89 protein-coding genes, 5 tRNA genes, 3 rRNA genes and 1 pseudogene (2 of these 98 running past the window's edge) are annotated in these 115343 nt (G+C 62.8%); 43 read left to right on the plus strand and 55 right to left on the minus strand.

The genetic code is table 11. The features are described 5' to 3' along the window. The 10 genes from tuf to BTO02_RS19280 all read right to left on the minus strand — a co-directional run. A protein-coding gene (gene tuf, locus BTO02_RS19235; protein WP_075158352.1) for an elongation factor Tu crosses the window boundary here: on the minus strand, positions 1-200 show its beginning. It extends 991 nt beyond the left edge of the window; 200 of the gene's 1191 nt are visible here — the first part of the coding sequence; the start codon lies at positions 198-200; the stop codon falls past the left edge of the window. A gap of 64 nt (positions 201-264) precedes the next feature. Beyond that, a tRNA-Thr gene (locus BTO02_RS19240) sits at positions 265-339 on the minus strand. 13 nt (positions 340-352) lie between these two features. Beyond that, positions 353-426: transfer RNA gene (locus BTO02_RS19245), tRNA-Gly, on the minus strand. A gap of 40 nt (positions 427-466) precedes the next feature. Continuing rightward, positions 467-552: transfer RNA gene (locus BTO02_RS19250), tRNA-Tyr, on the minus strand. Between the two features lie 152 nt (positions 553-704). Next, a 5S ribosomal RNA gene (gene rrf / locus BTO02_RS19255) occupies positions 705-818 on the minus strand. A 192-nt stretch (positions 819-1010) separates the two neighbouring features. Beyond that, positions 1011-3894: ribosomal RNA gene (locus BTO02_RS19260) — 23S ribosomal RNA — on the minus strand. 366 nt (positions 3895-4260) lie between these two features. Continuing rightward, positions 4261-4336 (minus strand) — tRNA-Ala (locus tag BTO02_RS19265). 92 nt (positions 4337-4428) lie between these two features. Next, a tRNA-Ile gene (locus tag BTO02_RS19270) sits at positions 4429-4505 on the minus strand. A gap of 67 nt (positions 4506-4572) precedes the next feature. Next, a 16S ribosomal RNA gene (locus BTO02_RS19275) occupies positions 4573-6103 on the minus strand. The 16S, 23S and 5S rRNA genes sit together here with 5 tRNA genes alongside, the layout of an rRNA operon. A gap of 527 nt (positions 6104-6630) precedes the next feature. Beyond that, positions 6631-7896 (minus strand): SGNH/GDSL hydrolase family protein, encoded by a 1266-nt coding sequence (locus tag BTO02_RS19280; RefSeq protein ID WP_075158364.1) that lies wholly within the window; start codon positions 7894-7896, stop codon positions 6631-6633. A gap of 252 nt (positions 7897-8148) precedes the next feature. On the opposite strand from BTO02_RS19280, the gene paaA reads away from it, so the two are divergent. From paaA to BTO02_RS19315, 7 genes are all read left to right on the plus strand, one after another. After that, the gene (gene paaA, locus BTO02_RS19285) at positions 8149-9159 is read left to right on the plus strand and encodes a 1,2-phenylacetyl-CoA epoxidase subunit PaaA (RefSeq protein ID WP_075158365.1); all 1011 of its coding nucleotides are present in this window, start codon (positions 8149-8151) and stop codon (positions 9157-9159) included. Positions 9160-9222: 63 nt separating this feature from the next. Further along, positions 9223-9507 (plus strand): 1,2-phenylacetyl-CoA epoxidase subunit PaaB, encoded by a 285-nt coding sequence (paaB, locus tag BTO02_RS19290; protein WP_075158366.1) that lies wholly within the window; start codon positions 9223-9225, stop codon positions 9505-9507. A 21-nt stretch (positions 9508-9528) separates the two neighbouring features. Next, positions 9529-10332, plus strand: coding sequence for a 1,2-phenylacetyl-CoA epoxidase subunit PaaC (gene paaC / locus BTO02_RS19295; RefSeq protein ID WP_075158367.1), 804 nt, complete (start codon positions 9529-9531; stop codon positions 10330-10332). A gap of 29 nt (positions 10333-10361) precedes the next feature. Further along, positions 10362-11012, plus strand: a complete 651-nt coding sequence (paaD, locus tag BTO02_RS19300; RefSeq protein WP_075158368.1) for a 1,2-phenylacetyl-CoA epoxidase subunit PaaD — start codon at positions 10362-10364, stop codon at positions 11010-11012. Positions 11013-11039: 27 nt separating this feature from the next. Next, on the plus strand, positions 11040-12134 hold the full coding sequence (gene paaE, locus BTO02_RS19305; protein ID WP_075158369.1) for a 1,2-phenylacetyl-CoA epoxidase subunit PaaE: 1095 nt from the start codon (positions 11040-11042) through the stop codon (positions 12132-12134). Positions 12135-12245: 111 nt separating this feature from the next. After that, on the plus strand, positions 12246-12851 hold the full coding sequence (locus tag BTO02_RS19310; RefSeq protein WP_075158370.1) for a TetR/AcrR family transcriptional regulator: 606 nt from the start codon (positions 12246-12248) through the stop codon (positions 12849-12851). A gap of 228 nt (positions 12852-13079) precedes the next feature. Further along, complete coding sequence (locus BTO02_RS19315; protein ID WP_075158371.1) at positions 13080-13748, plus strand: GNAT family N-acetyltransferase; 669 nt, start codon at positions 13080-13082, stop codon at positions 13746-13748. 82 nt (positions 13749-13830) lie between these two features. On the opposite strand, the gene BTO02_RS19320 is transcribed toward BTO02_RS19315, so the two are convergent. Further along, the gene (locus BTO02_RS19320; protein WP_075158372.1) at positions 13831-14352 is read right to left on the minus strand and encodes an Lrp/AsnC family transcriptional regulator; all 522 of its coding nucleotides are present in this window, start codon (positions 14350-14352) and stop codon (positions 13831-13833) included. Positions 14353-14511: 159 nt separating this feature from the next. On the opposite strand from BTO02_RS19320, the gene hppD reads away from it, so the two are divergent. From hppD to BTO02_RS19340, 3 genes are all read left to right on the plus strand, one after another. After that, entirely contained in the window at positions 14512-15621 is a 1110-nt protein-coding gene (gene hppD, locus BTO02_RS19325; protein ID WP_075158373.1) for a 4-hydroxyphenylpyruvate dioxygenase, read from the plus strand. Between the two features lie 671 nt (positions 15622-16292). Further along, positions 16293-19931: an indolepyruvate ferredoxin oxidoreductase family protein gene (locus BTO02_RS19335; protein ID WP_075158375.1), complete on the plus strand. Its 3639-nt coding sequence runs from the start codon at positions 16293-16295 to the stop codon at positions 19929-19931. A 165-nt stretch (positions 19932-20096) separates the two neighbouring features. Then, positions 20097-20597: a DUF4188 domain-containing protein gene (locus tag BTO02_RS19340; protein ID WP_075158376.1), complete on the plus strand. Its 501-nt coding sequence runs from the start codon at positions 20097-20099 to the stop codon at positions 20595-20597. Positions 20598-20744: 147 nt separating this feature from the next. Here BTO02_RS19340 and BTO02_RS19345 read toward each other — a convergent pair whose 3' ends face one another. Then, on the minus strand, positions 20745-23045 hold the full coding sequence (locus BTO02_RS19345) for an NADP-dependent malic enzyme (RefSeq protein ID WP_075158377.1): 2301 nt from the start codon (positions 23043-23045) through the stop codon (positions 20745-20747). A 251-nt stretch (positions 23046-23296) separates the two neighbouring features. Next, the gene (locus BTO02_RS19350) at positions 23297-24532 is read right to left on the minus strand and encodes an MFS transporter (RefSeq protein ID WP_075158378.1); all 1236 of its coding nucleotides are present in this window, start codon (positions 24530-24532) and stop codon (positions 23297-23299) included. Between the two features lie 361 nt (positions 24533-24893). Between BTO02_RS19350 and BTO02_RS19355 the strand changes: the two genes are divergently transcribed. Continuing rightward, the gene (locus BTO02_RS19355; RefSeq protein ID WP_075158379.1) at positions 24894-25580 is read left to right on the plus strand and encodes an orotate phosphoribosyltransferase; all 687 of its coding nucleotides are present in this window, start codon (positions 24894-24896) and stop codon (positions 25578-25580) included. Between the two features lie 138 nt (positions 25581-25718). Here the strand turns inward: BTO02_RS19355 and BTO02_RS19360 are convergent, their stop codons facing one another. Further along, complete coding sequence (locus BTO02_RS19360) at positions 25719-26450, minus strand: response regulator (protein WP_075158380.1); 732 nt, start codon at positions 26448-26450, stop codon at positions 25719-25721. A 306-nt stretch (positions 26451-26756) separates the two neighbouring features. On the opposite strand from BTO02_RS19360, the gene BTO02_RS19365 reads away from it, so the two are divergent. Together BTO02_RS19365 and argC are read left to right on the plus strand one after the other, a co-directional pair. Next, positions 26757-27404: a YbhB/YbcL family Raf kinase inhibitor-like protein gene (locus BTO02_RS19365; protein WP_075158381.1), complete on the plus strand. Its 648-nt coding sequence runs from the start codon at positions 26757-26759 to the stop codon at positions 27402-27404. A 158-nt stretch (positions 27405-27562) separates the two neighbouring features. After that, a complete protein-coding gene (gene argC / locus BTO02_RS19370) occupies positions 27563-28510 on the plus strand; it encodes an N-acetyl-gamma-glutamyl-phosphate reductase (RefSeq protein WP_075158382.1) in 948 nt (315 codons plus the stop codon). A gap of 469 nt (positions 28511-28979) precedes the next feature. Here argC and BTO02_RS19375 read toward each other — a convergent pair whose 3' ends face one another. Beyond that, positions 28980-29849, minus strand: a complete 870-nt coding sequence (locus BTO02_RS19375) for an NAD(P)-dependent oxidoreductase (RefSeq protein ID WP_075158383.1) — start codon at positions 29847-29849, stop codon at positions 28980-28982. 117 nt (positions 29850-29966) lie between these two features. Here BTO02_RS19375 and BTO02_RS19380 point away from each other — a divergent pair, with 117 nt between their 5' ends. Continuing rightward, positions 29967-30716: a Mut7-C RNAse domain-containing protein gene (locus BTO02_RS19380; RefSeq protein WP_075159017.1), complete on the plus strand. Its 750-nt coding sequence runs from the start codon at positions 29967-29969 to the stop codon at positions 30714-30716. Between the two features lie 67 nt (positions 30717-30783). Next, positions 30784-31761, plus strand: a complete 978-nt coding sequence (locus BTO02_RS19385) for a DMT family transporter (RefSeq protein WP_075158384.1) — start codon at positions 30784-30786, stop codon at positions 31759-31761. Positions 31762-31827: 66 nt separating this feature from the next. Here BTO02_RS19385 and BTO02_RS19390 read toward each other — a convergent pair. From BTO02_RS19390 to BTO02_RS19430, 10 genes and pseudogenes are all read right to left on the minus strand, one after another. Continuing rightward, positions 31828-32089, minus strand: a pseudogene (locus BTO02_RS19390) (hypothetical protein). After that, complete coding sequence (locus BTO02_RS34380) at positions 32086-32283, minus strand: hypothetical protein (RefSeq protein WP_156883857.1); 198 nt, start codon at positions 32281-32283, stop codon at positions 32086-32088. The pseudogene BTO02_RS19390 and the gene BTO02_RS34380 overlap by 4 nt, the downstream one beginning before the upstream one ends. Before the next feature lie 402 nt (positions 32284-32685). Then, positions 32686-33879, minus strand: coding sequence for a zinc metallochaperone GTPase ZigA (zigA, locus tag BTO02_RS19395; RefSeq protein WP_075158385.1), 1194 nt, complete (start codon positions 33877-33879; stop codon positions 32686-32688). A 321-nt stretch (positions 33880-34200) separates the two neighbouring features. Further along, a complete protein-coding gene (locus BTO02_RS19400; RefSeq protein WP_075158386.1) occupies positions 34201-35103 on the minus strand; it encodes an aspartyl/asparaginyl beta-hydroxylase domain-containing protein in 903 nt (300 codons plus the stop codon). A gap of 354 nt (positions 35104-35457) precedes the next feature. Further along, positions 35458-37095, minus strand: coding sequence for a gamma-glutamyltransferase family protein (locus tag BTO02_RS19405; RefSeq protein WP_075158387.1), 1638 nt, complete (start codon positions 37093-37095; stop codon positions 35458-35460). Positions 37096-37166: 71 nt separating this feature from the next. After that, complete coding sequence (locus tag BTO02_RS19410; protein WP_083615180.1) at positions 37167-38084, minus strand: ABC transporter permease; 918 nt, start codon at positions 38082-38084, stop codon at positions 37167-37169. After that, on the minus strand, positions 38084-39028 hold the full coding sequence (locus BTO02_RS19415; protein WP_075158388.1) for an ABC transporter permease: 945 nt from the start codon (positions 39026-39028) through the stop codon (positions 38084-38086). The genes BTO02_RS19410 and BTO02_RS19415 overlap by 1 nt, the downstream gene beginning before the upstream one ends. A gap of 5 nt (positions 39029-39033) precedes the next feature. Next, on the minus strand, positions 39034-40533 hold the full coding sequence (locus tag BTO02_RS19420; protein ID WP_075158389.1) for an ABC transporter substrate-binding protein: 1500 nt from the start codon (positions 40531-40533) through the stop codon (positions 39034-39036). A gap of 52 nt (positions 40534-40585) precedes the next feature. Then, positions 40586-41728, minus strand: coding sequence for an ABC transporter ATP-binding protein (locus BTO02_RS19425; protein ID WP_075158390.1), 1143 nt, complete (start codon positions 41726-41728; stop codon positions 40586-40588). Further along, positions 41725-42771, minus strand: coding sequence for an ABC transporter ATP-binding protein (locus BTO02_RS19430; RefSeq protein ID WP_075158391.1), 1047 nt, complete (start codon positions 42769-42771; stop codon positions 41725-41727). The genes BTO02_RS19425 and BTO02_RS19430 overlap by 4 nt, the downstream gene beginning before the upstream one ends. Before the next feature lie 137 nt (positions 42772-42908). On the opposite strand from BTO02_RS19430, the gene BTO02_RS19435 reads away from it, so the two are divergent. Then, entirely contained in the window at positions 42909-43772 is an 864-nt protein-coding gene (locus BTO02_RS19435) for a LysR substrate-binding domain-containing protein (protein ID WP_075158392.1), read from the plus strand. A gap of 23 nt (positions 43773-43795) precedes the next feature. Here BTO02_RS19435 and BTO02_RS19440 read toward each other — a convergent pair whose 3' ends face one another. Continuing rightward, positions 43796-45283, minus strand: coding sequence for an MDR family MFS transporter (locus BTO02_RS19440; protein ID WP_075158393.1), 1488 nt, complete (start codon positions 45281-45283; stop codon positions 43796-43798). 248 nt (positions 45284-45531) lie between these two features. Here BTO02_RS19440 and BTO02_RS19445 point away from each other — a divergent pair, with 248 nt between their 5' ends. Next, positions 45532-45864: a hypothetical protein gene (locus BTO02_RS19445; RefSeq protein ID WP_075158394.1), complete on the plus strand. Its 333-nt coding sequence runs from the start codon at positions 45532-45534 to the stop codon at positions 45862-45864. 49 nt (positions 45865-45913) lie between these two features. Here the strand turns inward: BTO02_RS19445 and BTO02_RS19450 are convergent, their stop codons facing one another. The 3 genes from BTO02_RS19450 to BTO02_RS19465 form a co-directional block, all read right to left on the minus strand. Next, positions 45914-46462 (minus strand): GAF domain-containing protein, encoded by a 549-nt coding sequence (locus BTO02_RS19450; RefSeq protein WP_075158395.1) that lies wholly within the window; start codon positions 46460-46462, stop codon positions 45914-45916. Positions 46463-46528: 66 nt separating this feature from the next. Further along, positions 46529-47950, minus strand: coding sequence for an MFS transporter (locus BTO02_RS19455; RefSeq protein ID WP_075158396.1), 1422 nt, complete (start codon positions 47948-47950; stop codon positions 46529-46531). Between the two features lie 212 nt (positions 47951-48162). After that, positions 48163-49968, minus strand: a complete 1806-nt coding sequence (locus BTO02_RS19465) for a gamma-glutamyltransferase family protein (RefSeq protein WP_075158398.1) — start codon at positions 49966-49968, stop codon at positions 48163-48165. A gap of 208 nt (positions 49969-50176) precedes the next feature. Between BTO02_RS19465 and BTO02_RS19470 the strand changes: the two genes are divergently transcribed. Then, the gene (locus BTO02_RS19470; protein WP_075158399.1) at positions 50177-50947 is read left to right on the plus strand and encodes a FadR/GntR family transcriptional regulator; all 771 of its coding nucleotides are present in this window, start codon (positions 50177-50179) and stop codon (positions 50945-50947) included. A 36-nt stretch (positions 50948-50983) separates the two neighbouring features. Here BTO02_RS19470 and BTO02_RS19475 read toward each other — a convergent pair whose 3' ends face one another. The 4 genes from BTO02_RS19475 to BTO02_RS19490 all read right to left on the minus strand — a co-directional run bounded on the left by BTO02_RS19475 (position 50984) and on the right by BTO02_RS19490 (position 55459). Next, the gene (locus tag BTO02_RS19475) at positions 50984-51271 is read right to left on the minus strand and encodes a hypothetical protein (protein WP_075158400.1); all 288 of its coding nucleotides are present in this window, start codon (positions 51269-51271) and stop codon (positions 50984-50986) included. 140 nt (positions 51272-51411) lie between these two features. Beyond that, positions 51412-52770, minus strand: a complete 1359-nt coding sequence (locus BTO02_RS19480; protein ID WP_075158401.1) for a class-II fumarase/aspartase family protein — start codon at positions 52768-52770, stop codon at positions 51412-51414. A 139-nt stretch (positions 52771-52909) separates the two neighbouring features. After that, positions 52910-54076, minus strand: coding sequence for an enolase C-terminal domain-like protein (locus BTO02_RS19485; protein ID WP_075158402.1), 1167 nt, complete (start codon positions 54074-54076; stop codon positions 52910-52912). A gap of 36 nt (positions 54077-54112) precedes the next feature. Then, a complete protein-coding gene (locus BTO02_RS19490) occupies positions 54113-55459 on the minus strand; it encodes a cation:dicarboxylate symporter family transporter (RefSeq protein ID WP_075159019.1) in 1347 nt (448 codons plus the stop codon). Positions 55460-55745: 286 nt separating this feature from the next. Between BTO02_RS19490 and BTO02_RS19495 the strand changes: the two genes are divergently transcribed. After that, entirely contained in the window at positions 55746-56471 is a 726-nt protein-coding gene (locus BTO02_RS19495) for a GntR family transcriptional regulator (protein ID WP_075158403.1), read from the plus strand. Between the two features lie 60 nt (positions 56472-56531). On the opposite strand, the gene BTO02_RS19500 is transcribed toward BTO02_RS19495, so the two are convergent. Continuing rightward, positions 56532-57251: a FadR/GntR family transcriptional regulator gene (locus BTO02_RS19500; RefSeq protein ID WP_075158404.1), complete on the minus strand. Its 720-nt coding sequence runs from the start codon at positions 57249-57251 to the stop codon at positions 56532-56534. A 133-nt stretch (positions 57252-57384) separates the two neighbouring features. Here BTO02_RS19500 and BTO02_RS19505 point away from each other — a divergent pair, with 133 nt between their 5' ends. Next, positions 57385-58920, plus strand: a complete 1536-nt coding sequence (locus BTO02_RS19505) for a UxaA family hydrolase (RefSeq protein ID WP_075159020.1) — start codon at positions 57385-57387, stop codon at positions 58918-58920. A 123-nt stretch (positions 58921-59043) separates the two neighbouring features. Here the strand turns inward: BTO02_RS19505 and BTO02_RS19510 are convergent, their stop codons facing one another. Beyond that, complete coding sequence (locus tag BTO02_RS19510) at positions 59044-60612, minus strand: sensor domain-containing diguanylate cyclase (protein ID WP_198039162.1); 1569 nt, start codon at positions 60610-60612, stop codon at positions 59044-59046. Positions 60613-61068: 456 nt separating this feature from the next. On the opposite strand from BTO02_RS19510, the gene BTO02_RS19520 reads away from it, so the two are divergent. Continuing rightward, a complete protein-coding gene (locus tag BTO02_RS19520) occupies positions 61069-61305 on the plus strand; it encodes a DUF2442 domain-containing protein (RefSeq protein WP_075158407.1) in 237 nt (78 codons plus the stop codon). An 80-nt stretch (positions 61306-61385) separates the two neighbouring features. On the opposite strand, the gene BTO02_RS19525 is transcribed toward BTO02_RS19520, so the two are convergent. Then, positions 61386-61814 (minus strand): response regulator, encoded by a 429-nt coding sequence (locus BTO02_RS19525; RefSeq protein ID WP_075158408.1) that lies wholly within the window; start codon positions 61812-61814, stop codon positions 61386-61388. Between the two features lie 222 nt (positions 61815-62036). On the opposite strand from BTO02_RS19525, the gene BTO02_RS19530 reads away from it, so the two are divergent. The 4 genes from BTO02_RS19530 (at position 62037) to BTO02_RS19550 (ending at position 66235) form a co-directional block, all read left to right on the plus strand. Continuing rightward, complete coding sequence (locus BTO02_RS19530; RefSeq protein WP_075158409.1) at positions 62037-62225, plus strand: CsbD family protein; 189 nt, start codon at positions 62037-62039, stop codon at positions 62223-62225. 635 nt (positions 62226-62860) lie between these two features. Then, positions 62861-63535: a heavy metal response regulator transcription factor gene (locus BTO02_RS19540; protein WP_075158410.1), complete on the plus strand. Its 675-nt coding sequence runs from the start codon at positions 62861-62863 to the stop codon at positions 63533-63535. Then, on the plus strand, positions 63532-65025 hold the full coding sequence (locus BTO02_RS19545) for a heavy metal sensor histidine kinase (RefSeq protein ID WP_232243398.1): 1494 nt from the start codon (positions 63532-63534) through the stop codon (positions 65023-65025). Before BTO02_RS19540 ends, BTO02_RS19545 begins: the two co-directional genes overlap by 4 nt. Before the next feature lie 82 nt (positions 65026-65107). Continuing rightward, a complete protein-coding gene (locus tag BTO02_RS19550) occupies positions 65108-66235 on the plus strand; it encodes a helix-turn-helix domain-containing protein (RefSeq protein ID WP_083615181.1) in 1128 nt (375 codons plus the stop codon). A gap of 73 nt (positions 66236-66308) precedes the next feature. On the opposite strand, the gene BTO02_RS19555 is transcribed toward BTO02_RS19550, so the two are convergent. Beyond that, positions 66309-67724 carry an amidase gene (locus BTO02_RS19555; RefSeq protein WP_075158412.1) on the minus strand — a complete coding sequence of 472 codons (1416 nt, stop codon included), beginning with the start codon at positions 67722-67724 and terminating at the stop codon, positions 66309-66311. After that, positions 67714-67938 carry a hypothetical protein gene (locus BTO02_RS19560; RefSeq protein ID WP_156883858.1) on the minus strand — a complete coding sequence of 75 codons (225 nt, stop codon included), beginning with the start codon at positions 67936-67938 and terminating at the stop codon, positions 67714-67716. Before BTO02_RS19560 ends, BTO02_RS19555 begins: the two co-directional genes overlap by 11 nt. Positions 67939-68240: 302 nt before the next feature. Between BTO02_RS19560 and BTO02_RS19565 the strand changes: the two genes are divergently transcribed. The 5 genes from BTO02_RS19565 to BTO02_RS19585 all read left to right on the plus strand — a co-directional run bounded on the left by BTO02_RS19565 (position 68241) and on the right by BTO02_RS19585 (position 74529). Further along, positions 68241-69470 (plus strand): urea ABC transporter substrate-binding protein, encoded by a 1230-nt coding sequence (locus tag BTO02_RS19565; protein WP_075158414.1) that lies wholly within the window; start codon positions 68241-68243, stop codon positions 69468-69470. A gap of 62 nt (positions 69471-69532) precedes the next feature. Continuing rightward, positions 69533-70375, plus strand: a complete 843-nt coding sequence (locus BTO02_RS19570) for an ABC transporter permease subunit (protein WP_198039163.1) — start codon at positions 69533-69535, stop codon at positions 70373-70375. Positions 70376-70389: 14 nt separating this feature from the next. Further along, positions 70390-72207, plus strand: coding sequence for an ABC transporter permease subunit (locus BTO02_RS19575; RefSeq protein ID WP_075158416.1), 1818 nt, complete (start codon positions 70390-70392; stop codon positions 72205-72207). Continuing rightward, complete coding sequence (locus BTO02_RS19580) at positions 72197-72904, plus strand: ABC transporter ATP-binding protein (RefSeq protein ID WP_083615269.1); 708 nt, start codon at positions 72197-72199, stop codon at positions 72902-72904. Before BTO02_RS19575 ends, BTO02_RS19580 begins: the two co-directional genes overlap by 11 nt. A 2-nt stretch (positions 72905-72906) precedes the next feature. Further along, the gene (locus tag BTO02_RS19585) at positions 72907-74529 is read left to right on the plus strand and encodes an acyl-CoA synthetase (RefSeq protein ID WP_075158417.1); all 1623 of its coding nucleotides are present in this window, start codon (positions 72907-72909) and stop codon (positions 74527-74529) included. A 357-nt stretch (positions 74530-74886) separates the two neighbouring features. Here BTO02_RS19585 and BTO02_RS19590 read toward each other — a convergent pair whose 3' ends face one another. Beyond that, a complete protein-coding gene (locus tag BTO02_RS19590; protein ID WP_075158418.1) occupies positions 74887-75444 on the minus strand; it encodes a hypothetical protein in 558 nt (185 codons plus the stop codon). An 828-nt stretch (positions 75445-76272) separates the two neighbouring features. Here BTO02_RS19590 and BTO02_RS19595 point away from each other — a divergent pair. The 3 genes from BTO02_RS19595 to rmuC all read left to right on the plus strand — a co-directional run bounded on the left by BTO02_RS19595 (position 76273) and on the right by rmuC (position 86984). Further along, positions 76273-82881 (plus strand): DUF3320 domain-containing protein, encoded by a 6609-nt coding sequence (locus tag BTO02_RS19595; RefSeq protein ID WP_075158419.1) that lies wholly within the window; start codon positions 76273-76275, stop codon positions 82879-82881. A gap of 79 nt (positions 82882-82960) precedes the next feature. Continuing rightward, complete coding sequence (locus BTO02_RS19600) at positions 82961-84679, plus strand: DUF4236 domain-containing protein (RefSeq protein WP_075158420.1); 1719 nt, start codon at positions 82961-82963, stop codon at positions 84677-84679. Between the two features lie 376 nt (positions 84680-85055). Further along, on the plus strand, positions 85056-86984 hold the full coding sequence (gene rmuC, locus BTO02_RS19605) for a DNA recombination protein RmuC (protein WP_075159022.1): 1929 nt from the start codon (positions 85056-85058) through the stop codon (positions 86982-86984). 575 nt (positions 86985-87559) lie between these two features. Here rmuC and glmS read toward each other — a convergent pair. The 3 genes from glmS to BTO02_RS19625 form a co-directional block, all read right to left on the minus strand. Next, complete coding sequence (gene glmS / locus BTO02_RS19615) at positions 87560-89377, minus strand: glutamine--fructose-6-phosphate transaminase (isomerizing) (protein WP_075158422.1); 1818 nt, start codon at positions 89375-89377, stop codon at positions 87560-87562. A 130-nt stretch (positions 89378-89507) separates the two neighbouring features. After that, complete coding sequence (gene glmU / locus BTO02_RS19620) at positions 89508-90869, minus strand: bifunctional UDP-N-acetylglucosamine diphosphorylase/glucosamine-1-phosphate N-acetyltransferase GlmU (RefSeq protein ID WP_075158423.1); 1362 nt, start codon at positions 90867-90869, stop codon at positions 89508-89510. 88 nt (positions 90870-90957) lie between these two features. After that, positions 90958-91317: a hypothetical protein gene (locus BTO02_RS19625; RefSeq protein ID WP_156883859.1), complete on the minus strand. Its 360-nt coding sequence runs from the start codon at positions 91315-91317 to the stop codon at positions 90958-90960. Positions 91318-91382: 65 nt separating this feature from the next. On the opposite strand from BTO02_RS19625, the gene BTO02_RS19630 reads away from it, so the two are divergent. The 3 genes from BTO02_RS19630 (at position 91383) to BTO02_RS19640 (ending at position 94927) form a co-directional block, all read left to right on the plus strand. Further along, complete coding sequence (locus BTO02_RS19630) at positions 91383-92723, plus strand: cytochrome P450 (protein WP_083615182.1); 1341 nt, start codon at positions 91383-91385, stop codon at positions 92721-92723. Positions 92724-92965: 242 nt separating this feature from the next. Next, a complete protein-coding gene (gene ttcA / locus BTO02_RS19635; RefSeq protein ID WP_075159023.1) occupies positions 92966-93874 on the plus strand; it encodes a tRNA 2-thiocytidine(32) synthetase TtcA in 909 nt (302 codons plus the stop codon). A 513-nt stretch (positions 93875-94387) separates the two neighbouring features. Then, entirely contained in the window at positions 94388-94927 is a 540-nt protein-coding gene (locus BTO02_RS19640; protein WP_156883860.1) for an RNA polymerase sigma factor, read from the plus strand. Here BTO02_RS19640 and BTO02_RS19645 read toward each other — a convergent pair. Both BTO02_RS19645 and BTO02_RS19650 read right to left on the minus strand, forming a co-directional pair. After that, positions 94914-95306, minus strand: coding sequence for a dihydroneopterin aldolase (locus tag BTO02_RS19645; protein ID WP_075158427.1), 393 nt, complete (start codon positions 95304-95306; stop codon positions 94914-94916). The two genes, BTO02_RS19640 and BTO02_RS19645, sit on opposite strands and share 14 nt — an antisense overlap. A 72-nt stretch (positions 95307-95378) precedes the next feature. Next, positions 95379-96230 carry an SDR family oxidoreductase gene (locus BTO02_RS19650; protein WP_083615183.1) on the minus strand — a complete coding sequence of 284 codons (852 nt, stop codon included), beginning with the start codon at positions 96228-96230 and terminating at the stop codon, positions 95379-95381. 13 nt (positions 96231-96243) lie between these two features. Here BTO02_RS19650 and BTO02_RS19655 point away from each other — a divergent pair, with 13 nt between their 5' ends. Beyond that, positions 96244-97431 (plus strand): class I SAM-dependent methyltransferase, encoded by a 1188-nt coding sequence (locus BTO02_RS19655; RefSeq protein ID WP_075158428.1) that lies wholly within the window; start codon positions 96244-96246, stop codon positions 97429-97431. Between the two features lie 36 nt (positions 97432-97467). Further along, complete coding sequence (locus BTO02_RS19660) at positions 97468-97662, plus strand: DUF2905 domain-containing protein (RefSeq protein ID WP_075158429.1); 195 nt, start codon at positions 97468-97470, stop codon at positions 97660-97662. A 27-nt stretch (positions 97663-97689) separates the two neighbouring features. Here the strand turns inward: BTO02_RS19660 and BTO02_RS19665 are convergent, their stop codons facing one another. The 4 genes from BTO02_RS19665 to BTO02_RS19680 all read right to left on the minus strand — a co-directional run bounded on the left by BTO02_RS19665 (position 97690) and on the right by BTO02_RS19680 (position 102735). After that, the gene (locus BTO02_RS19665) at positions 97690-98973 is read right to left on the minus strand and encodes a multifunctional CCA addition/repair protein (RefSeq protein WP_075158430.1); all 1284 of its coding nucleotides are present in this window, start codon (positions 98971-98973) and stop codon (positions 97690-97692) included. Continuing rightward, positions 98970-99617 (minus strand): glutathione S-transferase family protein, encoded by a 648-nt coding sequence (locus BTO02_RS19670; protein ID WP_075158431.1) that lies wholly within the window; start codon positions 99615-99617, stop codon positions 98970-98972. The genes BTO02_RS19665 and BTO02_RS19670 overlap by 4 nt, the downstream gene beginning before the upstream one ends. A gap of 71 nt (positions 99618-99688) precedes the next feature. Continuing rightward, positions 99689-100645, minus strand: coding sequence for a complex I NDUFA9 subunit family protein (locus tag BTO02_RS19675; protein ID WP_075158432.1), 957 nt, complete (start codon positions 100643-100645; stop codon positions 99689-99691). Between the two features lie 122 nt (positions 100646-100767). Then, positions 100768-102735 carry a lytic transglycosylase domain-containing protein gene (locus tag BTO02_RS19680; protein ID WP_075158433.1) on the minus strand — a complete coding sequence of 656 codons (1968 nt, stop codon included), beginning with the start codon at positions 102733-102735 and terminating at the stop codon, positions 100768-100770. Positions 102736-102815: 80 nt separating this feature from the next. Here BTO02_RS19680 and BTO02_RS19685 point away from each other — a divergent pair, with 80 nt between their 5' ends. Beyond that, complete coding sequence (locus tag BTO02_RS19685; protein ID WP_232243399.1) at positions 102816-103367, plus strand: 5-formyltetrahydrofolate cyclo-ligase; 552 nt, start codon at positions 102816-102818, stop codon at positions 103365-103367. An 81-nt stretch (positions 103368-103448) separates the two neighbouring features. On the opposite strand, the gene BTO02_RS19690 is transcribed toward BTO02_RS19685, so the two are convergent. Next, positions 103449-103961, minus strand: coding sequence for a winged helix DNA-binding protein (locus tag BTO02_RS19690; RefSeq protein WP_075158434.1), 513 nt, complete (start codon positions 103959-103961; stop codon positions 103449-103451). A 188-nt stretch (positions 103962-104149) separates the two neighbouring features. Here BTO02_RS19690 and pxpB point away from each other — a divergent pair, with 188 nt between their 5' ends. From pxpB to BTO02_RS19710, 4 genes are all read left to right on the plus strand, one after another. After that, positions 104150-104827, plus strand: a complete 678-nt coding sequence (pxpB, locus tag BTO02_RS19695; protein WP_075158435.1) for a 5-oxoprolinase subunit PxpB — start codon at positions 104150-104152, stop codon at positions 104825-104827. Positions 104828-104841: 14 nt separating this feature from the next. Further along, positions 104842-105963, plus strand: coding sequence for a biotin-dependent carboxyltransferase family protein (locus BTO02_RS19700; RefSeq protein WP_075159026.1), 1122 nt, complete (start codon positions 104842-104844; stop codon positions 105961-105963). A gap of 90 nt (positions 105964-106053) precedes the next feature. Further along, on the plus strand, positions 106054-106806 hold the full coding sequence (gene pxpA, locus BTO02_RS19705) for a 5-oxoprolinase subunit PxpA (RefSeq protein WP_075158436.1): 753 nt from the start codon (positions 106054-106056) through the stop codon (positions 106804-106806). A 244-nt stretch (positions 106807-107050) separates the two neighbouring features. Further along, positions 107051-108910: a tetratricopeptide repeat protein gene (locus BTO02_RS19710; RefSeq protein ID WP_083615184.1), complete on the plus strand. Its 1860-nt coding sequence runs from the start codon at positions 107051-107053 to the stop codon at positions 108908-108910. On the opposite strand, the gene BTO02_RS19715 is transcribed toward BTO02_RS19710, so the two are convergent. From BTO02_RS19715 to BTO02_RS19740, 6 genes are all read right to left on the minus strand, one after another. Then, the gene (locus BTO02_RS19715) at positions 108911-110149 is read right to left on the minus strand and encodes a TraB/GumN family protein (protein WP_075158437.1); all 1239 of its coding nucleotides are present in this window, start codon (positions 110147-110149) and stop codon (positions 108911-108913) included. After that, positions 110142-111164, minus strand: a complete 1023-nt coding sequence (locus tag BTO02_RS19720; protein WP_075158438.1) for a peptide ABC transporter ATP-binding protein — start codon at positions 111162-111164, stop codon at positions 110142-110144. Before BTO02_RS19720 ends, BTO02_RS19715 begins: the two co-directional genes overlap by 8 nt. Continuing rightward, positions 111161-112159: an ABC transporter ATP-binding protein gene (locus tag BTO02_RS19725; RefSeq protein WP_075158439.1), complete on the minus strand. Its 999-nt coding sequence runs from the start codon at positions 112157-112159 to the stop codon at positions 111161-111163. Before BTO02_RS19725 ends, BTO02_RS19720 begins: the two co-directional genes overlap by 4 nt. 1 nt (position 112160) lies before the next feature. After that, entirely contained in the window at positions 112161-113078 is a 918-nt protein-coding gene (locus BTO02_RS19730; protein WP_075158440.1) for an ABC transporter permease subunit, read from the minus strand. 7 nt (positions 113079-113085) lie between these two features. Further along, a complete protein-coding gene (locus tag BTO02_RS19735) occupies positions 113086-114099 on the minus strand; it encodes an ABC transporter permease subunit (protein WP_075158441.1) in 1014 nt (337 codons plus the stop codon). A 158-nt stretch (positions 114100-114257) separates the two neighbouring features. Next, positions 114258-115343 carry the 3' portion of an ABC transporter substrate-binding protein gene (locus tag BTO02_RS19740; protein WP_075158442.1) on the minus strand. Its footprint extends 546 nt past the window's final position, so the window shows 1086 of its 1632 coding nt (coding positions 547-1632); the start codon falls outside the window, past its right edge — the gene reads right to left on this strand; it ends in the stop codon at positions 114258-114260.

The raw sequence follows: 115343 nt of genomic DNA on the forward strand, positions 1-115343 counted from the left end.
TGCGCCGTGTTGATCGTGATGCCGCGCGCCTTTTCTTCCGGCGCTGCGTCGATCTGGTCGTACGCCTTCGCTTCTCCGCCGAACTTCGCGGTCAGCACCGTCGTGATCGCCGCCGTCAGCGTGGTCTTGCCGTGGTCAACGTGACCGATCGTGCCCACGTTCACGTGCGGCTTGGTCCGCTCAAACTTACCTTTGGCCATTTTCGACTCCTAAGAGGGTTTTTTCCGTACGTTGCGCGGGGCGCAAACAATCACTGACACCTGCTGGTGCCCATGGGCAGGATCGAACTGCCGACCTCTCCCTTACCAAGGGAGTGCTCTACCACTGAGCCACATGGGCGCTACTTCTTTGCTGGAGCGGGTGAAGGGAATCGAACCCTCGTCGTAAGCTTGGAAGGCTTCTGCTCTACCATTGAGCTACACCCGCAAGGATCCATCGATTCCCAACAACTGCTTAAGCCGTATTCTGGTGGAGGAGGTTGGATTCGAACCAACGTAGGCGTAAGCCAACAGATTTACAGTCTGCCCCCTTTAGCCACTCGGGCACCCCTCCGCAGAGAACTGATGATTATGGGGGAGCAACATCGCAATGTCAAGACTAAGCTTAACCATTGTCACCCCAAGACAGATCCACTTATAAGTGTTTGCTGTAAACGCACGAACCCCGCTTTTGAGGGCGGGGTTGGTGTTTTCAACTGAGGGGGAGCCTGACGATTACCTACTTTCACACGGGCAATCCGCACTATCATCGGCGTGGAGTCGTTTCACGGTCCTGTTCGGGATGGGAAGGGGTGGGACCGACTCGCTATGGTCATCAGGCATGACGGGTTGTCCTGCTGCGCGCGGGCAGCCGGACCAATCGGGAAGAAGCGTGGTGTAGCAGGGGGTGGGTTGTGTTGTCTGGCACAACGCGGCTCACTCGACCGTGTGTCTGCGCTGCCCCCCCCTGACGGGGGTGGGGTCCTGGTAGATGCTGGAGCATTAACCATGACCGCAAAACACACCGGTTATAGGATCAAGCCTTACGGGCAATTAGTATCAGTTAGCTTAACGCATTACTGCGCTTCCACACCTGACCTATCAACGTCCTGGTCTTGAACGACCCTTCAAGGGGCTCGAAGCCCCGGGGATATCTCATCTCAAGGCGAGTTTCCCGCTTAGATGCTTTCAGCGGTTATCTCTTCCGAACATAGCTACCCGGCGATGCGACTGGCGTCACAACCGGTACACCAGAGGTTCGTCCACTCCGGTCCTCTCGTACTAGGAGCAGGTCCCTTCAAATATCCAGCGCCCACGGCAGATAGGGACCAAACTGTCTCACGACGTTTTAAACCCAGCTCACGTACCTCTTTAAATGGCGAACAGCCATACCCTTGGGACCGGCTACAGCCCCAGGATGAGATGAGCCGACATCGAGGTGCCAAACACCGCCGTCGATATGAACTCTTGGGCGGTATCAGCCTGTTATCCCCAGAGTACCTTTTATCCGTTGAGCGATGGCCCTTCCATACAGAACCACCGGATCACTATGACCTGCTTTCGCACCTGTTCGACTTGTCAGTCTCACAGTCAAGCACGCTTATGCCATTGCACTATCAGCACGATTTCCGACCGTACCTAGCGTACCTTCGTACTCCTCCGTTACACTTTGGGAGGAGACCGCCCCAGTCAAACTGCCTGCCATGCACTGTCCCCGAACCCGCTTCAGGGTCCAAGGTTAGAACCTCAAACAGATCAGGGTGGTATTTCAAGGACGGCTCCACTGAAACTGGCGTTCCAGCTTCGTAGCCTCCCACCTATCCTACACAGACCGGTTCAAAGTCCAATGCAAAGCTGCAGTAAAGGTTCATGGGGTCTTTCCGTCTAGCCGCGGGGAGATTGCATCATCACAAACACTTCAACTTCGCTGAGTCCCGGGAGGAGACAGTGTGGCCATCGTTACGCCATTCGTGCAGGTCGGAACTTACCCGACAAGGAATTTCGCTACCTTAGGACCGTTATAGTTACGGCCGCCGTTTACCGGGACTTCAATCAGGAGCTTGCACCCCATCATTTAATCTTCCGGCACCGGGCAGGCGTCACACCCTATACGTCCACTTTCGTGTTTGCAGAGTGCTGTGTTTTTATTAAACAGTCGCAGCCACCAGTTTATTGCAACCCCTTCACCCTCTGCGCGCAGGCGCATCAAGCTACAAGGGCGTACCTTATCCCGAAGTTACGGTACCAGTTTGCCGAGTTCCTTCTCCCGGGTTCTCTCAAGCGCCTTAGAATACTCATCTCGCCCACCTGTGTCGGTTTGCGGTACGGTCAATGTGAAACTGAAGCTTAGAGGCTTTTCCTGGAACCCCTTCCAGTTGCTTCGCTCCCGAAGGAGCTCGCGCCACGCCCTTGAATTACGTGCCCGGATTTGCCAGAGCACCTTCTCCAACGCAGCGACCGGGACTTCCAACACCCGGACAACCTTCCGCGATCCGTCCCCCCATCGCATTTCACACTGGTGCAGGAATATTGACCTGCTTCCCATCAGCTACGCATTTCTGCCTCGCCTTAGGGGCCGACTCACCCTACGCCGATGAACGTTGCGTAGGAAACCTTGGGCTTACGGCGAGGGGGCCTTTCACCCCCTTTATCGCTACTCATGTCAGCATTCGCACTTCCGATACCTCCAGCACACTTTCCAGTGCACCTTCGCAGGCTTACGGAACGCTCTCCTACCATGCGCGCTTGCGCGCGCATCCGCAGCTTCGGTATATGGCTTAGCCCCGTTACATCTTCCGCGCAGGACGACTCGATCAGTGAGCTATTACGCTTTCTTTAAAGGGTGGCTGCTTCTAAGCCAACCTCCTGACTGTTTTAGCCTTCCCACTTCGTTTCCCACTTAGCCATATTTGGGGACCTTAGCTGGCGGTCTGGGTTGTTTCCCTCTTGACACCGGACGTTAGCACCCGATGTCTGTCTCCCGTGATTGCACTCTTCGGTATTCGGAGTTTGCTATGGCGAAGTAATCCGCAATGGACCCTTCAACCATGACAGTGCTCTACCCCCGAAGGTGAGACACGAGGCACTACCTAAATAGTTTTCGGAGAGAACCAGCTATTTCCAGATTTGTTTAGCCTTTCACCCCTATCCACAGCTCATCCCCTAGTTTTTCAACACTAGTGGGTTCGGACCTCCAGCACGTGTTACCGTGCCTTCATCCTGGCCATGGATAGATCATCTGGTTTCGGGTCTACACCCAGCGACTGATTCGCCCTGTTCGGACTCGCTTTCGCTACGCCTGCCCTAATCGGTTAAGCTCGCCACTGAATGTAAGTCGCTGACCCATTATACAAAAGGTACGCCGTCACCCGTTTCCAGGCTCCGACTGTTTGTATGCATGCGGTTTCAGGATCTGTTTCACTCCCCTCCCGGGGTTCTTTTCGCCTTTCCCTCACGGTACTGGTTCACTATCGGTCGATCACGAGTATTTAGCCTTGGAGGATGGTCCCCCCATCTTCAGACAGGATTTCACGTGTCCCGCCCTACTTGTCGTACACCTAGTTCTTCCACACTGCTTTCGCCTACGGGGCTATCACCCGCTATGGCCGCACTTTCCAGAGCGTTCGGCTAACAGTACAGATAAAGAGTACAGGCTGCTCCCATTTCGCTCGCCACTACTCTGGGAATCTCGGTTGATTTCTGTTCCTGCGGCTACTTAGATGTTTCAGTTCGCCGCGTTCGCTTCACATGGCCTATGTATTCAGCCACGGATACTCCATTCGGAGTGGGTTTCCCCATTCGGACATCTTCGGATCAATGCTCGTTTGCCAGCTCCCCGAAGCTTTTCGCAGGCTACCGCGTCCTTCATCGCCTGTGATCGCCAAGGCATCCACCACATGCACTTGTTCGCTTGACCCTATAACGGGTGTGTCTCCACGGACTTGCGTCCCTTCGACCACACGCACTACAGGCTGAGTTTTAGCGTGTCGCTGCCCGTTAGTGCTTTAGCACTTACAGGCAGCCCACACACTTGCGTGTTGTGCCGTATTCCAAGCGCCCTCTCATCGAGGACCCTAAAAAATACTTCGATACAATCACAACCCTGACCAATCTACTCACGCCCATCTCACAGACGCTTTCATTGATCTCTACTACTGCTTCTTCCTGATTGTTAAAGAACGACAGCCGATATGCCTTACCGCTTCATACCAGAGCTGACTGGCGCAATTGCCAATGCGTAATACCCGGCTCACCTGCTGACCGGACACTAGGCACTGGTAATTGGTGGAGGATGACGGGATCGAACCGACGACCCCCTGCTTGCAAAGCAGGTGCTCTCCCAGCTGAGCTAATCCCCCGCACGACAACTTTCAAGGGATCTGCTCTCCACCTTCCGCCCCCTTCGGGGGTGGGGCTTCCGTAAGCGCCAAAGCGCCAACGGCAGCCGACATGGTGGGTCTGGCTGGATTCGAACCAGCGACCCCCGCCTTATCAAGACGGTGCTCTAACCGACTGAGCTACAGACCCCTTCAGCCTGTCCTTCAATGCACAGCCGACAAGTGTGAGTGCTCAACTTTGAGCGCTTAAGCTCTGGAAAGGAGGTGATCCAGCCGCACCTTCCGATACGGCTACCTTGTTACGACTTCACCCCAGTCATGAATCCTACCGTGGTGACCGTCCTCCTTGCGGTTAGACTAGCCACTTCTGGTAAAACCCACTCCCATGGTGTGACGGGCGGTGTGTACAAGACCCGGGAACGTATTCACCGCGGCATGCTGATCCGCGATTACTAGCGATTCCAGCTTCACGCAGTCGAGTTGCAGACTGCGATCCGGACTACGATCGGTTTTCTGGGATTGGCTCCACCTCGCGGCTTGGCAACCCTCTGTTCCGACCATTGTATGACGTGTGAAGCCCTACCCATAAGGGCCATGAGGACTTGACGTCATCCCCACCTTCCTCCGGTTTGTCACCGGCAGTCTCCCTGGAGTGCTCTTGCGTAGCAACCAGGGACAAGGGTTGCGCTCGTTGCGGGACTTAACCCAACATCTCACGACACGAGCTGACGACAGCCATGCAGCACCTGTGTGACGGCTCCCTTTCGGGCACCCTCAACTCTCATCGAGGTTCCGTCCATGTCAAGGGTAGGTAAGGTTTTTCGCGTTGCATCGAATTAATCCACATCATCCACCGCTTGTGCGGGTCCCCGTCAATTCCTTTGAGTTTTAATCTTGCGACCGTACTCCCCAGGCGGTCAACTTCACGCGTTAGCTACGTTACCAAGCCAATGAAGGCCCGACAACCAGTTGACATCGTTTAGGGCGTGGACTACCAGGGTATCTAATCCTGTTTGCTCCCCACGCTTTCGTGCATGAGCGTCAGTATTGGCCCAGGGGGCTGCCTTCGCCATCGGTGTTCCTCCACATCTCTACGCATTTCACTGCTACACGTGGAATTCCACCCCCCTCTGCCATACTCCAGCAATGCAGTCACCAATGCAGTTCCCAGGTTAAGCCCGGGGATTTCACATCGGTCTTACATCACCGCCTGCGCACGCTTTACGCCCAGTAATTCCGATTAACGCTCGCACCCTACGTATTACCGCGGCTGCTGGCACGTAGTTAGCCGGTGCTTATTCTTCCGGTACCGTCATCCTCCATCCATATTAGGGACGAAGTTTTCTTTCCGGACAAAAGTGCTTTACAACCCGAAGGCCTTCTTCACACACGCGGCATTGCTGGATCAGGGTTGCCCCCATTGTCCAAAATTCCCCACTGCTGCCTCCCGTAGGAGTCTGGGCCGTGTCTCAGTCCCAGTGTGGCTGGTCGTCCTCTCAGACCAGCTACGGATCGTCGCCTTGGTGGGCCTTTACCCCACCAACTAGCTAATCCGCCATCGGCCGCTCCTTGAGCGCGAGGCCTTGCGGTCCCCCGCTTTCATCCTCAGATCGTATGCGGTATTAATCCGGCTTTCGCCGGGCTATCCCCCACTCCAGGACACGTTCCGATGTATTACTCACCCGTTCGCCACTCGCCGCCAGGGTTGCCCCCGCGCTGCCGTCCGACTTGCATGTGTAAGGCATGCCGCCAGCGTTCAATCTGAGCCAGGATCAAACTCTTCAGTTCAATGCCTGTTACTGTTTTCGGTTCATGTTTTTCGCAGTTTCCTGCGATGAACCGGTCGCTCACTCAACGTACTGACAGTTGGATCTCCATCTCTGAAGACCCTTCAATACTGTGTGAGACACTTGATACTTTCGCTATCCGATAACCCCGAGAGGTCATCGTGCGCCGCCATCAAGCACCCACACTTATCGGCTGTGAATTGTTAAAGATCGATTCACGAATCGGGCTTCCCTTCCGGCGCATTCCACTGAACCCGCCACCGCCTTCTTCGTGTCTGCCACTCGCTGCAGCAGAGAAGCGGGATTATGCAACCTATCTCCCGCTTCGTCAACATCTATTTCGCTCAAGCTTAAAACTGCCTGGAACTTCCGGTATCGCCGACTACCGCCGCAGACTTCCGCAACAGCACCGACAACACGCTCGCCCGTGAACGAAGACGCGAATATTAGGCGACCCAACGTCATATGACAAGTGAATGACGCAGAATATTTCTCGCGTCATCCCTGGCGCCATCGGACGCCTCGAAATTACCGCGTGGCGTCCGTCAGCAACTGCAGCGGGATAGCATCCGCCATCGCTGCATAACCCGCGTCGTTCGGATGGATGTGATCGCCGCTATCGTACGCGCGCCGCAACTGCGACGGATGCGCGGGGTCGCGCAGCGCCGCGTCGAAATCGACGACGCCGTCATACGCGCGGCCGGTTCTGATCCATTGGTTGACCGCAAGCCGCGTGCTCTCCCGCTGTGACGGCAGCGACGCCGGAGTCAGCGTCGCCCCGATCACGCGAACACCGCGCGCGTGCGCGGCGGCAATCACCCGCCGATATCCTTCGATCAGGCTTCCAGCCGTCACCTGGGTGTGCGGCGTATCGCAGTCGAGCCCCGCGTGCGGCGGCATTGACGCAAAGTTGATGTCGTTGATGCCGATCAGCAGAATCGCCGTCCGCACGCCGGATTGCTCGAGCACATCGCGGTGAAAGCGCGACTGCAACGCATCGCCATAGCAAGGCGAATCGCTTAGCAGCCTGTTACCGCTGATTCCGAGGTTGAGCACCGCGATCGACCGGTCGCCGGCTTGCGACAGTCTGCGGGCAAGCGCATCCGGCCAGCGACGATTCGCATTGAGACTCGAGCGCATCCCATCGGTGATCGAATCGCCGACCGCCGCGACCGCAACCGCCGCCGGCGCAGACGTTTCAACCATCAAACCGGTTATCCACGCGTACTGCGTAAAGCGCTGCCGGTAGGCCTGCGCAGACGCCTCCTGCACGTGATTGCCCGGCAACGATACATAGTTCACCTGGCTCGAAAGCCGGTGCCACGCGGTCATCGACTGCCCGGGTCCCATATAGGTGCTGACGGCATACGCGGCACCCGCCACCACCTCGGCGTGCACCGCGTCGCTGTCCAGCGCGCCGCCGGGCGGTACGCTCACCGCGCGCTTGCCGCCAAACGTCACACGAACCGCATCGCCTTGCGTTCTTGCTCCCGCCCCCGCCCGCGCAACGCTCATCTCCTCGATCACGAGCGGCGCTTTTCCGTACGCGTTATCGACACGGACGCGCACCGCGCTGCCCGACAGCGTGGGATAAATGATCTGGCGCACGGTGCGGCCCGCCACGTCCGGCGCGCGATAGAGGGCCGGCAAGTCCGCGCCTTGCGGAATGGACTGGGGCGCCGTAGCCCATGCGGTAGTCCACTGACCAGATGTTTCAACTGCAAAGGCGGCGGCGGGCGCCGCGAACAGAAATGCCGCGCTGCAAACGGCGGCGGCTAGCGAGCGAACGAGCATCGTGATGAGATCGGCGGAAAAATGAAGCGCACATTGTGCACGATCGATGGACTCATGCTCAGCGGTTTCGCATCTGCGCCTGGCGCCGCACGCACATAGCCGCCGAGACAGTCACCACCCGATCAAACGCGCTCCAAAACATCTATTAACCGACCGGTCGGTTGGTTTATACTACGCGACGACGCAACAGGTCGCAGACCTCACCCGAACGCGTCGAAGAAAACCGCCCCACGCATTCAGCGAGCGCCAGCCATGTACACGCAATCTCTCGACATCCAGAGCCACGCGTCACCGCCAGATTCTCCGCAGAACGCCGGCGCAATGTCGCCGGAATGGCAACGCTTCGACGCCGTGATCGCCGCCGACGGAAAAATCGAGCCGCAGGACTGGATGCCCGACGCGTACCGCAAGACGCTCGTGCGCCAGATTTCGCAGCACGCGCATTCGGAGATTGTCGGCATGCTGCCCGAAGGCAACTGGATCTCGCGCGCGCCGAGCCTGAAGCGCAAGGCGATCCTGCTCGCGAAGGTGCAGGACGAAGCCGGTCACGGGCTCTATCTCTACAGTGCGTGCGAAACGCTCGGCGTCTCGCGCGATCAGCTGATCGCGGCGCTGCACGCCGGCAAGGCCAGGTACTCGAGCATTTTCAACTACCCGACGCCCGATTGGGCGGACGTCGGCGTGATCGGCTGGCTCGTCGACGGCGCCGCGATCATGAACCAGATTCCGCTGTGCCGCTGCACATACGGCCCCTATGCGCGCGCGATGATCCGCATCTGCAAGGAAGAGTCGTTCCATCAGCGACAGGGTTTCGATGCGCTACTCACGATGATGAAGGGCACCGACGCGCAGCGCCGTCTCGTGCAGCAGGCGGTCGACCGCTGGTGGTGGCCGGTGCTGATGATGTTCGGCCCGAGCGACAAGGACTCGGTACACAGCAACCAGTCCGCGCAATGGGGCATCAAGCGGATCACGAACGACGACCTGCGGCAGAAATTCGTCGATGCGACCGTCGAGCAGGCAAAGGTACTCGGCGTCACGTTGCCGGACGACCGGCTGAAGTGGAACGAAGCGCGCGGCCATTACGACTTTGGTGCGATCGACTGGGACGAATTCTGGCGCGTCGTCAATGGCGACGGCCCGTGCAATCGCGAGCGCCTCGCGACACGCGCAAAGGCGCACGACGACGGCGCATGGGTACGCGAAGCCGCGCTCGCGCATGCGGAAAAGCAGCGCCGCCGCGCGCAGCAGGAGGCCGCGTGAGCCGCCGCGGTCAGACCGACCGCGCCTCATAGCCGGCAGCCCGACCAAACAAGGAGATCGACCGTGAACAAGGAATGGCCAATCTGGGAAGTCTTCGTGCGCAGCAAGCAGGGGCTCGACCACAAGCATTGCGGCAGTCTGCACGCAGCGGACGCGTCGATGGCGCTGCGCATGGCGCGCGACGTCTACACGAGACGCCAGGAAGGCGTGAGCATCTGGGTCGTGCCGTCGTCGGCGATCACGGCTTCGGCGCCGGAAGAAAAGGGCGAGCTGTTCGAGCCGGCGGCCGACAAGATCTATCGCCACCCGACGTTCTTCACGTTGCCCGACGAAGTCAACCACATGTAAGCGCAAAGCCGGACCGACGATATGACCGCCACGCCCCATCACCTTGCCTACGTGCTGCGCCTTGCCGACACCGCGTTGATTCTCGGCCAACGCAATGCCGAGTGGTGCGGGCACGGTCCCGTGCTCGAAGAAGACATCGCGCTGGCGAACATGAGCCTCGATCTGATCGGTCAGGCGCGCCTGCTCTACACGCACGCGGCAACGCTCGATGCGATGCTCACCGGCCAACGCCGTACCGAAGACGATTACGCGTACTTCCGCGGCGAACACGAATTCGCGAACTACACGCTCGCCGAACTGCCGCACTACGGGCCGCTCGCCGGCAGCGCACGCGCGGACAGGGACTACGCCGTAACGATCGTGCGCAACTTTCTCCATTCGACATTGATGGCGCACCTGTGGAGCGCGCTGACGCGCTCGTGCGACGAGCAACTGGCGGCAATCGCCGCGAAGTCGGTCAAGGAAGCGCGTTACCACATGCACCACGCGCGCGAGTGGCTGATCCGTTTCGGCGACGGGACCGACGAATCGCATCGCCGCGCGCAAGCGGCACTCGACTACCTGATGCCGTACACGCGCGAATTTTTCAGCACCGATGCGATCGAGCAATCGATCGCGGCCGCCGGCATCGGACCGAAGACGGCCGATCTCGAAGCCGCCTGGTTCGACGACGTACGCGCCGCGCTCGACGAAGCGACGCTCGCGCTACCCGAGCCCGTCAAGCACGTGAGCGCAGGCAAGCATGGCGAGCACTCGGAACACATGGGCTATCTGCTCGCGGAAATGCAGAGCGTCGCGCGGCAGCATCCAGGCGCGACCTGGTAATCGCCGATCGCGCCAAACGGAGCACCTCGATGACGACGACACCCGCCCTGCGCCACCACGCCAACAAAGACGATGACGAAGGCGTCGCCCGCGCATGGACAGCACTCGAGGCAGTACCGGATCCCGAGATCCCGGTCGTCTCGATCCGGGAACTGGGGATCCTGCGTGACGTGCGCCGCGCGTGCGACGGCGCGCTCGAAGTTATCGTCACGCCGACCTATTCGGGCTGCCCGGCGATGTGGCAGATCGCCGAAGACATTGGCCATGCGCTCGATGCTGCGGGCCTCACGCCGTATCGAATCGAGACCGTGCTCGCGCCTGCCTGGACCACCGACTGGATCGACGCCGACGCGCGAGAAAAACTGCGTGCCTACGGCATTGCGCCGCCGATCGGCCAAAGCGCTGCTGTGGGCGACCACAAGGCCACCGCGCACGCGCGTGCAGACGAAAAGGTCATCCGCTTCGCGCCGCACAAGCCCGCGGCATCGACCGCACCAACCGCACGAACCGCACCAACCGCACCAACCGCACCAACCGCACGAACGGCACCCGCCCCGCCCTGTCCCCACTGCGGGTCCCCACACACCGAACGCCTCGCGCAATTCGGCTCGACTGCATGCAAGGCGCTGTACCGCTGCGTCGACTGCCGCGAACCGTTCGACTACTTCAAACCCTACTAACCCCGTCAAAGGTATTAACCGACCGATATGGCGAGCCCCACTCCGCAATTCCACGCGCTGCGCATTCGCGAAGTCCGTCAAGAAACGGCCGACGCTGTCTCGGTCGCGTTCGAGGTGCCGCCGGAGCTGCGCGATCAATACCGCTTCACGCAGGGCCAGTTCGTCACGCTGAAGGCCCATATCGACGGCGAGGAAACGCGCCGCTCGTATTCGATCTGCGTCGGCGTCACCGACTACGATCGGCACGGCGAACTGCGTATCGGCATCAAGCGCGTGCGCGGCGGCCGCTTCTCGACCTTCGCGTTCGACACGCTGAAGGCCGGCCACACAGTCGACGTGATGACGCCCGACGGCCGCTTCTTCACCCATCTGAACGCGGCACAAGGCCAGCAATATGTCGCGTTCGCCGGCGGCTCCGGTATCACGCCGGTCCTCGCGATCATCAAGACGACGCTCGAGATCGAGCCGCGCAGCACGTTCACGCTGATCTACGGCAACCGCAGCGTCGACTCGATCATGTTCGCCGAAGCGCTCGAGGACCTGAAGAACCGCTTCATGAACCGCTTCGCGCTGTACCACGTGCTGTCGGACGATCTGCAGGACGTCGAGCTGTTCAACGGCGTGCTCGACGAGCGCAAATGCGCGGCGTTTCTCGAGACGCTCGTGCCCGCCGCCGCCATCGACGAGGCATTCATTTGCGGCCCGGCGCCGATGATGGACGCCGCCGAAGCGGCGTTAAAAGCGGCCGGAGTCGCGTCGCAGAAAGTCCACGTCGAACGCTTCGGTTCGCCGCTGCCTCAAGCAGGCGTGCCGCCCGCCGGGATCACCGACGACACGCCGGCTGCCGATCTCGAGATCGTGCTCGACGGCAAACGCCGCAAGCTGCGCCTGCCGTATGACGGCTTGAGCCTGCTCGACGTCGGCTTGCGCGCCGGACTCGCGCTGCCCTATGCGTGCAAGGGCGGCGTCTGCTGCACATGCCGCGCGAAGGTGCTCGAGGGCGAAGTGAAAATGGACCGGAACTACACGCTCGAAGCGCATGAGATTCGCGACGGCTTCGTGCTGACCTGCCAGTGCCATCCGGTGACGGATCAAGTGGTCGTCAGTTACGACGAACGATAAGCGGAAAACCGCTCCGCGCTGTCGCGATCCGCTTACACTAGGGCCGCCCGCGCGCGGCCGCCCGATTGCCGCGCACGGACGGCCCTTTCAGCTTTCGAGAAAACAAGAACCATGGCCCGCACCCGAGCCCCCGACCACGAAACGCAACGCGACCAGATTCTCGAACTTGCCGCGGAAAAGTTCGCGCAGACCAGTTACCCGAGCACGTCGATGTCCGATCTCGCCGCCGCGAGCGGCACCTCGAAAGCGCGCCTTTACCATTACTACGAGAGCAAGGAAGCGATCCTGTTCGACCTGCTCGATCGCTACACGAAGCGGCTGATGCTGATCATCGCCGAGGTGGAAGGCTCGAGCCAGCGGCGCGCGCTCACCGAACGCGAAACGTTCGCGGAGCTGATCCGCGCGTTCCTCGCCGAATACGAGACCTCGCATAGCCGGCACGTCGCGCTGCTCAACGACGTGAAATACCTCGACGAAGCGCAGCGCGACGTGATCCTGAACCGCCAGCGCGATGTCGTTGCCGCGTTCGCGCGCCAGCTTGCGCGCGCCTACCCCGAGCGCGTCGCGCGCGAGAACCAGACTGCCCTGACGATGATGGTGTTCGGCATGATCAACTGGACCTTCACGTGGCTGAAGCCGGGCGGCCGGATGGGCTACCGCGAGTTTGCACAGCAGGTTGTCGACATGGTCGATCACGGGCTTTCCACAGTGAAATAATTTTGCAGAGCAGCATGCTGCGTGGCTAATTTGCGACGCAAAGCAGATTGCAATGCGAGCCCTCACTCACTCTCAATACCCAGAAAATCAAGGATTTACACGAACAGGCGAGCCCTCGAACGGCTCAGATATGTCTGAAATACGGGTTTTCCCTAGTGATGAATGTAGCTTTCAGTTAAAATCACTGCTGCGGCGCATCATGCCGTCAGATGAATAGGAGAACCCGCCATGAGCAAGACGACTGCCCAAGCAAAAGAGCCGATCGCGCTGCCCGATCGCGTGTTGAGCGCGGCCGGCCTTGCGCCAGTGCTGGTTCGGGAACTGAGTTCGAAAGACCGCGAACGCCTGCTCGCCCACTTCCTGAGCCTCGACGAAGACGACCGCCTGCTGCGCTTCGGCCAGTTCGTGCCCGATCACGTCGTCGAGAACTACGTTCGCACGCTCGACTTCGAGCGCGACAGGGTATTCGGCGTGTTTAACCGCGAACTCGCGCTCGTCGGCGTCGCGCACCTCGCGTATCTGCCGTCGGAAGCGGGCGAACGCACGGCCGAACTTGGCGTATCGGTACTCGAGAGCGCGCGCGGCCAGGGTATCGGCACGAAGCTTTTCGAACGCGCGGCGACCCGCAGCCGCAACACGCACGTCACCACGCTCTATATGCACTGCCTGTCGCGCAACAGGACCATGATGCATATCGCCAGGAAGGCCGGCATGCGGATCGAGCGCGCATACGGCGAAGCCGACGCGTATCTGACGCTCGCACCGGCCGATCAGTCCAGCATTCTGAAAGAAATGCTCGAAGAGCAGGCGGCCGCGTTCGACTACGCGCTCAAGCGCCAGGCCCAGCAAACGTCAACCCTGCTCGAATCGCTGTTGCCGGCGGAACTCGCGGCCTGATTTTCCGCTTGAACCCGGCTTGAACCCGGCTTGAATCCGGCTTGAATCCGGCTTGAACCACGCTTGAACCCGGCTCCCGGCTTCATCTGATCGGCAAGGCCGTCGTTTCCTTGAACGTCTCGAGCGAAAAGCTCGACTTCACATCGACGACGGACGGATGATGCAGCAGCACGTCCTGCACGAAGTGCGAGAAATGCGCCATATCCGCAACCTGCACGCGCAGCAGGTAGTCCATCTCACCGGTCATCGCATGGCACGCCACCACCTCGGGCCACGTCTGCACAGCCGCGCGAAACAGCTCCGCATGCGTGCTGCCGGCGTGTGCGTGCGCGGCGTCGCCACGCGCGCCGCCGCCCGTCGGCGTCCCGCGCTTTTCAAGCCGCACGTTGACGAACGCGAGCAGATGAAGCCCCAACTGCTGCGCATCGAGCAGCGCGACATAGCCGCGAATGACGCCGCTTTCCTCTAGCCGGCGAATGCGCCGCAAACACGGGCTCGGCGAAAGATTGACCCGTTCCGCGATTTCCTGATTCGACAGCCTCCCGTCCTCCTGGAGAATCGCGAGAATACGCCGGTCGATCGCATCGAGTTCTGTTGCAGCCATTTTCTGCCGTCCTGACGCGCACACGCGCCATTAAATAGCCAAAATGTAGCCAGCCACGATTAACTTCGCAAGCTTTCACCCGCGCGACGCCGATAGACTCGCTTCATGGCGTCCGCGTGCCGGACGGCCGGACGCATCGCATTCCGGATGGAGACTTGCATGAAACTGAAAACGTGGGACAACCCCGTCGGCACCGACGGTTTCGAGTTCATCGAATACGCGGCCCCCGACCCGAAGGCGCTCGGCAGAGTATTCGAGCAGATGGGATTTGCGGCGATCGCGCGCCACCGGCACAAAAACGTGACGCTGTACCGGCAGGGCGATATCAACTTCATCATCAACGCGGAGCCCGATTCGTTCGCGCAACGCTTCGCGCGGCTGCACGGTCCGTCGATCTGCGCGATCGCGTTTCGCGTACAGGACGCGGCGCATGCCTATCGCCGCGCGCTCGAACTCGGCGCATGGGGTTTCGACAACAAGACCGGCCCGATGGAGCTGAACATTCCGGCCATCAAAGGCGTCGGCGATTCGCTCATCTACTTCGTCGACCGCTGGCGCGGCAAGAACGGCGCGAAGCCGGGCAGCATCGGCGATATCGGCATCTACGATGTCGACTTCGAGCCGATCCCGGGCGCGGACCCGAGCATAGCCGACCGGCCTGCCGGCCACGGCCTCACCTATATCGATCACCTGACCCACAACGTGCACCGCGGCCGCATGCGCGAATGGGCCGAGTTCTACGAGCGCCTCTTCAACTTCCGCGAAATCCGCTACTTCGATATCGAAGGCAAGGTCACCGGCGTGAAGTCGAAAGCGATGACATCGCCGTGCGGCAAGATCCGCATTCCGATCAACGAGGAGGGCTCGGAAAACGCCGGCCAGATCCAGGAGTATCTCGACGCGTATCACGGCGAAGGCATTCAGCACATCGCGCTCGGCACCAACGACATCTATCGCACTGTCGACGGTATGCGCGCGTCGAACATTGCGCTGCTCGACACGGTCGATACCTACTACGAACTGGTCGAGCGACGCATACCGAACCACGTCGAACCGCTCGATGAACTACGCAAACGGAAGATCCTGATCGACGGCGCGCATGACGACCTGCTGCTGCAAATCTTCACGGAAAACCAGATCGGGCCGATCTTCTTCGAGATCATCCAACGCAAGGGAAACCAGGGTTTTGGCGAGGGCAACTTCAAGGCGCTGTTCGAATCGATCGAACTCGATCAGATCCGTCGCGGCGTGGTGAAAGACAACGCCTGAATCGGAGGGCGGGGCGAAGTGCGGGACAAACCGGCGAATCAACGAGGCATGACGTAAAGCTGAACGAGCAGGCGAATGACGAAACGAACGGCGTCATTCGCCTGATGGTGCGCGCAGTGAAATACTGGTCGAAGTGCCGTCGCGATATGCGTCCGCCGATGTGCGCGTTAAGGTTTGCGCCGCTCGAACGATGCCGTTCGAGCCCGTGTTGGACGCGGATTGCGCGCTATTCGCGCGTACCGGTGCGTTGATTGCGAAAAATGCTGCCGAGACCATCAGGAAGGTCTGAACGTGCTTGCTGTTCATGCTTGCTCCTGTTCCGATTGCCTGCGCTGCGAAGCTCCACCCCATGTGGAACGTTGCCGGAAAGCGCAGGTGGGGTGTTAGACAAGCGTTCGACAGCCGGTTCCTGCCGCCGGAGGCTTTTACAGCTTGTTACACCGGCGTGCGGCGCGTCATACCGGAGGCCGTACGTGCGTCGTCGAAGGTGGGGTCCGAAGTCCGCGCAACAGCGGCCGTGTTGCGATGCGGCGGGTTTTTCCGGGTGCTACCATCGGTCAAAACCCGTCATGATGGCGGCCAGGCCATGACGGCCGCGCCAACGCATTCACGAGATGCCGAGGCGCCATGCAGTTTTTGGTGATCCCAAAGTCGCTGGAGGAGTGCACACAATGAATGCCCCACTGGACGCAGGTCAGCGAGCCTCGCTCGAAGCCGCGTTAACGTCGGTCACGCTCGACGACAAATACACACTCGAACGCGGTCGCGCGTATATGAGCGGCATCCAGGCGCTCGTGCGGCTGCCGATGCTGCAGCAGGAGCGCGACAAGGCTGCCGGGCTCGACACGGCCGGCTTTATCTCCGGCTATCGCGGCTCGCCGCTCGGCGGCCTCGACCTCTCGCTGTGGAAGGCGAAAAAGCACCTCGCGGCGCATCAGATCGTATTTCAACCGGGCGTCAACGAAGACCTCGCCGCCACGGCGGTCTGGGGCTCGCAACAGGTCAACCTGTACCCGAGCGCGAAACACGACGGCGTGTTTTCGATGTGGTACGGCAAAGGTCCCGGCGTCGACCGTTCGGCCGACGTCTTCAAGCACGGCAACTCGGCCGGCTCGTCGCGCCATGGCGGCGTGCTGGTGCTGGCGGGCGACGACCACGCGGCCAAATCGTCGACGCTCGCGCATCAGTCCGAGCACATCTTCAAGGCTTGCGGGCTGCCCGTGCTGTTCCCGTCGAACGTGCAGGAATATCTCGACTTCGGCCTGCACGGCTGGGCGATGAGCCGCTATTCGGGTCTCTGGGTCGCGATGAAGTGCGTGACCGACGTCGTCGAATCGTCGGCCTCGGTCGACATCGATCCGCACCGCACGCAGATCATTCTGCCGACCGACTTCGCGATGCCCGAAGGCGGACTCAATATCCGCTGGCCCGATCCGCCGCTCGTGCAGGAAGCGCGGCTGCTCGACTACAAGTGGTACGCCGGTCTTGCCTACGTACGCGCGAACAGACTCGATCGCATCGAGATCGACTCGCCGCATGCACGCTTCGGCATTATCACCGGCGGCAAGGCGTATCTCGACGTGCGCCAGGCGCTGTGCGATCTGGGTCTCGACGATGAAACCTGCGCACGCATCGGCATCCGGCTCTATAAGGTCGGCTGCGTCTGGCCGCTCGAAGCGCAAGGCGCACATGCGTTCGCGCGCGGCCTCGAAGAGATTCTCGTCGTCGAGGAGAAGCGCCAGATTCTCGAATACGCGATCAAGGAAGAGCTGTACAACTGGCCCGATGCGCAGCGTCCGCGCGTGTTCGGCAAATTCGACGAGAAGGACGGCGCCGGCGGCGAATGGTCGGTGCCGATGGGCAACTGGCTGCTGCCCGCGCATTACGAGTTATCGCCGGCAATCATCGCGAAGGCAATTTCCACGCGACTCGACAAGTTCGATCTGCCGTCCGATGTACGCGCGCGCATTGCGGCCCGCATCGCCGTGATCGACGCGAAGGAAAAAGCGCTCGCGCGGCCGCGCGTCGAAGTCGAGCGCAAGCCGTGGTTCTGCTCGGGCTGCCCGCACAACACGTCGACGAATGTGCCCGAGGGTTCGCGCGCAATGGCCGGCATCGGCTGTCACTACATGACCGTGTGGATGGACCGCAGCACCAGCACGTTCAGCCAGATGGGCGGCGAAGGCGTCGCGTGGATCGGCCAGGCGCCGTTCACGAACGACAAGCACGTGTTCGCGAATCTCGGCGACGGCACCTACTTCCACTCGGGGCTGATCGCGATTCGCGCGGCGATCGCGTCGAAGGCGAACATCACGTACAAGATTCTGTACAACGATGCGGTGGCGATGACGGGCGGCCAGCCTGTCGACGGCACGCTGACGGTGCCGCAAATCACGCATCAGCTCGCCGCCGAAGGCGCGAAGCGCATCGTGATCGTTACCGACGAGCCCGACAAGTACACGCCGAACGTCGGCCTCGCGCCCGGCATCGCCGTGCATCATCGCGATCAGCTCGACGACGTGCAGCGCGAGCTGCGCGAGATCGAAGGCACGACGATCCTGATCTACGACCAGACCTGCGCGACCGAGAAGCGCCGCCGCCGCAAACGCGGCGCGTATCCGGACCCGGCGAAGCGCGTCGTGATCAACGAAGCCGTGTGCGAGGGCTGCGGCGACTGCTCGGTGCAGTCGAACTGTCTATCGGTCGAGCCGCTCGAGACCGAATACGGCACGAAGCGGCAGATCAACCAGTCGACCTGCAACAAGGACTATTCCTGCCTGAAGGGCTTTTGCCCGAGCTTCGTCACCGTCGAAGGCGGTCAATTGCGCAAGCCTGCCGCAACCGGCGTCGCAGCCGATACGATGCCGCCGGTTCCGGAGCCTGACGTGCCCGCCATCGCCCAGCCGTACGGCGTGCTCATCACGGGTGTCGGCGGTACCGGCGTCGTCACGATCGGCGCCTTGCTCGGCATGGCTGCGCACCTCGAAAGCAAGGGCGTAACGGTGCTCGATGTGACGGGCCTCGCGCAAAAAGGCGGCGCGGTGATGAGCCACGTGCAGATCGCGAACCGGCCCGACGATATCCACGCGACGCGTATCGCAATGGGCGAAGCAGACCTCGTGATCGGCTGCGACGCGATCGTGACCGCCAGCGACGAGTGCGTATCGCGCATGCAAAACGGCCGCACGCATGTCGTCCTCAATAGCGCACCGACGCCGACCGCCGCATTCATCAAGAACCCGAACTGGAGCTTCCCCGGTGCCAGCACCGACGCCGATGTGCGCGCGGCGGCCGGCAGCGACAACGTGTCGGCCGTCGACGCGAACCGTTTCGCAGTGTCGCTGCTCGGCGATGCGATCTATACGAACCCGTTCGTGCTCGGTTACGCGTGGCAGCGCGGCTGGGTGCCGCTGACGCACGAGTCGCTGCGCCGTGCGATCGAGCTGAACGCGGTGCAGGTCGAAAAGAATCTCGCCGCGTTCGAATGGGGCCGGCGCGCCGCGCACGATCTCGCCGCGGTGCGCGCGCTGGCGGGATTGCAGGGCCGCGCGCCCGACACCGATACGGCCGGCAGCAAGATCGTGTCGCTGCATACGCCGAAGGCGCTCGACACGTTGATCGACAAGCGCGTCAAGTATCTGGCCGCGTATCAGAACGACGCTTATGCGGCGCGCTACAAGAAGCTTGTCGACGCAGTGCGCGCGGTCGAGACGGCGCTCGATGCGTCGCATATGTCGCATACGTCAGATACGCAGCTTGCGCTGACCGAGGCCGTCGCGAAGAATCTGCACAAGCTGATGGCATACAAAGACGAGTACGAGGTCGCACGCCTCTATACAGACCCGGTGTTTATCGAGAAGCTGAAGGCGAACTTCGAAGGCGACTGGAAGCTCAAATTTCATCTCGCGCCGCCCGCGCTTTCGAAGAAGGACGCGCACGGTCATCTCGTGAAAAAGCAGTTCGGTCCGTGGATGCTCGGCGCGATGCGCGTGCTCGCGAACATGCGCTTCCTGCGCGGCACGGCGTTCGATCTATTCGGCAAAACGGAAGAGCGCCGCACCGAACGCGCGTTGATCGTCGAGTACGAGGCGCTCGTGCGCGAACTGATCGCCGGTCTCAATCAGAGCGCGTCGGCTCCCATCCCGGCAGAACGGCGTGCGCTCGCGATCGAACTCGCCAACCTGCCCGATGGCATCCGCGGCTATGGGCACGTAAAGGAAAACAACCTCAAAGGCGTGCGGTCCAAATGGTCGCAGTTGCTCGCGAAATGGCGTGCCCCCGCGGGAGGCTGGACCCGGCACGTGGCCTGACCGATGCATCGCCGCCGTGCGTGTTGCGACGGCGGCGAACATCACATGCCTCGCGCGCGGACCGGAGCCCGGTTCGTTCAGTTTGTGCTTTTTGCGCCATTCCGCCTGGTCGCATCGCGAACACCGGTAACGTCGGTTTATCGCAAAGCCCACGGAGCGACAAACATGAACGACACGCTGCGTCAACCGACGCTCCATCAGCAACGAATGTCCGCAGAAATGCCGGACAGCTTCGTCGTCTTTCTGATCGGCCTGCGCTTCAAGCGGCTTTGGAAAGTGCATAAATGGCTGCCGCCGGTCCTCGCGATGAACCGCATGCTGAAGGAACTGAGCGAGAAGCCTGAACTGGGTCTACTGTCGTTCGAAAGCTTTTACGGCCGTACGACGCTGCTGCTCCAATACTGGGAGTCAAAGGAAAAACTGCTCGACTACGCGATCAATGCATTCGCGGAACACATCCCGGCGTGGAAAGCGTTCAATCGCGCCGGCGACACAAGCAGTGAATTCGGCATATGGCATGAGACGTATCTGGTCACGCCCGGTCACTACGAAGCGATCTACGTCAACATGCCGCCGTTCGGTTTGGGCAAGGCGGGGAAACTACATCCTGCGCACGGCAAGCGCGCCACCGCGAAAGACAGGTTCGACATCGGTCACGGTGTCTGAGTCGACTCGAGCGACGGCCTGACCGCAAGCCGGCCGCTCGACACAAAAAAGGGCGCCTCGATCCGTTCGAGACGCCCTTTTCGATTTGCGAGGCACACGTCGGCGGCCTATACCGCAGAGTGCCGACGCAGCCCCCGCGCGCGCCGCCTACTTCGCGGCCGCAGCGGCCGCCACCTGCCGCACCGCGACGTTCGCCGAGGCCACCGCCGTCATGTTGATAATGCGCCGCACCGTGGCAGCCGGCGTCAGGATATGGACCTGCTTCTCGGCGCCAAGCAGGAACGGCCCGACCGTCACGCCATCGCCGCCGATCATCTTCAGCAGGTTATACGTGATGTTCGCCGCTTCGACGTTCGGCATGATCAGCAGGTTCGCTTCGCCCGCGAGCGTCGTGCCGGGGAATGCCGCCTTGCGCACCGCCTCGGAGAGCGCCGCGTCGCCGTGCATTTCGCCGTCGATTTCGAGGTTCGGCGCACGCGCCGATATCAGCTTGCGCGCCGCCGCCATGCGCTGCGACGACGACGAAGGCGAACTGCCGAAGTTCGAGCTCGACAGCAGCGCCACCTTCGGCGCGATGCCGAACTTCTCGATCTCGCTTGCCGCCAGCAGCGTCATGTCGGCGAGCTCTTCCGCGCTCGGGCATTCATTGACATACGTGTCGCAGATAAACAGATTGCGGCCCGGCAGCATCAGCAGGTTCATTGCCGCGAAGTTGCGCACGTTCTCGGCCTTGCCGAGCACCTGGTCGATAAACTTCAGATGCGTGTGGTACTGGTCGATCATCCCGCAGATCATCCCGTCCGCATCGCCGAGGCGCACGAGAATCGCACCGATCAGCGTATTGAACTTGCGCATCGCGGCCTTCGCGACTTCGGGCGTCACCCCCTCGCGCGCGCCGATCTCGTGATATTCCTGCCAGCACTTCTGGTAGCGCGGGTCGTCTTCCGGATTGACGATTTCGAAGTCTTCGCCGCACTTCAGCTTCGAGCCCATCTTCTTGAGCCGCATTTCGACGACCGCCGGACGCCCGATGATGATCGGCCGCGCGATCTTCTCGAGCAGCACGAACTGCGCGGCGCGCAGCACACGCTCGTCCTCGCCTTCCGCGAACACGATACGCGCCGCCGCCTGCGACTTCGCGGCGGCAAACACCGGTCGCATCACGAGGCCCGTGCGATAGACGGTCGCGCCGAGTTCTTCGCGATACGCGTCCATATCCTTGATCGGACGCGTGGCGACGCCCGACTCCATCGCAGCCTGCGCGACGGCCGGCGCGATCTTGATGATGAGACGCGGATCGAACGGCTTAGGAATCAGATAGTCGGGACCGAACTCGAGCGAGTGCCCCTCGTACGCCTTCGCGACTTCGTCGCCCTGGTCCGTTTCTTCGGCCAGTTCGGCGATCGCGCGCACGCATGCGAGCTTCATTTCCTCGGTGATCGTCGTCGCGCCGACGTCGAGCGCGCCGCGGAAGATGAACGGGAAGCACAGCACATTGTTCACCTGATTCGGATAGTCCGAGCGCCCCGTCGCGACGATGCAGTCGGGCCGCACCTTCTTCGCTTCTTCCGGGCGGATCTCGGGCTCCGGGTTCGCGAGTGCGAGAATCAGCGGCTGCGTGCCCATGTCCTTCACCATTTCCGGCTTCAGCACGCCGGCGCTCGAGCAGCCGAGGAACACGTCCGCGCCCTTGATCGCATCGGCGAGCGTGCGCGCATCGGTATGCGCGGCATAGCGCGCCTTCGACGGATCGAGATTGTCACGGCCTTCGTAGATCACGCCCTTCGAGTCGGTGACGAGAATGTTCTGTTTCGCGAGCCCGAGGTTCACGAGCAGATCGAGACACGCGATCGCCGCGGCGCCCGCGCCCGAGCACACGAGCTTCACGCTCGCGAGATCCTTGCCGACCACCTTCAGACCATTGAGGATCGCCGCCGACGCAATGATCGCCGTGCCGTGCTGATCGTCGTGGAAAACCGGAATCTTCATGCGCTCGCGCAGCTTCTTCTCGATGTAGAAGCATTCGGGCGCCTTGATGTCTTCGAGGTTGATGCCGCCCAAGGTCGGCTCGAGCATCGCGATCGCCTCGACGAGCTTGTCGGGATCGGATTCGTCGAGCTCGATATCGAACACGTCGATGCCGGCGAATTTCTTGAACAGACACCCCTTGCCTTCCATCACCGGCTTGGCGGCGAGCGGCCCGATATTGCCGAGACCGAGCACCGCGGTGCCGTTCGTGACGACGCCGACCAGATTGCCGCGCGACGTGTACTTCTGCGCATCGAGCGGCTCGCCGTGAATGGCCATGCACGCGGCCGCGACACCGGGCGAATACGCGAGCGACAGATCGAGCTGGTTCGACAGCGGCTTGGTCGGCGTAACCGAAATCTTGCCTGGGCGGGGATTCTGGTGATATGCGAGAGCGCTTTGCTTCAGTTGTTCGTCCATGTTTTGACCTGCGAGACGTTAGGAATTCGAACCCGTTCGCTCAGATTCAGGCAACCGGCAGCGGGCGTGAAGAGAGGGGCGGTGCGAGCGTGATCCGGCCAGTCGCGAGCGATTCAGGGTCGGCTAGTGTACCGCTTACGAATGAAGACCCGGCACGAACCGGTGGGCCAACAGCAGATAGGATCGCGAAAGACCGTGCCGCTTGTCACGCTGCAATGCGATACGGACGCAGCCGATCGCGTCCGGCACTGTCATTCAAGCGCGGCGCCGCGGCGCTCGGGGATCAGCAGCAAGGTCGCGACGATGTCGAGCAGATAGATCGACGCCAGCAGTGCAAGCGCCGCGCCGAACGAGTAACGCGCCGCGAGCGAGCCGACGGCGACCGGCCCGAATCCGCCGACCGCGCGGCCGAAATTGAAGAGCACGTTTTGTGCGGTCGCGCGCGCGTCGGTCGGATAGAGCTCCGAAATCAGTGCGCCATAGCCGCCGATCATGCCGTTGACGAACAGGCCCATCACCGCGCCGCCGACGAGCAGCGCTAACGGCGTGCCGAGGTGCGCGTAGACGAACACCATCAGCACCGCGCCCGCCTGATAGAACAGAAACGCCGGCCTGCGCCCGAAGCGGTCCGCGGCGACGCCGAACAGCCAGATGCCGGCGGCCATGCCGAGCACCGTCACCGCGGTCCACAAACCTGAGCGCGTCAGCGAATAGCCGAACGTTTTCGTCAGATAGGTGGGCAGCCAGATCATGAGGCCGTAATAACCGAAGTTCTGCACCGAACAGAGAATCGCGACACCGATGCTCGTGCGTATTGCATGAGCGTCGGCGACGAGCAGCTTGAGCGGCGGCTTGCGCATGCCGCGCGCGGCACGTTCGCTGAAAAGCGCCGGTTCTTCGACACGCCGCCGCACGAAAAACGACAGGACCGCCGGCAGCAGCCCAATGGCGAACATGCCGCGCCAGCCGACGAGAGGCAACAGAAGCGGCGTGAGCAACGCAGCCGCGAGCACGCCGGTTTGCCAGCCAAGCCCGACATACGACGACACGCGCGCACGCTGCGCGGCGGGCCACGCTTCGGCGACCAGTGTCATGCCGATGCCGAATTCGCCGCCGAGTCCGATGCCGGCAATCGTCCGGTACACGAGCAGGTCCGCATAACCCTGCGCGAGCGCGCACAGGCCGGTGAATACGGCGAACAGCAGGATCGTCCACGTGAGCATCCGCACGCGGCCGAAGTAGTCGCTCAACACGCCGAAGATCAAACCGCCCGCGACCGCGCCGATCAGCGTCCACGTGACGAGCGCGCCCGCCTGCGCCGACGACAGATGCAACTCCGCCGCAATGGCCGGCAACATGAAACCGAGGATCAGCAGGTCGAAGCCGTCCATCGCGTAGCCGAGCGCGGACGCGATCAGCGCTCGCGCGGGGTAGCCGGGGCGGGCGCCGGAACCGGAGCCGGCAGTGTCGGAAGGGGCAAGATTCATTGGGGCGTGGGTAAGACGTGTTGGTGCGCCGTTCGCGAAAGCCGCGTGAGTGTAATAGCCATGCGGGCACGCCACAAGCGTGGACAAAAACGTCTGCACTGGCCGCCTCGACAGGGCCACGGGCGCCCGCAGGTCTCGTCGACCGGGTCCGAATCGGGTAAAATCGCGGGCTACGCGCATCAGCCCGGACCGCTGCAGTTTCGCCGCAGTTTCGCCGCAGTTTCGCCGCAGTTTCGCTGCAGTTCGGCCCGCAGAGGCTTCGCAGTCATCGCGACGCGTGTAAGCACCACGCCGTCCCTCCCGCTTGGTTACGTCACAATTTACGTGCGCGCGTAGCGTGCACCACACCGAAGGACCGCCCATGACAGGCTTCGATCGCCAGACGATCTCCGACACGACCGCCCGAATGCTGCTCGAAGTTCAGGCCGTGCATTTCAACGCCGAGAAACCCTATATCTTCACGTCCGGCTGGGCGAGCCCGGTGTACATCGACTGCCGCAAGCTGATTTCGTATCCGCGCCTGCGCCGCGGCCTGATGGAAATGGCTGAATCGACCATTTTGCGCGACGTCGGCTACGAGCAGATCGATGCGGTGGCGGGCGGCGAAACCGCCGGTATTCCGTTCGCCGCGTGGATCGCGGATCGCCTGATGGTGCCGATGCAATACGTGCGCAAAAAGCCGAAAGGCTTTGGCCGCAACGCGCAGATCGAAGGCTTGCTCACCGAAGGCCAACGTGTCCTGCTCGTCGAAGACCTGACCACGGACAGCCGCAGCAAGCTCAACTTCATCAATGCGCTGCGCACCGCGGGCGCGACGGTGAACCACTGCTTCGTCGTGTTCCACTACAACATCTTCAAGGAAAGCGTGTCGGTGCTCAAAGACATCGACGTCGATCTGCACGCGCTCGCAACGTGGTGGGATGTGCTGCGCGTCGCGAAAAACGCCGGCTACTTCGAATCGAAGACGCTCGACGAAGTCGAAAAGTTCTTGCATGCGCCGGCTGAGTGGTCGGCCGCGCATGGCGGGGCGACAGCGGCACCGCAGTAAGTCGGCACGGTTAGCCGATGCACTAGATCGAATTTCGCCGCACGAGGCGAAAGAAAAGCCGCACATCGTCGTCACACGATGTGCGGCTTTTTTGCTTTGCTAACTCGCTGTCGCCGACGCGGCACGCGTCGATCACCGTCACGGTTCGTCGGCCGCTCCCGCTGCGCCCGCCTCGCCTGGCTTGCCCGCCTCGCTCGCCTCGCCGGGTGCAAACGACGACAGATTCATCAAGCCGTTGCTCTGCGCATACTGGAACAACTCCGAGTCGCGCTCGAGACCGAGCTTGCGCATCGCCGTGTTTTTCTGCGTGCTGATCGTCTTAATGCTGCGACTGAGCTGCTCAGAAATTTCCTTAATCGTCATGCCCGACACAAAGAGCCGAACGACCTCGAGTTCGCGTTTCGACAGAATCACTTCATCGTTTTTGCCACCCGCGTTCATGCGCAATGTTTCCAATGCTGCTTTCACGGACGGGCTCATATATTCGATATTGCGCCCCACGTGCTGAACCGCGAGGCCGATATGACTGAGGTCGTCGGCCTTGTTGACGACCGAGATCACGCCGAGCTCGGAAAGGCGTTTCAATAACGCCGCATTTTCGAGCATGGTTAGTACGACGATCGGCAAGTCCGGAAAATTGCGCCGCAAGTAGCCGATCAGCGGCAAACCATCGCCGTATTGACCGCCCGGCATGGCGAGATCCGTCACAAGCACGTCGCACGGAACGGTCTGCAGCACTTTCACGAGTTCTGTCGATTGACGCGCACGCGCCACGACCTGAATGCCCGGGAATTTGAGCAACGCCTGCTCGGCGCCAAACAAAATCACCGGATGGTCGTCGGCCACGACGACCTTGATTGGATTTTGCATCGCGCTCCCTTCGCCTGATAACCCACGCTCCGAAACTTCCGTCATGCAACTATTCTTTAGTTCTAAATTTCTCGGGCCTGCCGTTACCCGCCAGCAGCGGGTGTCCGACTATAGCCGATTTCACCCGTCGCGGGCCGTCTCTATCAGGAACAACAGCGACAAAGAACAGCTACGTACAGACGTAATGTTAGACTCGATTCGGCTTCGCGGTACAAAACAGGGACAATATCATCGTGGTCACATGGCACCGGGGTAAGCGCTGCAGCCGTCCGCTCCATTGGGCCCGTCGCACAGGAGAATCGGCACATGCGTATGCGTTGCTCGAACGTTCGCCTTTCTGCGTTTCGGTTCTTTGCAAACTTTCACGCATTTTCGTTTGCTGACTTGTTAATGGCCGTTGCGGCAAGTCTCGCGCCAACCGTCATCTCGTCCACTGCGTACGCACAAGCGGCACAAGTCGCACAGCCCGCGCTTGCGTTCACCGTTTCGAGCATGAGCGTCAAAGCCGGCGGCACGGTCGGCCAGGCACAAGTCTTCAACCAGGACGATTGCAAGGGCGGCAATCGATCGCCGCAATTGTCGTGGCGCGATGCGCCGGCCGGCACGCGCGGCTTCGCCATCACGATGTTTGACATCGATGCACCCGGCCGCGGCTGGTGGCATTGGGCCGTCGTCGGGATTCCGGCCAACGTCGACCGCTTGCCGGAAAACGCGAGCGCGTCCGGTTACCTCAACAAGATCGGCGCGGTCGAAGCGCGCAACGACTTCGACGTCGACGGCTATGGCGGACCATGCCCGCCGCCGGGCAAGCCGCATCGCTATGTGATCACCGTCTACGCGCTCGATACGGCCGACCTGCGCTTCGGACCGGGCCGCCCGGCGCTGATGTTCGACCACGAGATCAACACGGCGACGATCGGCTTCGCCCGCATGACCGTCACGTACGGCCGTTGATGACAGCCGCGTGAACGCGACCGGCATGCGCGACGTTTGCTTACACGTTTTTCCCGACGCGCCACGCACACGGCGCCATCCGGTCTTAAAATGTCGGTCCGGCGCCGCCACACCGCAACAGTTTTCAAGGCGCTCCGGTTCACCCAAGCGAGATCGAGATGAGCACGAAAGTTTTTGTCGACGGACAGGAAGGCACGACCGGCCTGAAAATCTTCGAATATCTGTCGCAACGCGGCGACGTCGACGTGATGCGCATCGATGAAGCGAAGCGCAAGGACCTCGACGAGCGCCGCCGCCTCATCAACGCGTCGGACGTCACGTTTCTGTGCCTGCCCGATGTCGCATCGCGCGAATCGGCGTCGCTCGTCGACAACGACCGTACGGTGCTGATCGACGCGAGCACCGCGTTTCGCACGCACGCCGACTGGGCGTATGGCCTGCCCGAACTGGCGCGTGCGCAGCGCGAGCGCGTACGCCACGCGAAGCGCATTGCGGTGCCCGGCTGCCACGCATCGGCCTTCGTGCTCGCGATGCGGCCGCTCGTCGAGGCCGGCGTCGTCGCGCCGGACCTCGCCGTACACAGCTATTCGCTAACCGGCTATAGCGGCGGCGGCAAGAAGATGATTGCCGAGTACGAAGCGGGCGGTAACGCAAAGCTCGACAGCCCCCGTCCGTACGCGCTCGGTCTCGCGCATAAGCATCTGCCGGAAATGGCCGCGCATACGGGCCTGACATCGCCGCCGGTGTTCACGCCGATCGTCGGCAGCTTCTATAAGGGGCTCGCGGTCACGAGCTACTTTTCGCCGTCGCAGCTGGCCAAGCGCGTGACGCCGCAAGACGTGCAGGCGCTGTTTTCCGAGTACTACCAGGGGGAAGCGTTCGTGCGCGTCGCGCCGTTCAACGCCGACGACAACCTCGACAGCGGCTTTTTCGACGTCCAGGCGAACAACGACACGAATCGCGTCGATCTGTTCGTGTTCGGCAACGACGAGCGTTTTGTCACGGTCGCGCGTCTCGATAATCTCGGCAAGGGTGCGTCGGGCGCGGCGATTCAATGCATGAACCTCGCGATCGGGGCCGATGAGGGAGCCGGGTTGAAACCTTGAGCGCGTGATTCGCACAAGCCGGACGCGTCGCGCATCGGCTTGTCTGACTCGGGCAGCAAAGGGAATGGATGGATGCGAAGGCTGGCGATAAAACGCCAGCCTTTTTCTTTTCTGGCATTCGCGCATAGCGGCGCTTTTCCGGCCCAGTGGACCGGCTTACACCCGGAAATTGGCGAAAAGCAGGCAAAAAAAAGCCCGCCATGGTGGCGGGCTGAATCCATATCAGAGGAGACATGGAGGAGACAGGAATCACTATAGCAAAAGCTTTGGTGCGACGCAACAACCCATGCAAACGATTGCTTTTCCGTTGCAGATCAGCCACAGAAGTCGTACAGCTCCGTTTCACGCGGCTCGCATGCGGCGCTTTTTGTGCTCTGCGTCATGCGCTAATCATCGTTCGCATACGACGCAGATACGACGCAGAGCCACAGCGATTCGCAACCGCGAGGCGCACGCACCTCGACGCCTCCTACCGTCCCGCCCGGCGCGCAGCGACCTGCCCGAGCACCGCAAAGTCCTTTTCGCCGTCGCCATGCGCCATCGCTTCGATCAGGCTGTCGCGCACGACGCTCGCGATCGGCAACGGCGCATTCACCGATTCGGCCGCGGCAAGCGCGAGCCGCACGTCCTTCATGCCGAGGCGCGCCTTGAAGAGCGCGGGCTCATAGCGCTGCTCGGCGATCATCTTGCCGTAGCCCTGATACACGACGCCCTGAAACAGATTGCTCGTGATCACGTCGAGAAAATCCTGCATCCCGACGCCGTGGCCGGCCAGCATCGCCGACGCCTCGCCGAGCGACTCGATGGCCGATCCGATCAGAAAGTTCGTCGCAAGCTTCATCACATTCGCCTGCTGCGCGAGCGAACCGATGCGCCACGTCTTCTGGCCGACCGCATCGAGCACCGGCTGCACGCGATCGATCGCTTCGGCCGGACCGGCCGCGACGATCGTCAGCTTGCCGGCTGCGGCAACGTCCGGCCGCCCCATCACGGGCGCCGCGACGTAATTGAGGCCGCGTTGTGCATGCTCGTGCGCGAGTTCGCCGGCGAGCGTGACCGAGATCGTCGCCATGTTCACGTGGATCTGCCCGCGCGGCGCCTGTTCGAGCACACCTGCGTTGATCACTTCGCGCACCGCCGCGTCGTCGGCGAGCATCGAGAACACGGCGTCGCCCGTGAAGGCCTCCGCGACCGAACCGACGACTTGCGCACCCGCTTGCGCGAGGCGTTGCGCACGCTCGGGCGAGCGGTTCCAGACACGAACCTGGTGCCCGGCTTTCAGAATGTTTTCGACCATCGCGGCGCCCATCTCGCCGAGACCGATAAAACCGATGTCCATCTGTGGCTCCTCTTCGACAGAACCGGAAGTAAAGCACAAGCCAACGACCTGTGCAGATTCGTTTCGAAATTCGACGATGGCCTGACGGCGGCGCCGGGGCAAATGCGATACTGGCGCATGGTCACCGCGATTTTCCGCTTCTACGAGGAGCTCAACGACTTTCTGGCCCGGCCCCTGCGGCGGCAGTCGTTCAGCTGCGCCTGCGCACGCGATGCGACCGCGAAACACATGATCGAAGCACTCGGCGTGCCGCATACCGAAGTCGAGCTCATTCTGGTGAACGGAGAATCGGTCGGTTTCGATCATCCGTTGAAAGAAGGCGACCGCGTCGCCGTCTACCCGAAATTCGAAGCACTCGATATCCGGCCGCTATTGCGCGTACGCGAGCAGCCGCTGCGTGTGGTGCGCTTTATCGCCGACGCGCATCTGGGCGGTCTCGCGCAACTGCTGCGTCTCGCAGGCTTCGATACGCTTTACGACAACCACTACGAGGACGCGCGCATCGAGGCGCTCGCGCTCGATGAAAGCCGCATCGTCCTCACGCGCGACCGCGAACTGCTCAAGCGCCGCACGATCACGCACGGCTGCTATGTGCGCGCGCTCAAGCCCGAAGCGCAGCTCCGCGAAATCTTCAGACGCCTCGACCTCAACGGCAGCGCGCAACCGTTCCGTCTGTGCCTCACCTGCAATGCGCCGCTGCGCCGCATTTCAAAAGACGAAGCGGCGGGCCGCGCGCCCGATGGCGTGCTCGAGCGGCATTCGCAATTCGTCACCTGCGACGTGTGCCGGCGCGTGTTCTGGGAAGGCTCCCACTGGCAGCGGATGCGCGCGCTGATGGATAGCGTGACGCACAGCACGACGACGTAAAGCGCGCGCGATTTTGCCGTTGCGCGGTCCGTTATCATGTTCGACTTGAACGTGAGAATCCGTCCGCTTGAAAACCACAACTCGACAACACCTGCGCGCGAACCTGCTGATGCTCGTTGCCGCGATGATCTGGGGCTCCGCCTTCGTGGCGCAACGCCTAAGCCTCGACACGATCGGGCCGTTTCTATTCACCGGATTGCGCTTTCTGCTTGGCGCCTGCGTGGTGCTGGTGCTGCTCGCATGCCTGCGGCCGTGGTCGGCCGCCGCGAAGCCGCTCATCGAGGAACGCTTGCACACGCCGGCGCCAACGCCACGACCATTGCCCGCACGATTGCCGCTAGTCCGCTTCACGCTGCTACGCGACGGTACGTGGCTCGGCCTGCTGCTCGCCGTGGCCATTTCGCTGCAGCAAATCGGTTTGCAATACACGAAGGTCGCGAATGCCGGTTTTATCAGTTCGTTATACGTCGTGATCGTGCCGCTAATGGGCGTCGTGCTGCGCCATCAGACGGCGCTCGGCACCTGGCTTGGCGCCGCGCTCGCAGCAGCCGGCATGTATTTCCTCAGCGTCGACGAGCACTTTTCGATGCTGTACGGCGACGGGTACCAGCTCGCCGGCGCGCTCGTGATTTCCGCGCAGGTCGTGCTCGTCGGACGCTTCGCGCGGCGACACGATCCGCTCGTGCTCGCGCTCGTGCAGTTCGTTGCGTGCGGTGTGGTTTGCAGCGCGATTGCGCTTGCGTACGAGCCGGTTCGCGCCGCCGACATCGTGCGCGCGGCGCCGACCATTTTGTATGGCGGCGCGCTGTCGGTCGGCGTTGCGTACACGATTCAGGTGGTCGCCCAGAAACACGCGGCGCCCGCGCACGCGGCCGTCATCTTTAGCATGGAAGGCGTGTTCGCGGCGCTCGCCGGCTGGCTCGTGCTCGGCGAGACGCTGACGGCGCGCGCGGTGTTCGGATGCGTGCTGATGTTGATCGGGCTGATCGTCTGCCAGGTGATGCCGATATGGCATGCGCGCAGGCAATCTGCGTCGGTGGGATAGGCGTCGCACACTGCGGTACTTGCGCCGCTCACCGCATTACTCACCGCATTACGTGGGTTACTCGGGCTACGCAGCCTCGACAGCAACCTGCTCGCTGCTTCGCTTCGCCCTGTCGACCGTCGGCGGAAACACGCACCAGCACCCGTCGTCATGCCTGAAAAAGAACAGTGCACGCAGCCCATCCACCGACCGCGCCTCAACCCTGCACGTAACGCGTCCCGTCGTTGCGCGTGCGGCCGAAGTGCGTGACGTGCAGCGGCGTCGCCGCGAGCGGTGCGAGCCACTTCTCGACCAGCAGGCGTAGCGACCGATCGCCCGCGGCTTTCACGACGTTCTCCAGCTCGGCTTGTCGCGCGCCTCTTCGCGAGCGGTTTCGCGGCTCTCGCGTTCTTCCTCTTCCGCTTCGATCTCCGCGAGTTCCATCTCGCGAATCACCGCAGCCGCGCGCAAAGCCCTGCAGTTGGCTGAACGACGGATATCGGAAAGCACCCTCACCATCTGTCGCGTTGTTCTGCGTTTCATAGCACACCCCCGCACTGCACAAGAGACTTGATAAAGCACTTTAACTTTATGCCTGATCACGCGTCGCTGTATTGTTTTTGACGAAATAGCAACAGTCGAATTTCAATAATCGATCTTGTGTCCTGGCGCCTTCACTGTGCGCGCGTCAAACGTCGCGGGTCTGTGCGCTGACGACCGCAAGCGCTGTAGAAGTTCAGACGAGAAACCGAACCGCTGGCGCAGGATATGCAGTGCGCGGCGGGACTTGCCGCGCATGCGATGGAAGGAGGCGACGGAGGGAGAGTTCGCTGCTTCGTTGCGTGTCGTATCGGTTGTCCGCGCAACCAACCGTTCGCGTTCGAACGCGGAATCGCCCGGATTTCACGTTCGATTTCGCATCGAAGCCTGCACACGTAGCAACTGCTACTGCGGCACCGCCCACGAAGGAAACGGATCGTCGAACCGCAGCCATTCCTTTGCGCCGAGTGCGAGTTCGTCATCGTCGAGCAAACACGCATCGAATGCGGCGCGCAACGTCGCCTCATTCATCCCCGTGCCAATCAGCACGAGTTCCTGCTGACGGTCGCCATAGGGCGGCTCCGAGCGACGCTGAATGATTTCCAACGCTTCGGGGCTTTGCGGCCACGACGCTTTCGGCACCGCCGCCCACCATGTGCCCGCGCGATGGTGACGTGAAATCGCGCCCGCCTGCGACCATTCGCCGACCAGATCGTGACGCGAGGCGAGCCAGAAATAGCCTTTCGAGCGCACGACTCCGGGCCACTCCTGCTGGATCCAGTCGAAGAATCGCTGCGGATGAAACGGACGACGCGCGCGATAGACGAAGCTCACGATCCCATACTGCTCGCTCTCCGGAATATGCTCTCCGCGCATTTCCTTGAGCCAGCCCGCCGCTTGCGCAGCCGCTTCGAAATCGAAGAGCCCGGTGTTCAGAACGCGATCGACCGGCACGCGCCCGAAGCTGCTTTCGACGATCTGTGCGCGACCATTGAGCGCGCGCAGCACCCCCTTGAGCCGCTCGAGCTCGCTCGCACTGACCCTATCCGTTTTGTTCAGCACGATCACGTCGCAGAATTCGACCTGCTCGGTCAACAGATCGACGACCGTGCGTCGATCCTCATCGCCCATCGTCTCGCCGCGCTCGGCAAGGAAATCGTGCGAACCGTAGTCGCGCGCGAAGTGATATGCGTCGACGACGGTGACCATCGTGTCGAGCTGCGCGATATCGGAAAGACTGCGGCCTTCCTGATCGCGAAACGTGAACGTCTCGGCGACCGGCAGCGGCTCCGAAATACCTGTCGACTCGATCAGCAGGTAATCGAAGCGCTGCTCCCTCGCAAGACGCTGGATCTCGACGAGCAGATCTTCGCGCAAGGTGCAGCAGATACAGCCATTGCTCATCTCGACCAGCTTCTCGTCGACATGAGACAACTGACTGCCGTCGCGCACGAGTTGCGCGTCGATATTGACTTCGGACATGTCGTTGACGATAACGGCAACGCGCTTGCCCTCGCGGTTGTTCAGAACGTGATTGAGCAGCGTGGTTTTGCCGGCACCGAGAAAGCCGGACAAGACGGTTACGGGAAGCTTGGTCATGGATCGCTCGTGCAAAGAGTGCGTTAAGAGTGCGTTAAGGGTGCGCTAACCGGGCACGGCCGGGATATCGATCCGTCAATGTTATAATATAACAATCGTTGGGCGCAAAACTTTGCAGCGAAAAACCGACTCTGCACAAACGCGCCGCTGCCGCGAAGACTTCACAAAGCAAAAAAGGCAATCGCGCAGCGTCGGCTGCACCATTGCCTTTCCATACGTTTTGCTTCTCTTGACGCGTCTAATCTAACGCATGCACTTTGACGCGCCGCGTTTTATCGCCGGCTTCCATCCGTTGCGCAAGCGTCGACAGCCGCAAAGCGTTCACATCAGATAAAACACGCCGGCAATGATCGAGCCGAACAGCGTCCATTTGACGAAATAGTACGTGGGCCGATGCCACGCCTTGATCTTCTTGCCCACGCGCCGGATTGCGTAGACGTACTTGAACATGCGGTTCAGCACACCGGTGCGGTCGCCGACCTCGTTCGGCGACGAGGCCGCGCGCATCAGCGTATTCGACACGAGCCGGTTGATTGCCGACGCCCAGCGAAAACGCATCGGCCGCTCGATGTCGCAAAAGAGCACGATGCGCGACACATTCGTATCGTTCTTCGCGTAGTGGATATACGTTTCGTCGAAGATCACCTCCTCGCCGTCGCGCCAGTAGTACTGCTGGCCGTCGACGTCGATATAGCACTTCGGGTCCGCCGGCGTGACGAGCCCAAGGTGATAGCGCACGGACCCCGCGTACGGATCGCGATGCCGCACGAGGCTCGCGCCCGGCGGCAATTGCGCGAACATCGCGGCCTTCACCGACGGAATGCTCTGCAGCAGCTTTGTCGTGTACGGGCACAGCGACTCGGCCGACGGATGCGGCGCGTCGTACCACTTCAGATAAAAACGACGCCAGCCGGTCTTGAAGAACGAGTTGAAACCGATATCGGTGTAATCGGCCGCGGCCGCGATTTTCTGCTCGGCATCGACCGCGAGCGCCTCATCGCGAATCCGCTGCCAGTTCGCGCGCAGCGGCGCGAGTTCGGGAAACGACGACGAGGCGATATACGGCCCCGGCTTGATCGACGAAAGCAGATAACACCAGATATTGATCGGTGCGAGAAAGGTCGAATGATCGGACAACTGCCGCCAGAATTTAAAGCGCTGCGTTCCGCGGTTGAATACGTATGCGGCACTCGAAAGGAACCATGCCAGAACGATCCAGCGCATGATAGCTCCGGTAAATTCTTCTTAATGAAATTGTCAAAAAGTTTAGCGCCGATGCGTAGTGGATGCATGCATGTTGGCTAACCCTTTGACGCATAAGGCGTGCCCAAACCCGGCACAGGCGTGCCGCTGCGGATGCGCGTGGAATGCGATGGACCGGGACGAAGCGATCGACGTCAACGCGAAGCGGCGTGGCGGTCGCGAGAGGGTCGCTCGATGGTTGCGTGAGCAACAGGACGAATTACAGGACGAACAACAGGACGAACGGGAGGGGAAAAGATACGCGGGCAGGCAATCCAGCGCCTGCCCGGCAGGTGAAGCATTCAGGCATGGGCCGCGGCACGAGGCCGCGTGTAATCAGAATCCGGCTGCCAGTCCGTCGCGGCGGCTGTCGCTCGCCGCGACATAGCCGCGGTCCGGATCGTTGCGATCGAGCCTCCAGATGTACTGGCCCGAGCCGAAGTCCATATACGGATCGACGAACGACTTGATCTGGTGACCGCGTTCCTCGAGCCCGCGCACGCACTGCGCATCGAGCGTCGACTCGACGTCGATCGTGAAGTCGCGGTTGACCTTCCAGCGCGGCGCATCGCACGCGGCCTGCGGCTGCTGGCCGTAGTCGAGCATACGCACGATCGACTGCAGATGGCCTTGCGGCTGCATATCGCCGCCCATCACGCCGAAGCTCATTACCGCTTCGTCGCGGCCATTCACTTCCTGCGTGAGGAACGCCGGGATGATCGTGTGGAACGGCCGCTTGCCGCCTTCCACGACGTTCGGCGACTTCTTGTCCATCGAAAAACCGCAGCCGCGGTTCTGCATCGAGATGCCGTAGCCCGGCACGACGATGCCCGAGCCGAAGCCCATATAGTTCGACTGGATGAAGCTGACCATCATGCCGTTTTCGTCGGCCGCCGACATATAGATCGTGCCGCCCGACTTCGGCATGCCGAAATCGAAATGCGTCGCGCGCTTCGGGTCGATCAGCTTCGCGCGCGACTTCAGGTACGCGTCGTCGAGCATCTGCTCGGGCGTCACGTCCATCGAGCGCGGGTCCGCCACATAGCGATAGACATCGGCGAATGCAAGCTTCATCGCTTCGATCTGCAAGTGCTGCGATTCGACGTTGTCGACAGTCAGCGACTTCACGTCGAACTGCTCGAGAATACCGAGCGCGATCAGCGCCGCGATGCCCTGGCCGTTCGGCGGAATCTCGTGCACCTTATGACCACGATATTCCTTCGAGATCGGCTCGACCCAGTCCGCGCGGTAGTTGCGCAGGTCGGCCGCCGTCATCGCGCCGCCGTGCTCGCGCGCGAACGCCTCGATGCGCTCGGCGATCTCGCCTTCGTAAAAGACGCGCGGACCTTTCTCGGCAAGCAGACGCAGCGTCTTCGCATGCCCCGGATAACGGATCAGCTCGCTCACTTCCGGCGCGCGGCCGTGCGGCATGAAGGTTTGCGCATAGCCGGGCACGTCCTTGAGTTCCGGCACCGCGGCCGCCCATTTGTGCGCCACGACGCTCGCCACCGCATGACCGCGCTCGCATACCTCGATGGCCGGTTCCATCAGATCGCCGAACGGCAGTTTGCCGAACTTCTTGTGCAGCGCTTCCCAGCCTGCGATCACGCCCGGCACCGTAACCGAATCCCAGCCGCGTTTCGGTTGGATCGCAATGCCGTTTTCTTCGCCGTACTTGCCCTTGAAGTAGTCGACGTTCCACGCGGCGGGCGCCGTACCCGATGCATTGAGGCCATGCAGCTTGTTGCCGTCCCAGACGAGCGCGAACGCATCGCCGCCGAGTCCGCACGACACGGGCTCCACCGCAGTCAGCATCGCGGCTGCGGCGATCGCCGCATCGACCGCATTGCCGCCTTTCCACAGCATCCGCAGGCCGGCCTGCGCGGCCAGCGGATGCGACGTCGAAACGATGTTGCGCGCGAACACAGGCAGGCGCTGCGTCGGATAGGGGTTTTGCCAGTTGAAACGTGTCATGTGAAACTCAAACGGATGAAGTGTTGAAAGAAGCGAGCCGGGCAGCGACTGAAATGCTCACGCCGTGCACGCTACGATTCGCGTGGATCGAGCGCGTCGCGCAAACCATCGCCGAGCAGATTGAAACCTAGCACAGCGAGGAAAATCGCGACGCCGGGAAAGACGGACATCCACGGCGCCTGGCTCACGAAATCCTTCGCGGTGTTCAGCATCGAACCCCACGACGGCGCCGGCGGCAATTGCCCGAGCCCGAGAAACGACAGGCTCGCTTCGGCGATGATCGCGGTGGCGATCGTGAGGCTCGCCTGCACGATGATCGGCGGCAGCACATTCGGCAGGATATAGCGCACGATGATCCGCACGTGACCGAGACCGATGGCGCGCGCGCCTTCGACATATTCCTCCGCCTTCACCGCGAGCGCCTGGCCGCGCGTCAGACGCACGAAGCGCGGCATCGCCGATATGCCGATCGCCGCCATCGCATTCGTGAGGCTCGGGCCGAGAAACGCGGCGAGCGCGATCGCGAGAATCAGAAACGGAATCGACAGCAGCGCATCGGCAACACGCGAAATCACGCCGTCGACGAGCTTGCCGAAGTAACCGGCCAGCAAGCCGAGCGGCAAACCGATCACGACCGCGATACACACCGAAACAACGCCGGCAAGCAACGACGCACGCGCGCCATAGAGCAGCCGCGCGAACACATCGCGGCCGAGCTCGTCGGTGCCGAACCAGTGCGCGGCCGACGGCGGCTGACGCACGGTGAGGAAGCTCGCCTGCACCGGGTCGTAATGCGACAGCCACGGCGCGAATAGCGCCATGACCACGACCAGCAGCACAAGCACCGCGCCGAACACGGCGGCGCGATTGCGCATGAACTTCGTGAGGCCGCGGCGCTTGCGGCGCGGTAGCGTATCGGAAGCACCCGCGGCGACACCGGCCGCGGCAGCGGACGAAGGCGCACGCACGGGAGACGCGGGAGTAGCCATCAGCTGCGCCTCATACGAGGATTGAGCACGATATAAAGCACATCGGCAAACAGGTTCACGACGATAAACGACAGCGCGGTGACGAGCACGACACCTTGCACGACCGCATAGTCGCGATTGAACACGGCATCGACAATCAGCTTGCCGAAGCCCGGAATCGTAAACACCTGCTCGGTCAGCACGGCGCCCGCGAGCAGTTCGCCGAACAGCAGCGCGAGCACGGTGACGATCGGAATCAGCGCATTGCGAAAGCCATGCTTGACGACGACGGCCAGACGCAACAGCCCCTTCGCACGCGCGGTGCGGATGTAATCGGTGCGCAGCACGGACAGCATCGCGCTGCGCGTATGCCGCATCAGTTGCGCGCCGAGCGCGGCGCCGAGCACGAAAGCGGGCATCAGCATGGTTTTCATGCTGAGCCAGAAGTCTTCGCCGGGCGGCACATAGCCCGACGACGGCAGCAAATGCCAGCGCACCGACACGAGAAAAATCAGCATGATGCCGAGCCAGAAATTCGGAATCGACATGCCCGACAGCGCAAGAATATTCGCGCCGTAATCGAGCGGCCCGCCACGGCTCGACGCGGAAATCACACCGGCCGGAATGCCGATGCCGATCGCGAAGATCATCGCCATCACCGCAAGCTGGATCGTCACGGGCAGCTTCTGCGCGATCAGCGACGTGACCGGCACGTCGGTGCGCAGCGACGCGCCGAGATTGCCGTGCAGCACGTCCTTGACCCACAGCACGTACTGCGTCGGCACCGGCTCGTCGAGGTGATACTTGGCGCGCAGCGACGCGATCAGCTGCGGGTCCTGATCTTCGCCGGCCATCGCCATCACCGGGTCGCCGGGCAACAGCTTCTGCAGGCCGAAGATCAGCATCGACACGAGAATCAGTGTCGGCACCGCGACGAGCAGGCGATTGGCGATGATCCTGAGCATGGCGTCTAGCCCTTGATGCTGACGCCGCGCAAGCGAATCAGCCCGTCCGGATAGGGCGTGAAGCCCTGCACTTTCTTCGACAGCACATACGGCCACGGCTGTATGTAGATGTAGACGTTCGGGTCTTCGTCGGCCAGCACCTTCGCAGCCGCGTCGTACTGCGCCTTGCGGTCCGCGACGGTCAGCTTCACGCGCGCGGCGTCGAGCAGCTTGTCCACTTCCGCATTGCAGTACTTGCCGTAGTTGAGGTTGCCCGCACACGTATTGAACTGATGCAGGTTGCCGTCCGGATCGACGCGGCCCGACCAGCCGAGGTACATCGCCTCGAAGTCGCCGCTATGCGCTGCGCTCAGTTGCGCGGCGTAGTCGGTCGGCCGCAGCTTCAGGTTGAAGCCGGCTTCGCCGACCATCGCCTGCAGCATCTGCACGATCTGGCTCGACACCGTGTTGTTCGGATACGTGAACTCGATGTCGACATGTTCGTGGCCGGCCGCCTTCAGCAGCGCCTTCGCCTTCGCGACGTCGCGATGCGGCGCGGGCAGAGCGGCGTCGAAGTACGGGCTCGATCTGGGCAGCGCCTGGTTCGCCGGCGTGAAGATGCCGGCGCCGATCACCTGGTTGATCGCATCGCGATCGATCGACAGATCGAATGCTTCGCGCACGCGCTTGTCGCGCAGCACGGGGTTGCTGCGCGAGCCGTTGTTGATGTTGAACGTGACGTAATAGTAGCCAAGGCCCGGCGTGGTCACGAGCTTCAGGTTCGCGTCGCTCTTGACTGCATTCACGTCCGACGGCGCAACGCGCTCGAGCATATCGAGCGAGCCCGAGCGCAGGTTCGCGAGACGCACGGTCGCATCGGGAATCGGCAGGAACGTGATGCGCTGGATCGGATACTTCGCAGCATCCCAGTAGCCGTCGAATTTCTCGAGTACGACACGATCGTTCTGCACGCGCTGCACGAACTTGTACGGGCCCGAGCAGACCGGATGCGTCGCGACGCCGGCCGCGTCCGCGAACGTCTTCGGCGACAGCATCATGCCGGCGCGATCCGACAGCGTGGCGAGCAGCGCGGCATCCGGCTGCTTGAGCACGAAGGCGACCGTATTGGCGTCGATCGCATCGACATGGTCGATCGACGCGAGTTCGCTCTTGCGATTGCTCGTCGGCAACGTCATGTCGCGCTCGATATTCGCCTTCACGGCCGCCGCGTTGAACGGCTCGCCGTCCTGGAACTTCACGCCCTGCCGCAGTTTGAACGTGACCGTCTTGCCGTCGGCACTCGTGGTCCACGACGTCGCGAGCATGGGCACGATCTTCAGGTCCGGCGTGATATCGACGAGCGAATTGCACAGCGACGCGAACACGATGCGGTCGACGAACTGCACGCTGCGCGCAGGGTCGAGCGTACCGATGTCGTCCTGCAGGCCGATCCGGATCTGGCTCGTCTGCGCCATCGCGGCGGATGCGCTGAGCGCGAGCGCCGCGGCCATCAAGATTCTACGCATGCGGTCTTTCCTTTTTTTCCCGGTTCAATAAAGCGGTGTGATGCAGGTTGTTCTATGACGCGGCCTGCGCGGCTTGCGCCGCCTGCCGCTCGCGATAGATCGCAAGCCGTTCCGCGAGCTTCGTGCCGACAGGCGCGGCGAGAGGCGCCCCGCCGCCCGCGTTCTGTATCTCGCGCCAGAAATGGCACGCCACGCGCCGTCCGTCGGCGAGCGTTTCGGCCGGCGGCCGCTCCTGCGAACACAGCGGCTTCGCATGCGGGCAACGCGGATGGAAACGGCAACCGGGCGGCGGCGCGGTCGGGCTCGGCAGGTCGCCGGTCAAGGCGACGCGCGCGCGGCGCTCGTGCGGGCTGCTGACCGGAATCGCACCGAGCAGCGCCTGCGTGTACGGATGCAGCGGCGTGTCGAACAACGCATCGACGTGCGCAAGTTCGACGATTTCGCCGAGATACATGACGGCGACGCGGTCGCTCATATGGCGGATCACCGCGAGATCGTGCGCGACCATGATCAGCGTGAGGCCGAGATCCTGCTTGAGCGTTTCGAGCAGATTGATCACCTGCGCCTGCACGGACACGTCGAGCGCCGACACGGGCTCGTCGCCGACGATCAGCTTCGGTTCGCCGGCCAGCGCGCGCGCAATGCCGATGCGCTGCCGCTGGCCGCCCGAAAACTCGTGCGGATAGCGGTCCGCGTAGGCCGGCTGCAACCCGACCGTGCGCAGCAACTGCGCGACGCGCTCGCGGCGCTCGGCGCCATTGCGCGCAAGCCCATGCAACGCGACCGGCTCGCCGACGATCTGCCCGACCGTCATGCCCGGGTTCAGCGACGCGAACGGATCCTGAAAGATCAGCTGCATTTCGCGCCGCAGCCGCCGCATCGGCGCGCCGTGCAGATGCGTGATGTCTTGACCCCGGTACAGCACGCGGCCCTGCGTCGATTCGATCAGCCGCAGCAGCAGGCGGCCGAGCGTCGACTTGCCGCACCCCGATTCGCCGACGATCGCAAAGGTCTCGCCCGCGCCGACCGAAAACGACACATCGTTGACCGCATGGACGACGGGCGTGCGCGTGAACAGATGGCGCTCGCCGCCGAAGTGTTTCGTCAATGCGCGCGCTTCGATGATCGGCGCGTGCGCTGCGGGCGCCGCGGCATCGGAAGCCGCGACGAGGGTCTGGATAGCGGTCGCCGTCATGCGAGCTCCTTGCGCATCGACGCGCCTTGACGTTGCCCGCCCGCGGCAGGAGCGGTCTGCTCGACCGGCGCGAGCCAGCACGCCACCCGATGCACGCCCGTAACGAACTGGTCGGGCGGCGCCGCATCGACACAGCGCTGCTCGGCGAACGGGCAGCGCGGCGCAAAACGGCAGCCGTTCGGCATCTGTTCCGGCGACGGCACCGAACCGCGAATCGTCGCGAGCGAACCTTCGCGCTTGCCCGTCGACGGAATCGCGCCCATCAGGCCGATCGTGTAAGGATGCTGCGGATCGTCGAACAGATCGGCGACCGTGCCGTATTCGACGATACGACCCGCGTACATCACCGCGACATGGTCCGCGACTTCCGCGACGACGCCGAGGTCATGCGTGATCAGCACCATCGCGGTACCGGTTTCGGCCTGCAGATTGCGGATCAGCGACAGAACCTGCGCCTGAATCGTCACGTCGAGCGCGGTGGTCGGCTCATCGGCGATCAACAGACGCGGCCGGTTCGCGAGCGCCATCGCGATCATCACGCGCTGGCGCATGCCGCCCGACAACTGATGCGGATACGCATCGAGGCGCGTTTCCGGCGCGGGAATACGCACGAGCCGCAGCATCTCGAGCGCCGCTTCGCGCGCTTCGGCGCGGCTCAAACCGCGATGCCGCCGGATGCTTTCGCCGATCTGCTCGCCGACCGTAAACGCCGGATTCAGCGACGTCATCGGCTCCTGAAAGATCATCGAGAGCCGGTTGCCGCGAATATCGGCCAGCTCGCGCTCGGAGAGCGTAAAGAGGTCCCGGCCGTCGAAGCGCGCGGTGCCGGCCACGCGTTGCGCGGGCGGGCTCGGCAGCAACCCCATCAGCGCGAGCGACGTCACGCTTTTGCCGCAGCCCGATTCGCCGACGATGCACAGCGTTTCCCCGGTGCCGACCGCAAACGACACGTTGTCGACGAGATTCGGCATCGCGGCCGAGCGCGAAAACTTCAACGAAAAGCCGCTGACCTCGAGTACCGGTCGGCGCTCGCCATCGCTCATGCTGTGATACTCCCCACGGGCTGGTCGTCCTCGGAGACGCTTTCAAGCGTCAATTGAAGCGAAGATTATGAGTGCGGCATCCGACAGAAAATATTAATATTTCTTGCCGACACTTAAATTTTTCTTGACGATCGAGCATGCCCACGCTGCGGATGTTGAAAACCTTTCGGGCCGTCGCGCGAACCGGATCGTTCGCTGCCGCCTCGGAAAAAGTCGCGTTGACGCAGGCCGCCGTCAGCCTGCAGATGCGTGGGCTCGAGCAGGCGCTCGGGCGGCAACTGTTCGCGCGCAGCGGGCGGCACATCGTGCTGACGCGCGATGGGCAGCAAATCTGGCCGAAGGTCGAGCAGATTCTCGATCTGCTCGACGAGCTCGACGCGGACCCGGCCGATTCGATGATCGGGCCGCTGACGATCGGCGCGGTGGTGTCGGTGATCGGCGCGCTGTCGCTCGTCGTCGCGCGCCTGAAAACCGCGCATCCGCAGCTCGATGTGCGGCTGCTGTCGGCGCGCTCCGACGAACTCGCGGCGCTCGTCGAAGCGGGCGACGTCGATATCGCGGCCGTGGTGGCACGCGCCGATGCGACGCTGCCCGACACGCTGAAGTGGACCACCCTGTATAGCGAGCCGCTCGTACTGGTCACGAGCAGCCAGATAGCCGACACCGACCCGCAGCGCATTCTGCGCAGTCACGGCTTTCTGCGCTTCGACCGGCGCGTGCGCACCGGGCGTGTCGTCGAGCAGGCGCTGCGCGAGGCGGGGCTTGCCGTCAACGAATATCTCGAACTCAATTCGATCGAGACCATCGTCGCGCTCGTGCGGGAGAACGTCGGCGTCGCGGTGCTGCCGCTGCTGCATCGCGGCAACTGGCGCAACGATCCCTCGCTGCGCGTGCTGTCCATTTCCAATCCGCCGATGCTGCGCACGGTCGGGATGATTCAGCGAGCGTCGTATGACCGGCCGGGCATTACGCAGGCGATCATCGATACGCTGCATGGGTAAAGCACGGCGCTCCGATCAACCTTTCAATGCGCGACCGGCGTCGTCACCTCCCGCTTGTGGCGAATCACCACCGAGGGCACGAGCATCGCAAGCAGGAACAGCGCAATCGAGACGCCGAGCACGCCCGCAAACGTCAGATGCAACGACTGCTGCAAGGCGACCCGCACGCCTGTATCGGCGGCGGCGCCGAGCTTCTGCGCCGATGCATCGAGTGCGGCGCGCAGCTGTTCGGGCGTCACCGCGCCGATCTGCTTCGCGTGCGCCAGCCCGAAGTTGAACACGGCGCCAAAGACCGTCGCGCCGAGCGTGCTGCCCAGATTGCGCGAGAACAGATTCGACGCCGTCGCGCTGCCGCGCTGGTTGGCCTCGACGAGCTCCTGGATCAGCACGAGCGCCGCCGTGGCCGACAAGCCCATGCCGAAGCCCATCACGAGCGAGCCGAACGCTGCCGTGAGCGGCGCGCTATCGACGCCCATCAGCGCGAACACCACGCCGCCCGCCGGAATGAACACGCTGCCGACCACCAGAATCGAGCGCAGGTTGTAACGGCGAAACAGCCGCGCCGAAATCGTCGCGCCGACCGGCCAGCCGACCATCATCACCGTCAGCGCCATGCCGGCCACCACCGGCGAGCGCTGCAGCACGCCTTGCACGTAGATCGGCAGGAACGTTGTGACGCCCATCAGCACCATGCCCGAGAGCAGCGTGGACGCATTGGTCGCGGCGATCGGCCGGCGACTCCACAAGGCAAACGAAATCATCGGCTCGGCGGCGCGCCGCTCCTGGATCACGAACAGCACGGAAGCAATCGCGCACACCGCGCACGCATAGAGCGCATGCCGACCTGCAGACGCGCCTGCATCGGTGAGCGCGATCATCAGCGCCGCCACCGCGACCGTGAACAGCGCCGCACCGGCAATATCGATCGACGGCCGCCGATGCCCGGGCTTTTCGTGCAGGAACGCGATAAAGCCCGCCGTCGCCGCAAGCCCGATCGGCACGTTCATCCAGAAGATCCACGCCCACGACAGCGCGTGGATGATGAAGCCGCCGACCACGGGTCCGACCACGGCCGAGACCGCCCAGACGCTCGCCAGATAACCCTGCACCTTGCCGCGCTCGTGGGCCGGATAGAGGTCGCCGACGATCGTCATCGCAACCGGCTGGATCGCCCCTGCGCCAATGCCCTGGATCAGCCGGAACGCGATCATGGCCGGCATCGACCACGCGAAGCCCGCGAGCAGCGAGCCCGCGAGGAAGATCGCGATGCCGACGAGCATCACGGGCTTGCGCCCGAACAGATCGGCGAGCTTGCCGAACACGACGGTCATTGCCGTCTGCGCGAGCAGAAACGACGAAAACACCCAGCTATAGAGATCGAGTCCGCCTAACTGCGTCGCGATTTGCGGCATGGCGGTGGAGACGATCGTCATTTCGATCGCGATCATGGCCGTCGAGGCCATGACCGATGCAATGACGAGCGCACGTCCGGAATTGCGCGATTCGGCCATTTGACGTGTAGGGATTTGACTGCGGGGGGCGGCAATGCGAAGCGCCTTCGCTTCGCGGCGGAAGACGCAATTCTGCCAGCCGGCAACGAATCGTGCTGGCGATGACCGCGCACGGGCAGCCCGCCATGCGGGTTCATACCACCCTCATTTGCAAAACGTTAAAGAAACCTTTAAAAGAGTCGTAAACGAAATGGAAGCTCGGCGAGGTTCGAGCAGTCGATTTGCCGACATCAAAAAAAGGAGCAGCAATGAGAATTGCAGGCCGGCAGGTTTATGAAACGCAGCGCATCGCGGCAGATGTGCAGAAGAAGCGCGACCCGCAGCGAGACCCGACCAAAGGCGGCGCGGAGGACGGCACCGTCACGACGCAGGACGGCACGAAGCAGTCGCTGTTCGACGTGCTCTGGCCCGACTCGCAGTCCGGGCAGACCTCGAACCAGACGTCCGGATACGAAACGCCGCATGTGCCGCACCATTCGGGCGCCACGAGCGGGCACAAGCCGCAGCAGCCCGCGTCGCCGGACACGTCGGCCGACGGCACGGACAAGCCGTCCGGTTCGCAGGTCGATATCTACGTTTGAAATTCGAGTCGGCAACGCGGCGGCACCGGCCGTCGCGTGAGCTTTTCCGTCACGCGCAGCCGGCTCTGGCCGGCTGCGCCGTTTTCGGTTTCGCGCAGCACTGATAGAGCGCGAGCGGCGCGGCAAGAAACGACGCGATCACGAGCCCCGCTTCCTCGTGCGCCTGCGTGTACCAGCCTTCGACGTGCGTCAGGTTCATCGTTCCGATACACCGCCCGTCATACGCAACCGGAATATTCAGGATCGAGCCGAGCCCCATGCCGGTGATCACCGCATGGTCGTCGAATGCGGCGCGAATGCCGGCCGCATCGGTCGCGCGAAATGGCAGCAGGTTTTGCAGCGTGTGCTCGGCCCACGCGCTGCCGCGCTTCTTCTTGCGGCCCCCCAGCGGATACACGGTCGGCATATTCGTGTACAGCCGCTCGACCTCGTAACGCCCTGCATCGAACGACATGATCGTGAAAAGCCTGCAGCCGAGCGTTTCGCACGCAACCGCGTAGATCTCGCGAAACATCGCGTCGGGCTGGCGCGCGGTGCGCATTGCGCGCGCGAGCCGCGCAACGTCATCCAGATCGAGCGGGCGGGAGTCAGGTTGCATATCGATGGTCCGATGGTTCCGATGATGGGTTTCGCTGGCTCCGCTGATTGCGCCGGCGCTGCCCGGTCAGCCGTGAATGCGCCGCGAGCCGCGCAATTCATCGAGGTCCGGCTTCGCGGCCAGTTCATGCTTTTCGATGTCTTCGAGCGAGCGGTTGCGCGTTTCGATGCCGAGAAAGAACACGATCGCCGCGCCGACCACGAGCACCGCCGTCGTCATGCCGAACACGCCGGCAAAGCCGAACGCCGGATAGACGAAGCCGACCAGAATCGGCGCGCTGACCGAACCGATGCGCCCGAACGACGACGACGTGCCGACGCCCGTCGTGCGCACTGCCGTCGGAAAGATTTCGGGCGTGTACGCATAGACGCCCGCGAACGCGCCGTTCATGAAGAACGACAGACACATGCCCGCGGCCATGATCTCGAACTCCGCCTGCGACAGCGCGAGGCAGACGGCGGCGAGCGCGCCGAGCAACATATACGACGACACCACCGCCTTCCGCCCGATCCGCTCGTTCAGAAACGCGGCCGAGAAATAGCCGGGAATCTGCGACGCGTAGATCGCAATCGAATAGCCGAAGCTTTGCGTAATCGTGAAGCCCTGCTTCACGAGCAGGCTCGGAATCCACGCGAAAAACGAGTAGTACGCGAATGCGACGGAGAACCACATCGCCCAGCTGATCGCGGTCACGCCCGCGAGCCGCGTCGACCAGAGCGCGGCAATATTGCGCCAGGCGCCGCCGCGCACGCTGCGCCGCGGCGACGGCGGCCCATCGAGCACGACCTGGCGCACCGGTGCGAGCGTCATGCCGCGCTTGATGAACCGGTCTTCGACGCCCGTCACGATTTCGTCGGCTTCGCGCAGGCGCCCGCGGCTTTCGAGCCAGCGCGGCGACTCGGGCAGCGAGCGCCGCCACCACAGCAGCATCACGACCGGCACCGCGGTCAGCATCGCGACATAGCGCCAGCCGTCGGCGAAATTGCGGACGATCGAAAAGCCGAGCACCGACGACGTCAGATAGCCGAACGACATGAAGCCCACAAGCGCGCCGCAAAACACGCCGCGATAGCGGCGCGGCACGAATTCGGCGAGAAACGGCGCGATCACGACCGCCTCGGCGCCCGAGCCGAAGCCCGCGATCATCCGCAGCACGAAGAACGCGTGCCAGTCGCCGACAAGACCGCTGGCGAACGACGCGACGCAATAGATCGACAGCGCGCTCATCATGATGCGGCGCCGTCCGATCACGTCCGCGGTCACACCGCAGACGAACGCGCCGAAGAAATAGCCGATATACGTGCTGCTCGCGACAAGCCCGGTCTGCGCGCTGCTCAAATGCCAGAGCTTGCTGACGATCGGCAGCAGAAATGCCAGCGACGACGAGTCGAGGCCGTCGAACAGATAGCCGAGCCCGCCGATCATCAACAGCTTTCGATGAAAGCCCGATAACGGCAAGCGTTCGAGTCGAGCCGCAACGGTAGACATGAACTTCCCCCTGAAAACGCAACGCTTGAGTCACATGACGCGCGCGAGGCGTTCGATCCTCGCATCCCGGCGTGACCCGCGAACGTCACGACGGAACATGACGACGCACGCAACATCGGCGCGCCATCGTGCAAAACCCGGCGCAAAGATTCGCGCAAAAACCGGCGCAAAAACCGGCGCACCCGCTTCCGATAAAACCCGCGCCCGCATGCTCAGCGCCCAATCGCATATGCCTGCATCTGCCGCGGCGTCGCCGCGCCGCGCATCAGGCCATCGCGCAGGCTCACGGCGCACACGCGCCCCAGCGCCCACGGGTCCGCAACGGTGAGGTCGTGCCCGCGCGCTTGCAGTTCGGCGAGCGTGCGCGCCGGAAAACGCGCTTCGGCGGACATCTTGCCGAGCTGCATCGCGCGCGGATAAAACGATCCCGGAAAATGCGCAGTCTGAAACGACGGCGCATCGATCGCGGCCTGCAGGTCCATGCCCGCATGCACATGCCGCAAGAACAGTTGCAGCGACCACTGGTCCTGCTGATCGCCGCCCGGCGAACCGAACGCCGCATACGGCGCGCCGTCGCGCGTGACGAGCGTCGGCGATAACGTCGTGCGCGGCCGGCGGCCCGGGCCGAGCGACGACGGCAGGCCCGCTTCCATCCAGAACATCTGCGCGCGCGTCGTCACGTTGAAGCCGAGACCCGGTACCGCGGGCGACGCCTGCAGCCAGCCGCCCGACGGCGTTGCCGACACCATGTTGCCCCAGCGGTCCACGACATCGAGGTGCACCGTATCGCCGCGCAATTCCGGCAGCGGCGCGAACGTCGGCTCGCCCTGGCCGAAGCCGCCCGGCTGTTGACGCCCCGCATTCGCGATGATCTTTTGCGCGCGCAGCAGGCTGTCGCCACGAACATTGCCGTGTGAGTCAGCGAGTTCGCCGGGGCGGAATTCGAGCGAGGCGCGCGTGGGATCGACGAGTTTGCGGCGCGCATCGTTATAGCGGTCCGACAGCAGCGTATCGAGCGGTACATCGGCGTGCAAAGGATCACCATAAAACACTTCACGATCTGCGAACGCGAGCTTTGCGCATTCGATGACCGTATGCACGAAGTCGGGCCCAAGCGGGTCGAGGCTCGCGAGATCGAAACCCTTCAACAGCGCGAGCTGCTGCAGAAACACCGGCCCTTGACCCCAGGGGCCGGTCTTGTGCACCGTGAAGCCCGCATAGTCGTACGACACCGGATCTTCGTACGACGGCGTCCAGCGCGCGAGGTCCTCACCGGTCAACAGGCCGCGATTGCGCTGGCCGGACGTATCGAGCACGGCGGTCGTGCGGAAGTAACGATCGATGGCGTCCGCGACGAAGCCCGCATAGAACGCATGCCGCGCGCGTTCGCATTGCGCGGCGCGGTCGCCGCTGCCCGCTTCTTCGAGAATGCGCCGATAGGTGGCGGCGATCGACGGATTGCTGAACAACTGGTTCGGCCGCGGCGCTTCGCCATTGCGCAACCACTGCTGCGCCGACGTCGTCCATTCGCCCGCGAAGAAATCCCGAATCGCGAGAATCGACGCTGCCATGCGCGGCAGCACCGGATAGCCGTGCTGCGCGTAACCGATCGCATAGCCGAGCACATCGGAGAGCGGCAACTCGCCGTAATCGCGCAGCAGCGTCATCCATGCGCCGAACGCACCGGGCACGACCGCCGGCAGCAAGCCGGTGCCGGGCACCACTTCGAGGCCCATGCCACGCATCCGCTCGATCGTCATCGTGACCGGGCTCACGCCCTGGCCGCACAGCACGCGGACGCGCTTTTCGCGCGCGCTGTAGAACACCACGGGCAACTCGCCGCCGGGCCCATTCAGATGCGGCTCCACGATCTGCAGCACGAAACCCGCCGCCGCGGCCGCATCGAATGCGTTGCCGCCCCTTTCGAGCACTGCCATCGCGGATGCAGTGGCCAGCCAATGCGTGGACGCGGCCATGCCGAAGGTGCCGATCAGCTCGGGACGGGTGGTGAATGCCATTGAATCAATCTCGCGATGAGCGCGCTTTGCATGGGCCGCAATCCGAACCAATCGAGATTGGTTCATCCAGCAATTCATTCCTCGCAAGCACTTGAATTTTGCTCTTATCTAATGATTTACAGCCAATATATGCTAGTCAAGAAAAACATTGAAAACGCTTCCATTAATGCTAACATCGAACCAATCAAAAAATGGTTCGGGGCAAACCATGACTGAAATTTCGGTGCTGGATCGCATCGCGAGCTATATCGCGCAGCACGACCTGCGCGACGGCGACTTGCTCCCGGCGGAACGCAAGCTCGCCGAAGATCTATCGGTCAGCCGGCGCGAATTGCGCAACGCGCTCGCATCGCTCGAAGCGGCGGGGCGCATCTGGCGCGGCGTCGGCCGCGGCACGTATCTCGGCGCGCGTCCGCTCAGGTTTGCGCAGACATTGAACGGTCTCTCCGTCGGCACGAGCCCGTCGGACGTCGCGGAAATGCGGCTCATGATCGAGCCTGCACTCGTTGCGCTTGCGACGATGAAGGCAAGCCCCGCCGATCTCGCGGAACTCGAAAAAGTCGCAAGGAAAAACGCATCGACGAAGGACGATTACGAATGGCAACAGTGGGACCACCGCTTCCATCTGCTGCTTGCACAGGCAACGCGCAACCCCGCGATCATCGCGCTGCTCGAAGCGATCAACGGCGTGCGTGTAAAACCGGCGCTGCGCGAAAAAACCGCCGACCAGGAAACGCGCAAACATTTCGCGGAACAACATCAGGCCATCGTGGCCGCGATGATCGCGCGCGACAGCGAACTCGCCGAACAGCGAATGCGCGATCATCTGTCGAGCGTGGAGGTGAGGGTCACGGCGCGCGAGAAGAACCGGGGCGCTGCTGCCGCGCCCGAATCCGCCGCAGCCACGCCCGCCGAAGCCAGACGGGCCGCGCCCTCGCCGCGCGGCCGGTCCGCTTCATCCCGGCGCAGCACCGGCTAATGTCGCCGGGTACCGCCGATACCGCCGGATACCGCGTTAGTGCCAGCCGCGATCGTGATGTTCGCGCCACTCATGCTCGCGCCATTCACGACGGCGCCATTCGCGCTCGCGCCACTCGCGGCGCTCGCGCCAGTCGGGACCGTATCCGCCATAGCCGACCACGACCGGCGCCGGTGCGACGACTACCGGCGGCGGCGGCGCTTCATAGACAGGCGCCACGGGAATGCCGAGTCCGACCGCCACATCGACGTGCGCCGACGCCGCCGTCGACACGCCCAATGCCGCAAAACCGAGAACCATCGCGCCAAGCACTTTCTTGTTCATTTTGTGACTCCTTGCACGTTGAGTGCATGACTGTGAACCCGGTTCGCAGTGTAGAAGCCGATGTTCGACACAGGTGCTACATCGCTCGCACATTCGTAACAGGAAGTTAGCGATCCGTTAGTGAAGCGTTCGCGACCGGTTCAGTGCGAGCCTCCCTGTGCATGCGCAACATGACGTGCCATCAACGACGCGGCGCCGAGATATTTCGACGGATCGGTCAACGTGCGCAGTTGCGCATCGTCGAAGCGTTCGCGAATCGATGCGTTGTTCGCCAACACGTCGTACAGCGTGCGGCTCTCTTCGATCGCGACGCGGCACGCGTCATACACCACGTCGTGCGCATGCTGACGGCCGAGCGCAGGCGCGAGCCCCATCATCACCGCTTCGGCGACGATCAGACCGCCTGTCAGATCGAGGTTTTTGCGCATCCTCGCCGCGTCGACATGCAGGCCGCGCAGCATGAAGTTCGCCTGATGCAGCGCGCTCGATACGAGCAAGAAGCTTTCCGGCACCGCACTCCATTCGAGATGCCACGGGCCGGTCGCGCGTTCGAAGTCGTGCATCATGCCGTCGAGCATCAGCGCGGCGCGCTCGCGCAACATCTTCGCGGCGGCGAACATCAGTTCGCTCGAAATCGGATTGCGCTTCTGCGGCATCGTCGAGCTTGCGCCGCGGCCCGGCACGAACGGCTCCGCGACTTCGCCGAATTCCGAGGCGGCCATCATCATGACGTCCACGCTGATCTTGCCGAGCGAGCCGCCGATGCTCGCGAGCAACGACACGAGTTCGCAGAGGCCGTCGCGCGCGACATGCCATGTGATCTCCGGGTTACGCAGGCCGAGTTCCTGCGCGAACAGACGCCGCGTTTCGAGCGCGCGCACCGGGTCGCCGAGCGACGCGAGCGTGCCGGCCGCGCCGCCGAACTGCGCCATCAGCACGCGCGCCTTCGCCTGCTGCAGACGCTCCGCATGCCGATGCAGCGACGACAGCCACACGGCCGCGCGGAACCCGAACGTGACCGGCAGCGCATGCTGCAGATGCGTGCGGCCGGCCGTGACCGTGTCGGCATATTGGGCAGCGAGGCCGCGCAGCGCGTCGCGCACTTCGTCGAGTTGCCGTTCGACGATCGCGACACCGCGCATGCATTGCAGCATCGTCGCGGTGTCCATGATGTCCTGTGTCGTCGCGCCCCAATGCACATAGCGGCCCGCTTCGCCGCACATCTCGCTCAGCTGTTTGACGAGCGGCAGGATCGGATAGCCGACGATCTCCGTTTCGTGCCGCAACTGCTCGAGATCGAGCTTCGCGAAGTCGGCGCGTGCGGTGATTTCGCGCGCGGCCTGCCCGGGAATCAGACCGGCCTTCGCCTGGGCGCGCGCGAGCGCGGTCTCGGCGTCGACGCAGCGCGCGAGATAGGCGGTGTCGGAAAACACGTCGCGCATCTCGGGCGTGCCGAACATGTCGCGAAATAGCGCAGAGTCGAAAACAGTGGTTGCCATTGTCGTCAGGTTCCTTGAATCCTTAATGCTTCATTGCCTCGGCTTCAATGCCTCGGCTTCGTTGCGTCGGCTTCATTGCGTCGGCTTCATCAGGCCGCATCGGGTTACATCGGGTTGCATCACGCCGCCTCACGCCGAATCAGGCAGCGAGATGCGCGAGCCACGGGCGCAGCCCCTCTTTTTCTTCGAGTCCGAATCCCGCCGCTTGCGTCGGACGCACGAGCCCGCCGCCGACGCCGCAGCCGGCCGCATAGCCGCCGAACGGCTGGAACACGCCCGGATACGCTTCGCAGCCGCCAAGTTCGAGGCCCACCGCGATATGCAGGTTGATCAGATGTCCGCCATGCGGATAGGCCTGCGCGCGATCGAAGCCATGGCTTTCGATCAGCTCGATCATGCGGGCGTATTCAGTGAGCCCGTAGGCGAGGCCCGCGTCCATCTGGAACACGTCGAGGCCCGCGCGCATGCCGCCGAAGCGCGTCAGATTCTTCACGTCGGGCAGCGAGAACAGGTTCTCGCCCGTCGCGATACGACCCGTGTAGGCCTCGGCGACCTGCCGGTTCAGATCGAAGTCGAGCGGGTCGCCGATCTCCTCGTACCAGCGCAGGTCGTAAGGTGCGATCGCGTTGGCGTAGGCTAGCGCCGTGTCGAGATCGAAGCGGCCGTTCGCATCGACGGCGAGCCGTTGACCGGCGCCCGCCACGCCCAGCGCCGCTTCGATGCGCGCGAGATCCTGCTCGAGGCTCGCGCCGCCGATCTTCATCTTGAACGCGTCGAAGCCCTGCTCGCGATACGCGTTGAATTCGTCGGCAAGGCGCTGCGTGCTGTCTTGCGCGTAGTAATAGCCACCGGCCGCATACACGTCGACGCCTTCGGTCTTGCCGCGCCGCCCGTAACGGCGCGCGATCGTCACATGCGCGGGTTCGTCGAAGAGCTTCGCGTTCAGGTCCCAGACGGCGAGTTCGAGCGCGCCTGCAGCCGCCGCGCGGTCGCCGTGGCCGCCCGGCTTCTCGTTGCGCAGGATCGTGTGCAGCACTTTCTGCGGGTCGAAGCATGCGCCGCTCGCGTCGAGCAGGTTTTCCGGCGGCGCAGCAAGCAGCCGGGGAATCATCCGGTCGCGCAGAATGCCGCCTTGCGCGAAGCGCCCGATCGAATCGAATGCATAGCCGATGACCGGCCTGCCGTTGCGAATCACATCGGTATGCAGCGCGACGAGCGACACGTCGTGCTCCGCAAAACTGACGAGCGCATTCGCGACATTGCCTTCGAGCGGGACCGAGATTTCCCTGACCGCAGTGATACGCATAACCCTTCCTTGAACGAACGAACCAGAATCCGATGATCAGATGACCTTGCCGGGCCGCGCGCCGAATACGCGCTGGTACTCGTCGCGTGCGGCAATCGGATCGAACTCGCCCGACGACTTCGCAATCACGAGCGTCGCGACGCTATTGCCTATCGAGTTGCAGATCGCGACCGCCTGGGACGTGAAGCGGTTGATGCCGAACAGAATCGGCAGTGCCTCGATCGGCAGCATGCCCGACGCGGTGACGGTCGCCGCGAACACGATGAACGTGCCGCCGGAAACCGTTGCCGCGCCCTTCGACGTAACGAGCATCAGCAAAAGCAGCCCGAGCTGCTGATGCAGGCTCAGCGGCACGCCATACGCGTTCGCGACGAACATCACGCACAGCGACATATAAACGGCCGTGCCGTCGAGGTTGAACGCATAGCCGGTCGGCAGCACGAGTCCGGTGGACTGCCGCGAGCAGCCAAGCCGCTCGAGCTTTTCGAACAGACGCGGCAAGGCGCTTTCCGACGACGCGGTGGCGAACAGCAGAAAGATTTCGTCCTTGAAGTAGCGCAGAAAACGGAACACGTTGAAGCCGTAGAGCCGCAACACGATGCCAAGCACCACGACCACGAAGAACGCCAGCGACAGATACATCACGACCAGCAGATAGCCGAGCGAGATCACCGCATTCATGCCGCTGCTGCCGATCGCGAATGCGATCGAGCCGAATGCGCCGAGCGGCGCGAACTTCATGATCACGTCGACGAACTTGAAGAACACCTCGGACATGCGCGTCAATGCATGTTCGACGCTGCCGCGCGTGTCGTGCCTGAGCATCAGCAGGGCGGCGCCGAAGCCGATCGAAATCACGAGCACCTGCAGCAGCGAGCCGTTCGCGAATGCGCCGACGAAGTTGTCGGGAAAGAGCGTCAGCATGAAATGCTCGAGCGACACCGGCGCGGCTTTGCCGTACTGCGCGTGAGCGGCCGCCGCGTCGGCGGCGTTCTGCGTCAGATGCATGCCGGCGCCGACGCCGGACAGATTCGCCACGACCATGCTGAACGCGAGCGCGATGGTCGAGACGATCTCGAAGTAGATCAGCGCGCGCAATCCGATGCGGCCGACGTTTTTCAGGTCGCCCGCCGCGGCAATGCCGAGCACGACGTTCAGGAACACGAGCGGCGCGACGATCATCTTGATCAGGCGCAGAAAGATGTCGCCGAGAATCTTCATATCGACCGCGAGCTTCGGCGCGATAAAGCCGAGCGCAATGCCGGCGACGATGCCTACGACGATCTGCACGCCGAGCCGCGCATAGACCGGCTGCTTCCTGCGCGATGTCGCGCTTTCTGCTTCGGGGCTGCGCGCATTCGCGGTGTCCGTATGAAATGCCATGTCGTCTCCGTTTGCCATGCCGTTCGTGGCGCGCTGGACCGTTCGACGGACGCATTGCTGCGCATCACGTCCAAATAAGTCCGTACATTTTGAATAAGTCCGGACTATATTTCCAGCATGTGGGATGGGTCAACCTCGGGTTTACCTGTATGCTTCGCGGTCAAGAAACGCCGCGCGCGCATGACTTGGCAGCGCGCCGCACGCGGGCTAGCATTAGCGCGCCCCGCGGCCGCGCGCCGCCGTGCACGCGCTGCGAACCCGGCTTCAACCGATAAGGACCGTTGTCATGAAACCCCGATATGCCGAACTGGCGGAGCAACTGATTGAGGCGATCGGCAACGGCACGTTCGAAGTCGGCGCGGCGCTGCCGAGCGAACTCGATCTTTCCGCGCAATTCGGCGTGAGCCGCGCGACCGTGCGCTCCGCGCTCGAAAGGGTTCAGGAGCTCGGACTCATCTCGCGGCGCAAGCGCGCGGGCATTCGCGTCGAAGCAAGCAAGCCGCGCGTGGCGTACGAGCAGTCGTTGTCGAGCGTCGAGGATCTGACCCAGTTCGCGGTGGTCACCGAGCGGCACGTGCAGGCCATCGGCGAAGTGTCGGCGAGCCCGACGCTCGCCGCTCAGCTAGGCGTCGAAACCGGCTCGCGGTGGCTGCGCGTCGAGTTGCTGCGCGTCGATCCCGCGAAGCCCGACGAGCCGATCTGCTGGACCGACGTCTATCTCGAGCCGGCGGTCGGCGCCGGCATCCGGCGCGAGCTGCGCAAGAGTTCGGGGTTGATCTGCGCAATGGTCGAAGAACGCTTCGGGCGCAGCGTGCGCGAAGTGCGCCAGGAGATTCGCGCGGTCGGCGTGCCCGCGCGGCTTGCGAAGGCGCTTGCGGTCGAAGCGGACGGTCATGCGCTTGAAATCACGCGGCACTACGTCGACCAGCATGGCGCCGTGTTCGAGGTCACGGTCAGCGTGTTTCCGGCAAACCGGTTCACCTACGCGCTGCAGTTGCGTCGGCAAGGCTGACCAAGGCTGATCGAAGGCCGCCGCACACGGTTCGTGCTGCGCCGCATTTACGCAGCGCGCCTATGCGGCGGCATTGAACTGCTCGCCGACAAACGCAAGATGCTGCGCCATCGCCTGCGCGGCGCCGTCGGGCGCATGCTCGCAGATCGCCTGATAGATGCTTTCATGCTGCGCAAGCCGCGCCATCGAGCGCTCTTTCGCGTGCGGCAGATCGAGCATCGCCGCGTACGTATTGCGCGTGATGTGATCGCGCAACTGGTCGACGACCGTCGTATAGAAACGCGTCAGCATGAAGTTGTGCGCCATCGCCGCCAGCGTCAGATGAAAATTCGCGTCGCCGCGCGCCTCGGCTTCGACGTCGCCGGCCGAGACCGCGCGCGTCATGTCGTGCAGCACCGTGGCAAGACGCTGGCGTTCGTCGGCGCTTGCGCGCTCCGCCGCGAAGCGCGCAACACAGCATTCGAAAATTGCGCGGAATTCGAGCGTCTCGCGGCGCTGCGGCGAGCCTTCGCCGCTGCGCTGCAGCCATAGCGAATCGGGCATGGCCTGCGGGGCGGCGCTGACGAACACGCCGGCGCCGCGCCGCGTTTCGAGCGTGCCGCGCGCGACGAGCCTTGCGACGGCTTCGCGTACGGTCGAGCGCGAGGTGCCGAACGATTCGGCCATTGCGCGCTCGGACGGCAGCCGCGCGCCCGGCCTCAGTTCCGGGTCGAGCAACCGGCTTTCAATTTGCCTGATGACATGACCCAGCGCGCTGTTTCGCTCGCTGTGCTGTCCCATCTGATGTCTCCTCGGGCGATGTGGTCCGACCAATTTGCGGCCGCAGGAACGGCTTCGCATACTGCATGCACCCCACATGATGCACGACGCGGCGAACGCGTGCACGAACGAATCCATATCTGGAGATATCAACATGGCCGATGTCATTGCCGCTTCTGCGGTCATCAAACTGCACGCCGACGACGATGTCGCGATCGCGCGGCAGGCGATTCCGAGCGGTACGACCCTCGACGAACTGGACGGGCTCACCGTGCTCGCCGACATTCCCGAGGCACACAAGGTAGCGATCCGCGCGGTCGCGCAGGGCAGCCCCGTGCGCCGCTACGGCCAGATCATCGGCTTCGCGACGCAGCCGATCGCGCCCGGCGAACACGTGCATGTGCACAACGTCGCGATGGGCGATTTCGAACGCGACTACGCGTTCAGCAGCGAAGTGAAGCCCGTGCAAAGCGCGGCCGAACCGCTGACTTTCATGGGCATCAAGCGCGCCGACGGCCGCGTGGCGACGCGCAACTATATCGGCATCGTCAGCACGGTGAACTGCTCGGCGAGCGTGACGAAAATGGCCGCGCAGCATTTCTCGCAGCCCGGGGCGCTCGACGCGTACCCGAACGTCGACGGCATCGTGCCGCTGTCGCACAGCTTCGGCTGCTGCATCGACCACAACGGCGAAGGCATCCAGCAGTTGCGCCGCACGATCGGCGGCTATGCGCGCCATGCGAATTTCGCGGGCATCGTCGTGGTCGGTCTCGGCTGCGAAGCGAATCAGATGGGCGCGCTGTTCGTCGCCGAAGGCGTGGCGCCGGGCCCGATGGTCGTGCCGTTCGTCATGCAGGAACTCGGCGGCACGCAGAAAACCGTCGAGGCCGTGATTGCCGCGATCGACAAGATGCTGCCCGTTGCGAACGACGTGAAGCGCGAGCCTGCGCCTGTCTCGCACCTGTGCGTCGCGCTGCAATGCGGCGGCTCGGACGGTCACTCGGGCATCACCGCCAACCCGGCGCTCGGCGCGGCCGTCGACCTGCTCGTCAAGCACGGCGGCACCGCGATTCTGACCGAAACGCCGGAAATCTACGGCGCCGAGCACCTGCTGACGCGCCGTGCGGTCTCGCGTGAAGTCGGCGAAAAAGTGGTCGAGCGGATCCGCTGGTGGGAAGGCTATGCGGAGCGCGAAAAGGGCAGCATCGACAACAACCCGACGCCCGGCAACAAGGCCGGCGGCCTGACGACGATTCTCGAGAAGTCGCTCGGCGCCGTCGCGAAGAGCGGTTCGACGCCGCTCGTCGATGTCTATAAGTACGCGGAGCCGATCGACAAGCACGGTCTCGTCTTTATGGATGCGCCCGGCTACGACCCGATGGGGGCGACGGGCCAGATCGCGAGCGGCGCGAACCTCGTGGTGTTCACGACGGGCCGCGGTTCGTGCTTCGGCGCGAAGCCCGCGCCGTCGATCAAGGTCGCGACGAACTCGAAGATGTACCACCGCATGCGCGACGACATGGACATCAACTGCGGCGAGATCATGGACGGCACCGCGACCGTCGAGCAGAAGGGCGAGGAAATCTTCCGCGCGATCGTGCGCGTCGCATCGGGCGAGCAGTCGAAGAGCGAAGCGCTCGGGATCGGCAACGAAGAGTTTGTGCCCTGGATGATCGGCGCGCAGATGTGATTGCACGCAGTACCTCGTTGAACGCTGCGTTCAACCGGACGCGTCAGGTGATGCATCGCGTAACGTAGTCGCGCAAAGCGGCGGCCCTGGGGCCGCCGCTTTGCTTTTGTCTTGCCGCTGCCGCTATGAAGCCGGCCAGCGCGGCGCGCTGACGGCGCCGTCCTTTCGCGTGCCGTCCGGCACTGAGAAGCGGAATGTGCCCTTGCCCGCTTCCTTTGCGTCGTATAGCGCGACGTCCGCTCGCTTGAGCAGCTGTTCGATCGATTCGCCGTGCGCAGCGAACGCGATGCCGATACTCGTGCCGATGCTGATCGCCTCGCCCGTCGACAGCATGTACGGCTTGGCGATCTCGCGGATGATGCGAGGCGCGAGCGCTTCGCTCGCCGCGCACGTGCTGTTTTCGACGACGACCGCGAATTCGTCGCCGCCCAGACGCGCGACGAATTCGCCGGTCCACAACAACTCCTTCAGGCGGCCGGCGACCGTCGTCAGCACTTCGTCGCCGGCATGATGGCCGAGCCGGTCGTTGACCTGCTTGAAGCCGTCCAGATCGAGATACATGAGCGCGACTTCGGGCTCGCGGCCGCCCATCGGCCTCGCGAGAATCCGTTCGAGCCGCTCGTACAGATCGCGCCGGTTCGGCAGGCCGGTCAGCGGATCGTGCCGCGCGAGATGCAGGATTTTCGCTTCGGACTGGCGGCGCTCCGTGACGTCTTCGATGATGATCACCGCGCTGCCGTCGGGCACCGGATTGCGCGTCATCTCGAGCTGGCGCCCGTCGCCGAGTTCGAGATCGAGCGGCCGGCGCTCGCCCGAGAGCCACGCGGTGCAGCGTTCCACCAGTTGCTGGCGCAAGGTTTCGCCGAACTTCGCGACGCCCACATACCCGATGAATTCGGGCAACGGCACATTGAGGCGCAGCATCTCGACGGTTGCGCCGAAAAGCTCCGCCGCACGCCGGTTCGCGACGATCACGCGGCCGTTGCCGTCGATCGTGCACAGCCCGTGCGGCATATGCGTGAGCGCCGCATCGAAGCGGGCCGCGAGTTCGGCGTGCCGCTGCTCGGCGGTCATCAGCGCGACGAGGCCTTCGTAGTGGCGTCGCACGACCGACACCATCGCGACGAGATAGGCAAACAGCGGCGGCACGAGGATCCACGACGCGCTGCGCGGCGCGAGCAGCGCGCCGACGCCGATCGGAATCGTGCCGCAGAAGATCTGCATGATCGCGAGACGCGGCAACGCCGCGTTGCGCGACGCGATGCCGCCGAGAATGCCGGCCGTCACCATGATCGCGAGCGACGCGAGCTGCATGTCGCCCGAGATGATCGATGCCATCGTGCCGAGACCGAAGGTCAGACACGCGAGCAGCGATACCGGCGCATAGCGCGCGGCCGACCGTTCCGGATGAAGCGCACGCGCGCGGTTGCGCGCGACATAGCGGTGCGCGATGAGCATGCGCGCGGCGAGAAGCACGATCTCGGCCGCGAGCCACAGCGGCGCCCACGCATGATGCACGCGAAAGCACGCCACCACGGCGACGAACGCGCTCGAGAGTCCCGACATCAGAAGCGGGCGTGTGTTCTCGAATAGCGTAGACAGCAGCGACGCGCGTATCGACGCGGTTACCTGACCGTTGCCCGATGCCGGTGTATCGAGAAGAAAATTGAACATAGACGGCCTGGCTGGCATGAAGTAACCGCGCTGTCCCTGCATCCACTGCCTGCGGTGGGTCGAACGTCCGATCGATGCGGTTAAAGCGCGACGCCGATCTTTTCGTTTACGGCGCGACGAACGACTTACTTGATGGCTGCGCACAGCATGAACGGGTCGAAGCAGCAGACCCGCAACGCATGCGCGTCCTCGCGATTCGTCAGGGGATTGTATCGGGAACTGTCGCGATGGGAGCCGGAATCGGGCAAACCGTCGCCATGCGATGCGCGCGTGTTGCATGCATGCCCGGAAAACGATTGCGCAAACGAATGCGCGGTGCACGTCTCGCGCAGCGACGCACGCAACGACGATTCAACGATCCACACAGATGCGGCGTCAGGCTCACTTGAACGCGACTGCCGCGCCACCTATCGTGTAGAGGGCGTGTGAAGGGCATGTGAAGGGCGAGTAGAGAGTTTTCTTCAGGAGCGAGCCATGTATGCCGATGCAGTCGATGTGAGCTTCGATAGCGCGCACTTGTTTCTGCGGCTGTCCGACGGGCGGGATATCGAGTTCCCGCTGCGCTGGTTTCCGGTGCTGGAAGCCGCGACGTCCGACGAGCGCGAGCACTTCGCGATTTCGCTGGACCGGCAGCAGTTGTACTGGCCTGAACTCGACGAAGATATGAGCGTGCCGGCCTTGCTGCTGTCGTTGCCGGACACGCGACACTGATCGAGTGCGCTTGAATGAGCCCGAGCGAGCGCGAGTGACCCCGAGTGCGCTTGGAGCGCGAACTAGCCGCTCGAACCGCGTCAGCCCGGTTTCGGCTCGCCCTTCAGATGGCGCCGGGCGACTCTCCAGTTCGTCGGGGAATGGCGCGCGTCGCGTTTTGCGCATGCGCGCTCGGCGCGGTGCAGCACTTTCAGAAGCCTGGCATACCGTAATGGCTTGCGCAAAAAACTGAAGACGCGAATGCGCGGCGGCAATGCGCCGTTGAAAGCGAGGATGACCGGCACGGAAGCAAGTACAGGGTCTTTGCGCATTTCGCGCACGAGCGCGGGACCGGAAAGGCCTGGCGTGCGCGTATCGGAGATCAGGACATCGGGACGGCTCGCGCGCGCCAGATCGAGCGCGTCGCTGCCGTTGGTGGCCGTGCGGACCACATAGCCCTCCGCGGCGATCAGCAGGCCGAGGGTACTCAGCACGCTCGCATCGGCATCGACAATAAGGATGTCTGCCATATTGCCCTCCGTACTCTTTTCCGATTTTAGCAAGCGCCATTCCAATCGCGACAGTTTTATGCGTCGCTGCGCGGCATCGCGTACAGGCCGATTGACGAAAGCGCGGCGATCCGTCTTTTGCTGCCATGCACAAAGCAACACTCGTATGCGCCGCGCGTGTCAGGCTCGCTTCATGCTGCTGTATCGCTGGCGACGCCTTGTCGTCTCAAAGGAGGGTTCATCATGAATAAGGATCAGGTGAAGGGCACTGTTGAGAAGGTGAAGGGCAAGGCCAACGAGGCAATCGGCCGCGCGACGGACAATCCGGCCCGGGAGCTGAAGGGCGACGTGCAACAGGAAGTCGGCCAGACCCGCAAGGACGTCGGCGACATGAAGGAAGCCGTCAAGGACTCCCAGAAGCGCAAGCACTAAAGCAAGTTCGTTCAGGCTGACGGGCCGGAACACGGTCCGCAGGCCACGAGGGCGCCTTTACACAGGCGCCCTCGGTCGTTATCGACCGCCTCTTTGGCCGCCATCGGCCGCCTCGTTGCCCGCCCTCACCCGCCTCACTCGCCCTGGCCCGCCCTCACTCGCCTTTGCCGCTTTGCCTTTACCGGCCGCCTAAGCAGCTTCGTCATTTTTTTGTAATGATCGGGTAACGGCCCGGTCCGGGTCTGCTCCCTAGACTGGCACCACGTCTCACTCCTTTGCAATAACGTGATCCGGTTCAGACGACCAGCCATGCGTATCTCTTCGTCCCGTTCGATCGGGCGCGCGCTCGCTGCCGGCGCAGCCGCCGACCTGCCGCGCATGCAAGCGCAGTTCGAAGCGCACGCACGGATGCCGACCTCGGCCACCGCTTTCACTGCTTTCACCGCGCAGATTCCCGATCCGGCATGGAAGAACAAGCCGGTCTGGTATATGGTCGCGAAGGCGGACATGATCATCAACCCGGACCTCGAACGGATCGATGCGGCCCGCGCGGCTGCGCAGACCGTTGAAATCGACGGCACGACGCGCGCCGGCCCAAGCTCAAGATTCACGCGGAAACATCGACGGTACACGAAATGCGAATTCTGGTCATCGAAGACGAAGCAAAAACCGGCGACTATCTGCAGAACGGGCTCACCGAAGCCGGGTATGTGGTCGACGTGGCGAACAACGGCATCGACGGCCTGCACCTCGCGCAGGAAACGCGTTACGACCTGATCCTGCTCGACGTGATGATGCCGGAGATGGACGGCTGGACCGTCATGAAAAAGCTCGGCGCGCGCACCGACACACCGGTGCTGTTCCTCAGCGCGCGCGGCACGCTCGAAGACCGGTTGAAGGGCCTCGATCTCGGCGCCGACGATTACCTCGTCAAGCCGTTTTCGTTTGCCGAACTGCTCGCGCGCATCCGCATCATCTTGCGGCGCGGGCAGCCGCAAAAGCAGGAAGAGTTGCTGACGCTCGGCGACCTGCGCGTCGATGTGCCGAAGCGCCGCGTCGAGCGCAACGGCACGCGCATCTCGCTCACCAACAAGGAATTCAACCTGCTGCAGTTCTTCATGCAGAACCAGGGGCAGGTGCTGTCGCGCGCGCTGATCGCCTCGCGCGTGTGGGACATGAACTTCGACAGCGATACCAACGTCGTGGACGTCGCCGTGCGCCGGCTGCGGCAAAAAATCGACGAGCCGTTCGAGCGGCGCCTCATTCATACGGTGCATGGGGTCGGCTATCGCTGCGAGGACGAATCGTGAAACGCATCTCGCTGACCACACGGCTCGCGCTGCTGTTTGCGCTGATTGCGTTTGGCGCGATGGCGATCGTCGGTTTCGTGCTGTACCGGCAACTCGAAGCGCAACTCGTGGTGCGCGACGACGGCGCGCTCGTCACGCGCGTCGATCAGATCCGCACGCTGATGCACGACGTCGACGTACGCGATCTGATCCGCGAAAAGCCGCAGCTCTTCGCGAATATGCTCGGCAATACCGAGTCGCTGCTCGTCGTGCGCATGCAGGACGGCACGCCGCTCATCACGGTCAATCCGGGTCACACGGCCGTGCCCGACGTCAAGCCGGTGCCGGCCGGCGCCGCACTGTCGCTGTCGGCCGTCCATCACACGACACAGGACGACGGCACGCCGTTCATCTATGTCGCGGCCGCCGCGCAGGGCGCGGCCGGACAGCGCGATCTGCAGATCATCTCGGGGCGGCTCATGGCCGAGCGCACGAAAATGCTGGCCGACTATCGCGATCAGATTCTGCTCTTCGCGTCGTTCGCGGCGCTGCTGGCCGCGCTGCTCGCGTACGGCCTCGCGCGCCGCGGCATGAATCCGCTGCGACGCCTTGCCACCGAGACCGCCTCGATCGGCATGGGCAATCTGTCGACGCGCATCGAACAGCGCGACGCGCCGCCCGAACTCGACGCGCTGATCGGTGCATTCAACGCGATGCTCGACCGGCTCGAACGCGGTTTCACGCAGTTGAAACAGGTGTCCGCCGATATGGCGCACGACCTGCGCACGCCGATCGGCAATCTGCTCGGGCAAACCGAAGTGGGATTGGGCCAGACGCGCGACATCGCCTACTACCAGCGGCTGCTCGGCTCGAACTTCGAGGAACTGCAACGGATGTCGAAAATGATCGACAACATGCTGTTCCTCGCGCGCGCCGAACATGCCGATCATGCGATCGAACGCAAGGCGCTGCCGGTCCCCGAAGAGTTCACGCGCATCGTCGAATACTTCGAAGACCTGGCCGACGACCGCGGCGTGCGCATCGAGTCGCACGGCAACGGCACGGTGTTCGCCGATCCGCTGCTGCTGCGGCGCGCGCTCGGCAATCTGCTCGCCAACGCGGTTCGCTACGCGCAGCCCGGCTCGGCGATTTCAATGACGGCCGAAGCACGCGCGGACGGCGTCGCGCTGCACGTGGAGAACCGCGGCCCGACCATTCCGCCGCATCATCTCGAGCGGCTCTTCGACCGGTTTTATCGCGCCGACGCGTCGCGGCAGCGGTCTTCGGAATCGAGCGGGCTGGGGCTTTCGATCGTGCGCAGCATCATGCAATTGCATGGCGGCAGCTGGCTCGCTCAGAGCGAGGCGGGCGTGACGCGGTTTACGCTGGTATTTCCGCAGCCAACCCATGCCGTAGCCGACCCCGCCGGCAGCGACGCGGCGACGGACCCGCGCACCGCACCGCCGTCCGTCCCGCCCTCGCAATCGCAATCGCAATCGCCGGCAGGCTGATTTCACGAAGCTTTTCGGCGCCACCGCGCGCTGCACGTCTGGCACCCGTCACCGTATCTTGCACTGGCGAATTTGGCGGTCTATGGTGGCGCCGGACCCATCGCGCGCTCAACTCCCACGCAATGCTGCATCGCACCGCAACTGTCGGCGCAAACCCTCATTGTCACGCTGGTCCAAGGCAGATAACTCTACTCGTCAGTTTAACCAGGGCCTCGGACGTCGACGGGCCGATTCAGGAGCTGCGATGCGATACGTGTTTTCTACCTCCGCGGTCGCGGCGCCGGATCGTTTCGATTACTGGCGAGACGTCGTGTGCAGCCATTGCATTCCGGCGGCGAGCGACTCCCCGCATCGAAACCAGTTTGACGCCGACATCATCGGACGGTCGATCGGCGCGCTGCACGTCGCGAAGATGAGCGGCCCCGAGCATCAATGGGTGCGGGATTTCAACAACATTCGAACCGGACCGGAAACGAACCTTTGGCTTTCGTATCTCGAGCATGGCGTCGCCTACCTCGAACAGAACGGCCGAAGAGTCGTGCAGCAAGCGGGTGACGTTCTGCTCTACGACGCGGCGCGTCCGTTCAGCTATACGATCGCGCCGGAATCGTTCTTCATTCTGCGTATTCCGCGAGACCTCCTGCTTCGTCGCACGGCGCGCGCGGAACACGTGGTCGCTACGTCGCTTGGACCCGGCACCGGCTTTCGGGCCGTGTTAGGCGCCATGGTCAAGGAAGCATGCGAATCGAAAGAGCTCAATCAGTCCGCTCACGCCGAGTCGCGCGTGGCGAGCGCGATCCTCGATCTCGTCAGCGCAATCATCGAAATTCATCAAGGCGACGTGCCCGCCGCGTCTTCTCAGGCAGCGCTGTACCACAAGGCAATCGCATTCATCGAGGAGAACATCGAATACGTCGGCCTCGACGTGGACCACATCGCGACTTCGATGCATGTGTCGACGCGTACCTTAGCGCGTGCTTTCGCAGGACAGGCGACCACCCCGATGAAATCGATCTGGCAGAAGCGGCTCGAGGCCAGCTATTGCGCGCTGCGCGGAGGGACGGTCAAGAACGTCACGGAAGCAGCGATGACTTACGGATTCTGCGACGTTTCTCACTTCAGCCGCTCGTTTAAAAAGAGCTACGGTGTGACGCCTCAGAGCGTCCTGTTGCGCACCCAAAGGCCTACTTCAGTGTTGATCGACAAGTAGCCGTGGTTCGAGCGGCAGCACAACCGCTGCGCCGCGCATCCGAAGCTGCGATGCGCCGCGGCCGTCGCCATGCTCACGGCAGGTCGGGACGTCGAGTGTGGAAATCGGTCGCGCACTGAAACGCGTGGCCCACCGAAAACAGGTGCGACTCAGTGAAAGGCGCGCCGATAATCTGCATGCCGACCGGCAGCCCGCCGGAATCGAACCCGCACGGAACGTTGAGCGAAGGTAGACCCGTCAGGCTCGCCACGCCCGTAAATTGCATGATGGCCGAGAGCATGTCTTCTTCCACGCCGTTTTCGATGACGACCGAGGTTTCACCGAGCGCCGTCGCGGTAAAAGGCAGCGTCGGACAAATAAAGACGTCCACACGCCTGAAGGCTTCGAGAAATTCGTTGCGCAGCAGGGACCGGTACCGCTGCGCCTGCAGATAATGAGTGGCCAGCAGCATCTCGCCCACCTCGAGCAACGTGCGAACGTCCTCGCCAAAATCGCCGGGCCTTTCGCGCAACGACTTCTGGTGATACGTGCTGGGCTCGGCCGATTCGATCGTCAGTTGCGCGGAGATGTTGCCTTCGATGTGCTTGATGTCGACTTCGACGAGATGAGCGCCTAGTGCTTCGAATGTCTTCAGCGCCTGCTCGACCGCGCGTTTCACGTCGGGCTGGATGTGACTGAAGAAATAGCGGGGGACGATACCGATGCGCAGCCCTCTGACACCCACGCTCATTCTCGATAAGTAATCGTCGACGGGTACCGAAGCCGTGGCGGGGTCGGTCGGATCAGAGCCGGCAATCGCGTTGAAAACCAGCGCGCAATCCTCCACGGTCCGCGTCATGGGCCCTGCCGTATCCATCGTCCAGGCAAGAGGCACGATGCCGGAATTGCTGACGCGTCCATACGTGGGCCGTAACCCCACCACGCCGTTGATCGCCGAAGGAAGCCGGATCGACCCGCCTGTGTCGGTACCGAGCGCGCCATAGCAAAGACCGGCGGCAACGGCGGCGCCCGACCCGCCACTCGACCCGGCCGGAAACTTGCCCGTATCCCATGGATTGCGCACGTGCCCGTAGTGCGGATTCGCGGAGGTGCCGCCCCAGGCGAACTCGTGCATGTTCGTCTTGCCGACGAATACGGCGCCGGCCTGTTTGAGCTTCGCGATGACCGTGGCGTCCTTGTCCGGGTGCCAGTCTTCGAGAATCCTGCTTCCGGCCGTCGTGCGTTCGCCGCGAATTCCGATGTTGTCCTTGATGCCCAAAGGAATGCCGTGCAGCGGACCCAGGTCGTACCCGGCCGACAACATCAGCTCCGCGGCAGCCGCCGCCTTTTTTGCCGATGCTTCGTTGACGGAAATGAAAGCGCGCAGCGTACCGTTGTGCTGCCCGATTGCCTGAAGTGACGATTCGAGAAGTTCGGTCGGGCTCACCTCGCCACGACGGATAAGCTTCGCGGCGGCCGCGATGGACAACCCCGACAGTTCACTCGCCATGTGGCACCTCGCCATGGTTGACCGTCTGCAGGATTCCCGTAATCGGCGTCACGTGTGCGAACTCCGGCGCACTCATTTTTGCCGACAACGCGTTGGCGTCCTTCAACCAGACGCCAAGAATCGGGCTGATGGCAGCGGTCCGGCTCCCGTCGAGAGGCAAATCCGACGCTTGCGCAATTGTCTTGACCAGCTGATCCACATTCGAATTGGACACTGCGTTCTCCTTCATGAGCGACGAGACGAGCGTAGCGCGCGCAAATTCCCCGCGCTTGTGCATGCGTGCCATGCGCGTGGAACAGCAGGGTCAACGCGCGGCATCAGCAATGACCCTGGTGTGGCGGACGGGGACTATTGCGTTGTCTTGGATATGCAAGCGGGCTACACGACGCCCTGTTAATTTCGCAGCATCACTTCCGTCGGTGCCCGTTTTCGCTCGCACTTGCGCATTCATGCGACTTCGCCGGGCAGGGTGACAAGCCGGCGACAGCAACCGTTCAACAAACCAGCGGAGCTTCCATGAGTCGAATACTTTCCTGGCTGGCAGCTATTTGCCTGCTGTCCCTCGCGCAAACTCCAGCGACAGCGGCGGACAAGGAGCCCATCACGGTCGGAAGCATTCTCGATGAAACGGGAGGGCTCAACGTCTACGGCAAGTCGATGGCGGACGCCACGAAGCTTGCCATTCAGTCCATCAACGAATCGGGCGGCGTGCTCGGCCGCCCCCTGAAGCTCGTCATGTACGACGCGCAGTCCGACAACGCCAAATACACGACCTACGCGAATCAGCTTGTTCTCCGCGATAAGGTATCGGTCGTCATGGGCGGCATCACGAGCGCGTCGCGGGAAGCGATCCGGCCCGTCGCAGACCGCTACAAAACGCTCTACTTCTACAACGAGCAATATGAAGGCGGCGTGTGCGACAAGAATGCTTTCCTGACGGGCATCGTGCCTTCCCAGCAGATCGCGCCGCTGGTCGACTGGGCCATCAGGAACGGCAAGAAGAAGTTCTACGTTCTGGCGGCTGACTACAACTACGGTCATATCTCGGCCGACTGGGTCAAGCAGTACGTCGCGAAGGCCGGCGGCACCGTGATCGGAACCGACTTTATCCCGCTCGACGTGAGCGAGTTCGGTTCGGTCATCTCGAAGCTTCAGGAGGCGAAGCCCGACGTCGTCCTTTCGCTGCTCGTGGGCGGCAATCACATCGCCTTCTATCGACAGTTCGCAGCGGCGGGATTGTCGAGCCGCATGCAGATCGTCTCAGCGACGTTCGGCCTCGGAAACGAGCAGGTCGTTCTCAGCCCTAAGGAAGCGAGCGGCATCGTCGTCGCGTTTCCGTACTTCCAGGAACTCGGCGGCGCGGACAACGACACGTTTCGCGCAGCCTGGAAGAAGGCGTACGGCGATCACTACCCGTACATCACGGATAGCGCGGTCGCGGTCTGGAACGGCTGGCATTTGTGGGCCATGGCCGTCGCAAAGGCGGGCAGCACGGACCGCGACAAGGTCATCGGCGCGCTCGAGAGCGGCATCGCGTTCGACAGTCCTTCGGGCAAGGTGTCGATGGACGCCGGCACGCACCATCTCGTGCAGAACGTGCATATCGCCCGCGCAAACGAAACTCACGGCTTCACGGTAATCGGCGAGCAACAGGCGGTTGCCCCGAGCTACGAGCGCAGCGTGTGCGACCTGAAAGCCCGTCCCAACACGGCCCGCCAGTTCACGCCTTCCGCCGGCGCGAACTGAATGACTGACCGCCTCGGACGAACCTGAAGATGGAAGCCTCAACCTTGGGCTGGATAGTCAATATGGCTGTGTCCGTCGGACTCAGCATCGCGATTCTCGTGCTGGTCTCGCTCGGTCTATCCGTTCTGTTCGGGATGATGGGCATCATCAATCTGGCCCACGGCGAGTTCCTGATGTTCGGCGCTTTTGCGACGCTGGCAGGTGTCAGGAGCGGTCTCCCGCTGCCGCTCGCGATGATCCTCGCGACTGCGGTCGTCGCCGCGTACGGATGGGTCGTGGAACGCGTGCTGATCCGCCACCTGTACGGGCGCCTCGCGGACAGCATGCTTGCGACGTGGGGGCTGAGCCTGATCATGTCCCAGGTCGCGGTTTACGTATTCGGGCCGACGACGCAAGGCATTCCGACTCCCGGCGGCAGCCTCCGGGTAGGCGGATACTCGGTCTCCGTTTATTCGATCGTGCTTGTTGTTGCGGCGCTCGCGCTGCTTGCGATCGTCTATGCGGTCTTCACGCGAACGAAGTATGGCGTGATGGCGCGAGCAGCGGTTCAGCGGCCACAGATGGCTTCGGCCATCGGCATCGACCCGCGGCGTATCAACGCATTGACCTTCATGTTCGGCGCGGGCCTCGCCGGTGCCGCCGGCGCGCTGCTGGCGCCCATGGTCGGCGTGATGCCGACCATGGGCGAAGCCTACATCGCGCGCGCGTTCATGACCGTGGTCGTGGGGGGTTCCGGAGTTCTCACGGGCGCGGCGGCAGCGTCGGTCCTGCTGGGCGGCATCGAGAACGTCATTTCGTATCTCTCGACTCCGTTCTTCGGGCAAGCGGCTTTGCTCATCCTCGCCATTTGCCTGGTACGGGTGATGCCAACCGGCATTTCCGGTCGCTTGCGACGCAAGCTTTGAGCGGACGCCGACCCATGAAACTATCGAACGGCAATTTGAGGCTACGGCTCGTCGCGTGTGCCGCGGTCGCGGTGATTTGCCTCGTTCTCGGCGTTGTCATGCCCGAGTTCGCGGTCATGCAGGCGACAAGCTGGGTGCTCTATGGCCTGCTCGCGGTCAGCCTGACACTCGTTTGGGGCCATGGCGGAATATTCAGCTTCGGGCAAGGCGCGTTCTTCGGCATCGGCGCGTACGCCTACAGCCTTGCTGCCATCAACTTCCTGCCCGTCACGAACGAGACTTTCTCCGCGGTGGCGCTCGCCATCGTGGCCGCGGCAGCCGTGGCGGCTATCGTCGGGTACTTCATCTTCTATGGGAACGTCGGCGACGTCTACGTCGGCATCATCACGTTGGCGATGACGCTCGTTTTCTTCACCGTGCTGTCGAGCACGGCCGACCCCAAGTACCACATCGGCGCAGCGCAACTCGGAGGCTACAACGGCATCTCGGCCGTCCCTCCGCTCACACTGCCGTTCGGCGATGGCGGAACGGCGCTGACGGTGGTGCAGTCGTATGCGCTCGTTGTCGTGGTGTGCGCATTGATCGTCGCGCTGCTTTACGTGCTTCTGAGGCGCCCCTTTGGCCGGGTTCTTACCGCGTTGCGCCAGAACGAGTTGCGCACCCAGCTGCTCGCCTACGACGTTCGTCTGCGAAAGCTGATCGTGTTCACCGCGGGCGGAGCAATCGCCGGCGTTGCCGGCGCGCTGTACGCGTCATGGGCCATGTTCATCAGCCCGGGCGTGTTCGGACTATCGCTTGCGGCTCAGGTCGTGATCTGGGTGCTCGTCGGCGGCCGCGTTTCGTTTGCGGGAGCGTTCGTCGGCGCGCTGCTGGTGCAGTCGGCATCGTTCGCACTGGGCGGCGGCGCCGGTGACGCGACGCCGATCGTGCTCGGCGCCGTGCTGATCGCAGTGGTTCTGTTTCTGCCGATGGGTGTCGTTCCCACCCTCGCGAATGGCTTCGCGTCGAGACATGAAAAAAAGCTTGCTCGAACGAGCCTCGCCGCGCAAGCCGAATCGCGCGAGCCGCGACTCGGCGAATTGCCGTTTCTGAGCGAATCGCGCGGCGCCGCGCTTATCGCGAACGGACTCGAGAAGCGCTTCGGTGGCGTAAAAGCGGTACAGGAAGCGACCATCGAGTTCGGGCAGCGCGGCGTTCATTGCCTGATCGGGCCAAACGGCGCCGGCAAAAGCACCTTCTTCAATCTGCTTGTCGGTCGTTTTCCGCCCAGTCGCGGCGCAATCGAGCTCGAAGGCCGCCCCATCACTCACATGAAGTCGCACGACAGAGTGCGCAGCGGGCTCGGCATCAAGCTTCAGGTGGCCAGCATTTTCAACGACCTGTCCGTACGCGAAAACCTCTGGCTGGCAGCGTTCGGACGTCTGAGGCATGCGAGGTCCGCGGACCGCCGGACTCAGGAGCTGATCGACTGGCTGGGATTGAACGAACGTGCTGACGACAGCGCCGGATTGCTGTCGCATGGTCAGAAGCAATGGCTGGAAATCGCCATGGTCGTCGCGACGGAACCGTCGGTTGTCCTGCTCGATGAACCGACAGCGGGCATGACGAGAGAAGAGACTTCACGCATGGCCGCGATGGTGCGACTGCTGGGGCGTTCGGTCTCGGTCATCGTGGTCGAGCACGACATGGAATTCGTGCGCGCGCTCGATGTTCCCGTGACGGTGTTTCATCAGGGGCAGGTCTTTGCTTCGGGGTCGCTCGATGAATTGCGCCGTGACGAACGAATCCTGGACATATACCTGGGTCGACATGGACAAGAGCATGCTGCTTGAAATATCGAACCTCCACGCCGGCTATGGGAAAACTTCGGTCCTGCACGGCTTGGACCTCAAGCTCGAACCGGGACAGATGGTTTCCATTCTCGGCCGCAACGGCGTCGGCAAGACTACCCTGCTGCGCGCGATAGCGGGCGCGATTGCGGTGCAGCAGGGCGACATATCGTTCGACGGCAGTTCGCTGAAAGGCATGGAGATGCATCGGCGCGCGCGTAAAGGCATCGCCTACGTGCCGCAGGGCCGCGACATCTTTCCTTCGCTGTCCGTTATCGACAACCTGAAGGCCGCGGCCTTTGGCACGAAGCGGCCGGACTGGCGCGAGGCCATCGACGGCCTGTTCGCCTGGTTTCCCATGCTTCGCGAGAAAGCCGATGCGCGCGGCGACTCGCTCAGCGGCGGACAACAACAGATCCTCGCTCTCGCGCGGGCGCTGATCACGCGCCCTTCGCTGCTGCTGCTCGACGAGCCCTCCGAAGGCATACAACCGTCGATCGTCGACCAGATAGCCGAGACGGTGCGCGACATCAACCGGCGGGACGGCATTGCCGTCATCGTCGTCGAGCAGAATCTCGAATTCGTCTCACGGATGGGCGCGCATTGTCGACTCGTCGACAAAGGGCGTATCGTATTCGAATGCGAGCCTGAACGAATCATGAACGACGCCGACTTGCAACGACAGTATCTAGGAGTGTGAATATGTTGCGCGGAAGCCCCAGCTACGAAGACGAGATTCGTCGTTTCCGTTGGGAGATCCCGGAGCGTTACAACATAGGCGTCGACGTCTGCGACAAGTGGGCCGACGTGGAACCGGAGCGAATTGCCCTCGTTCACGAACACAGAGACGCAAGCGTCGTACACGTGACTTTCGGGGAACTGCGCCGGTGCAGTAATCAGGCGGCGAACTGCCTGAAAGCGCGTGGTGTGGCGAGAGGAAGCCGCGTCGCGATCCTTCTTGCGCAGTCTCCACAAACTGCCATCGCGCACATTGCGGCTTTCAAGGTCGGCGCCATTTCGGTCCCGCTGTTCTCGCTGTTTGGCGAGGAGGCGCTCGAATATCGACTGAAAGACAGCGGCGCAAGCGTGCTTGTCACGGATGCAGCCGGCGTGAAAAAGATCGCGGCTATCCGGGACCGGCTACCCGATTTGCGGTCGATACTCGTTACCGAGCCAGTTGAAGACTCGATTATCGAAATCGAGGATTTCGACTCGGCGCTCGATGCCGAGCCGCACGCCTATGAACCGGTCGCGACACTCGCGGAAGACCCGGCCACCATCATCTATACGTCGGGCACCACGGGCAAGCCGAAGGGCGCGTTACATGCGCATCGCGTGTTGCTGGGCCATCTTCCCGGCGTGGAGATGTCACACGGCGGCACGGTGAGCCGGGGCGACATCTTCTGGACCCCTGCCGATTGGGCGTGGATTGGCGGTCTGCTGGATTTGCTGCTGCCGGCGCTTCATCACGGGGCCACCGTCGTGTCACACCGGTTCGAGAAGTTCAATGCCGCGGCGGCATTCGACCTGATGAGCCGTCACCGGGTCACGCATGTGTTTTTGCCGCCGACGGCGCTCAAGATGCTGCGCGTGGAGAAATCGCCGCGCGAGCGATGGGACCTGCGGCTTCGGTCCATCGCGAGCGGCGGGGAATCGTTGGGCGCCGAGCTGCTCAACTGGGGGAAGACGGCGCTCAACGCGACCATCAACGAGTTTTACGGCCAGACCGAATGCAACATGGTTGTGTCGTCCTGCGGCAACTGGTTCGAGCCTCGTCCCGGAGCGATCGGACGCGCCGCGCCGGGCCACGACGTGCAGATCGTGGACGACCACGGCGACGTGGTTCCGGTTGATCAGATCGGCAATATCGCGATCCGGTCGCCCGATCCGGTCATGTTTCTCGGCTATTGGAACAACCCGTCGGCCACCGCCGGTAAGTTCGCGGGAGACTTCCTGCTGACGGGGGATCTGGGCCGCATGGACGCGGATGGATTCATCGACTACGTCGGCCGCAACGACGACGTCATTACGAGCGCGGGCTACCGTATCGGGCCCGGGCCTATCGAGGACTGTTTGCTTGGGCACCCGGCCGTGCGATTGGTGGCTGTGGTCGGGGTGCCGGATGCGGAACGCACGGAGATCGTGAAAGCGTATGTCGTGCTGGCGGACGGGTTCTCGGCTAATGATGCGCTGACGAGGGAACTGCAGGACCACGTGCGCACGCGTCTCGCGGCGCATGAGTATCCGCGGGTTATTGAATATAGGGAGTCGCTTCCGATGACTTCGACCGGGAAGCTGATTCGGCGGGAGTTGCGCAACGGATGAGGGAGTGCGTTTCCATTCCTGGCAATATTCAGTAGATCCGCTTAAGCGAACGGCCGACGGCCTATTTTGCTATCTCAGCCAGCCTTCCGTAGCAAGCCGCGCGATTGCGCGATTTCACCCACGACAGGCGTTGGACTCGCAGGTGTGTGCGGCTTCCAAAAGTCTAGACCGACTTTCGCAAGCAAGTGAGGCGGTACGGCAGCATAAAGCGACCGCGGATGCTGGACCGGTTGCTCGCAACTACTTTTCATGGACCCCACAGAATGTTTCCAATGTATTGCGGCGCGCGCGTCCGTGAATTATTTCAGCGCGGCCGAAAAGAGAAGCGTTGCCCTATAACATCCAACGCGTTAAATGCTAAAGCACTGCGTTAAGCAGCCACGCCCCATCTTGATTGATAAACTCATAGGTGAGGGCCTGACTTTCTCCACTTTCGGGACTGTAATAGACGGCTCGAAATCGGAACGAGTTCAGCGACTTTTGCGTCCACGAGTCAGTGCGAAGGACCGTCAAACAACGGTTTTTAGGGGCGTACTTCATGTTCGTCCAAGGAGACGGAATCCATCCGTTGCCGAGCTGCGCTGACGTATACATACTCAATACGCGGGAGTCATTCCATTCGTGATAACACGATGCCTTGGACATCACCGCAACCAGAACAGGCTGCGCTGAATTCACCTGATTCCTAAAGGCCGCGTCCCGTGCGCCTAGCGACGCAGACACCGCACTGCGCAACTGCTGCTGTTGTTCGGTTGATAGACTCGGTCCGAGGAAGGCTGGCGTTCCATTTGCATTTGGCGCCAACGCCCGATTCATCTGCGCCAGACCATTGTTGAAACTCTGCAAGTCGGCGGTAGTACACGCCGCGAGCGCCAGGGTTCCTGCCACGGTCGCCAGACGGAAAGTGATGGTCATGCTAACCCTTGTGGTGATTGGAAATCGACCACGGAGATAACGACTCAAGGTCATTCATTCTTTAGGGTTTGAGAATCGGGGCTGTACACACACCTATGAACGTGCCAAGTGCCGCCATCAGCTTGACAAGCACCGCGTCGGTAAAACCAATGCACGTTGCATCATTCCCGTCTACGAACTCTACGGAAATCATCTAGAGCGGGAACACCTAGAGCGACGGGCACTCCACGTTCGAACTGCTTTTGCAGATTCTCGTCGGTCGAAAGCAAACGTTTGATAATGGTGCCGGCTTTCACTCCACGCAACTTCACCGGTTTGCCACTGAACATTAGTGGCGTCAAGGAATACCTTCGATATTAGAGGTTCATCTTCATCTCTTGAAACGGTGCATATGAAGGCATAGGATTCAGGCATACTTCAGCGCAGTTGGCAGATGCACCGTGGGTGACAGAAATAAAGCGCTGGCGAGAGACCTAATCCGCATATCGACTCGTTCATCGCGACAACAACTAGTTGATGCGAGTTGCATCGTGCTGTGCGCGTCGAGAGCAGTGCGCCTTTCGGACGAAAGACGATGTGACGGCTCTCGCGCGGTCGCTTGGCGCACTGACCAGAGAATGCCACTGCGACAAGGATGGTAGTCGTTGTATGGCAACCCAGTCTTACGCGTCCTTCATTGTGAACTAACTTTCCTGCTTTGCCATACTCCGGAGTGTCCGGCTTCAGCAATGTCCGCTCGAACCAGCGACGGTTCGAGATAAGTAAGCGTCGAAAGCACACCACGGCTAGAACGGGAAATCGCTTACAGAGCGAATATAGGAAAAACAGATGGACCAGACCATATCGGAGCCAGCGAGTACGCCAGAAGAGCGTCATGCCGTGGAAATTCAAGCCACGCTCACAAGCAAAGTTAACCTCGCGGATTTTCAGAACGCAATCCCGGTGCTCCGGGAGCTCTCCGTTGCAAACGAAACGGATAGCGACGTCAAGTCTTTGCGGCTAAATGTGTCCTCGGAGCCGTCGTTCTTCAAAACGAGGACATGGCACATCGACCACATCGGCGCGGGCAAGGCTGCACGCATCAATGACCTCGACCTATCGCTGGATGGCCCGCTCCTTGGCCGGCTGACAGAAGCAGAAAAGGCAAGCGTCAAGTTCCAGCTGACGACCGGGTTAGATGCTCCAACCGAGCTTGCATCTTCTGAAGCGACTGTCGAACTGCTTCCTCGCAACCAGTGGGGAGGCCTGTCATCGCTTCCGGACATGGTTGCAGCGTTTGTCCAACCAAATGAACCCGCGATTGAACGTGTCTTGAAGAAGGCGGCGGAGGTCCTTCACAAGGCGGGCAAGCCTGGCGCGATAAACGGGTATCAGGAGGGAGCGCGCCGAGCGTGGGAGTTGGCGTCAGCAATCTGGAATGCAATCGGTTCAATGGGCATCGACTACGCTCTGCCGCCGGCGAGCTTCGAACAGACGGGGCAGAAAGTCCGTAGCCCGAGCCAAATTGCAGATTCCGGGCTCGCGACATGCCTTGACCTTGCGCTGTTCGCATGTGCAGCTCTCGAGCAAGCTGGACTCAATCCGTTGCTAATCTTCACGGAAGGACATGCTTTCCCCGGGGTCTGGCTGAAGTCGGAGGAGTTTTCGACTTCCGTGGTAGACGACGTAACCGCATTGCGTAAGCGGATAAAGCTCAAAGAACTGGTCCTTTTTGAGTCGACCTTGTTGACGCAGCGTCCCTTTCCAGCGTTCAGTTTCGCTATCGCAAACGGCGAGGAGCAGATTTCCGAAGAAAGGGAGCGAGCGTTCCATCTGGCCATTGATATCCGGCGTGCGCGCCTTCAACGAATCAAGCCACTTGCAAGTGAGCAGGTCATCGCGAGAGGCGAAGTCGGAACCGCGTCCATCAACATGGAAGCAACTCTCGAAACTGCTCCAGTTTTACCAGAGGACCTGGACGATTCCGAAGTAGAAAAAGCAGAAGAGCGCCCGGAGGACCGTCTTACCCGTTGGCAGCGCAAGCTGCTAGACCTGTCTTTGCGTAACAATCTGCTTAGCTTCAAGGGTGGGAAGAAATCATTAAAGCTCGACGCGCCGGACCCGGGAAAACTCGAGGACCTGCTTGCAGAAGGCCATGCCATCAAGTTGCTGACTCGTCCTGACCTCATGGATGGACGTGACCCTCGCAACCAAGCAATTCATGAAGGTCGCGAGCACGAAAATATTCGCCGTGCGCATGCACTGGAGGCCCTGACGCGCAAGGAGGTCTTCATTGGCTTGTCGGATGACGAGATGGATTCCCGGTTGGTCGAACTTTATCGGTCTTCCCGGGCCTCCTTGCAGGAGGGCGGCTCGAATACCTTGTATCTCGCGCTCGGTTTTCTGTCATGGACACGGGAAGCAAAGGATGACAAGAAGTTTCGCGCCCCCCTTATCCTGATACCCGTGTCGCTTGAGCGTCGCAGCGCGCGTTCCGGCTTCAGTCTGAAGTTGCACGATGATGAGCCCCGGTTCAATCCGACGCTCATCGAGATGCTCCGTCAGGATTTTGAGCTTGAGCTCGGGGTCAACGACGGAGAATTGCCCCAAGACGAGTCTGGGCTCGACGTAGCAGGCATCTGGAAGACGGTGTCGAGTGCCATCAAGGACATCAAAGGCTGGGAGGTCGCGGAGGACGTTGTACTCGCGACTTTCTCCTTCGCGAAATACTTGATGTGGAAAGACCTGACCGAGCACACTGAGCAACTCAAGCAGAATCCGGTCGTGCGTCACCTTATTGAGACGCCCCGCGACTCGTATCAAAGCACGATTGAGTTTCCCAATGCTCGCAAGCTCGACGTTGACCTTCAGGTCAAGAATACATTCTGCCCGTTACCTGCGGACTCATCTCAACTCTCGGCGGTCGTAGCGGGCAGTAAGGGAAAGGACTTCGTCCTCATTGGTCCGCCCGGAACGGGCAAGAGCCAGACCATTTCGAATCTCATCGCGCAGTGTCTTGCGGAAAGAAAGCGTGTCCTCTTTGTTTCAGAAAAGATGGCCGCGCTCGACGTAGTGTATCGACGCCTCGCAGATGTCGGTCTTGGCAACTTCTGCCTCGAACTGCACTCGAGCAAGGCGCGAAAGACGCAAGTGCTGGAACAGCTTCGTCATTCCTGGGACGCGGCAGCAGTGATGGCACCAGACGAATGGCATGCGGAAGCGGCACGTCTTGAAGCGCTGCGCACCCAGCTAAATGGTTATGTTGAGCGTTTGCATCGCCGTTACCCCAACGGCTTGTGTGTGTATGAGGCCATTGGCAAGGTGGTTGTGGGGCAAGATTTGCCGGTCCTTCAACTATCGTGGGCATCCGCGCAGGTGCACGATGCTGCCACTGTGCGTCAATTACGCGAGGCGGCGGAATTGCTTGACGTGCACGCCAAGGTGGTAGGCGAAGGCCAGCTTACGTCAAGCCCTCTTGCGCATGTCGCCCAGACTGAGTGGTCGCCCCGCTGGCAATCCGAATTGCTGGAAACCGCTCGAGCTGTTGGACCGACGGTCAGTCGAATTGAGACGGCAGCGCAAGCGCTGGAGGCCGCCATTGGTTTGCCTGCACTTTCACTCGAATCACGTGCTCGAGACGGTTTGCGGCTGATGGCGGCGACGTTGCCCGCAGCTTCAGGCCACGACTGGCGTTTTGCTCTGCGCCCTGATGCGAAGGCGATAGCAGAGGGTTTGCGCGCCGCGACGCCTCTGGTCGAACGGCATCGGGAATTGCGTGCATCATTGTCAGCTCCGCTGGGCAACCAGTTTCTGGAGGACCTGCGGCTGGGCATCGCGCAGCTCGCACGCTACCAAGAGCTGCAATCCCAGTTGGGCCAACCGTGGAACGAAGGTTTGCGTTCCAGGCTCACGACGGGTATTGAACTGCTGGGAAAGCGCCACGAATTGCTCGGTCAGCTAACCCTTCCTTATAAGGATGCAATTCCCACTTCGACGACTCAGCAATTGCAACAGGATTGGCGTGAATTGCAGAATTCGTCATGGCCGATGGCCGTGCTACGCCGGCGCGCCCTGGCAAAAAAACTGAAGGCGCTAGCATCCGGCGGTGGAGAGCCTGATATTGGTGCTGACATCGAGCGTCTCGCCACGATTGACGCGCTGCTAGCTGAAATCAAGTCCCTGGATGACCTGTCGTTACCGACTTCCGGTGCGTGGTCTGGTGTGAACACGGAGTTGGACGTTGCACGGGCCTCTCTAGGTTTCCAGGCAGCACTCGAGCAGGCGCGAGTCAGAGCTGAATGGGAAGACGTAGGTCTTGACCCAGTGGGCCGGGGTCAGTGCGGCGACACCGCAAGGAATGACCTGCAGCGCATGCGAGAGTTACGTCAGATTGACCAGGTCATAAACCGACTTTCTCCGCTTGGTGCGGAAACCGGCGACGTCTGGCGTGGCTATGAGACCGACCTGGGTGTCGCGAAAGCATATGTTGTTTTTCAGATGGCGCTCGCGGCTGCAGTGTCGGACCGCTCGTGGATTGACGAGGGCTTTGGCGTCATTGAGCGGGGGCAAGCTGGCGTTGCTGCAACTGAAGACCTCAAGAAAATGCGTGAACTGGTTTCGCTTGATGGTCGTCTAAAGTCGTTCGACGACTTGTCTTCGAAAACCAATGGGCTCTGGAATGGTTTGCAGACCAAGACAGAGGGCGTCGAGCCGGCCGTACGCTTCTTCGAGGCGCTCTCGGCTGCGCTTGCGGCCATGGCAACTACTCCTGAGGCGCTTGCCGCAGTGAAGAGCCCCATTGCCCTCCTGCTTGGAGACAGCAATGTGCTCCTTGAGCCGACCGGTACGATTGCTGACACAGGCCGAGCCTATGCAGACGCACTGCAGACCTTTGATGCCGCCGTCGCACGCTTTACCGTCGCCAGCGGATTACCTGAGTCGGACACTACGACCCTTGGAGCCCTCCTGCCAGTAGAAGTGGCCAGGCGCGCCAAAAATGTGCTCGATACGTCCAACCGGTTGAATGCATGGTGTGCGTGGCGCAAGACCCGTGCGCATGCGTGCGCGTTGGGCCTGGCACCGCTTGTTGCAGGCCTTGAGCAGGGCTGCGTGGCGCTCGGCAGGGTGAAAGATACTTTCGAGACTGACTATTGCCGCTGGTGGTTAAATGCAGCTGTCGACACTGACGAGGTACTACGTACTTTCGTTTCTGCTGAACATGAAAAACGCATCCGGGACTTCCGGGAACTCGACGAGCGTTTCATTGACCTCACCCAGGCGTGGGTGCGCGCGCAGTTATCCGCAGGACATCCGTCACCGGACCACGTGACACGCGGTTCCGAATGGGGTCTGCTCCGATACGAGATGCAGAAGAAAACGCGTCACCTACCGCTCAGGGAGCTGATGTCACAAGCCTCAACCGCGGTAATGCGTCTGACGCCGTGCCTGCTCATGAGTCCCCTGTCTATCGCACAGTATCTGCCGGCGGCGACAGCGAACTTTGACGTTGTCATTTTCGACGAGGCTTCGCAGATTCCGGTATGGGACGCCATCGGGGCGATGGCCCGAGCGAGGCAAGTCGTCATGGTCGGCGACCCGAAACAGCTTCCGCCCACAAGCTTTTTCGACCGCGCGGGGTCCGACCTTGACGACACAGATGTCGAAGTCGAGCTTGAGAGCATTCTGGAGGAATGCATCGGCGCCAACCTCCCGACCATGAAGCTGTCCTGGCACTATCGTAGCCGGCATGAGAGCCTGATAGCGTTCTCGAACCACCGCTACTACGACGGCGACCTCGTGACATTCCCGAGCCCCGTTACAAACGACCGTGCGGTGAGCTTTAACCTCGTGTCAGGTGGTCAATACGAGCGCGGCGCTTCCCGAACCAACAAGCCCGAAGCAAAGGCGTTGATCGCTGACCTCGTTACTCGGATAAAGTCACCCGGTTTCAGGGAAAGCGGGCAGACCATTGGGGTCGTGACGTTCAACTCCGAGCAGCAATCGCTCATTGAGGACTTGCTGGATGAGGAGCGCCGACAGGACCCGTCAATAGAGTCACACTTCCTCGATACGCAACTCGAACCTGTCTTCGTCAAAAACCTGGAGAGCGTTCAGGGCGACGAGCGTGACATCATGTACTTCTCCATCACGTATGGTCCAGGCATCGACGGCACGATGCCAATGAACTTCGGTCCGATGAACCAACAGGGTGGTGAACGACGTCTCAACGTCGCAATCACACGAGCTCGGCAAGAGCTCCGCGTATTTTGCAGCTTCCGCCCGGAACAGATGGACCTATCGAGAACGCAAGCCCTCGGCGTGCGCGACCTGAAGCACTTCCTGGAATTCGCCGACCGTGGCGCTCGCGCGTTGGGCGAAGCCGTTGCTGGCAGCGTCGGTGATTTTGAGAGCCCCTTTGAAAAGGCAGTGGCTCGCGCGCTCACCGAAAAGGGGTGGACGTTGCATTCGCAGGTCGGCGTCTCTGCGTTCCGTATCGACCTTGGGGTGGTTGACCCGGACGCACCGGGCCGATACCTCGTTGGCATCGAATGCGACGGTGCTACGTATCATCGCTCCGCGACAGCACGTGACCGGGACAAACTTCGAGAACAGGTTTTGCGTGGTTTAGGGTGGGACATACTGCGCATATGGTCAACGGGCTGGTGGATTGACGCACCGGGCACGGCTGAAGCTGTCCATCTTCAACTGGAAAACCTGTTGAATGAACGGAGAGCGCAAGCTGCGACGTTAGCAGCAGAACAAGAGGCGGCGAAACTGGCTCAGGAAGCAATCGTTGACGCCGCACAAAGCTCGCGAGACAAGGCGCAGGGCGAGACGGATAAAGGCACAGGCCATATGGCCGGGGACGAATCGAGAGCTAGCTCAAACTTATCCGCAACCTATTCCAGCAACGCCGCGGTAGCACCAGCCAACTTGCCCGCTGAGGGTCGGTTTATCGAGGTGGACCTTGTAGTTGCTGGATTTGAAGTCGACAGCGATGCGTTCTTCGACGTCACATACAACCCGAAACTGCTTCGCATGATTGACCACGTGGTCACTGTGGAGGGGCCAGTGCGCGACGAAGTGCTCGCCCGACGGATTGCACGAGCTCATGGTTGGGTGCGTACGGGAGGACGGATACAAGAGCGGGTCAACCGTTTGGCCACTCAACACTACAAGAGTGATGCCGAAGATATCGGGACTTTCTTTCGGTTAAAGGCAGACGGTGACGCCATAGGCTTCAGGCGCCCTGCTGATGGCACGGCACGCTCAGTCGACGAGATTTCACTCACCGAACTTAAGGCTCTTGCAATTGAGATGCTACAGGCGGGTCACGACAACGAGTCTGGTGTCACTGCAATGGCGCGAGAAATTGGCCTACGCAAATTGACCGCGGTTAGTAAGGTGCGGCTGGAGCGAGCCTGGTCAAGCGCATTGGGCGGGACGTCGGCCCAGTGAACCGGAGAGGTCGAAAACGTCAGGGGCCGCTGTGCTCCACGGGCACGCGGCAGCAATCGATGACTACACGGGGACAAAAATGGGATGGGGCTTCAGAAAAAGCATAAAAATCGCGCCGGGCCTTCGCGTAAATCTGAGCAAGAGTGGAATCAGCACGTCCATAGGCGGCAAAGGATTGACGTACAACACTCGCGGAAGGGTCACTGCGAGCATTCCGGGTACGGGAATCCGTTTCACGCACAGCATGAAAGCGAGGCGCACGGCAAATCCGGTTCGGTCTGTAGTTGCGGGCAGCAGTCGTATCGATTCAACGACCACTGACCGACTCTCGAAAAGAGAGCAGGCTGCACGCGACTTCGTCGCCCAGGTTCAGTCGCGTACTACCGATGCACTTTTGCAGTACCTCCTCTCGCATGGAGTGTATGTTCGGCGCGATGAGCTTTCTGAGGCAGTAACGCTCGAAGAGCATCAAGGATTTCTCGAGACGTTGAACCGGGAGTTTGATGCGACCACGAAGTCCATCAAGCTTGCTGTTGACATCGGGTCGATATCGCTGGCGGAGAAAGAAAAGGCAATGCTGGCTGTCTACGAAATTGAACGGAAATGCTCAGCTAACCTCGGTGAGCGTGGACAGCTCGCGAGCGAAGCGGTCTCCCTCGCAAATGCCGTTGTCTTGTGGCCCAAGTCGCCGAATTTCGTTGCACCATTCCTTGCCGGTCTTTTGGGCTCGTTTTTCATTTTCTTGAACAGCTTCCCTATTGGACTGGTCTTCCTTGCCGTTGGCTTCGGATATGGACTTTTTAGCCTCAAGTCGTTCAGCAAGAAGAGGGCGGCCGCGATAGAGGCGTTTGAAGCAGCCAACGCGCGGTTCGATTCGCTGTTAGAGGTGGAGATATCGCCCCGTCCTGCTCTGGCAGAAGCCGACGACCTCATGCGGGAGAAAGCAATTGCCTTTGTAGTTCTGACTGTCGTAATAGCGGTGTTGGCCGGTTATCATCGGACACAGGACGGCCATCAGGAGGCGGCGGTGCCGTCTGGTACTGAAGCCATCGTCGCCTCTGCGGCCAACACGGTCGCCCAGGAGCAAGCTGGTTCGCAGCATCCCGACTTCAGTTGGCTCGTTGGGAAGTATCCCTCTGACGTCGCTACGGACAAGCGCTTCCGCGCGGCGTTCAATCACATTTCGCGCGCGGATTGGAAAAAGTTCGTAGACCGCCTCGCGGTCAACGATGCGGCTGGAATTCAGAGGAAAGACGGTTACATCGTCGGCGAAGGCTGCAAGGCGCACCTTTGCAACTCGGATAACGCCGCGTTCGTCATTAACGCGACTACGGGCAGGGGTGACATTGTCTTCAGGGAGACAGTTGATTACTCCTCCGGAAAAGCTGTCGTGAAGAGCGTCACTTGGAAAGACCTGCCTCTGGAGTCAACGCCGCTTGCGGACTGGATTCAGTCGAACAACAACGCGCCTATGTCGGCGGCACCAGTTTCGACGGCCCCTGTTTCAGCGCCCGCTACGCAGCAAACAAGCTTTGATTGCAGCAAAGCGCGGTCCGATGCTGAGCACCTCGTCTGCAACGACCCTGAACTCGCAGCAGATGACGTCGAACTGGCTTCCATTTATGCGAAGGCAAAGGCGGCTGCCACTGACCAGATTGCTTTCAAGGTGCGGACGCGAGCGGAGTGGAACTATCGAGAGCAGACGTGTCACGACCGCGAGTGTCTGGTGAGATGGTATGCGGACCAAAAAACCGCGCTTCAGCAGATTGCAGAGACTGGCAATGTTGCAGGTAATTAAGGCTGGTAACCGATAGTAGGAATCGTCTTATTGAGGTCATGCTGCCCGGCGTTGGACGTGGTTAAATCGAGCAGCATCGTAACTTGCGCAACCGTAGCCCCCAGTTAAAACAGCGCACAATTGTTGGCACCCGACGAATGGACCTTCGGATTTAACCCTGCGTGCGGAGTGCTGACCTCTACGGTAAGTCGGCGGTCGAGAATCTGCACCAAAACTTTACGCTTACTTGATGTCACGGCTTTGGGTACTAATGCTCTTGATTCCGCAACTTGTATGTTTTTTCATCGATATTTTCGCGCGTGCGGTTTTCCTAACCGATTTCATCGCGCTACATTGGCTTCCACATTTAACTTGAATGTTGTCGACGGGGGGTTTGATGGACCTGTTTGCTGGCTCAGCGATATTAGTGGTCGGTTTGGTCATTGGCGCAGTGATTGCATGGATGCTCGCTCGCAGCCGGAACGATATGCGGGTGCAGGCGGCGGTATCGCAGGCACAATCCGCTTCACAGGTTCAGGTCGCGCAGCTTGAGGAGCGGCTGCGAGCAACCACCGAGGACTTGCGACTCGCGCGTGAGGCGCGAGAGCAGCTTGAGCGCCAGGCAAAAGATACGCGCGACGAGCTGGACAGGGTGCGTGACGAACAGGCGAGGCTCGCAGAGCGCTCCTCCCGCGTTCCTGCGCTCGAGGCGGAAATTCTGAAACTTGGTGAGCAGGTGAGCACCGGCGCTGAGCAACTGAGGCAAGTCTCCACTAGTGAGGCGCAAAAGCAGCAATTGGTGGCTTCGCTCACTGAGCAGGTGAGCCAGCTTGAGTGCGAATCAAAGGAGGTGACGCACAAGCTTGGGCTGACGTCGACGTCTCTGCAGGAAGCGAACGAACGGAAGGCAGCGCTGGAGGAGCAGGTGTCGCGCATCCCCGAGCTTGAGCGCAGAATCAGCGAGACCGAAGAATTACTCTCCAGCGCCAATGGTCAGCTGACGGAGTTGCGCGAATCGAGTGGGCGCCAAAATAGCAAGCTGTCGGCTGAACTTGAGGCCGAGCGGCAGGCAGCAGCGCTAGTCCGAGACGACTTGGTTGACGTGAAAAACGCACGGGCTGCTGCTGAAGGTGAGGTTACACGCCTGAGCGATGAATTGACGGAACTACGCACGCGTACTGAGGGCGAGAGGCAGAACGCCGACGAGAAGCTGAATTTGCTCCTTCAAGCGAAGGAGACGCTCAGTGACCAGTTCAAAGCGCTCGCCACGGATATTCTGGAGGAAAAGTCGAAGCGCTTCGCCGAACAAAATCAGGCCAGTCTCGGATTATTGCTCGAGCCGCTGAAGACTAGGCTGACCGAATTCCAGGGGAAGGTCGAAGAGGTGTACGTGCAGGAAGGGAAGGACAGGTCAGCTCTTTCCGCACAGGTGCGCCAGTTGGTGGAGCTGAACCAGGCGCTCAGCCAGGACGCAAAAAACCTAACACTTGCTTTGAAAGGGTCGACCAAAACACAGGGCAACTGGGGCGAACTGATTCTCGAGCGGGTGCTGGAGGCTTCGGGCCTGCGAAAGGGGGATGAATACCATGTACAGGATAGCCAAGTCCGCGAGGATGGTTCCCGCGGGCAGCCAGACGTGGTGATTAACCTTCCCGAGGAGCGGAAGCTCGTTGTGGACTCAAAGGTGTCGCTGCTCGCCTACGAAAGATACGCATCCGCTGAAACCGACGAGGAAAGACTCGTCGCACTTCGACAACATGTCGATTCGATTCGGAACCACATCAAATCGCTCTCGGATAAGCAATATCAGGCTCTGTATGGCAAGTCTCTCGATTTTGTCCTAGCGTTCGTGCCCATCGAACCGGCGTTCATGCTGGCAGTAACGAATGACAATGAACTGTTCATGGATGCATGGCGCCGCAACGTGCTGCTCGTCAGTCCGTCAACCCTGCTGTTCGTCGTGCGCACGGTCGCACACCTTTGGCGACAGGAGGCTCAAAGTCGGAATGCACAGGATATCGCGCGACGTGGCGCAGAACTGTACGACAAGCTTTGTGGCTTTGTTGAAGACCTGCAGATGGTCGGGAATCGCTTGGGTCAAGCGCAAAAGGCCTACGACTCAGCGCACAGCAAGTTGGCAATCGGCAAGGGTAACGTTATTCGCCAAGCCGAAATGTTACGTGACATGGGTGTGAAGCCGTCGAAGGCGTTGCCGCAACCTTTGGTGGAGTCGGCATCTGCGGAAGAGCAGGTCATCGTTATACCGGCCGCATTGGTCGATGCTTCAGCTATCGTCAGGCAGGAACCAGACTCGCCAAACACGTAAAGGCCTTGTGATGTCGCGCGCGGTGCGCGTGGCGTTTGAAGCACGGCAGCGACTACCGCAAGTTCCATGACGCCGCGAGGAGCGAGCTCCTCGGCGTCCTTCTGGCAGACGTTCAAACTGACATCAGCGTGGCCGCTCGCGACCTTCAGATTTCTGACGCCAGTTTCGTGCGGCCACGCCGAGCGATGGACCGGGTTGCTTGCGCGCAATTGGTTTTGGAAGCAATGAGGGTGGGGAGCATTGGCGCGAGTGACGACGAGTGGGCGGAGTGCGCCGGGGCGGGGAAGCGACAGATGGGGATGCGACAAATGGCAATGCGGGAGGCAGTGGAACTGCTGGCAAGGGGGTGGCCGGAGGATTATCCGGCCGGGGCGGTGGAGCGGGTTCTTCTACAGCCTTCGGGAACTGAAGGGGCGGCGGGGAGCGAGCGCCACCGCCTGTGACCATTAGTTCCGGTTAATCCTTTGCTGACAAGGACTTGAAGGCAGCGGCGCACCGCTGCTAACCGAAACTAATGGCACGCCGTAACCGAAACTAACGGTGCTATCCCATGGTGCTCTCCAGTTACAAGCCCCTCACTCCACCGTCACCGACTTCGCCAGATTCCTCGGCTTATCCACATCGGTCCCGCGCGCACACGCCGTGTGATACGCAAGCAACTGCAGCGGCACGACGTGCAGAATCGGCGAAAGCACGCCGTAGTGTTCAGGCATCCGGATCACATGCAGCCCTTCGGCATTGACGATGCGCGTATCGGAATCGGCGAATACATAAAGCTGGCCGCCGCGCGCGCGCACTTCCTGAATGTTCGACTTGAGCTTTTCGAGCAGCGCATCGTTCGGCGCAACCGTCACGACCGGCATCGCTTCGGTCACGAGCGCAAGCGGCCCATGCTTCAGCTCACCAGCCGGGTAAGCCTCCGCGTGGATATACGAGATTTCCTTGAGCTTCAGCGCGCCCTCGAGCGCGATCGGATAGTGAAGCCCGCGGCCGAGAAACAGCGCATTTTCCTTGCGCGAAAACTCTTCCGACCACGCGATGATCTGCGGCTCGAGCGCGAGCACGCTGTTCAACGCAGCCGGCAGGTGACGCAATTGTTTGACATAGCTGCTTTCCTGCGACGCATCGAGATGCCCGCGCAGCTTGCCCAACGCCACAGCCAGCACAAACAGCGCGACGAGTTGCGTCGTGAACGCCTTTGTCGACGCGACGCCGATCTCGCGCCCCGCATGCGTGAGAAACGCGAATTCGGTCTGCCGCACCATCGCACTCGTGCCGACGTTGCAGATCGCAAGCGTATGGTGGTGGCCAAGCGACTGCGCGTGCTTGAGCGCGGCAAGCGTATCGGCCGTTTCGCCCGACTGCGAGATCACCACGACCAGGGCGTTCGGATTCGGCACCGAGTCGCGATAGCGGTACTCGCTCGCAATCTCGACCTGCGTCGGAATCTTCGCGATCGATTCGAGCCAGTATTTCGCAGTGAGCCCTGAGTAATAGCTCGTGCCGCAAGCGAGGATCAGCAGGCTGTCGATCTTTTTGAACACCTGCGGCGCGTTCTCGCCAAACAGCGACGCCTCGATCGAATCGGCGACCGGAATCGTGTCGCTGATCGCGCGCGGCTGCTCGAAAATTTCCTTCTGCATGAAGTGGCGATACGGGCCAAGCTCGACCGCGCCGCCATACGCCGCGACTTGCCGCACTTCGCGCTGCGCCGCCTGGCCATCGCGATCGGCAATGCGCACGCCGTCCAGACGCAGTTCGCAAACGTCGCCTTCTTCGAGGAAGATGAAACGATCGGTGCTGCCCGAAAGCGCAAGCGCGTCGGACGCGAGGAAGTTTTCGCCTTCGCCGAGCCCGACGACGAGCGGCGAACCCTGCCGCGCGCCGACCACCGTATGCGGCTGATCCTTGTGCAGCACCGCGATCGCATAGGCGCCGTGCAGTTGCTGCACCGTTTCGCGAACCGCCGCGAACAGGTCGCCGCGATACAGGCTGTGAATCAGATGCGCGATCACTTCGGTGTCGGTCTGCGAGACGAACTCGTAACCCTTGCCGCGCAGCATCTCGCGCAGCGTCTCGTAGTTTTCGATGATGCCGTTGTGCACGATCGCGAGCGTGTCGCGCGAGAAGATCGGGTGCGCATTGTCCGTGACCGGCGCGCCATGCGTCGCCCAGCGCGTATGCGCAATACCCGTTTCGCCGCCGAGCTTCGTGTCGCGCACCTGATCGTCGAGATCGGCGACGCGCGCGACGCTGCGCGCACGGCGCGGTTCGCCATTCGCCAGCACGGCGACACCGCATGAATCGTAGCCGCGGTACTCGAGCCGTCGCAGCCCTTCGATCAGAACCGGGACGATGTTTCGTTGCGCAACCGCGCCGACAATACCGCACATAGCGATGATCCTTTTTGCAGAGTTGGGTTGCTGAGTTCAGCGGCGCAGCGTGTTGAACACTGCGCCGTCAGCGAAGGGCACCAGCCGACGCATTACGCGCGACGCATCGCTTCGATGCGCCGCCTTCGGGTCAGCTTTTCTTTTTGGTCGGGCGCACGTACCCGTGCTTGCCCGTTTGTGTCTTGTCGTTGAGCACGAGAACGCCTTCCTCGACGTCCTTCCACACCGTCGTGCCGGCCGCGATCGTCGCGCCGCGGCCGACCCGCACCGGCGCCACGAGTTGCGTATCGGAGCCGACGAACACGTCGTCTTCGATCACGGTGCGCAGCTTGTTCGCGCCATCGTAGTTGCAGGTGATCGTGCCGGCGCCGATATTGACGCGCGTGCCGACATCGGAATCGCCGACATAGCTCAGATGATTCGCCTTCGAACCGCGGCCGATCGCCGCGTTCTTCACTTCGACGAAATTGCCGATGTGCACTTCGTCAGCAAGCGCCGCGCCGGGCCGCAGCCGCGCATAGGGCCCCACGACCGCATGCGCGCCGATATCGGCGCCTTCGATATGCGTGAACGCGTCGACACGCGTGCCCGCGCCGATCGTCGCGTTGCGGATCACGCAGTTCGGGCCGATCGATACGTTGTCGGCCAGCGTGACCTGTCCTTCGAATACGCAGTTGACGTCGATCGACACGTCGCGCCCGCAGTCGAGCGAACCGCGCACATCGAGGCGCGCCGGATCCGCCAGCGTGACGCCCGCGACCAGCAGCGCATCGGCCACGTTGTGCTGATGGATGCGCTCGAGCTCCGCGAGTTGCTGCTTGCTGTTGACGCCGAGCGTCTCCCATTCTTCGTCGGGCTGCGCGGTGACGATTTCGAGGCCCGCTTCGATCGCGAGTTCGACGACGTCGGTCAGATAGAACTCGCCTTGCGAATTGTCGTTCTTCAGCGCGCCGAGCCACGCTTGCAAACGCGCGGTGGGCATCACGACGATGCCCGTGTTGATCTCGCGGATTTTCTGCTGCTCGGGCGTCGCGTCTTTCTGTTCGACAATGCGCTCGACCTTGCCCGCCGCGTTGCGCACCATGCGGCCGTAGCCTTGCGGATCGTCGAGCGTAACCGTCAGGACACCGTAGCCGTTTTGCCCTGCACCTTCGCACAGGCGCTGCAGCGTGCTTGCGCGCGTGAGCGGCACATCGCCGTACAGCACGAGCGTTGGCACCGACGGATCGAGCAGCGGCAGCGCCTGCTGCACGGCATGGCCCGTGCCGAGCTGCTGCTCCTGCACGGCGAACTGCACGTCGGGCGCCGCGACCGCCTCGCGCACCGACTCGCCGCCATGGCCGATCACGACGACGAGTCGCGTCGGATTCAGCGTGCGGGCCGTGCCGATGACATGCGAGAGAAGCGGCCGACCGGCCAGTGGATGAAGCACTTTCGGCAGCGCGGAACGCATGCGCTTGCCCATGCCTGCCGCCAGAATCACGATGTTCATGTCGTGGGCGTTGGTCGAGTTTGAGGTGCGCAATTCTAACATGCTGCCTCGCGGCAAAAGCGCCGCTGACAACGGCAAAACAGTGCTTTTATGTGGGCCTTCCGACCACGAACGACGTGTGCAAACGCGCGGTTTCGACGCGTTCGCAAGCACACATCAGCGCCTTGCCGATGCGAAAACAGATATCGCAAACGTTAAACAGGTGATCCCGCATATTGCCGCGCATATCGCAGCGCATATCGCAGCGCACGTCGCAGCGCACGTCGCCGCGCATGTCGCCGCGCTTATCGCCGGACACGTCAATGCACACGTTCTCGCGAACCTCCATTGAGCGCGCGGGAATAACCGTTCGCGCCGAGCGTTCTTTCGGGTTGTACCCGCGCCCGCTGCCGCCCCGCCCACCCGATTGACCGAACCGCCGACGCAGAGATCCCCTTGCAAGCGCCATCGCATAGCACGCTCCCCTTCCCGACCCGCTCCGTCTGCCGTCCCGCCCCGTTATTCAACCCGCCGATGCCTCAGTTGCCGGCCAAACCGGTATCGGCCGCGGGCTTCGTTCATGCGATGCGCAACGACGGTCTTCGGCTCTGGACCCGCGATGCCTACGAGGCCGATTACGTCGAAGAACGCCTGTTCCATCAGAAGCGCGTGCTCCTCAACAAGCCCGAAATGATTCATCGCGTGCTGGTGGAAAACCACGTCAATTACCCGCGCACCGACTATGCGGTTCGATTGATTCGCCCGATCGGACGCTATAGCGTGATGCTCGCGACCGGCGAGCAGTGGAAGCATCAGCGCCGCACGATCACGCCCACGCTCGCACCGAAGATGCTGCCCGTGCTGGCGCGCCATGTCGCCGCGTGCACCGAGGACGAGGTGCACGCGCTGGCCGCGCTCGACGGCGCGAGCGTCGATCTGCTGCCGGTCATGCGCGTGCTTGCGCTGAAGATTGCCGCGCGTTCGATGTTCTCGCTCGAAATCCACGAATTCGGCCAAGCCGTGCGCGACGCCGTGCAGGAGTTCATGCTGCGTCACACGCGTGCGAGCCTCGCCGAACTCGTGCTGCCGTACTGGGTGCCGACGCCGCGCGACATTCCGCGCCACGGCTTTCGGCGGCGCTGGCACGCGCTCGTCGAGCGCATCATCGATGCACGCGAACGCCAGCCCGCCGCCGACGGCCCGCGCGATCTGTTCGATGCGCTGCTGGCCGCGCGCGATCCGGAGACGGGCGCCGCCTTCAGCCGCGTCGAGCTCGCCGACCAGGTCGGCACGATGATCGTCGCGGGTCACGAGCCGAGCGGTCTCACGCTGCTCTGGGCGCTGTATCTGCTGGCGAACGCGCCCGACGCGCAAGCCGCGCTCGCCGACGAAGTGCGCGACGTCGATCTGAGCCCCGAGCGTGCCGGCGACGTGCTCAAAGCGCTGCCTTACACGCGCGCGGTGATCGACGAGACTTTGCGCATCTATCCGCCCGCGTGGGTGATCCTGCGCCACTGCGTCGAGCCCGATGCGTTCGAAGGGCTAACCGTCACGCGCGGCACGCAGATGATGATCAGCCCGTGGGTGCTTCATCACCATCGCGGCTTCTGGCAGAACCCCGACACATTCGACCCGACGCGCTTTCTGCCCGGTGCGCCGGCTCCCGAGCGCTTCACGTATCTGCCGTTCGGCACCGGGCCGCGCGTGTGCGTCGGCGCGCAGTTCACGCTTGCGGAAACGACGCTCGCGCTCGCGCGTCTCGTGCAGGCATTCGACGCGCAACTCGCAAGCGACGAGCCGGTGCGGCCGATCGGCCGCGCGACGACGCTGCCCGACCGGCCCGTGATGTTCCGGATGAAGGCGCGCAAGCGCTGAGCGCTTCGCGACGACGGTCGAACGCCGAGCGCGAGCGCCGCACTGCGTCGCCATCGCACGGCGTGCCGCAGGCGCCCGCCGGCGCCATCCGGAACGCGGCCGGCGCGGTTTTGCGCGACGCCCGAGGCGCCGGGCCGCCGCGCGTTTGGTTGTATCATCGTGGCTTGATCCCACGAACCGCCGCGCAGTTTGCCTTTTTTACCGCACGCGGCGCGCCATTCGATTTCCGTGTCAGCCCCGCCATGAAAGCGTCGAACAACTTTTTCCGCCTTGAAACCCGTCTGCAGTCGCAAGTCGGCAAGGCCATTCACGACTTCAACATGATCGAGGACGGCGACCGAATCCTCGCATGCATGAGCGGCGGAAAAGATTCGTACACAATGCTTTCCGTGCTGATGGCGCTGCAAAAGCGCGCCCCGGTCAAGTTCGAGATCATCGCGATGAATCTCGACCAGAAGCACCCCGGTTTCCCTGAAGAAGTGCTGCCGCGCTACCTCGAATCGGTCGGCGTCGACTACCGCATCGTCGAAGCAGACACGCATTCGATCGTCAAGGAGAAGGTGCCCGAGGGCAAGACCACGTGTTCGCTGTGTTCACGGCTGCGCCGCGGCGTCATCTATCGCACCGCGAAGGAACTGGGCGCGAACAAGATCGCACTCGGCCATCACCGCGACGACATTGTCGAAACGTTTTTCCTGAACCTGTTCTTCGGCGGCAAGATGAAAGCGATGCCGCCGAAGCTCGCCACCGACGACGGCGCGCACGTCGTGATCCGGCCGCTCGCGTACTGCAAGGAAAGCGATATCGCGAGCTACGCGCGCGACATGGAATACCCGATCATCCCGTGCGACCTGTGCGGTTCGCAGGAAAACCTGCAGCGCAAGAAGGTGAAGGACATGCTGCGCCAGTGGGAGCGCGAAACGCCGGGCCGCGTCGACAACGTGTTCCGCGCGCTCTCGGATGTCGTGCCCTCGCATCTGATGGACACGAACCTGTTCGACTTCCGTGGGCTAGCCACGGGCCTCGCGAAGGTCGACGAGGAGTCGCTGTTCGGCGATTCGTCGTACACGCAGGCGGCACTCGTGTTCTCGCATTCGAGCGAAAACCGCATCGAGTTCGTCCGTCCGTCGGAGCGCGCGGCAAGCGCCTGACCCGGCATTCGAACCGGTGCCCGCTTGCTGCGCCTTTGATGCGCATGCGATGCGTGTTCGTTCCGGTCATGGATGCGAAGCGCATCGGCTTATATTCAGCTTGTGTCATCTCGATGACAGGTTTCCGGCCCACCCGTCCTCGCGTAACCGCCTGTCTCTTCGCGCAGCCGCTCCTTGCATCGCATGCAAATTTTGAACGGCCATTTGTTCTGTGCTGGTCCGCAGCATGACCATATGATGCATTTCGCGCGTGTCAATTGCGCCTGATGACACCATTGTTATTGTTGATCGGCGGCATTGAAAAAAATCGGTTCACTTTGCTGTATTCACTGAATACAGTAACAGGCGAAGCACTCGCGCCGCCCTGACTGCTTTCAGTCCACCATCGAATAGCCAGGCGTTCGCTGCCCCACCCGGGCATCCTTGACGCGAGCATGTACCGGCACGAACGCTCTTACCCCCGATCGGGTCGCGCCGCTTCTAGTCGCTCGATAGCGTCAAAGGATTTACAACATGGGTAGCGGCCGAACGATTACGGCAGTGCAGGCATTACTGCCTCAGTTATGGAAATTCGCATTGCGTCTTGCCTCGACACCGGAAGACGCGGAGAAACTGCTCGACAACGTCTGTCGCGGCGTGCAGGACGGCACGTGCGACTGCGCGCCGTATATGTCGTTGCGCGTCAACCTGATGTCGACGATGTTGCGGCGCTGGCAACTGAAAGCGCGGCGCATGCAAGCGGGCGCCGCGCGCGCGGTGCCGCGCATCGAGGCGAATTCGGAAACGAACCGCCGCCTGCTGCAGGTCGTCGCGATGCTGCCCGACGAACAGCGCATTGCGATCATCCTGATCGAAGCGGAGCGCCTGACGCCGGGCGAGGCGGCGTGGGCCTGGGGCCTCACGACCGACGAACTCGAGCGACGCCTCGTGCGCGCGCATGCCGCCGTCAGGAAAGCCCTCGACAATGGCGCGCAGCCGTCGCGCGCCGGTCTGCCGCCGCGCCGAACCGCTTGCCCACAAGCGCAAGCCGAAGCCGCCTTCACGCGTCCTTGATGCGGAATACCTCGACGCCGACCGCATCGCAGTCCGGATAGACATCGGGCTTTTCCGTCGACACGCGCGCCGCACGCACGTGCGGATGCGCGAGCATGATCTTCACGAGGTCGTCGCACAGCGTTTCCTGCAGATGGATGTGCCCCTGCTCGACGCGGCGTGCAATCGTCGCGCGCATGAAATCGTAGTCGACCACTTCGCGCAGTTTGTCTTCGAGCGGCGTCGACAGCGCGAGCGGCACGAACAGATCGACGTTGATCACGACGCGTTGCTCGCCACGCTTTTCGAAATCGTGCACACCGATGTTGATAAAGACCTCGTAGTTGCGCAGGAAAAGCCGGCGGCAATCGGCGAGGTTCGGATGAAAGAAGGCGTGCATGGTCGTCCCCGATCTGATGGGTAAGCGTGCGGCAAGCACGCTGGATAAGCGCCGCACAGGGCGCTGGGCTCGTTAGCTGCCGGTCAGGAACATCACGTCGCGCGGCAGCGGCACGAGATGCTGGCCGCCGTCGACGACGAGCGTCGTGCCCGTCACGCCCGCGGCACCGGCCAGATACAGCGCGGCGGCAACGAGGTCTTCCGGACGCGACGCGCGGCCAAGCGGCGTCATCCGGTGCGCGGCCGCGAAGCTCGCCGGCGTCTGCTCCGCGGACTGCAGCGTCAGGCCCGGCGACAGCCCGACGACCCTCAGCTTCGGCGCGAGTGCCTGCGCGAGCGCGACGGTCGCGGCTTCGAGCGCCGCTTTCGACAGCGTGTACGACAGGTAATCCGGATTCATGTTCTGCAGCTTCTGGTCGAGCAGATTGATCACGACACTGCGCTGCGTTTCGTCTTCCCGCGCGATATCGGGCGTCGCCTCGTGCAGCATGCGCGCGAGCACGAGCGGCGCGCCGACGTTGATCGACATCATATGCAGCAGCTTGTCGTACGCGACGTCGCGTGCCGTGTCTTCGTCGAAGCGCGAGGCGTTGTTGACGATGCATACGGGACGTCCGAGCGCCGCCGTGCAATCGGGGATCAGGCGCGCGACTTCCGGTTCGTTCGCCAGATCCGCATGCAAGGCGATCGTGCGGCGGCCCAGCGCTTCGATTTCGGCGACCAGCTCATCGGCATCCGTGCGCGATGCGCCGTAGTGCACGGCGACATCCCAACCGTGCGCGGCGAAGCCCAGCGCCAGCGCGCGCCCGATGCGCCGCGCGGCGCCGGTGATCAGCACGACACGCGCGGGCGGCACCGCGTGGCGAGGGCCAGCCTCGCCGCTGCCGGCTTCCCCGGCTGACGAATGGACGGAACGGTCGCTCATTTACAATGCGGGAATGAATCCGAAGCCTCACGAACCCGATAGTTTACCCGCTCCCGACGCCGCAGCGCTCGCCCAATCGACCGCGCTCGCCGAGCTGATTCGCGCCGACATCGACGCGGCCGGCGGCTGGCTGCCGTTCGACCGCTATATGGACCGCGCGCTCTATGCGCCGCGTCTTGGCTACTACAGCGGCGGCGCAATCAAATTCGGCCGGCGCGCCGAAGACGGCAGCGACTTCGTCACCGCGCCCGAGTTGTCGCCGCTGTTTGCGGCGACGCTCGCGCGGCCCGTCGCCGAGGCGCTCGAAGCAAGCGGCACGCGCGACGTGATCGAATTCGGCGCGGGCACGGGGCGGCTCGCGGCCGGTCTGCTCAATGCGCTCGACGCGCTCGGCGCGCCGCCCGATACCTATTCGATCGTCGATCTGTCCGGCGAATTGCGCGAGCGCCAGCAGACGATGCTAGAAGCACAGGCGCCCGCGCTTGCCGCGCGCGTGCGGTGGCTCGACGCATTGCCCGGTGAATTTGCCGGCGTCGTGATCGGCAACGAAGTGCTCGACGCGATGCCGGTGCGCCTTTTCGCGCACGCAAACGGCCAGTGGCGCGAACGCGGCGTGGTCTGCCACGACCACACCTTCGCCTTCGAAGACCGCGCGCTGCAGTCCACCCACGATGCCGCCTTCCTCGACGAAATCGAAGCCGACGGCGACTATGTGACCGAAACGCACGAAGCGGCCTGCGCGTTCACGCGCACGATCTGCCGGATGCTCGCGCGCGGCGCCGCGTTCTTTATCGACTACGGTTTTCCGCGACATGAGTACTACCATGCGCAGCGCGCGCAGGGCACGCTGATGTGCCACTATCGGCATCGCGCGCACGGCGATCCGTTTCTGTATCCGGGCTTGCAGGACATCACCGCGCATGTCGAATTCAGCGGCATCGCGGAAGCGGGCACCGATACGGGCGCCGATCTGCTCGGCTATACGTCGCAGGCGCGCTTTCTGATGAACGCGGGCATTACCGAAGCGCTCTCGGAACTCGACCCGTCCGATGCCGCGCGCTTCCTGCCCGCCGCGAACGCGGTGCAGAAGCTGTTATCGGAAGCGGAGATGGGCGAACTCTTCAAGGTGATCGCGTTCTCGCGCGGCATCGACGACACGCTCGACGCGTTTGCGAGCGGCGACCGCTCTCACACGCTCTGACGGGCTCTGACACGCTCCGACCCAAGGACCCACACGATGATCCGCTGGCTGCTCACTACGTTCGTCGCCGTTGCGGTGCTGTCGGCATGCTGGCCGTGGCTGCGCAAGATAGGCATCGGGCGCATGCCCGGCGACGTCACGTTGCGGATCTTTGGGCGCGAGTACCCGTTTCCGTTCATGTCGACGCTCGTGCTGTCGATGCTGTTGTCGTTGATTGCGCGGTGGCTGTAGGCGACGCCTTCGTCGTGCGACAGGACTTCAGTCGCCGTCTTTGTCCGGGTTTTTCTCCGGGTCCGTCTCACCAATCGCCTGCGCGACCGCTCGCACGCGCGCCCGATGCACCGCATCCTTGATTGCCGTGGGCTTATCCTCGCGTTTGTCGCCGAGCGCCCCGGCAATCGCGCCCGCATCGACGCCGCGCGCCGCCACCAGCGCCTCGCGCAGCCGGTCGGCCTGCGGGTAATCACGCGTCTCGAAACCGAGCCGCCCGCGCGCGTCGGCCTCGCACGCCTGCAGCGCCTCCGCAAAACGCGCAGGCTTGCGCAACGCGTCGCTGCGCTCGAAGAGGCGCACCACCGCGACCGCCCCCATCTCCATCACACGATGGATATTGCCGTGCTCGCGTGCGACGAGCACCGCGAGGTCGCGGCACTCGTTCGGCACGCGCAGCCGTTCGCATAGCGGCTTCAACAGATCGACGCTGCGGCCTTCGTGACCGATATGGCGCGGCAGCACATGATCGGGCGTCGTCGCCTTGCCGAGATCGTGCGTGAGCGCCGCGAATCGCACGGGCAACGAGTACCCGCGCTTTGCCGCATAGTCGACGACCATCATCACGTGCACGCCGGTGTCGACTTCAGGGTGATAGTCGGCACGCTGCGGCACGCCGTACAGCGCGTCGATTTCGGGCAGCACGCGCGCGAGCGCGCCGCCTGTGCGCAGCAGGTCGAACATCCGCGACGGCTTGTTCTCCATCAACCCGCGCGAGACTTCCTGCCAGACGCGCTCGGGCACGAGCGCATCGACTTCGCCGGCCTCGACCATCTTGCGAATCAACTCGAGTGTTTCGGGCGCGAGCGTGAAATCGGCGAAGCGCGCGGCAAAGCGCGCGACGCGCAGAATGCGCACCGGGTCTTCGACAAATGCATGACCGACATGGCGGAACACGCGCGCCTTCAGATCCGCCTGCCCGTTGAACGGATCGACGATCGGCCCCGTCAGTTCGCCGTCCGGGCTCACCTCCTGCGCCATCGCGTTGACCGTCAGGTCGCGGCGCTCGAGGTCTTCTTCGAGCGTGACGTCCGGCGAATAGAAGAACTGGAAGCCGTGATAGCCCGCCGCGGTCTTGCGCTCGGTCCGTGCAAGCGCGTACTCCTCGTGCGTGACCGGATGCAGAAACACCGGAAAGTCCTTGCCGACCGGTCTGTAGCCTTGCGCGGCCATCTGCTCGGGCGTCGCGCCGACCACCACATAATCGCGGTCCTGCACGGGCAGGCCGAGCAGCTTGTCGCGAATGGCGCCGCCGACTGCGTAGATCTTCATGCAGGGGTTTCGTAGTAATCGATCGTGTGCGTCTCGCGCATCGCGTCGGCAATCCAGGCCTGCACCGCGGGCGCATCGGTCAGACGCCGCGCGTAGGCGGCGGCCGCTTCGGACAACGCCGGCCGCCATGTGTTGAAGCGCATCACGACGGGCGCATACATCGCATCGGCAATGGTGAACTCGCCGAACAGGAACGGGCCGCCGTACTGGTCGAGACACGCGCTCCACAACGCCTCGATGCGCGCGATGTCGGCAAGCGCGCCGGGCGTCGCGCCCTTGCCCGGAAACGACGCGCGGATGTTCATCCACATGTTCGTGCGCAGCTCGGCGAAGCCCGCGTGCATTTCCGCGCTGACGCTGCGCGCATGCGCGCGCGCGGCGGCATCGCGCGGCCACATCGGCACGTCGGGGAAATGCTCGGCGAGCGTCTCGAGGATCGCAACCGATTCCCATACCGATGCGCCGTTGTCCATGACGAGGCACGGCACTCTGCCCGACGGCGAATGTTCGAGGATCGACGTACGCGTGTCCGGCTCTCCGAGCCGGACCACGACTTCTTCGAACGGAATGCCGAAATGCTTCATCAGCACCCACGGGCGCATCGACCACGACGAATAGTTCTTGTCACCAATCACGAGTTTCATGCGTTGTCCCCGGAAAAAGGCTGGTTATGGGTTGGCGCTTCTCAAGCTCGCCTCGAACATCATCACCACCATCAACGTCCCGCGTTCGCGCGAAACGTATTGAAGCGCGAACGCAGCGACGCGCCTGTCAGATACACGGGCGCAATCGTCTCGATGCTCGCGGGTTCGATGTCGAGCTCCGGCGCGAGCGGCCCCGCCAGCACGCTGTCGACTTTCATCGAATCGAGATTGTCGCGCGAAATGACAGGCTCGCCGGGCGCCATTTCGAAGGTCAGCGCCTGCAGCCGCGCGAAAGCATCGGGTAGCCGGATAATGCGCGCCTGCCTGCCGATCACCGCGCCGCAATATTCGACGAGCTGCTCGAGCGTGTAGACCGCCGGTCCGCCGAGTTCGTAGACGCGGCCGTTCGCGGCATCGAGATCGAGCACATTGACGATCGCCTTCGCGACGTCGCCGACGAACACCGGCTGGAACTTCGCATCGGGCATCGCGAGCGGAATGACCGGAAACACACGCTGCAAAAACGCAAACTTGTTCAGCAACGCGTCTTCGGGACCGAACACGACCGACGGTCGGAAGAGGGTCGTTGCGAGCATCGACGACGCGCGCACCGCCTTTTCGCCATCGCCTTTCGAACGCATATACATGCTCGGGCCGTTCGGATCGGCGCCCAGCGCGCTCATCTGAATGAGCCGGTGCACGCCCTTGCCTTCGCAGGCGGCCACGATTTTCGTCGGCAGTTCGACATGGAGCTTTGCGAACTCCGGGCCGTACGGATGACCGCGGTGCCCGTGCAGCGTGCCGACCAGATTGATCACCGCATCGGCATTCTCGACGAAGCGCGCGAGCTGCACGGGATCGAACACATCGACTTCGAGCACGTCGATCGGCAACAGCGTCAGATGTCGCGCGTTATAGCGGCGGCGTGTCGCAAGGCGCACCGTCTTGCCGAGCTCGACGAGCGCGTTGATGAGATGGCTGCCGATAAAACCGGAACCGCCAATCACCGCAATGGTTTGATGTCGCATTTCCGACCTCCAGTTGTCCTGCAAGCTGGTGGCTCGCATTCAGCAGGGAAGCCGCGGCAATGGCTGAAACTGAAGCCGCGCCGCGCGCATGCATGGCATGCGGCGCGGCGGATACGGCGCTTTTACGGTGCGATGTAACCCAAACGCGCCTTCAGCGATTGCGGACGGCCTTCGAACAACGCCGCATAGTAGACCGTGTTGGACAACACGTTCTTCACATAGTCGCGGGTTTCCTGGAAGGGAATCGCTTCCGCGAAAATCGCCCCTTCGACAGGGTGCTGCAGCGACTGACGCCAGTTGCGCGGGCGGCCGGGACCCGCGTTGTAGCCGGCGGTGGCGAGCACGGCCGACCCGTCGAATTGATTGTAGATCATCGACAGATAGTTCGTCCCGAGCAGGATATTGGTGTTGAGGTCGTTCATCTGCTCGCGAGAAATCGGGCCGAGGCCGATCTTTTTTGCCACCAGTTGAGCCGTGCCGGGCATCAACTGCATGAGCCCGCTTGCACCGACTTCGGAGCGTGCGTTCAGGATAAAACGCGACTCCTGGCGAATCAGCCCGTAAGCCCATTCGACATCGAGCCCGTTCGACTGCGCGTCGCGCTCGACGATATCGCGGAACGGCGACAGGTAACGCAGCGAGAAGTCGTGCTCGGTCTTCGTGCGGTCCGCGGTATTCACCGTGCGATCGTACAGTTCGATGCGGCGCGCGTACTCGGCTGCTGCCAGCAGTTGCCGGTCGCTCATCGTGCGCAACGGCCAGTTCCATTCGCGATTGCCTTCGAGCCGCAGATTCAGCTGGTAGAAACGTTGCGCCAGCGCAAAGCCAGGCGTGTTTCCCGCTTGCTGCACTTCGGCGTCCGTGACCGTCGTTTTCGGCGGCACCGTGATCTTGCGGCCCAGTTCTTCGCTTGCGAGCTGCCCGTAGAAGTTGAAGCCCGAGGCGATCTGCGCGAATTCGTCGTTCGCCTGCGCCGTGTCGCCGGCCTCCTTCAGCGCGCGCGCATGCCAGTACACCCAAGACGGCTGGCTGCGCAGCGCGGCAGGCATCTGCTCGATCGACCAGCGCACCATCGTCCAGTCGCCGGCGAGCAGCGCCGAGCGCGTGCGCCATTCGTAAGCGGGATTCGACAGCGGCGCGTTCGCCGACAGCCGGTACCAGTCCACCGCGCCCGGCATCTGCTTCAAGGCCGCCTGATACGCGATCGTGCCCCAGCCGATCGCGCGCTCCGGCGTGGTCAGCGACTGTGCGATCGAGGTGAACGTGGCTGCCGTCATCGCCGGATCGTTGCGCGCCATTCGCGTGATCGCGAGCAGCGCGAGCTGATGCGACTGCGGATCGGCGCCGACGCCGCGCGCGATCAGAAGCGGCGGCGTGGTGGCGGCCTGATTGAAGAGGTCCGGGTCGGGCCGCTGATTGCCGAGCGCATCGACGAGCTTCGCGCCAGTATTCGTCTGGTTCTGCTCGTACGCGAGGCGGATCTGCTGCCAGACGTCGTCGCTCGTGAACTGCTGGTTGATCGCGAGCGCGGTGATCAGATCGACGCAGCCGTCGCCGTAGTAGCGCGGCTCGACGAGCAGCGCGCGCGCCGCATCGGCGACATTCTCGCCGTGCGCCGCGCGCGATTCGAGCGCGTAGCACTTCACCTGCGTATCGTCGTTGAGCACGAAGCGCGCGTATTGCGGGTCGAAGTTGCGCCAGTCGTGGCGGGCGCCGAGCACCGTCAGGTAGTCGTTGCGCATGCGGTCCGCAATCGCCTGGCCATCGTACTTCTGCAGGAATGCGAGCACCGGCGCATCGGGTGCATCGATGCGCGCATGTCCCGACGAATCGAACAGTTGCGGCTTCAGCTGGAAGTACTCGAGGTACGACGGCGCCGGATAGTCCGGGATCATCGCGGCCAGTTGCGCGGCGCGCACCGGATCGTTATTGCGCGCGGCTTCGCGCAACTGGACGAAGATCTGGTCGTCGTTGGTAAGCTGGGAAAGCGGGATGGGCTTCACGGCGGACGCCGTGCTGCATGCGACGAGGGCCGCCGCGGCAAGTGCCAGACCGACCGCGCGATATACTCGGAAGAGGCGTGTGGACATCGTTGTTTCTGGAGCGCGAATTGAACGAAAGGATAGCATGCAACCCCGACGCCAAATCATCGAAAAAGGGACTGCGGCGCATGTTGTTCGACGCTCGGCTGCATGCGAGCCGCGACCCGGGCGTGAGCGCCGCGTTGAACCGGCGCCTGCTCGAAATGTTGCACAAGCATGCGCCGCGGCGCGTCGGCTTTTACTGGCCGCTCGAAGGCGAGTTCGATGCGCGCGCTGCGATCGCGGCATGGCTCGCGCTCGATGCCGCGCGCGAAGCGTGTGTTCCGGTCGTCATGCAACGCGATGCGCCGCTCGCGTTTCACGCGTGGACGCCCGCTATGCCGATGGAAATCGGCGAGCATCGCATTCCCGTGCCTGCCACGGTGCGCGAGGTCATGCCCGATCTGGTCTTCGTGCCGTGTGTCGGCTTCGACGAGGATGGTTACCGGCTCGGCTACGGCGGCGGCTATTACGATCGCACGCTCGCCGGATGGCGCGTGGCCGGCGCGGCGCCGCTCGCGGTCGGCATCGCGTACGAAGCGTGCAAGACGAACGCGCTGCCGCGCGAGCCGCACGATCTGCCGCTCGACGCGATCATCACCGATGCCGCTTGCTACCCGCTGCAACCCGCGCGGCAATGACGAACTCGATCGCAGCGGGCGGGCACCCGGCGTCGCGTGCTGCTGAATACTTCCCTGCTCCCAGACCGGTACAGCTTCGCGTTACAGCGAAGCGGCCGCGCGCGCCGCCGTATCGTAGAGGCCGGACGCGTTGCGCATCAGTTGCGCGGCTTCGCCGATCTGCTGGTTCGTAAGACCGCTTTCGCGCAGCGTTGAAATAAGACAGCTTTCACGCACCTCGCGATACCTGACGCAGAGTTCGCGTCCGGCGTCGGTCGCCGAGAAGAACACTTCCTTGCCGCTCTTTTCGCTATGCACATAGCCTCGCGCCACGAGCTTCTTCAGCGCGTAGGTCGCAACGTGCGTGTCTTCGATATTGAGCACGAAGCAGATGTCCGCGAGTTTCTTGCGGCGTTCGCGATGGCTCACATGGTGCAGCAGCGACACCTCGATCGCGGTCATGTCCTTTTCGCCCGCCGCCGACATGCAGCGAACCATCCACCGGTTGAAGGCGTTGCTCGCCATGATCAGCGCGTATTCGAGTTCTGAAAGTTCCGCGCTTTCGTCGGAAACGAGATGTTCCGACGAGACTATCTTGGTGGGATGACGCGCCATGAAGAGGGTCCCGGAATGCGGCAGGAAGGGTCCCAAGTGTACGACGCACGCCTTGGGGTGAAAGCCTGGCGAAAACGCTTATGGAGAAGTTATTGAGAATTTAATGAGAATATACGTTAGCCGATCCCGATGAAAAACGCGTCGGGACTGCAGATTGCGAATTCGCACATCGACCCTCGACGCGACCCATGAGCCCATCGACTCGCCCCACTTCCGGTCCCCCCCGCATCTATGCGTTCGGCGATACGGCACTCGTCTGCGAGTCGCCGCCGCCCGCCACGCTCGACTGTCAGCAACGCGTCTGGGCCGCCGCAGAGGCCGCCCGCACGTGGCCGCACGTGCTCGAAGTCGTGCCCGGCATGAACAACCTGACGCTCGTGTTCGATCCGCTCGCGGCCGATCGCAAGGCCCTCGCCGAACAGTTGCGCGCCGCGTGGGACGCAGCCGGCGATCGGTCGGCGCCCGGTCGCGAAATCGAGATACCGGTTCGATACGGCGGCACGTGCGGACCCGACCTCGACGCGGTCGCCGCGCATACGGGCCTTGGCGCGCAAGAGGTCGTGGAGCGCCACGCGCAAGCCGAATACGTCGTGTTCTTTCTCGGCTTCCAGCCGGGCTTCGCGTATCTCGGCGGACTCGATCAGGCGCTGCACACGCCGCGCCGCGCCGAGCCGCGCGTTGAAGTGCCGGCGGGCTCGGTCGGCATCGGCGGCTCGCAGACCGGTATCTATCCGGCTGCGTCGCCAGGCGGCTGGCAGTTGATCGGCCGCACGACGGTGCCGCTATTCGACCCCGCCCGCACGCCGCCCACTTTGCTGCAACCGGGCGACCGCGTGCGCTTTACGGTCGCGCAGCGACCCGCATGACCGGAACGACGGACATGATCGACGTGATCCGCGCGGGTCGTTTGACCTCGGTACAGGACCTCGGCCGCCACGGCTACCGGCATCTCGGCATCGCGATGGGCGGCGCGCTCGACCGGCTCGCGCTCGAAGTCGGCAACCGGCTCGTCGGCAACCGGCCCGATGCGGCCGGGCTCGAAGTCACGTTCGGCCCGGCCGTGTTGCGCTTTCCGCGTGCGACCCGCGTGGCGATCACGGGTGGCGAGTTCGGCGCGACGCTCGACGGCGTGCCCGTTTATTCGTGGTGGAGCGTGCCCGTGCAGGCGGGCCAGTTGCTTACGCTCAATGCGGCGAAGCGCGGAATGCGCTGCTATGTGTGCGTCGCGGGCGGCATCGATGTGCTGCCGGTGCTCGGTTCGCGCAGCACCGATCTCGGTGCGTGCTTCGGCGGCCTCGGCGGCCGCGCGCTGCGCGACGGCGACAGGCTGCCGATCGGGGTCCCCGCGGGCGCTCCACGAGAAGCAGCGGCCAGCGTAAGGACCGGTGAAACAACGGGTGAAACAACCGGCGCGCCCGCTACGCGTCCGCGTGGCTTGAGCCTCGATGCGCCTGCGTTCGGCGTGAAGCCGCCGACGTGGTGCAAGTTCGTCCTCGTCGACGAGCCGGTGCGGCGCGCCCGTCACGCGTCGGGTGTCGCATCGGAGATGCCGGTCCGCGTGCTGCCCGGGCCCGAATACGACCGCTTCAGCGATGCCGCGCACCGCGCGTTCTGGTCCGACGAATGGCGCGTGACGCCGAACAGCAACCGGATGGGCTATCGGCTTGCCGGCAGCGCGCTTGAGCGCAACGAAACGATCGATCTGCTGTCCCACGCTGTCATGCCGGGCACGATACAGGTGCCGCCGAATGGCCAGCCGATCATCCTGATGAGCGATGCGCAGACCACGGGCGGCTACCCGAAGATCGGCTCGGTGATCTACGCTGATCTGTGGAAGCTCGCGCAGATCCGGCTCAACGGCGCCGTGCGGTTCGTGCCGACGACGCCGCACGAAGCGCGCGTTGCGCTGCTCGAAGAGCGGCAGTATCTGCAGCAGATCGATGCCGCGATCGCGCTGCATGAAGAACGTCGTGCGCGCGAGATGCCGATCGCCAAGCCTTGATGGCAGAGCGGCCGAAGCAACGGCAAACAGCAGGAAGTCACGCGGCGCGGCGCGAGGCCGCATCGCGTGAATGAAGAGTTGAGGAACATCATGGAAATCGATCTGAACGCCGATCTCGGCGAAGGCTGCGGCTCCGACGAAGCACTGCTCGATCTCGTCAGCTCGGCAAATATCGCGTGCGGCTGGCATGCGGGCGGCGCCAATGCGATGCGCGATTGCGTGCGCTGGGCCGTGCAGAAGGGCGTGTCGATCGGTGCGCATCCGAGCTTCAACGATCCGGAAAATTTCGGCCGCAAGGAGATGGACCTGCCGACCGGCGACATCTACGCGGGCGTGCTGTATCAGCTCGGCGCGCTGTCCGCGATCGCGCAGGCCGAAGGCGGCCGCATCGCGCATGTGAAACCGCATGGCGCGCTCTATAACCAGGCGGCGCGCGACCCGCGCATCGCCGACGCGATCGCGTGCGCCGTGCACGATTTCGATCCGTCGGTCGCCGTATTCGGGCTCGCGAATAGCGGCCTCGTCACGGCCGCGCGCGAGGCGGGGCTCGTCGCGATCGAGGAAGTGTTCGCCGACCGCGGCTATCGTTCCGACGGCTCGCTCGTGCCGCGCAAGGAACCGGGCGCGCTGCTCGACGACGAAGACGCCGTGCTCGAACGCACGCTGACGATGGTGCGCGAGCGGCGCGTGCAGGCGATCGACGGCCGGTGGGTGCCGATCAACGCGCAGACGATCTGCCTGCACGGCGACGGACCGCATGCGCTTGCGTTCGCGCGGCGCATTCGCGGCGCGCTCGAAGGCGCCGGAATCGGCGTGCATGCGGCGGTGGGCGCGCGAGCCTGAAGGCGCGCCTGTTGCGTTCTGGGCGCGCTTTCCTGTCGTATCCCTATCGTATCCACGTCGCGTTTCTTCGCGTTTTCGAGATAAGCGATCACGCCGCGCAAGCCGCAAAACAGGCGTCTCGCCGCTATTTAGGATACGTCTGATGCAACTTGGCGGGCCTCGGACCTAAGCTTGTGGGCATCCGAAATCCACAGCCCGGCGCGTGCACGCTGCAACGCGCGCCGGCTTTTCGCCGAGATCCGCGATGTCCAATTCCGCCACGCCTGTTCGTGCCGACGGCACGTCTGCTTCGTCTGCTTCTTCGTCGGGTCAGCCCGATCGGGTCGGCCGACCCGCTGCTCAACCCGCTGCTCAACCGTACCCCACTGCTCTCGCATTCGCGCTCGAGGCCCATCGCGCAGGCCGTTTCGACGAAGCGCAAGCGCTCTATCGCGAAACGCTCGCAAGCATACCTGAACATTCCGAAGCGCTGCATTACTACGGCGTGCTGCAACACCAGCTTGGCGAACATTCGGCCGCGGCCACGCTGCTCGATCGCGCGTTGGCGCTCGACGCGTCGAATGCCGAATGCTGGAGCAATCGCGGACTCGTCGCGGCGGCGTGCGGCCAGCATGCGTTCTCGCTGCAGTGCTATCGCAACGCGCTGCTACTGAAGCCGGACTTCGCCGACGCGCATAACAACCTCGCGGTCGCGTTGCAGGCGCAAGGCGCGCTCGAAGAAGCCGTCGCGCACTATCGCCACGCGCTCGCCATCGACGCGACACTGGTCGACGTCCACGTGAATCTTGGCTCGTCGTTGAACAAGCTCGGCCGTCATGACGACGCCTACGCGCAATATCGGATCGCGCTGTCGCTCGATCCGCATTCGGCGCAGGCCCACTTCAACGCGGGCAACGCGCAGCAGGCGCGCGGCGAATTCGCCGCGGCCGCCGCTCACTTCCGGCATGCAATCGCTGCGGATCCGGCCTTCGCCGGCGCACATGTGAATCTCGGCACCGCGCTCGGCAAGCTCGGCGAGTACCGCGAAGCGGAACAGCACTACCGGCAGGGCGTCGCGCTGAACGGCAACGCGACGAACCTCGTCTGTCTCGGCGCCTCGCTCGGCGCCCAGGGCCGCCACGACGAAGAGGAGCAGTTCTATCGCGCGGCGCTCGCGCTCGAACCCGAGCAGCCCGACGCGCATCAGAATCTCGCCTGGCTCTATCTGAAGCGCGGCGACTACGCCCACGGCTGGGCCGAATACGCACGACGCTGGCGCGCAAGCGACTATGAAGCGATCGCCGTCGAAGGCATTCCCGAATGGCACGGCGAGCCGATCGGCGGCAAACGCATTCTGCTCGTGCGCGAGCAGGGTTTCGGCGACCAGTTCCAGTTCTTGCGTTACGCACGCGTGCTCGCGGAACGCGGCGCGATCGTCGACGTCTGCGTGCGCGCGCCGTTGCTCGCCATCGCGCAACGCGTGCCCGGCGTGCGCCGCGCGTGGACCGGCACGCCGGGCGGCGACTACGACTTCTGGATCTCGCTGATGAGCGTGCCGTCGGTCGTCGGCACCGAAGTGCACAGCATCCCGGCCGCAGTGCCGTACCTGTTTGCCGATGCCGCGAAAATCGCGCACTGGCGCGAGCGTCTGCATGAAGCCGTCGGGGCGCAACCGAAAGTCGGCCTTGTCTGGGCGGGCAGTCCGACCTTCGGCAACGACCGTTATCGTTCGATGCCGCTTGCGGCGCTCGCACCGCTGATCGAACTGACCGGCGTGGCGTGGCTCAACCTGCAAAAAGGCGCGGCGCACGCGCAACTGGCCGCGCTGCCCGAAGCGATCCGCCCGCTCGACTTCACGGCGGAGCTGACTGACTTCTCGGACACCGCCGCACTGATCGCCAACCTCGATCTCGTGATTACCGTCGATACCGCCGTCGCGCATCTGACCGGCGCGCTGGGCAAGCCGCTGTGGGTCATGCTGCCCGCCAACTCGGACTGGCGCTGGCTCGAGCACCGCAGCGACTCGCCGTGGTATCCGACTGCGCGGCTGTTCCGGCAAACGACGCTCGGCGACTGGGCGCCGGTGGTGGAAAGCATGCGCGACGCGCTGGTGCGCGGCGAATAATCAGCTCGGCTCGACCACGAAGCCGCGCTGCCGCAACAACTGCAGCACGCCATTGCGGCCGCCGAGGTGCAGCGCGCCGATGGCGACGAACACGGGCTTGTTCGGCGCCGAGATCGCGATCATCCGCGTGACGAAGCGGCGATTGCGTTCATAAAGAATCTTGTTGTCGATCGAGGCCGACACGCGCTTGTTGCGCGCGAGCTTCTCCGACTTGGCGGCTTCCCATGCGGCGAGCGCGTCGGCATCGCCGACGCGCCACAGACGATGCAGCGCCTTGACGTCGTTCACGTTTTCCGCCGGCGTCTGCACGAGATCCTGCGCGAGCATTTCGCGCTGCTGTGCAAGATTGAGGCTCGTAAAGGCGCGCATCTGCTCGGCCAGCGTCTCGAGCCCGACGATCCGGCCGCGTTGCCGCAGGTAGACGTTCTGCAACTGGGCCTCGGTGCCGTACTCGGTCTGCAGCCCGGCGCTCAGCGAATCGTAGGTCTCGACGAGCAGCGAAGCGAGCCACGGCCGCATCTTGCGGATTTCGTCGAGCGCCGCCGGGTTGTCGCGCAAGCGCATTTCGAGCTTGCGCCACAGCGCATCGGGCAACAGCTTCGGCAGGCATGGATACCGGCAGATGCCGTACTTCGACACATCGTCCTGTGAAACGAGCAGATCGTCGGGAGACAGTTCGAGCGCAAGCGTCGGCGAGGCGGCGAGCGCCGCGAGAATCGGCCGCCGGAACGGCTGGCCGGGCGGATAGTCGACCGGATCGCCGACGTGCAACGTGCCGAGAATATAGATGGTCGTCGCGCCGCGCGTCGCGACATAGAACGGCATGCGGGCCGGCTCCGGGCGAACCGGGCCGCCCGTGGTCGTGCCCGAAGAAGCCGGCGCCGGCGGCGGCGCACTGGTAGCCGGCGCAGCGGCGCGCGGCGGTGCGGCCGGCGGATGCGGCAGCGGCAAGGTCGGCCGCGCCGTCCCCTGCGCGCTCGTGTGCGCCGGCGCCTCGCCGGCCGCATACGCCGACGCGACCGGCGCCCACGCCGCGAGCCACGGCGGCATCGGCGCGGACCCGGCCAACGCGGCCAACGCGGCGGCCGCCAGCATCAGACCGCGACACAGCGCGATGAACATGGGCCGCGCGCTGCGCAGCCAACGCAAGCCATGCAACCCGCGCAACAGGCGCATCCGGTGCCCCACGCCATCGACGCAGCGGCGCACCGCGCAGCGCGCCGCCGCCGTTTCAGGCATCCGCGTCCCCCACCTCCTCGGCGCGGTGACACGAAACCTGACGGCCATCCACTTCACGCAGCTTCGGTTCCTCCTGACGGCACCGGTCGATCGCATACGGGCAACGCTGATGGAAAGTACATCCCGACGGCGGATTCAGCGGCGACGGCATTTCGCCTTGCAGCCGGATCCGGATCCGCCGGTCCGCTTCGAAGATCGACGGCGTCGCAGACATCAGCGCCCGCGTGTACGGATGACGCGGCCTTTCGAAGATCGTCCTATTGTCGCCGAGTTCGGCGATGCCGCCGAAATACATCACCATCACGTCGTCGGCGATGTGCTCAACCACGGCCAGATTGTGCGAGATGAAGACGTAGCTGGTCTTAAACTCATCTTGCAGATCCATAAACAAATTAAGAATCTGCGCCTGGATCGAGACGTCGAGTGCGGACACCGGTTCGTCGGCGACGACGATCTGCGGATCGAGAATCATCGCCCGCGCAATCGCGACCCGCTGACGCTGCCCGCCCGAGAACATATGAGGGTAGCGCTTCGCGTGTTCGGGCCGCAGCCCGACGATGCGCATCATGTGCGCGATGCGTTCGGCACGCTCGCTCGCGGTCAGCGGCGTGTTGATCGCGAGCGGCTCGCCAAGCGTCTGCTCGACGGTCTTGCGCGGGTTCAGCGACGCAAACGGATTCTGGAACACCATCTGCACGCGCCGGCGCAGCGCCGCGATCTTCGCGTGACCGGCGCCGGCCACATCTTCGCCGTCGATCAGCAGGCGCCCCGCAGTCGGCGATTCGATCATCGTCAACTGGCGCGCGAGCGTCGATTTGCCGCAGCCGGATTCGCCGACGACTGCAAGCGTGCGCCCGCGCATCAGCGAAAACGACACGCCGTTCAACGCCTTCACCGTGCCGTGGCCGAACATGCCGCGCTTCACGTCGTAGTGCTTCGCCAGCTGCTCGGCGACGAGCACGTGGTCGCCGCCGGCCGCGGCGCCCGGCTGGCGCGTTTCAGGGACTGCGTTCATCGTGCGCCTCCCGGTCGAATCGCATCGGTGGCCAGGTTCAGCGGCTTGATGCAGCGCACGCGAACCGTATCGTCGTGATTGGGCAAGCCGCCGAGCGGCGGCCGCGCTTTCCTGCAATCGTCGACGACGTACTTGCAGCGCGGCGCGAAGAGGCAGCCCTTCGGCCGGTCGTCGCGGCCCGGCACGAGACCCGGCAGCGCCGCCAGCCGCACTGCGCCGACGTTATGCTCGGGAATCGCCGCCAGCAGCGCTTCGGTGTACGGATGATGAGGCGCCGCGAAGATATCGGGCACGCGGTTCGTCTCGATGATCTCGCCCGCGTACATCACGGCCACGCGTTGCGCGACTTCCGAGACCACGGCCAGATCGTGCGAAATCAGCACGAGCGCCATGCCGCGCTCTTTCTGCAACTGCACGAGCAGTTGCATGATCTGCGCCTGGATCGTCACGTCGAGCGCGGTGGTCGGTTCGTCGGCGATCAGCAGTTTCGGATTGCACGCGACGGCCATCGCGATCATCACGCGCTGGTTCATGCCGCCCGACATCTGATGCGGAAACGAACCGATGCGGTTCTTCGCATCGGGAATGCCGACCTGATCGAGCAGTTCGAGCGCGCGGCGGTTCAGTGCGTCGCCGCGCAGCCCTTCGTGCAGCTTCAGCACTTCCTTGATCTGGTAGCCGACCGTGTAGCTCGGGTTCAGGCTCGTCAGCGCGTCCTGAAACACCATCGCGATGTCTTTGCCGATAATTTTGCGGCGTTCTTTCGGCGCGGCGGTCAGCAGGTTCTTGCCGTCGAAGCTGATTTCGTCGGCCGTCACCTTGCCCGGCGCGTCGATCAGGCCCATCAGCGCCATCATCGTCACGCTCTTGCCCGAGCCCGATTCTCCGACCACGCCGACCACTTCCCCGGGCGCGACATTGAGATTGACGCGGTCGACCGCGGCGAGGCCGCCGAAGTCGACGGCGAGATTGCGGATGGTCAATAAATCGCTCATGTCAGGCCATCCGCTTCAGTTTGGGATCGAGCGCGTCGCGCAGCCCGTCGCCGAGCAGGTTGATTGCGAGCACCGAGATCAGAATCGAAAGACCGGGCATCGTGACGATCCACCATGCGCTGTCGATATAGTCGCGCGCGGAGGCGAGCATCGCGCCCCACTCGGCCGACGGCGGCTGCACGCCGAGACCGAGGAAGCCAAGCGCGGCCGCATCGAGAATCGCCGACGAAAAGCCGAGCGTGGCCTGCACGATCAGCGGCGCGGTGCAGTTCGGCAGCACTTGCGAGAACATGAGCCGCATGGTGCCGGCGCCTGCGACGCGCGACGCCATCACATATTCCTTGTGCAGTTCGCCGAGCGCCGAGGCGCGCGTCAAACGCACGTAGCCCGGCAGCGCGACGATCGCGATCGCGAACATCGTGTTGAACAGGCCCGGGCCGATGATCGCGACCACGGCAACTGCAAGCAGCAGCGATGGCAACGCGAGCAGCACGTCCATCACGCGCATGATCGGCGTGTCGGCCCACCTGTCGAAGAATGCGGCGACCAGGCCGAGCACGATGCCGGGAATCAGCGCGAGCACGACCGACACGCAACCGATCCAGAACGACAGCCGCGCGCCGTACATGAGCCGCGAAAGAATGTCGCGGCCCGCTTCGTCGGTGCCGAGAATGAACTTCCAGTTGCCGCCGTCGAGCCACGCGGGCGGAATCTTCACAAAATCGCGGTATTGCTCGATCGGACTATGCGGCGCGATCAGCGGCGCGAAAATCGCGATGAACACCATCACGAGCACGACGATGCCGGCGCCGACCGCGCCGCGATTGCGCGAGAAGTTGGCCCAGAATTCGCGGGCGGCGAGCGCGCGGCCGCTCGGCGGCGTCACCGCCTGCGGGACTGCATTTTGAAGGTCTGCCATCTTGCTTTTACCTCGTATGGCGAATGCGCGGATTCAACACGCCGTACAGCAGATCGACGACGAGGTTCACCACGATAACGAGCGTGGCGATCATCAGAATCCCGCCCTGCACGACCGGATAGTCGCGCCGGCTGATCGCATCGATCAGCCACTTGCCGATGCCGGGCCACGAGAACAGCGTTTCGGTCAGCACCGCGCCGGCGAGCAGCGTGCCGACCTGCAGACCGATCACGGTGACGACCGGAATCAGCGCGTTACGCAATGCGTGCACGACGATCACGCGCACCGGCGATAAGCCCTTCGCGCGCGCGGTACGAATATAGTCTTCGCGCAGCACTTCGAGCATCGACGAGCGCGTCATGCGCGCGACCACCGCAAGCGGAATCGTGCCGAGCACGATCGCGGGCAGAATCAGATGGCTGAGCGCGGAGCGGAACGAGCCCTCGTCGGTGCCCGGCAGCAGCGAGTCGATCAGCAGGAAACCTGTTACGTGCGGAATGTCGTATTCGACTGCGATGCGGCCCGACACCGGCGTCCAGCCGAGCTTCGACGAAAACACCATGATGAGGATCAAGCCCCACCAGAAAATCGGCATCGAGTAACCGGCCAGCGCGGTGCCCATCACGCCATGATCGACGGCGGTGCCGCGCTTGAGCGCGGCGAACACGCCGGCCGGCAAACCGACCACGAGCGCGAACAGCATCGCGCAGATCGACAGTTCGACCGTCGCTGGAAAGCGCGCCAGAAACTCGTCCATCACGCTCGTGTTCGTGATGATCGACGTACCGAGATTGCCGGACAGCGCGCGTCCGACGTAGTGCAGATATTGAAGCGGCAACGGCTCGTCGAGACCGAGCCGGTGAAGCGCCGCCGCATGCAGTGCCGGGTCGACGCCGCGCTCGCCCATCATCACTTCGATCGGGTCGCCTGGAATCAGGTGGATAAGCGCGAACGCAAGGATCGTAATTCCGATGAAAGTCGGTATCACCATCCCGATGCGGCGCAAAACGAATCGGAACATGGATCGTCCCTATGGTATGGATGGGGAAAAATGCAACCGGCGACAAGGGCTCGTGACCCCGTCGCCGGACAGTTTCGACCAGTCTTCTTAACCGTGCGAAAAACTTACCGCGGGGCGTGATGCATATCGCCCGCCGCCGCGTGCCACGACGTGCCGCCTTACTGCATGCCGACGCCGTCGAAACGCAGGTAACCGAGCGATTCGATGCGCATGTCGGTGACCTTCTTGCTCATCGGCTGATAGACAGTCGAGTGTGCGATCGGCGAGAACGGCAGTTGTTCCGCAAAGATCTGCTGCGCCTGCACATAAAACTTCGTGCGCGCGTCCTGACCGTTGGTTTCGCGGCCCTTCTTCACGAGGTCGTCGAAGGGCTTGTAACACCACTTCGAGAAGTTATTGCCATTCACCGCGTCGCAGCCGAGCAGCGTGCCGAGCCAGTTGTCCGGATCGCCGTTGTCGCCGGTCCAGCCGATCAGCATCGTATCGTCTTCGCCCGCGTGCGCGCGCTTGATGTACTCGCCCCACTCGTACGTGACGATCTTCGCCTTCACGCCGATCTTCGCCCAGTCGGCCTGAATCATTTCGGCCATCAGCTTGCCGTTCGGGTTGTACGGACGCTGCACCGGCATGGCCCACAGCGTGATCTCGAAGCCGTTCGGGAAACCGGCCTTCGCGAGCAGCGCCTTCGCCTTGTCCGGATCGTACGAAGCAGCCTTCAGCGATTTGTCGTACGACCATTGCGTCGGCGGCATCGGGTTCGTCGCGAGCTGGCCCGCGCCCTGATACACGGAATCGACGATCGCTTTCTTGTTGATCGCCATGTCGAGCGCTTCGCGCACTTCGAGCTTGTCGAGCGGCTTGTGCGTGACGTTATACGCAAGGTAGCCGAGGTTGAAGCCCGCTTGCGACGGCATCGCGATGTTGTTGTCGGCCTTCAGCGGCGCGATATCGGCAGGACGCGGGTAGCTCATCACCTGGCATTCGCCGGCCTTCAGTTTCTGCACGCGCACGCCCGCATCGGGCGTGATCGAGAAGATCAGCTTCGAGACCTTGACCGTGTTCGGCTTCCAGTAATCAGGATTGCCGTCGAAGCGGATCGTCGCGTCCTTCGTGTAGCTCTTGAAGATGAACGGACCCGTGCCGACCGGCTTCTGGTTGATGTCGGCGGCCTTGCCTTCCTTCAACAGCTGGTCCGCGTATTCGGCCGACAGGATCGACGCGTATTCCATCGCGAGATTCTGGAT

It is taken from the genome of Paraburkholderia sp. SOS3 (genome assembly GCF_001922345.1).
GTDB lineage: Bacteria > Pseudomonadota > Gammaproteobacteria > Burkholderiales > Burkholderiaceae > Paraburkholderia.

Coding starts and splice junctions, on each gene's coding strand:
- BTO02_RS19280 (WP_075158364.1), bottom strand. CDS start 7,896: ATGCTCGTTCGCTCGCTAGCCGCCGCCGTTTGCAGCGCGGCATTTCTG.
- paaA (WP_075158365.1), top strand. CDS start 8,149: ATGTACACGCAATCTCTCGACATCCAGAGCCACGCGTCACCGCCAGAT.
- paaC (WP_075158367.1), top strand. CDS start 9,529: ATGACCGCCACGCCCCATCACCTTGCCTACGTGCTGCGCCTTGCCGAC.
- paaD (WP_075158368.1), top strand. CDS start 10,362: ATGACGACGACACCCGCCCTGCGCCACCACGCCAACAAAGACGATGAC.
- paaE (WP_075158369.1), top strand. CDS start 11,040: ATGGCGAGCCCCACTCCGCAATTCCACGCGCTGCGCATTCGCGAAGTC.
- BTO02_RS19310 (WP_075158370.1), top strand. CDS start 12,246: ATGGCCCGCACCCGAGCCCCCGACCACGAAACGCAACGCGACCAGATT.
- BTO02_RS19315 (WP_075158371.1), top strand. CDS start 13,080: ATGAGCAAGACGACTGCCCAAGCAAAAGAGCCGATCGCGCTGCCCGAT.
- BTO02_RS19320 (WP_075158372.1), bottom strand. CDS start 14,352: ATGGCTGCAACAGAACTCGATGCGATCGACCGGCGTATTCTCGCGATT.
- hppD (WP_075158373.1), top strand. CDS start 14,512: ATGAAACTGAAAACGTGGGACAACCCCGTCGGCACCGACGGTTTCGAG.
- BTO02_RS19335 (WP_075158375.1), top strand. CDS start 16,293: ATGAATGCCCCACTGGACGCAGGTCAGCGAGCCTCGCTCGAAGCCGCG.
- BTO02_RS19340 (WP_075158376.1), top strand. CDS start 20,097: ATGAACGACACGCTGCGTCAACCGACGCTCCATCAGCAACGAATGTCC.
- BTO02_RS19345 (WP_075158377.1), bottom strand. CDS start 23,045: ATGGACGAACAACTGAAGCAAAGCGCTCTCGCATATCACCAGAATCCC.
- BTO02_RS19350 (WP_075158378.1), bottom strand. CDS start 24,532: ATGAATCTTGCCCCTTCCGACACTGCCGGCTCCGGTTCCGGCGCCCGC.
- BTO02_RS19355 (WP_075158379.1), top strand. CDS start 24,894: ATGACAGGCTTCGATCGCCAGACGATCTCCGACACGACCGCCCGAATG.
- BTO02_RS19360 (WP_075158380.1), bottom strand. CDS start 26,450: ATGCAAAATCCAATCAAGGTCGTCGTGGCCGACGACCATCCGGTGATT.
- BTO02_RS19365 (WP_075158381.1), top strand. CDS start 26,757: ATGCGTATGCGTTGCTCGAACGTTCGCCTTTCTGCGTTTCGGTTCTTT.
- argC (WP_075158382.1), top strand. CDS start 27,563: ATGAGCACGAAAGTTTTTGTCGACGGACAGGAAGGCACGACCGGCCTG.
- BTO02_RS19375 (WP_075158383.1), bottom strand. CDS start 29,849: ATGGACATCGGTTTTATCGGTCTCGGCGAGATGGGCGCCGCGATGGTC.
- BTO02_RS19380 (WP_075159017.1), top strand. CDS start 29,967: ATGGTCACCGCGATTTTCCGCTTCTACGAGGAGCTCAACGACTTTCTG.
- BTO02_RS34380 (WP_156883857.1), bottom strand. CDS start 32,283: ATGAAACGCAGAACAACGCGACAGATGGTGAGGGTGCTTTCCGATATC.
- zigA (WP_075158385.1), bottom strand. CDS start 33,879: ATGACCAAGCTTCCCGTAACCGTCTTGTCCGGCTTTCTCGGTGCCGGC.
- BTO02_RS19400 (WP_075158386.1), bottom strand. CDS start 35,103: ATGCGCTGGATCGTTCTGGCATGGTTCCTTTCGAGTGCCGCATACGTA.
- BTO02_RS19405 (WP_075158387.1), bottom strand. CDS start 37,095: ATGACACGTTTCAACTGGCAAAACCCCTATCCGACGCAGCGCCTGCCT.
- BTO02_RS19410 (WP_083615180.1), bottom strand. CDS start 38,084: ATGGCTACTCCCGCGTCTCCCGTGCGTGCGCCTTCGTCCGCTGCCGCG.
- BTO02_RS19415 (WP_075158388.1), bottom strand. CDS start 39,028: ATGCTCAGGATCATCGCCAATCGCCTGCTCGTCGCGGTGCCGACACTG.
- BTO02_RS19420 (WP_075158389.1), bottom strand. CDS start 40,533: ATGCGTAGAATCTTGATGGCCGCGGCGCTCGCGCTCAGCGCATCCGCC.
- BTO02_RS19425 (WP_075158390.1), bottom strand. CDS start 41,728: ATGACGGCGACCGCTATCCAGACCCTCGTCGCGGCTTCCGATGCCGCG.
- BTO02_RS19430 (WP_075158391.1), bottom strand. CDS start 42,771: ATGAGCGATGGCGAGCGCCGACCGGTACTCGAGGTCAGCGGCTTTTCG.
- BTO02_RS19435 (WP_075158392.1), top strand. CDS start 42,909: ATGCCCACGCTGCGGATGTTGAAAACCTTTCGGGCCGTCGCGCGAACC.
- BTO02_RS19440 (WP_075158393.1), bottom strand. CDS start 45,283: ATGGCCGAATCGCGCAATTCCGGACGTGCGCTCGTCATTGCATCGGTC.
- BTO02_RS19445 (WP_075158394.1), top strand. CDS start 45,532: ATGAGAATTGCAGGCCGGCAGGTTTATGAAACGCAGCGCATCGCGGCA.
- BTO02_RS19450 (WP_075158395.1), bottom strand. CDS start 46,462: ATGCAACCTGACTCCCGCCCGCTCGATCTGGATGACGTTGCGCGGCTC.
- BTO02_RS19455 (WP_075158396.1), bottom strand. CDS start 47,950: ATGTCTACCGTTGCGGCTCGACTCGAACGCTTGCCGTTATCGGGCTTT.
- BTO02_RS19465 (WP_075158398.1), bottom strand. CDS start 49,968: ATGGCATTCACCACCCGTCCCGAGCTGATCGGCACCTTCGGCATGGCC.
- BTO02_RS19470 (WP_075158399.1), top strand. CDS start 50,177: ATGACTGAAATTTCGGTGCTGGATCGCATCGCGAGCTATATCGCGCAG.
- BTO02_RS19475 (WP_075158400.1), bottom strand. CDS start 51,271: ATGAACAAGAAAGTGCTTGGCGCGATGGTTCTCGGTTTTGCGGCATTG.
- BTO02_RS19480 (WP_075158401.1), bottom strand. CDS start 52,770: ATGGCAACCACTGTTTTCGACTCTGCGCTATTTCGCGACATGTTCGGC.
- BTO02_RS19485 (WP_075158402.1), bottom strand. CDS start 54,076: ATGCGTATCACTGCGGTCAGGGAAATCTCGGTCCCGCTCGAAGGCAAT.
- BTO02_RS19490 (WP_075159019.1), bottom strand. CDS start 55,459: ATGGCATTTCATACGGACACCGCGAATGCGCGCAGCCCCGAAGCAGAA.
- BTO02_RS19495 (WP_075158403.1), top strand. CDS start 55,746: ATGAAACCCCGATATGCCGAACTGGCGGAGCAACTGATTGAGGCGATC.
- BTO02_RS19500 (WP_075158404.1), bottom strand. CDS start 57,251: ATGGGACAGCACAGCGAGCGAAACAGCGCGCTGGGTCATGTCATCAGG.
- BTO02_RS19505 (WP_075159020.1), top strand. CDS start 57,385: ATGGCCGATGTCATTGCCGCTTCTGCGGTCATCAAACTGCACGCCGAC.
- BTO02_RS19510 (WP_198039162.1), bottom strand. CDS start 60,612: ATGCCAGCCAGGCCGTCTATGTTCAATTTTCTTCTCGATACACCGGCA.
- BTO02_RS19520 (WP_075158407.1), top strand. CDS start 61,069: ATGTATGCCGATGCAGTCGATGTGAGCTTCGATAGCGCGCACTTGTTT.
- BTO02_RS19525 (WP_075158408.1), bottom strand. CDS start 61,814: ATGGCAGACATCCTTATTGTCGATGCCGATGCGAGCGTGCTGAGTACC.
- BTO02_RS19530 (WP_075158409.1), top strand. CDS start 62,037: ATGAATAAGGATCAGGTGAAGGGCACTGTTGAGAAGGTGAAGGGCAAG.
- BTO02_RS19540 (WP_075158410.1), top strand. CDS start 62,861: ATGCGAATTCTGGTCATCGAAGACGAAGCAAAAACCGGCGACTATCTG.
- BTO02_RS19550 (WP_083615181.1), top strand. CDS start 65,108: ATGGTGGCGCCGGACCCATCGCGCGCTCAACTCCCACGCAATGCTGCA.
- BTO02_RS19555 (WP_075158412.1), bottom strand. CDS start 67,724: ATGGCGAGTGAACTGTCGGGGTTGTCCATCGCGGCCGCCGCGAAGCTT.
- BTO02_RS19565 (WP_075158414.1), top strand. CDS start 68,241: ATGAGTCGAATACTTTCCTGGCTGGCAGCTATTTGCCTGCTGTCCCTC.
- BTO02_RS19570 (WP_198039163.1), top strand. CDS start 69,533: ATGGCTGTGTCCGTCGGACTCAGCATCGCGATTCTCGTGCTGGTCTCG.
- BTO02_RS19575 (WP_075158416.1), top strand. CDS start 70,390: ATGAAACTATCGAACGGCAATTTGAGGCTACGGCTCGTCGCGTGTGCC.
- BTO02_RS19580 (WP_083615269.1), top strand. CDS start 72,197: ATGCTGCTTGAAATATCGAACCTCCACGCCGGCTATGGGAAAACTTCG.
- BTO02_RS19585 (WP_075158417.1), top strand. CDS start 72,907: ATGTTGCGCGGAAGCCCCAGCTACGAAGACGAGATTCGTCGTTTCCGT.
- BTO02_RS19590 (WP_075158418.1), bottom strand. CDS start 75,444: ATGACCATCACTTTCCGTCTGGCGACCGTGGCAGGAACCCTGGCGCTC.
- BTO02_RS19595 (WP_075158419.1), top strand. CDS start 76,273: ATGGACCAGACCATATCGGAGCCAGCGAGTACGCCAGAAGAGCGTCAT.
- BTO02_RS19600 (WP_075158420.1), top strand. CDS start 82,961: ATGGGATGGGGCTTCAGAAAAAGCATAAAAATCGCGCCGGGCCTTCGC.
- rmuC (WP_075159022.1), top strand. CDS start 85,056: ATGGACCTGTTTGCTGGCTCAGCGATATTAGTGGTCGGTTTGGTCATT.
- glmS (WP_075158422.1), bottom strand. CDS start 89,377: ATGTGCGGTATTGTCGGCGCGGTTGCGCAACGAAACATCGTCCCGGTT.
- glmU (WP_075158423.1), bottom strand. CDS start 90,869: ATGAACATCGTGATTCTGGCGGCAGGCATGGGCAAGCGCATGCGTTCC.
- BTO02_RS19625 (WP_156883859.1), bottom strand. CDS start 91,317: ATGGCGCTTGCAAGGGGATCTCTGCGTCGGCGGTTCGGTCAATCGGGT.
- BTO02_RS19630 (WP_083615182.1), top strand. CDS start 91,383: ATGCCTCAGTTGCCGGCCAAACCGGTATCGGCCGCGGGCTTCGTTCAT.
- ttcA (WP_075159023.1), top strand. CDS start 92,966: ATGAAAGCGTCGAACAACTTTTTCCGCCTTGAAACCCGTCTGCAGTCG.
- BTO02_RS19640 (WP_156883860.1), top strand. CDS start 94,388: ATGGGTAGCGGCCGAACGATTACGGCAGTGCAGGCATTACTGCCTCAG.
- BTO02_RS19645 (WP_075158427.1), bottom strand. CDS start 95,306: ATGCACGCCTTCTTTCATCCGAACCTCGCCGATTGCCGCCGGCTTTTC.
- BTO02_RS19650 (WP_083615183.1), bottom strand. CDS start 96,230: ATGAGCGACCGTTCCGTCCATTCGTCAGCCGGGGAAGCCGGCAGCGGC.
- BTO02_RS19655 (WP_075158428.1), top strand. CDS start 96,244: ATGAATCCGAAGCCTCACGAACCCGATAGTTTACCCGCTCCCGACGCC.
- BTO02_RS19660 (WP_075158429.1), top strand. CDS start 97,468: ATGATCCGCTGGCTGCTCACTACGTTCGTCGCCGTTGCGGTGCTGTCG.
- BTO02_RS19665 (WP_075158430.1), bottom strand. CDS start 98,973: ATGAAGATCTACGCAGTCGGCGGCGCCATTCGCGACAAGCTGCTCGGC.
- BTO02_RS19670 (WP_075158431.1), bottom strand. CDS start 99,617: ATGAAACTCGTGATTGGTGACAAGAACTATTCGTCGTGGTCGATGCGC.
- BTO02_RS19675 (WP_075158432.1), bottom strand. CDS start 100,645: ATGCGACATCAAACCATTGCGGTGATTGGCGGTTCCGGTTTTATCGGC.
- BTO02_RS19680 (WP_075158433.1), bottom strand. CDS start 102,735: ATGTCCACACGCCTCTTCCGAGTATATCGCGCGGTCGGTCTGGCACTT.
- BTO02_RS19685 (WP_232243399.1), top strand. CDS start 102,816: ATGTTGTTCGACGCTCGGCTGCATGCGAGCCGCGACCCGGGCGTGAGC.
- BTO02_RS19690 (WP_075158434.1), bottom strand. CDS start 103,961: ATGGCGCGTCATCCCACCAAGATAGTCTCGTCGGAACATCTCGTTTCC.
- pxpB (WP_075158435.1), top strand. CDS start 104,150: ATGAGCCCATCGACTCGCCCCACTTCCGGTCCCCCCCGCATCTATGCG.
- BTO02_RS19700 (WP_075159026.1), top strand. CDS start 104,842: ATGATCGACGTGATCCGCGCGGGTCGTTTGACCTCGGTACAGGACCTC.
- pxpA (WP_075158436.1), top strand. CDS start 106,054: ATGGAAATCGATCTGAACGCCGATCTCGGCGAAGGCTGCGGCTCCGAC.
- BTO02_RS19710 (WP_083615184.1), top strand. CDS start 107,051: ATGTCCAATTCCGCCACGCCTGTTCGTGCCGACGGCACGTCTGCTTCG.
- BTO02_RS19715 (WP_075158437.1), bottom strand. CDS start 110,149: ATGCCTGAAACGGCGGCGGCGCGCTGCGCGGTGCGCCGCTGCGTCGAT.
- BTO02_RS19720 (WP_075158438.1), bottom strand. CDS start 111,164: ATGAACGCAGTCCCTGAAACGCGCCAGCCGGGCGCCGCGGCCGGCGGC.
- BTO02_RS19725 (WP_075158439.1), bottom strand. CDS start 112,159: ATGAGCGATTTATTGACCATCCGCAATCTCGCCGTCGACTTCGGCGGC.
- BTO02_RS19730 (WP_075158440.1), bottom strand. CDS start 113,078: ATGGCAGACCTTCAAAATGCAGTCCCGCAGGCGGTGACGCCGCCGAGC.
- BTO02_RS19735 (WP_075158441.1), bottom strand. CDS start 114,099: ATGTTCCGATTCGTTTTGCGCCGCATCGGGATGGTGATACCGACTTTC.